This is a genomic window from Streptomyces sp. NPDC016851 (assembly GCF_055562795.1).
Genome location: NZ_JBVHEP010000010.1, coordinates 57282 through 170243 on the forward strand (window position 1 = coordinate 57282; position 112962 = coordinate 170243).

Annotated in this window: 99 protein-coding genes and 6 pseudogenes (2 of these 105 running past the window's edge); 47 read left to right on the plus strand and 58 right to left on the minus strand. The window is 71.7% G+C overall.

What is annotated here, in order from left to right:
* On the minus strand, window positions 1-310 hold the 5' end (the start) of the coding sequence (gene tkt, locus ACZ3I3_RS17720; protein WP_467366041.1) for a transketolase. The gene continues 1766 nt to the left of window position 1, outside the view; only the first 310 of its 2076 coding nucleotides appear in the window; the start codon lies at window positions 308-310; the stop codon falls past the left edge of the window.
* Window positions 311-476: 166 nt separating this feature from the next.
* On the opposite strand from tkt, the gene ACZ3I3_RS17725 reads away from it, so the two are divergent.
* On the plus strand, window positions 477-1364 hold the full coding sequence (locus tag ACZ3I3_RS17725) for a helix-turn-helix domain-containing protein (protein ID WP_467366043.1): 888 nt from the start codon (window positions 477-479) through the stop codon (window positions 1362-1364).
* A gap of 80 nt (window positions 1365-1444) precedes the next feature.
* On the opposite strand, the gene ACZ3I3_RS17730 is transcribed toward ACZ3I3_RS17725, so the two are convergent.
* A complete protein-coding gene (locus ACZ3I3_RS17730; protein ID WP_467366045.1) occupies window positions 1445-2839 on the minus strand; it encodes a glycoside hydrolase family 16 protein in 1395 nt (464 codons plus the stop codon).
* A gap of 191 nt (window positions 2840-3030) precedes the next feature.
* Window positions 3031-3309 (minus strand): hypothetical protein, encoded by a 279-nt coding sequence (locus ACZ3I3_RS17735; RefSeq protein ID WP_467366047.1) that lies wholly within the window; start codon window positions 3307-3309, stop codon window positions 3031-3033.
* Between the two features lie 110 nt (window positions 3310-3419).
* On the opposite strand from ACZ3I3_RS17735, the gene ACZ3I3_RS17740 reads away from it, so the two are divergent.
* Window positions 3420-3875, plus strand: coding sequence for a VOC family protein (locus tag ACZ3I3_RS17740; RefSeq protein WP_467366048.1), 456 nt, complete (start codon window positions 3420-3422; stop codon window positions 3873-3875).
* A 250-nt stretch (window positions 3876-4125) separates the two neighbouring features.
* Here the strand turns inward: ACZ3I3_RS17740 and ACZ3I3_RS17745 are convergent, their stop codons facing one another.
* From ACZ3I3_RS17745 to ACZ3I3_RS17760, 4 genes are all read right to left on the minus strand, one after another.
* On the minus strand, window positions 4126-4917 hold the full coding sequence (locus ACZ3I3_RS17745) for an IclR family transcriptional regulator (RefSeq protein WP_467366050.1): 792 nt from the start codon (window positions 4915-4917) through the stop codon (window positions 4126-4128).
* Window positions 4914-6284 carry an alpha/beta hydrolase family protein gene (locus ACZ3I3_RS17750; RefSeq protein WP_467366052.1) on the minus strand — a complete coding sequence of 457 codons (1371 nt, stop codon included), beginning with the start codon at window positions 6282-6284 and terminating at the stop codon, window positions 4914-4916. Before ACZ3I3_RS17750 ends, ACZ3I3_RS17745 begins: the two co-directional genes overlap by 4 nt.
* Complete coding sequence (locus ACZ3I3_RS17755) at window positions 6281-7630, minus strand: MFS transporter (protein WP_467366053.1); 1350 nt, start codon at window positions 7628-7630, stop codon at window positions 6281-6283. Before ACZ3I3_RS17755 ends, ACZ3I3_RS17750 begins: the two co-directional genes overlap by 4 nt.
* A 79-nt stretch (window positions 7631-7709) precedes the next feature.
* On the minus strand, window positions 7710-8135 hold the full coding sequence (locus tag ACZ3I3_RS17760) for a MarR family winged helix-turn-helix transcriptional regulator (RefSeq protein WP_467366430.1): 426 nt from the start codon (window positions 8133-8135) through the stop codon (window positions 7710-7712).
* A gap of 228 nt (window positions 8136-8363) precedes the next feature.
* Between ACZ3I3_RS17760 and ACZ3I3_RS17765 the strand changes: the two genes are divergently transcribed.
* From ACZ3I3_RS17765 to ACZ3I3_RS17780, 4 genes are read left to right on the plus strand one after another with little or no spacing between them, the layout of a single operon-like run.
* Window positions 8364-9281 carry an SDR family NAD(P)-dependent oxidoreductase gene (locus ACZ3I3_RS17765; protein ID WP_467366055.1) on the plus strand — a complete coding sequence of 306 codons (918 nt, stop codon included), beginning with the start codon at window positions 8364-8366 and terminating at the stop codon, window positions 9279-9281.
* Window positions 9281-10156 carry an amidohydrolase family protein gene (locus tag ACZ3I3_RS17770; RefSeq protein WP_279541120.1) on the plus strand — a complete coding sequence of 292 codons (876 nt, stop codon included), beginning with the start codon at window positions 9281-9283 and terminating at the stop codon, window positions 10154-10156. The genes ACZ3I3_RS17765 and ACZ3I3_RS17770 overlap by 1 nt, the downstream gene beginning before the upstream one ends.
* 10 nt (window positions 10157-10166) lie before the next feature.
* A complete protein-coding gene (locus ACZ3I3_RS17775; protein WP_467366057.1) occupies window positions 10167-11675 on the plus strand; it encodes an acyl-CoA synthetase in 1509 nt (502 codons plus the stop codon).
* An 11-nt stretch (window positions 11676-11686) separates the two neighbouring features.
* Window positions 11687-12142 carry a MaoC family dehydratase gene (locus tag ACZ3I3_RS17780; protein WP_086854653.1) on the plus strand — a complete coding sequence of 152 codons (456 nt, stop codon included), beginning with the start codon at window positions 11687-11689 and terminating at the stop codon, window positions 12140-12142.
* 18 nt (window positions 12143-12160) lie between these two features.
* Here the strand turns inward: ACZ3I3_RS17780 and ACZ3I3_RS17785 are convergent, their stop codons facing one another.
* The 10 genes from ACZ3I3_RS17785 to ACZ3I3_RS17830 all read right to left on the minus strand — a co-directional run bounded on the left by ACZ3I3_RS17785 (window position 12161) and on the right by ACZ3I3_RS17830 (window position 25616).
* Window positions 12161-12988, minus strand: coding sequence for a PaaX family transcriptional regulator (locus ACZ3I3_RS17785; protein ID WP_467366059.1), 828 nt, complete (start codon window positions 12986-12988; stop codon window positions 12161-12163).
* A 24-nt stretch (window positions 12989-13012) separates the two neighbouring features.
* Window positions 13013-13861 (minus strand): hypothetical protein, encoded by an 849-nt coding sequence (locus ACZ3I3_RS17790; RefSeq protein ID WP_467366061.1) that lies wholly within the window; start codon window positions 13859-13861, stop codon window positions 13013-13015.
* Window positions 13862-13865: 4 nt separating this feature from the next.
* A complete protein-coding gene (locus tag ACZ3I3_RS17795) occupies window positions 13866-15539 on the minus strand; it encodes a PHP domain-containing protein (protein WP_467366063.1) in 1674 nt (557 codons plus the stop codon).
* Between the two features lie 17 nt (window positions 15540-15556).
* Window positions 15557-17392, minus strand: coding sequence for a LamG-like jellyroll fold domain-containing protein (locus ACZ3I3_RS17800; protein WP_467366065.1), 1836 nt, complete (start codon window positions 17390-17392; stop codon window positions 15557-15559).
* A gap of 34 nt (window positions 17393-17426) precedes the next feature.
* Entirely contained in the window at window positions 17427-20360 is a 2934-nt protein-coding gene (locus ACZ3I3_RS17805; protein WP_467366067.1) for a glycoside hydrolase family 2 TIM barrel-domain containing protein, read from the minus strand.
* Window positions 20357-21253 (minus strand): alkaline phosphatase family protein, encoded by an 897-nt coding sequence (locus ACZ3I3_RS17810; RefSeq protein WP_467366069.1) that lies wholly within the window; start codon window positions 21251-21253, stop codon window positions 20357-20359. The genes ACZ3I3_RS17805 and ACZ3I3_RS17810 overlap by 4 nt, the downstream gene beginning before the upstream one ends.
* Before the next feature lie 142 nt (window positions 21254-21395).
* A complete protein-coding gene (locus tag ACZ3I3_RS17815; RefSeq protein WP_467366071.1) occupies window positions 21396-22265 on the minus strand; it encodes a carbohydrate ABC transporter permease in 870 nt (289 codons plus the stop codon).
* Window positions 22262-23146: a carbohydrate ABC transporter permease gene (locus ACZ3I3_RS17820; RefSeq protein ID WP_467366432.1), complete on the minus strand. Its 885-nt coding sequence runs from the start codon at window positions 23144-23146 to the stop codon at window positions 22262-22264. The genes ACZ3I3_RS17815 and ACZ3I3_RS17820 overlap by 4 nt, the downstream gene beginning before the upstream one ends.
* Before the next feature lie 124 nt (window positions 23147-23270).
* Window positions 23271-24548, minus strand: coding sequence for an ABC transporter substrate-binding protein (locus ACZ3I3_RS17825; RefSeq protein ID WP_467366073.1), 1278 nt, complete (start codon window positions 24546-24548; stop codon window positions 23271-23273).
* A 48-nt stretch (window positions 24549-24596) separates the two neighbouring features.
* A complete protein-coding gene (locus ACZ3I3_RS17830) occupies window positions 24597-25616 on the minus strand; it encodes a carbohydrate kinase family protein (RefSeq protein ID WP_467366075.1) in 1020 nt (339 codons plus the stop codon).
* 163 nt (window positions 25617-25779) lie between these two features.
* Between ACZ3I3_RS17830 and ACZ3I3_RS17835 the strand changes: the two genes are divergently transcribed.
* From ACZ3I3_RS17835 to ACZ3I3_RS17855, 5 genes are all read left to right on the plus strand, one after another.
* Window positions 25780-26544: a DeoR/GlpR family DNA-binding transcription regulator gene (locus ACZ3I3_RS17835; RefSeq protein WP_467366434.1), complete on the plus strand. Its 765-nt coding sequence runs from the start codon at window positions 25780-25782 to the stop codon at window positions 26542-26544.
* A complete protein-coding gene (locus ACZ3I3_RS17840) occupies window positions 26541-27881 on the plus strand; it encodes a 6-phospho-beta-glucosidase (RefSeq protein ID WP_467366077.1) in 1341 nt (446 codons plus the stop codon). The genes ACZ3I3_RS17835 and ACZ3I3_RS17840 overlap by 4 nt, the downstream gene beginning before the upstream one ends.
* Window positions 27882-27952: 71 nt before the next feature.
* On the plus strand, window positions 27953-30997 hold the full coding sequence (locus ACZ3I3_RS17845; protein WP_467366078.1) for an alpha-mannosidase: 3045 nt from the start codon (window positions 27953-27955) through the stop codon (window positions 30995-30997).
* Between the two features lie 3 nt (window positions 30998-31000).
* Entirely contained in the window at window positions 31001-32251 is a 1251-nt protein-coding gene (locus ACZ3I3_RS17850; RefSeq protein WP_467366080.1) for an alpha-L-fucosidase, read from the plus strand.
* 143 nt (window positions 32252-32394) lie between these two features.
* Window positions 32395-33288 (plus strand): sulfotransferase family protein, encoded by an 894-nt coding sequence (locus ACZ3I3_RS17855; protein ID WP_467366082.1) that lies wholly within the window; start codon window positions 32395-32397, stop codon window positions 33286-33288.
* Window positions 33289-33307: 19 nt separating this feature from the next.
* Here the strand turns inward: ACZ3I3_RS17855 and ACZ3I3_RS17860 are convergent, their stop codons facing one another.
* A complete protein-coding gene (locus ACZ3I3_RS17860; RefSeq protein WP_467366084.1) occupies window positions 33308-34450 on the minus strand; it encodes an ATP-grasp domain-containing protein in 1143 nt (380 codons plus the stop codon).
* 262 nt (window positions 34451-34712) lie between these two features.
* On the opposite strand from ACZ3I3_RS17860, the gene ACZ3I3_RS17865 reads away from it, so the two are divergent.
* Together ACZ3I3_RS17865 and ACZ3I3_RS17870 are read left to right on the plus strand one after the other, a co-directional pair.
* Complete coding sequence (locus ACZ3I3_RS17865) at window positions 34713-35573, plus strand: metallophosphoesterase family protein (protein ID WP_467366086.1); 861 nt, start codon at window positions 34713-34715, stop codon at window positions 35571-35573.
* A complete protein-coding gene (locus tag ACZ3I3_RS17870) occupies window positions 35570-36247 on the plus strand; it encodes a 4'-phosphopantetheinyl transferase family protein (protein ID WP_467366087.1) in 678 nt (225 codons plus the stop codon). Before ACZ3I3_RS17865 ends, ACZ3I3_RS17870 begins: the two co-directional genes overlap by 4 nt.
* Before the next feature lie 62 nt (window positions 36248-36309).
* Here the strand turns inward: ACZ3I3_RS17870 and ACZ3I3_RS17875 are convergent, their stop codons facing one another.
* The 3 genes from ACZ3I3_RS17875 to ACZ3I3_RS17885 all read right to left on the minus strand — a co-directional run bounded on the left by ACZ3I3_RS17875 (window position 36310) and on the right by ACZ3I3_RS17885 (window position 37911).
* A complete protein-coding gene (locus tag ACZ3I3_RS17875; RefSeq protein ID WP_467366089.1) occupies window positions 36310-36552 on the minus strand; it encodes a hypothetical protein in 243 nt (80 codons plus the stop codon).
* A gap of 136 nt (window positions 36553-36688) precedes the next feature.
* The gene (locus tag ACZ3I3_RS17880) at window positions 36689-37219 is read right to left on the minus strand and encodes a toxin-antitoxin system, toxin component (RefSeq protein WP_306970486.1); all 531 of its coding nucleotides are present in this window, start codon (window positions 37217-37219) and stop codon (window positions 36689-36691) included.
* A gap of 32 nt (window positions 37220-37251) precedes the next feature.
* Window positions 37252-37911, minus strand: a complete 660-nt coding sequence (locus ACZ3I3_RS17885; RefSeq protein ID WP_467366091.1) for a helix-turn-helix domain-containing protein — start codon at window positions 37909-37911, stop codon at window positions 37252-37254.
* Window positions 37912-38149: 238 nt separating this feature from the next.
* Here ACZ3I3_RS17885 and ACZ3I3_RS17890 point away from each other — a divergent pair, with 238 nt between their 5' ends.
* The 7 genes and pseudogenes from ACZ3I3_RS17890 to ACZ3I3_RS17920 all read left to right on the plus strand — a co-directional run bounded on the left by ACZ3I3_RS17890 (window position 38150) and on the right by ACZ3I3_RS17920 (window position 44513).
* Window positions 38150-38812: an MmyB family transcriptional regulator gene (locus tag ACZ3I3_RS17890; RefSeq protein WP_467366093.1), complete on the plus strand. Its 663-nt coding sequence runs from the start codon at window positions 38150-38152 to the stop codon at window positions 38810-38812.
* Between the two features lie 123 nt (window positions 38813-38935).
* Window positions 38936-40090 carry an NAD(P)/FAD-dependent oxidoreductase gene (locus ACZ3I3_RS17895; RefSeq protein ID WP_467366095.1) on the plus strand — a complete coding sequence of 385 codons (1155 nt, stop codon included), beginning with the start codon at window positions 38936-38938 and terminating at the stop codon, window positions 40088-40090.
* Window positions 40087-40377: pseudogene (locus tag ACZ3I3_RS17900) on the plus strand ((2Fe-2S)-binding protein); the annotation flags it as partial. The gene ACZ3I3_RS17895 and the pseudogene ACZ3I3_RS17900, both read left to right, overlap by 4 nt.
* Window positions 40378-40540: 163 nt before the next feature.
* The gene (locus ACZ3I3_RS17905) at window positions 40541-41905 is read left to right on the plus strand and encodes an FAD-dependent oxidoreductase (RefSeq protein WP_467366097.1); all 1365 of its coding nucleotides are present in this window, start codon (window positions 40541-40543) and stop codon (window positions 41903-41905) included.
* Window positions 41902-42792, plus strand: coding sequence for a dihydrodipicolinate synthase family protein (locus ACZ3I3_RS17910; RefSeq protein WP_467366099.1), 891 nt, complete (start codon window positions 41902-41904; stop codon window positions 42790-42792). Before ACZ3I3_RS17905 ends, ACZ3I3_RS17910 begins: the two co-directional genes overlap by 4 nt.
* Before the next feature lie 14 nt (window positions 42793-42806).
* Window positions 42807-43808, plus strand: a complete 1002-nt coding sequence (locus ACZ3I3_RS17915) for a proline racemase family protein (RefSeq protein WP_467366101.1) — start codon at window positions 42807-42809, stop codon at window positions 43806-43808.
* 30 nt (window positions 43809-43838) lie between these two features.
* The gene (locus tag ACZ3I3_RS17920) at window positions 43839-44513 is read left to right on the plus strand and encodes a GntR family transcriptional regulator (RefSeq protein WP_467366103.1); all 675 of its coding nucleotides are present in this window, start codon (window positions 43839-43841) and stop codon (window positions 44511-44513) included.
* A 69-nt stretch (window positions 44514-44582) separates the two neighbouring features.
* Here ACZ3I3_RS17920 and ACZ3I3_RS17925 read toward each other — a convergent pair whose 3' ends face one another.
* Genes ACZ3I3_RS17925 through ACZ3I3_RS17940 form a run of 4 tightly spaced genes read right to left on the minus strand, consistent with a single transcriptional unit; the run spans window position 44583 to window position 47937 of the window.
* Window positions 44583-45362, minus strand: a complete 780-nt coding sequence (locus ACZ3I3_RS17925) for an ABC transporter ATP-binding protein (protein ID WP_467366105.1) — start codon at window positions 45360-45362, stop codon at window positions 44583-44585.
* Between the two features lie 20 nt (window positions 45363-45382).
* Entirely contained in the window at window positions 45383-46162 is a 780-nt protein-coding gene (locus ACZ3I3_RS17930) for an ABC transporter permease (protein ID WP_467366107.1), read from the minus strand.
* Window positions 46159-46932: an ABC transporter permease gene (locus tag ACZ3I3_RS17935; RefSeq protein ID WP_467366109.1), complete on the minus strand. Its 774-nt coding sequence runs from the start codon at window positions 46930-46932 to the stop codon at window positions 46159-46161. Before ACZ3I3_RS17935 ends, ACZ3I3_RS17930 begins: the two co-directional genes overlap by 4 nt.
* Before the next feature lie 30 nt (window positions 46933-46962).
* Window positions 46963-47937, minus strand: coding sequence for an ABC transporter substrate-binding protein (locus ACZ3I3_RS17940; RefSeq protein WP_467366111.1), 975 nt, complete (start codon window positions 47935-47937; stop codon window positions 46963-46965).
* Window positions 47938-48129: 192 nt separating this feature from the next.
* Between ACZ3I3_RS17940 and ACZ3I3_RS17945 the strand changes: the two genes are divergently transcribed.
* Window positions 48130-48981, plus strand: a complete 852-nt coding sequence (locus ACZ3I3_RS17945) for an IclR family transcriptional regulator domain-containing protein (RefSeq protein ID WP_467366113.1) — start codon at window positions 48130-48132, stop codon at window positions 48979-48981.
* Here ACZ3I3_RS17945 and ACZ3I3_RS17950 read toward each other — a convergent pair.
* Genes ACZ3I3_RS17950 through ACZ3I3_RS17960 form a run of 3 tightly spaced genes read right to left on the minus strand, consistent with a single transcriptional unit; the run spans window position 48896 to window position 51074 of the window.
* Window positions 48896-49831 carry a PDR/VanB family oxidoreductase gene (locus ACZ3I3_RS17950; RefSeq protein WP_467366115.1) on the minus strand — a complete coding sequence of 312 codons (936 nt, stop codon included), beginning with the start codon at window positions 49829-49831 and terminating at the stop codon, window positions 48896-48898. The two genes, ACZ3I3_RS17945 and ACZ3I3_RS17950, sit on opposite strands and share 86 nt — an antisense overlap.
* The gene (locus ACZ3I3_RS17955) at window positions 49828-50007 is read right to left on the minus strand and encodes a hypothetical protein (protein ID WP_467366117.1); all 180 of its coding nucleotides are present in this window, start codon (window positions 50005-50007) and stop codon (window positions 49828-49830) included. The genes ACZ3I3_RS17950 and ACZ3I3_RS17955 overlap by 4 nt, the downstream gene beginning before the upstream one ends.
* Window positions 50004-51074, minus strand: coding sequence for a Rieske 2Fe-2S domain-containing protein (locus ACZ3I3_RS17960; protein ID WP_467366119.1), 1071 nt, complete (start codon window positions 51072-51074; stop codon window positions 50004-50006). Before ACZ3I3_RS17960 ends, ACZ3I3_RS17955 begins: the two co-directional genes overlap by 4 nt.
* 178 nt (window positions 51075-51252) lie before the next feature.
* Between ACZ3I3_RS17960 and ACZ3I3_RS17965 the strand changes: the two genes are divergently transcribed.
* The 4 genes from ACZ3I3_RS17965 to ACZ3I3_RS17980 all read left to right on the plus strand — a co-directional run bounded on the left by ACZ3I3_RS17965 (window position 51253) and on the right by ACZ3I3_RS17980 (window position 55106).
* Window positions 51253-51459: a LysM peptidoglycan-binding domain-containing protein gene (locus ACZ3I3_RS17965; protein ID WP_467366121.1), complete on the plus strand. Its 207-nt coding sequence runs from the start codon at window positions 51253-51255 to the stop codon at window positions 51457-51459.
* A 670-nt stretch (window positions 51460-52129) separates the two neighbouring features.
* A complete protein-coding gene (locus ACZ3I3_RS17970; protein ID WP_467366123.1) occupies window positions 52130-53368 on the plus strand; it encodes a PP2C family protein-serine/threonine phosphatase in 1239 nt (412 codons plus the stop codon).
* Between the two features lie 107 nt (window positions 53369-53475).
* Complete coding sequence (locus tag ACZ3I3_RS17975; RefSeq protein ID WP_467366124.1) at window positions 53476-53892, plus strand: peptidoglycan-binding protein; 417 nt, start codon at window positions 53476-53478, stop codon at window positions 53890-53892.
* A gap of 119 nt (window positions 53893-54011) precedes the next feature.
* Window positions 54012-55106, plus strand: a complete 1095-nt coding sequence (locus ACZ3I3_RS17980) for a hypothetical protein (RefSeq protein ID WP_467366126.1) — start codon at window positions 54012-54014, stop codon at window positions 55104-55106.
* A gap of 25 nt (window positions 55107-55131) precedes the next feature.
* On the opposite strand, the gene ACZ3I3_RS17985 is transcribed toward ACZ3I3_RS17980, so the two are convergent.
* Entirely contained in the window at window positions 55132-56421 is a 1290-nt protein-coding gene (locus tag ACZ3I3_RS17985) for an MFS transporter (protein WP_467366128.1), read from the minus strand.
* 163 nt (window positions 56422-56584) lie between these two features.
* Between ACZ3I3_RS17985 and ACZ3I3_RS17990 the strand changes: the two genes are divergently transcribed.
* Window positions 56585-58636, plus strand: coding sequence for a phosphocholine-specific phospholipase C (locus ACZ3I3_RS17990; RefSeq protein WP_467366130.1), 2052 nt, complete (start codon window positions 56585-56587; stop codon window positions 58634-58636).
* Here ACZ3I3_RS17990 and ACZ3I3_RS17995 read toward each other — a convergent pair.
* Together ACZ3I3_RS17995 and ACZ3I3_RS18000 are read right to left on the minus strand one after the other, a co-directional pair.
* Entirely contained in the window at window positions 58626-59573 is a 948-nt protein-coding gene (locus tag ACZ3I3_RS17995; protein WP_467366132.1) for a hypothetical protein, read from the minus strand. The genes ACZ3I3_RS17990 and ACZ3I3_RS17995 overlap by 11 nt on opposite strands.
* On the minus strand, window positions 59570-60379 hold the full coding sequence (locus ACZ3I3_RS18000) for a phosphatase PAP2 family protein (protein ID WP_467366134.1): 810 nt from the start codon (window positions 60377-60379) through the stop codon (window positions 59570-59572). The genes ACZ3I3_RS17995 and ACZ3I3_RS18000 overlap by 4 nt, the downstream gene beginning before the upstream one ends.
* Before the next feature lie 167 nt (window positions 60380-60546).
* On the opposite strand from ACZ3I3_RS18000, the gene ACZ3I3_RS18005 reads away from it, so the two are divergent.
* Complete coding sequence (locus tag ACZ3I3_RS18005; protein ID WP_467366136.1) at window positions 60547-61155, plus strand: TetR/AcrR family transcriptional regulator; 609 nt, start codon at window positions 60547-60549, stop codon at window positions 61153-61155.
* Between the two features lie 162 nt (window positions 61156-61317).
* Here the strand turns inward: ACZ3I3_RS18005 and ACZ3I3_RS18010 are convergent.
* The 4 genes and pseudogenes from ACZ3I3_RS18010 to ACZ3I3_RS18025 form a co-directional block, all read right to left on the minus strand.
* A pseudogene (locus ACZ3I3_RS18010) lies at window positions 61318-62271 on the minus strand (hypothetical protein); the annotation flags it as partial.
* Window positions 62272-62877: 606 nt separating this feature from the next.
* Window positions 62878-62958: pseudogene (locus ACZ3I3_RS18015) on the minus strand (DUF2510 domain-containing protein); the annotation flags it as partial.
* Window positions 62959-63015: 57 nt separating this feature from the next.
* Window positions 63016-64170: an anhydro-N-acetylmuramic acid kinase gene (locus ACZ3I3_RS18020; RefSeq protein WP_467366138.1), complete on the minus strand. Its 1155-nt coding sequence runs from the start codon at window positions 64168-64170 to the stop codon at window positions 63016-63018.
* A 4-nt stretch (window positions 64171-64174) separates the two neighbouring features.
* Complete coding sequence (locus ACZ3I3_RS18025; RefSeq protein ID WP_467366140.1) at window positions 64175-65491, minus strand: MFS transporter; 1317 nt, start codon at window positions 65489-65491, stop codon at window positions 64175-64177.
* 180 nt (window positions 65492-65671) lie between these two features.
* Between ACZ3I3_RS18025 and ACZ3I3_RS18030 the strand changes: the two genes are divergently transcribed.
* Window positions 65672-68356, plus strand: coding sequence for an ATP-binding protein (locus ACZ3I3_RS18030; RefSeq protein WP_467366142.1), 2685 nt, complete (start codon window positions 65672-65674; stop codon window positions 68354-68356).
* Window position 68357: 1 nt separating this feature from the next.
* On the opposite strand, the gene ACZ3I3_RS18035 is transcribed toward ACZ3I3_RS18030, so the two are convergent.
* From ACZ3I3_RS18035 to ACZ3I3_RS18070, 8 genes are all read right to left on the minus strand, one after another.
* Window positions 68358-69149, minus strand: coding sequence for an SDR family NAD(P)-dependent oxidoreductase (locus ACZ3I3_RS18035; protein ID WP_467366144.1), 792 nt, complete (start codon window positions 69147-69149; stop codon window positions 68358-68360).
* 64 nt (window positions 69150-69213) lie between these two features.
* Window positions 69214-70335 carry a bifunctional 3-oxoadipate enol-lactonase/4-carboxymuconolactone decarboxylase PcaDC gene (pcaDC, locus tag ACZ3I3_RS18040; RefSeq protein ID WP_467366146.1) on the minus strand — a complete coding sequence of 374 codons (1122 nt, stop codon included), beginning with the start codon at window positions 70333-70335 and terminating at the stop codon, window positions 69214-69216.
* On the minus strand, window positions 70332-71627 hold the full coding sequence (pcaB, locus tag ACZ3I3_RS18045; RefSeq protein WP_467366147.1) for a 3-carboxy-cis,cis-muconate cycloisomerase: 1296 nt from the start codon (window positions 71625-71627) through the stop codon (window positions 70332-70334). Before pcaB ends, pcaDC begins: the two co-directional genes overlap by 4 nt.
* Window positions 71624-72229, minus strand: coding sequence for a protocatechuate 3,4-dioxygenase subunit alpha (gene pcaG / locus ACZ3I3_RS18050; RefSeq protein WP_467366149.1), 606 nt, complete (start codon window positions 72227-72229; stop codon window positions 71624-71626). Before pcaG ends, pcaB begins: the two co-directional genes overlap by 4 nt.
* A 6-nt stretch (window positions 72230-72235) precedes the next feature.
* Window positions 72236-73009, minus strand: a complete 774-nt coding sequence (gene pcaH, locus ACZ3I3_RS18055) for a protocatechuate 3,4-dioxygenase subunit beta (protein ID WP_467366151.1) — start codon at window positions 73007-73009, stop codon at window positions 72236-72238.
* A gap of 87 nt (window positions 73010-73096) precedes the next feature.
* On the minus strand, window positions 73097-74299 hold the full coding sequence (locus ACZ3I3_RS18060) for a thiolase family protein (RefSeq protein ID WP_467366153.1): 1203 nt from the start codon (window positions 74297-74299) through the stop codon (window positions 73097-73099).
* Entirely contained in the window at window positions 74296-74940 is a 645-nt protein-coding gene (locus ACZ3I3_RS18065) for a CoA transferase subunit B (RefSeq protein WP_467366155.1), read from the minus strand. Before ACZ3I3_RS18065 ends, ACZ3I3_RS18060 begins: the two co-directional genes overlap by 4 nt.
* Window positions 74940-75695 carry a CoA transferase subunit A gene (locus tag ACZ3I3_RS18070; protein ID WP_467366157.1) on the minus strand — a complete coding sequence of 252 codons (756 nt, stop codon included), beginning with the start codon at window positions 75693-75695 and terminating at the stop codon, window positions 74940-74942. The genes ACZ3I3_RS18065 and ACZ3I3_RS18070 overlap by 1 nt, the downstream gene beginning before the upstream one ends.
* Before the next feature lie 224 nt (window positions 75696-75919).
* On the opposite strand from ACZ3I3_RS18070, the gene ACZ3I3_RS18075 reads away from it, so the two are divergent.
* Window positions 75920-76384, plus strand: coding sequence for a MarR family winged helix-turn-helix transcriptional regulator (locus tag ACZ3I3_RS18075; RefSeq protein ID WP_467366159.1), 465 nt, complete (start codon window positions 75920-75922; stop codon window positions 76382-76384).
* A gap of 47 nt (window positions 76385-76431) precedes the next feature.
* Here the strand turns inward: ACZ3I3_RS18075 and ACZ3I3_RS18080 are convergent, their stop codons facing one another.
* Complete coding sequence (locus ACZ3I3_RS18080) at window positions 76432-77439, minus strand: DUF3048 domain-containing protein (protein ID WP_467366161.1); 1008 nt, start codon at window positions 77437-77439, stop codon at window positions 76432-76434.
* A gap of 201 nt (window positions 77440-77640) precedes the next feature.
* Between ACZ3I3_RS18080 and ACZ3I3_RS18085 the strand changes: the two genes are divergently transcribed.
* Window positions 77641-78831: a zinc-dependent alcohol dehydrogenase gene (locus ACZ3I3_RS18085; RefSeq protein ID WP_467366163.1), complete on the plus strand. Its 1191-nt coding sequence runs from the start codon at window positions 77641-77643 to the stop codon at window positions 78829-78831.
* Window positions 78832-78868: 37 nt separating this feature from the next.
* On the opposite strand, the gene ACZ3I3_RS18090 is transcribed toward ACZ3I3_RS18085, so the two are convergent.
* On the minus strand, window positions 78869-79933 hold the full coding sequence (locus ACZ3I3_RS18090) for an ATP-dependent DNA ligase (RefSeq protein ID WP_467366165.1): 1065 nt from the start codon (window positions 79931-79933) through the stop codon (window positions 78869-78871).
* Between the two features lie 74 nt (window positions 79934-80007).
* Here ACZ3I3_RS18090 and ligD point away from each other — a divergent pair, with 74 nt between their 5' ends.
* The gene (gene ligD / locus ACZ3I3_RS18095) at window positions 80008-81039 is read left to right on the plus strand and encodes a non-homologous end-joining DNA ligase (protein WP_467366167.1); all 1032 of its coding nucleotides are present in this window, start codon (window positions 80008-80010) and stop codon (window positions 81037-81039) included.
* On the opposite strand, the gene ACZ3I3_RS18100 is transcribed toward ligD, so the two are convergent.
* Window positions 81026-83167 carry an OmpL47-type beta-barrel domain-containing protein gene (locus ACZ3I3_RS18100; RefSeq protein ID WP_467366436.1) on the minus strand — a complete coding sequence of 714 codons (2142 nt, stop codon included), beginning with the start codon at window positions 83165-83167 and terminating at the stop codon, window positions 81026-81028. The genes ligD and ACZ3I3_RS18100 overlap by 14 nt on opposite strands.
* A 47-nt stretch (window positions 83168-83214) precedes the next feature.
* Complete coding sequence (locus ACZ3I3_RS18105) at window positions 83215-85692, minus strand: ThuA domain-containing protein (RefSeq protein WP_467366169.1); 2478 nt, start codon at window positions 85690-85692, stop codon at window positions 83215-83217.
* A gap of 189 nt (window positions 85693-85881) precedes the next feature.
* Between ACZ3I3_RS18105 and ACZ3I3_RS18110 the strand changes: the two genes are divergently transcribed.
* Window positions 85882-86871: a multicopper oxidase domain-containing protein gene (locus tag ACZ3I3_RS18110; RefSeq protein WP_467366171.1), complete on the plus strand. Its 990-nt coding sequence runs from the start codon at window positions 85882-85884 to the stop codon at window positions 86869-86871.
* Window positions 86872-86954: 83 nt separating this feature from the next.
* Window positions 86955-87989 carry a LacI family DNA-binding transcriptional regulator gene (locus ACZ3I3_RS18115; protein WP_467366173.1) on the plus strand — a complete coding sequence of 345 codons (1035 nt, stop codon included), beginning with the start codon at window positions 86955-86957 and terminating at the stop codon, window positions 87987-87989.
* 15 nt (window positions 87990-88004) lie between these two features.
* On the opposite strand, the gene ACZ3I3_RS18120 is transcribed toward ACZ3I3_RS18115, so the two are convergent.
* Window positions 88005-88787 carry a VOC family protein gene (locus tag ACZ3I3_RS18120; RefSeq protein ID WP_467366175.1) on the minus strand — a complete coding sequence of 261 codons (783 nt, stop codon included), beginning with the start codon at window positions 88785-88787 and terminating at the stop codon, window positions 88005-88007.
* 210 nt (window positions 88788-88997) lie between these two features.
* Between ACZ3I3_RS18120 and ACZ3I3_RS18125 the strand changes: the two genes are divergently transcribed.
* Entirely contained in the window at window positions 88998-89243 is a 246-nt protein-coding gene (locus ACZ3I3_RS18125; RefSeq protein ID WP_010042893.1) for a WhiB family transcriptional regulator, read from the plus strand.
* Between the two features lie 114 nt (window positions 89244-89357).
* Here ACZ3I3_RS18125 and ACZ3I3_RS18130 read toward each other — a convergent pair whose 3' ends face one another.
* From ACZ3I3_RS18130 to ACZ3I3_RS18140, 3 genes are all read right to left on the minus strand, one after another.
* Window positions 89358-90344 carry an acyl-ACP desaturase gene (locus ACZ3I3_RS18130; RefSeq protein WP_467366177.1) on the minus strand — a complete coding sequence of 329 codons (987 nt, stop codon included), beginning with the start codon at window positions 90342-90344 and terminating at the stop codon, window positions 89358-89360.
* A 190-nt stretch (window positions 90345-90534) separates the two neighbouring features.
* Window positions 90535-91311, minus strand: coding sequence for a dimethylargininase (ddaH, locus tag ACZ3I3_RS18135; RefSeq protein WP_467366179.1), 777 nt, complete (start codon window positions 91309-91311; stop codon window positions 90535-90537).
* Between the two features lie 190 nt (window positions 91312-91501).
* Complete coding sequence (locus ACZ3I3_RS18140) at window positions 91502-93886, minus strand: Orn/Lys/Arg family decarboxylase (RefSeq protein WP_467366181.1); 2385 nt, start codon at window positions 93884-93886, stop codon at window positions 91502-91504.
* Window positions 93887-94171: 285 nt separating this feature from the next.
* Between ACZ3I3_RS18140 and ACZ3I3_RS18145 the strand changes: the two genes are divergently transcribed.
* Both ACZ3I3_RS18145 and ACZ3I3_RS18150 read left to right on the plus strand, forming a co-directional pair.
* On the plus strand, window positions 94172-94549 hold the full coding sequence (locus ACZ3I3_RS18145; protein ID WP_467366183.1) for a hypothetical protein: 378 nt from the start codon (window positions 94172-94174) through the stop codon (window positions 94547-94549).
* A 54-nt stretch (window positions 94550-94603) separates the two neighbouring features.
* Entirely contained in the window at window positions 94604-95800 is a 1197-nt protein-coding gene (locus ACZ3I3_RS18150; RefSeq protein WP_467366185.1) for an ABC transporter substrate-binding protein, read from the plus strand.
* Here ACZ3I3_RS18150 and ACZ3I3_RS18155 read toward each other — a convergent pair.
* From ACZ3I3_RS18155 to ACZ3I3_RS18165, 3 genes and pseudogenes are all read right to left on the minus strand, one after another.
* Window positions 95784-98105 (minus strand): ATP-binding cassette domain-containing protein, encoded by a 2322-nt coding sequence (locus ACZ3I3_RS18155; protein WP_467366187.1) that lies wholly within the window; start codon window positions 98103-98105, stop codon window positions 95784-95786. The two genes, ACZ3I3_RS18150 and ACZ3I3_RS18155, sit on opposite strands and share 17 nt — an antisense overlap.
* Before the next feature lie 10 nt (window positions 98106-98115).
* A pseudogene (locus tag ACZ3I3_RS18160) lies at window positions 98116-98655 on the minus strand (ATP-binding cassette domain-containing protein); the annotation flags it as partial.
* A 498-nt stretch (window positions 98656-99153) separates the two neighbouring features.
* Window positions 99154-99741 (minus strand): annotated as a pseudogene (locus tag ACZ3I3_RS18165) (ATP-binding cassette domain-containing protein); the annotation flags it as partial.
* Between the two features lie 295 nt (window positions 99742-100036).
* Between ACZ3I3_RS18165 and ACZ3I3_RS18170 the strand changes: the two are divergent.
* Both ACZ3I3_RS18170 and ACZ3I3_RS18175 read left to right on the plus strand, forming a co-directional pair.
* Entirely contained in the window at window positions 100037-100705 is a 669-nt protein-coding gene (locus ACZ3I3_RS18170) for a GOLPH3/VPS74 family protein (RefSeq protein WP_467366189.1), read from the plus strand.
* A 61-nt stretch (window positions 100706-100766) separates the two neighbouring features.
* Window positions 100767-101593 (plus strand): annotated as a pseudogene (locus ACZ3I3_RS18175) (isocitrate lyase/PEP mutase family protein); the annotation flags it as partial.
* Between the two features lie 19 nt (window positions 101594-101612).
* On the opposite strand, the gene ssgD reads toward ACZ3I3_RS18175, so the two are convergent.
* The gene (gene ssgD, locus ACZ3I3_RS18180) at window positions 101613-102029 is read right to left on the minus strand and encodes a spore wall synthesis regulator SsgD (RefSeq protein WP_467366191.1); all 417 of its coding nucleotides are present in this window, start codon (window positions 102027-102029) and stop codon (window positions 101613-101615) included.
* 250 nt (window positions 102030-102279) lie between these two features.
* Here ssgD and ACZ3I3_RS18185 point away from each other — a divergent pair, with 250 nt between their 5' ends.
* The 3 genes from ACZ3I3_RS18185 (at window position 102280) to ACZ3I3_RS18195 (ending at window position 104582) form a co-directional block, all read left to right on the plus strand.
* Window positions 102280-103392 carry a WD40/YVTN/BNR-like repeat-containing protein gene (locus tag ACZ3I3_RS18185; protein WP_467366193.1) on the plus strand — a complete coding sequence of 371 codons (1113 nt, stop codon included), beginning with the start codon at window positions 102280-102282 and terminating at the stop codon, window positions 103390-103392.
* A gap of 70 nt (window positions 103393-103462) precedes the next feature.
* Entirely contained in the window at window positions 103463-103786 is a 324-nt protein-coding gene (locus tag ACZ3I3_RS18190) for a hypothetical protein (protein ID WP_010042867.1), read from the plus strand.
* A gap of 103 nt (window positions 103787-103889) precedes the next feature.
* Window positions 103890-104582, plus strand: coding sequence for an endonuclease V (locus tag ACZ3I3_RS18195; RefSeq protein WP_467366195.1), 693 nt, complete (start codon window positions 103890-103892; stop codon window positions 104580-104582).
* On the opposite strand, the gene ACZ3I3_RS18200 is transcribed toward ACZ3I3_RS18195, so the two are convergent.
* Window positions 104570-104764: a hypothetical protein gene (locus ACZ3I3_RS18200; RefSeq protein WP_020271765.1), complete on the minus strand. Its 195-nt coding sequence runs from the start codon at window positions 104762-104764 to the stop codon at window positions 104570-104572. The two genes, ACZ3I3_RS18195 and ACZ3I3_RS18200, sit on opposite strands and share 13 nt — an antisense overlap.
* Window positions 104765-104944: 180 nt before the next feature.
* On the opposite strand from ACZ3I3_RS18200, the gene mmpA reads away from it, so the two are divergent.
* Window positions 104945-105091 (plus strand): morphogenic membrane protein MmpA, encoded by a 147-nt coding sequence (mmpA, locus tag ACZ3I3_RS18205; protein WP_356922707.1) that lies wholly within the window; start codon window positions 104945-104947, stop codon window positions 105089-105091.
* Window positions 105092-105097: 6 nt separating this feature from the next.
* Here mmpA and ACZ3I3_RS18210 read toward each other — a convergent pair whose 3' ends face one another.
* A complete protein-coding gene (locus tag ACZ3I3_RS18210) occupies window positions 105098-106276 on the minus strand; it encodes a saccharopine dehydrogenase family protein (protein WP_467366199.1) in 1179 nt (392 codons plus the stop codon).
* Between the two features lie 91 nt (window positions 106277-106367).
* Between ACZ3I3_RS18210 and ACZ3I3_RS18215 the strand changes: the two genes are divergently transcribed.
* The 4 genes from ACZ3I3_RS18215 to ACZ3I3_RS18230 all read left to right on the plus strand — a co-directional run bounded on the left by ACZ3I3_RS18215 (window position 106368) and on the right by ACZ3I3_RS18230 (window position 111444).
* Window positions 106368-106748, plus strand: coding sequence for an MmcQ/YjbR family DNA-binding protein (locus ACZ3I3_RS18215; RefSeq protein WP_467366201.1), 381 nt, complete (start codon window positions 106368-106370; stop codon window positions 106746-106748).
* Window positions 106749-106857: 109 nt separating this feature from the next.
* Window positions 106858-108003, plus strand: a complete 1146-nt coding sequence (locus ACZ3I3_RS18220; protein WP_467366203.1) for a CaiB/BaiF CoA transferase family protein — start codon at window positions 106858-106860, stop codon at window positions 108001-108003.
* A gap of 11 nt (window positions 108004-108014) precedes the next feature.
* Window positions 108015-109229, plus strand: coding sequence for an acetyl-CoA C-acetyltransferase (locus ACZ3I3_RS18225; RefSeq protein ID WP_467366205.1), 1215 nt, complete (start codon window positions 108015-108017; stop codon window positions 109227-109229).
* A 34-nt stretch (window positions 109230-109263) separates the two neighbouring features.
* On the plus strand, window positions 109264-111444 hold the full coding sequence (locus ACZ3I3_RS18230) for a 3-hydroxyacyl-CoA dehydrogenase NAD-binding domain-containing protein (protein ID WP_467366207.1): 2181 nt from the start codon (window positions 109264-109266) through the stop codon (window positions 111442-111444).
* On the opposite strand, the gene ACZ3I3_RS18235 is transcribed toward ACZ3I3_RS18230, so the two are convergent.
* Window positions 111436-112146, minus strand: coding sequence for a MerR family transcriptional regulator (locus ACZ3I3_RS18235; protein ID WP_467366209.1), 711 nt, complete (start codon window positions 112144-112146; stop codon window positions 111436-111438). The two genes, ACZ3I3_RS18230 and ACZ3I3_RS18235, sit on opposite strands and share 9 nt — an antisense overlap.
* Before the next feature lie 227 nt (window positions 112147-112373).
* Between ACZ3I3_RS18235 and ACZ3I3_RS18240 the strand changes: the two genes are divergently transcribed.
* Window positions 112374-112962, plus strand: partial view of an amino acid permease gene (locus ACZ3I3_RS18240; RefSeq protein WP_467366211.1) — the beginning only. It continues 878 nt past the right edge of the window; only the first 589 of its 1467 coding nucleotides appear in the window; the start codon lies at window positions 112374-112376; its stop codon lies beyond the right edge, outside the window.

The window sequence follows — 112962 nt, forward strand, 5'->3', positions numbered from 1 at the left end:
GCGTGCGGAACGCCTTCAGGTCGTCCAGCTCCAGCTCGTAACCCGCGAGGTACAGCTGCGTGTAGAGGGTCAGCGAGGTGTGGCCGGGGGAGAGGACGAAGCGGTCACGGCCGGTCCACTCCGGATCGGCCGGGTCGTGCCGCATCACCTTCTGAAAGATCGTGTAGGCGGCCGGCGCCAGGCTCATCGCGGTGCCGGGATGGCCGTTTCCGACCCGCTGGACGGCGTCGGCCGCCAGCAGACGGGCGGTGTCGACGGCACGCCGGTCGAGTTCGGTCCATTCGAAGCGGTCCGCTGTCTGCGTGCTCATCTTCAAGAAGTCCTCGATAGGAACGAAGTGGCTGGTCTGACGTGTTCAAAACTAAAAGTCTGACTTTTTCGAGGGAAGGTCGCCGTGTGCCAGCCTGTGGTGAAAGTGGGACACCCGCGGGCAGCGCGGCGCGCGAACGGGGCGGTACGAGGCGGACATGGCGGATATGGCAGACAGAAGCATCCAAGGCGGCGACGGGATCAGAACGTTCCCCTTCCCGGTCGAGCTGAGTGTCGGCGGCGTCGGCATGCAGGTCGGCCCGATGGGCACCGGCCGCACCTGGCACGCCGACGCGCCCCTGGAGCGCGTGCACCGCATCGACTTCCACGTCGTGCTGCTGTTCGGCGAGGGCCCGGTCCGGCACATGGTCGACTTCACCGAGTACGAGGCCACGGCCGGGGACCTGCTGTGGATCCGCCCGGGGCAGGTCCACCGCTTCTCCCGCACGAGCGAGTACCGCGGAACGGTGCTGACCATGCAGCCCGGCTTCCTGCCCCGCGCGACCGTCGAGGCCACCGGCCTGTACCGCTACGACCTGCCGCCGCTGCTGCGCCCCGACGCGGCCCAACTCGCCGGTCTGCGCGATGCGCTCGGCCAGCTCCGCCGCGAGTACGAGGACACGGACACGCTGCCGCTGAGCCTGCACACCGCCGTCCTGCGCCACTCGCTGACGGCCTTCCTGCTGCGGCTCGCCCATCTCGCCGCCAGTACGGCGGAGTCGGTACGGCAGACGTCCGACTCCACCTTCACCCTCTTCCGGGACGCCGTGGAGAAGGACTTCGCCACCAACCACAGCGTCAGCGCCTACGCCGACGCGCTCGGCTACTCCCGCCGCACCCTGGTCCGCGCGGTCCGCGCCGCGACCGGCGACACACCGAAGGCCTTCATCGACAAGCGCGTGGTCTTGGAGGCCAAACGGCTCCTGGCCCACACCGACCTGCCGATCGGCCGGGTCGGCGCGGCCGTCGGATTCCCGGACGCCGCGAACTTCTCCAAGTTCTTCCACCAGCACACGGACCAGACGCCGGCGGCGTTCCGGGCGGAACTGCGCTGAGGCGGCGGAGGCTGAGGCGACCGAGGCCGGGGCAGCGAAAAGGGGCCCCACGCGCGCGTGGAGCCCCTTGCCGGGGACCGTCAGTGCCCGAAGGCGAACCAGTTGACGTTCACGAAGTCCGCCGGCTGTCCACTGGTGAAGGTCAGATACACGTCGTGCGTGCCCGTCACGGAGGCGATGTTCGCCGGAACGGTCCGCCACGCCTGCCAGCCGCCGGTGCCACCCACCGCGAAACTCCCGATGGGCGCGTTGCTCCGGCTGTCCAGCCGCACCTCGACCAGTCCGCTGACGCCGCCCGCCGCGCCGCTCGCGACCCGGGCGCTGAACTGCCGGGCCGCGGTGGAGCCGAAGTTGACGCCCTTGAAGTGCAGCCAGTCCCCGTTGGCCAGCGAGCCGACGTTCTGGCCGCCGCCGGAGTCCGACGTCGTCTCCGTCACCACGCCGGACTGGCCGTCGTAGGACTCGGCCTGGATGGTGGAGTAGGCATCCCGGTTGCCGGTCGGCGGAGGCGTGGTGCCGCCCCCGGACGACAGCACCTGGACGTAGTCGACGACCATCGGGTGGCCGGGCTGCGTCCCCGCGTCCGGGCCGCCGCCGAACGCGTCCGGGAAGCCGCCGCCCATCGCGACGTTCAGGATGATGAAGAAGCCGTGGTCCGTGGCGTTGCGCCAGGTCGTCGCGTCGACCTGGTTGGCGCGCACCGTGTGGAAGTTGACGCCGTCGAGGTAGAAGCGGATCTCCTCGACGCTCGTCGAGCGGTCCCACTCCATCCGGTAGGTGTGGAAGCCGGCCTGGCAGGTCGTGCCCTGGCAGGTCGTCGAACTGCCGATGCCGCTCGTCTCGTTGCAGGGGCCGCCCGGCGAGGTGCCGCAGTGCATCGTCGCGAACACCGTGTTCTGGCCCTGGGTGTTCTCCATGATGTCCAGCTCGCCGACAGCCGGCCAGTTCCAGTAGTTGCCGCGGTAGGGGGCGCCGAGCATCCAGAACGCGGGCCAGTACCCCTTGGCCGCGGCCCCGGTGACGTTCGGCACCTGGATGCGCGACTCCACGCGGAGCTTGCCGCCGGCCGGGGGCTGGAAGTCGGCGCGGTTGGTCTCGATGCGGCCGGAGGTCCAGTTGCCGGCGCCGTCACGGCGGGGGGTGATGCGGAGGTTGCCGTTGCCGTCGAGCGAGACGTTGTCGGGGCTGCTCGTCATCGTCTCGATCTCGCCGGTGCCCCAGTTGGCGGGGCCGCCCGGGTAGCCCTTGCCGGTCGCGTACTGCCAGTGGGCCGTGTTGACGCCGCTGCCGGCCGGGCCGTTGAAGTCGTCGAGGAAGACCTGGTTCCAGCCCGACGGGGGCGGCGGCGCGGAGGCGCTCGCGGAGCCGGTCGCGGCGGTGGCGGCGACCGCGGCGAGGCCGAGTGCGCTGATGACGGCGACGAGCGCCCGCCGCAAGGGGCGCAGTGTGCGGGGTCTGCCGGAGGTGTCACTCATGTGGGGATGCCTCTCGGGTACGGGTAAGGGTGCGGGGAGGTTGAGAGCGCTCTCAAAGTGTCGTCAATGTGCTCCACGCCACCCGGGTCGTCAAGAGGTGAAACCGAGAAAAGTACGGGGCGGTTGATGAGTGCAGGTCCTGAACGGGCGTTGTCAGCCGCGATGTTGGGGCCTCGCGGAGACACCGGTCGTCAAGGGCTGTCGTCGTCCCCGGCCGGCCGCGCCTTCGGGTCGGTGCCCCACTTCTTGACGTACCAGTGCAGTACGTCGTCGACGATCAGAAGCAGGACGATGCCCACCGCCAAGGTCCACTCGGGAAGCCCGGCCCAGGCGAGGACGAGGCCCGTCAGTCCTGCGAGGACGAGCAGGAGAAGCAGCCGCAGTGCGTGCTGCCACCCGGTGTGGCGGGCCAGCCACCTTGCCCACCGCTGGGGCCTTCCCGACCGCTGAGGCTTTCCCGACCGCACCATCGCCGATTCCCCCGTCTCAGGCGTTGCGGAGCTCTGCCGGGTTCGACTTCCGGCGGGGCGCGACGGTTGTCCCAGGGCCCGTTGTCAGACCCTCCTGCGATGCTCACGGCATGGACGTCACCTTGCAGCTGACCATCGACTGCGCCGACCCGGCGAAACTCGTGACCTTCTGGACCGAGGCCCTCGGATACGTGCCCGAACCGGCCCCGGGCGGGCACCCCACCTGGCGGGCCTACTGGGCGGACCTGGGGGTGCCCGAGGAGGAACTGACCGAGGGAGTGGGGGAGACCCCCGAGTCGATCGTCGACCCCGACGGGCAGGGGCCCCGCATCTGGTTCCAGCGGGTGCCTGAGGGCAAGACCGTCAAGAACCGGGTGCATCTGGACCTGAAGGTCGGCGGCGGCAGAGGCGTTCCCCTGCCGGAGCGCACCCGGAGAGTCAGGGCGAAGGTGGACCGGCTGACCGCGGGCGGTGCGACGGTGCTGCGCGTCATGGACGAGCCGGAGATGGACTACTACGGCGTCGTGCTGCGGGACCCGGAGGGCAACGAGTTCTGCGTGGCCTAGGCGGACGCCTCCTGGGGTCGGTGCGAGAGCCGCTGTCCTGGGCCCTCTCGCGATCTCGGCAGTCATGTTCGGTAACGGTGCGGTATCCAAGGAATGGTCGGCCGGCAGGTCCTGTTGGTGTCCGGCCGCGACGCGGCGCTGCTCGTGCGTGCCGCCGCCCGTCTGGGTGCCGGTGTCGCTCGGACCTGAAGGCTGACCCGGCCCGGGCCTCCGGGCGCGGGCCGACCGGGCTGCTGAACCCGCCGGTAGCTCAGACCCGCTCCGGCCGCCACCCCAGCGCCCGGGAGATCCCGCGCGCCGCCACGCGTACCGCCGGGACCAGCACCGGCACCTGGGCGTCGGCCTGCGGCACCACGACGGACACGGCGGCGGTCACCGAGCCGTCCGCCGTGCGTACCGGCGCGGCCACCGACAGGGCGTCCTCCGTGACCTGGCGGTCGCTCACCGCCACGCCGGTCCGGCGCACTCCGGCGAGCTCCCGCCGCAGCCGCGCCGGATCCGTGATCGTGTACGGCGTGAAGGACGCGAGTGTGCCCGTGCAGTACTCCTCCTGGAACTCCGGATCGCCGTGGGCCAGCAGGGCGAGCCCGACCCCGGTGGCGTGCAGCGGCCAGCGTGCGCCGACGCGGATGTGCACGCCGACCGCCGAACGCCCGGACAGCCACTCGATGTAGACGACGTCCGAGCCGTCCCGCACCGCCAGCTGCACGTTCTCGTGCGTCGCCTCGTACAGGTCCTCCAGGTACGGCAGCGCGATCTGCCGCAGGGCGAGGCCGCGCGGCGCCAGTGCGGCGATCTCCCACAGCCGGAGACCGACGTGGTAGACGCCGGACTCGTCCCGTTCCAGGGCGCCCCACTCGGTGAGCGCGCCCACCAGCCGGTGCGCGGTGGTCAGGCTCAGCCCGGCCCGCCGGCTGATGTCCGTCAGGCACAGCGCCGGGTGCTCGTGGTCGAAGGCCGCGAGGACGGACAGCAGCCGGTCGGTCGCGGTGGGGGCGCCCCCGGTGCGAGCGGAGTCGAGGACTCGGGGCAGAGCGGTCATGGCCGGGTGTCTCCCGGGTGGGCGAGGTCGTAGGGGCGGGGGTAGGCGGCCGGGCGGTACGGGACGTAGCGGGGTTCCGCCGTCGGATCCGCCGCTGTCGCCCGGGAGTTGAGGGCGGCGGGCGAGGTGTCCCAGCGGCCCGTGTCCAGGCGGTGTTCCAGGGTGTGCAGGGCGGCCAGGGTCTCGCCGGGGGTGAACGTGCAGTGGCCGGGGGCGTCGACGTAGGCCTGGCGGAACAGCGGACCGGAGCCGGCCGCGCCGGCCGCCCTGCGGTGGGCGCTCTCCGCCTGCACGGGTATCAGCGCGTCACCGGTCGTGTGGATGTTCAGCTGCGGGTCGGCCAGCCGGCCGGAGAGCACGCTGGTGTTCCGCATCCACCGCACGGCCGGCGGATCGGCGGAGATCCGGGGTGCCCGGCCCAGGGCCGAGAGGTCGGTACGCAAGGACAGTCCCGCCTCCTTGTAGAGCTCCTTCACTTCTTTGTACAGCGGGGAGCGGCCGAGCATGGCCGTGTAGTCGACTCCGGTGTTCCACGAAGGGTTGCCGCCCGCCCGGCTCTCGGCCTCCTGCCGCCAGCTGAACGCGGGCATCTGGAGCAGGCCCCGGACGGCGGTGTACTGGTTGGCCTGCTGGGTTTCCCAGTCCGTGGGGCCCGGCTCGGGCTGCGAGGCGTCGTTGTAGCCGGGGATGTCGTGCAGGGCGGCGGCGAGGGCGATCCGGGCCCGGCTCTCGGGGGTCCGCTGGGCGGCGTCGACCTTCGAGGTGAGCGCCTTCCCCGCGGCGACCGCCTCCGTCTGGCCGGCGAAGCCCGTGAGCCGGATCCCGGAGTCCGGCGCGAGGAGCGTGCGCAGTGCGAACACCGGGTCCAAGGTGCTGTTCCAGTTGGCGACGCCGCCCTGCACCAGCCCGCACATCGAGAGCGAACCGTCGAACCGGCCGGCGTGGCGCTCGGCGAGCATCGTGGTGACGAAACCGCCGTACGAGGTGCCCCACGCGAGGGTCCGCCGGGCCGCCCCGAACTTCTCGGTGAACAGGTCCAGCGTGGCGAGCTGGTCGGGCACCGCCTCGGTGACGGCCCAGCCGTTCGTCGCGTACGAGGAGCCGATCAGGGCGTAACCGTCGGCCAGCAGCTTGTCCCGGGCGGCCGCACTCGGCGTGTTCTCGGCCCGCTTGGGGGATCCGGCCGGGGCGTAGCCGTGGCTGTACAGCAGCACCGTCCCGTTCCAGGACGCGGGGACGTCCATCACGTACGCGGCGCCGGAAGAAAGCTCGCCCTCCAGGTGGGTGTCGGTGGCGCCGGCGGCCTGCGCCGGCAGTGCGGTCGCCACGGACAGACAGGCGGTCAGCACAGCGAGGCGGATCCTCAACGCGGGGTCCCTTCCAGGGTGGGGGTGGCGACGGTGGGGGAGTCCAGGGCGTCGGTGTGCGTCTCGCGCAGTCGCCACACGGTGACGGCGGTGATCGCCGCGCCCACGCACAGCAGCAGAGAGACGGGCGTGCTCCCGCCCCCGTACGAGGCGAGGAGGCTGCCGGCGATGAGCGGGGAGAAGCCGGCGCCGATCAGGGTGGCCGCCTGGTAGCCGAGGGAGGCGCCGGTGTAGCGGACGCGGGTGCCGAACATCTCGGTGAGCAGGGCGCCGAGCGGCCCGTACATCGTGGACTGGGCGACACCGTGACCGAGGGCGAGGGCGAGGATCAGCAGCCCGGGCGAGCCGGAGTCGACCAGCGCCAGCACGGGGAAGGCGAGCGCGGCGGAGGCGACCGCCCCGGCGAGCACGACGGGCCGGCGGCCGACCCGGTCCGACAGCGCGGACGCGGCGGGCAGGACGACCAGGGCCACACAGGAGGCGACGGTCACCGCGGTCAGCACCTGCGGGCGGGTGTACCCCTCGTCGACGGCGTAGGAGATCATGAAGCTCGTCAGCAGCGACTGGGCGGTGAACGCGCCGATGCCGACGCACGCGGCCAGCAGCACGGGCTTCGGGCGGCGCAGCACCTCCACGATCGGCGGCTTGTCCACCGGCTCCCGCTTGACCTGGGCGAACAGCGGGCTCTCGGCGACCTTCAGGCGCACGAACAGCCCGACGGCCAGCAGCACGATGCTCAGCAGGAACGGCACCCGCCAGCCCCAGGAGCGGAACTCGTCGTCGGGCAGACCGGCGACGAGCGTGACCACACCGGCCGACAGCACGGAACCGAGCGGGGCGCCGAGCTGCGTGAAGCTGGACCACAGGCCGCGCCGGGAACCCTGCGTCCGCTCGGCGTGCTCGACGACCATGAGCATCGCGCCGCCCCACTCGCCGCCGATCGCGATGCCCTGCACCACGCGCAGGGCGACCAGCAGGATCGGGGCCCAGACGCCGATCGCGTCGTACGTCGGCAGCAGGCCGATGAGGAAGCTGCCCGAGCCCATCAGGACCATGGTCAGCAGCATCATCGACTTGCGGCCGATCCGGTCGCCGAAGTGGCCGAAGACGATGCCGCCGAGCGGGCGGGCGAGATAGCCCGCGGCGAAGGTGCCGAACGCCGCGATGGTGCCGACCGCCGGGTCGGCCCGGGGGAAGAACAGCTCACCGAAGACGAGCGCGGCGACCGTGCCGTAGACGAGGAAGTCGTAGAACTCGACGGCCGTGCCGAGCAGGCCGGAGACGGCCACGCGGCGCAACTGCCGCGAATCGGGGGCGGGTTGAGCGGCAGAAGGGGATGGCTGCACGGGAGCTCCCTGGGGACGGGTCTCGGTTGGCCGATGAAGTTATGCATCTCCCGTGCGGCCGTCAATCATTTGCACAACATCAGTTCAGTCCGTCCCCGGCGATCCGCAGCAGCAGCCCGTGCAGCGCGTCCCGCTCGGCCGGGTCCAGCGGGCCCAGGAGCTCGTTCGTCACCCGCTGGCCGGCCTCGTCGGTGTCGCGCAGGAACGCGCGGCCCTTCTCGGTCAGCGCGACGATCCGGCTGCGGCGGTCGTCGGGGGAGGGGCGGCGCTCGGCGAAGCCCTGCTTCTCCAGGTCGTCGACCAGGCCGACGATCGCGCTCGGGTCGTAGCCGAGCCGGGTGCTCAGCTCGCGCTGGAGGGCGCCCTCGGAGGTGGCGAGGAAGCGCAGCACGGCGTAGTGGCGCAGACGCAGGCCCGACTCCTGGAGGCAGGCGTTGAAGAGCTGCCCCGAGCGCAGGCCCAGGCGGTACAGGAGGTAGCCCGTGTCGGCGTGCAGCCCGCGCATCCACGGCTCGTGCGCGTCGATGGGCTTCGGGGTGACGTTCTGGCGTGCGATGACGGGCTCCCTGTGCTCGGTGGTTCCTGAGGATTCCAGCATCTCGCACCCGTGGGTCATCAACAACTATTGACGTCAACAATTATTGCTCTTAGCTTCGATCTCGTAGCCGCACCCGTGCGACTTGTAGCCCCACCCCATGCGACTCGTAGTGCACCCATGCGAAGGGACTCACCCGTGCCCACCATCGATCTCACCGGCAAGGCCGCCGTCGTCACCGGAAGCGGCCGGGGCCTCGGCCTCGCCTACGCCCACGCCCTGGCCGCCCACGGCGCCTCCGTGGTCGTCAACGACGTCGACGAGGCGGTGGCCGAGGCGGCCGTGAAGTCCATCACCGAGGCGGGCGGCAAGGCCGTGGCGGAGGTGGTCCCGGTCGGTACGGCCGAGGCGGCGGACCGGCTGGTCGCCCGCGCGGTCGAGGAGTTCGGCCGGCTGGACGTCCTCGTCACCAACGCCGGCATCCTCCGCGACAAGGTGCTGTGGAAGATGACCGACGAGGACTTCGACGCGGTGATCACCACCCATCTCAAGGGCACCTTCACCTGCGCCCGCGCCGCCGCCGTCCGGATGCGCGAGCAGGGCGAGGGCGGCTCGCTGATCCTGGTCGGCTCCCCGGCCGGGCAGCGCGGCAACTTCGGCCAGACGAACTACGCCGCCGCCAAGGCCGGCATCGCGGCGATGGCCCGCACCTGGTCCATGGAGCTGGGCCGCGCGAACATCACCGTCAACGCGATCGTGCCGGTCGCCGCGACCGCGATGACCGAGACGATCCCGGCGTTCGCCCCGTACATCGACGCCATGAGGAACGGCGAGCCGCTGCCGGACTTCCTGCGCAAGGGCGAGGGCTTCGGCACCCCCGAGGACTGCGCCGCCCTGGTGCCGTTCCTGGCCTCCGAGGCCGCCCGCGGCGTGACCGGCCAGTGCATCGGCATCGGCGGCGACAAGGTGGCACTCTGGTCGCATCCGCAGGAGATCAGGGCGGCCTACGCCGACGGCGGGTGGACCCCCGGCACCCTCGCGGACGCCTGGCCCACCTCGGTCGGTGCCGAACCCCAGTCGGTCGGCATCCCGGCGCCGAAGTTCCCGGAGGCGTGATGGACCTGAACGACCTCGTCGCCATCGACGTCCACACGCACGCGGAGGTGTCCTCCAAGGGCCACTCCTCCCTGGACGACGACCTGCACGACGCCTCCTCCGCCTACTTCAAGGTCGAGGGCAAGCGGAAGCCGACCCTGGAGGAGACCGCCGCCTACTACCGCGAGCGGAAGATGGCCGCCGTGATCTTCACGGTCGACGCCGAGTCCGCCACCGGCACGGCGCCCGTCCCCAACGAGGAGGTCGCCGAGGCCGCCGCCGCCAACGCCGACGTCCTCATCCCCTTCGCCTCCATCGACCCCTTCCGCGGGAAGGCGGGGGTCAAGCAGGCCCGGCGCCTGGTCGAGGAGTACGGGGTGAAGGGCTTCAAGTTCCACCCCAGCATCCAGGGCTTCTTCCCCAACGACCGGTCGGTGGCCTACGACCTGTACGAGGTCATCGAGGAGACCGGCACGATCGCCCTGTTCCACACCGGCCAGACCGGCATCGGAGCCGGCGTGCCCGGCGGGGGCGGGATCAGGCTCAAGTACTCCAACCCGCTGCACGTGGACGACGTCGCCGCCGACTTCCCGCACCTGAAGATCATCCTGGCGCACCCGTCGTTCCCCTGGCAGGACGAGGCCCTGGCCGTCGCCACGCACAAGCCGGGCGTGCACATCGACCTGTCCGGCTGGTCGCCGAAGTACTTCCCGCCGCAGCTCGTGCAGTACGCGAACACGCTGCTGAAGGACAAGGTGCTCTTCGGCTCCGACTTCCCCGTCCTCACCCCCGACCGCTGGCTCGCCGACTTCGACAAGCTGACGATCAAGGAAGAGGTCAAGCCGAAGATCCTCAAGGAGAACGCCGCCCGTCTGCTCGGGCTGACGAAACCGTAAGGGGCGTGACATGCGCAACGAGGGACTGGGGTCGTGGCCCGCACGCCGGGCCCGCAAGACCCCGCACCGCACCGCCCTGATCCACGGCGACACCACCCGCACCTACGCCGGCCTGTACGACCGCACCACCCGCCTCGCCCACGCCCTGCGCGACAGGGGCGTGCGCCGCGGCGACCGCATCGCCTACCTCGGCCCGAACCACCCCTCCTACCTGGAGACCCTGTTCGCGGCCGGCACGCTCGGCGCGGTCTTCGTCCCCCTCAACACCCGCCTGGCCGGCCCCGAGATCGCCTACCAGCTCGCCGACTCCGGCGCCAAGGCCCTCGTCTACGGCCCGTCGCACGCCGGTCTCGTCGCGGGTCTCCCCGGCAGCACGGACGTCCGTACGTATGTCGAAGTGGGCGCCGAGTACGAGGAGGCGCTGGCCACCGTCTCCCGGGAGCCCATCGACACGCCGGTCGCCCCGGACGACACCTGCATCATCATGTACACCTCGGGCACGACCGGCCGTCCCAAGGGCGCGATGCTCACCCACGGCAACCTCACCTGGAACGCGATCAACGTCCTCATCGACCACGACCTGGTCGCCGACGAACGCGCCCTGGTCTCCGCCCCGCTGTTCCACACCGCGGGCCTGAACATGCTGACCCTCCCGGTCCTGCTGAAGGGCGGCACCTGCGTCCTGGTCGAGGCCTTCGACCCGGACGCCACCTTCGACCTGATCGAACGGCACCGGATCACCTTCATGTTCGGCGTGCCCACCATGTTCGACCAGGTGGCCCGGCATCCGCGCTGGCCGGACGCCGACCTGTCGTCGCTGCGCATCCTGACCTGCGGCGGCTCCCCGGTGCCGACCCCGCTGATCGCGGCCTACCAGCGGCGCGGCCTGACCTTCCTCCAGGGCTACGGCATGACCGAGGCCGCCCCCGGCACGCTGTTCCTGGACGCCGAGCACGCCGTCGCCAAGGCGGGATCGGCGGGCGTGCCGCACTTCTTCAGCGACGTACGCGTCGTACGGCCCGACCTCGCCCCGGTCGACGTCGGCGAGGTCGGCGAGGTCGTGGTGCGCGGGCCGCACGTCATGCCCGGCTACTGGGGGCTGCCCGAGGAGACGGCCGCGTCCTTCGCGGACGGCTGGTTCCGCAGCGGCGACGCCGCCCAGGTCGACGAGGACGGCTACGTCTACATCGTCGACCGCATCAAGGACATGATCATCTCCGGTGGCGAGAACATCTACCCCGCCGAGATCGAGGACCAGCTCCTCGCCCACCCGGACATCGTCGAATGCGCGGTGATCGGCGTGCCGGACGACAAGTGGGGCGAGGTGCCCCGCGCGGTCGTCGTACCCCGCGAGGGCGCCGCACTCGACCCCGACGAGGTGCTCGCCTCGCTCGCCGGCCGCCTCGCCAAGTACAAGATCCCGAAGTCGGTGGTGGTGGCGGACGAACTGCCCCGCACCGCCTCCGGGAAGCTCCTCAAATCCCGTGTGCGCAAGCGCTACGGCACCGACTCCCAGTGAAGGACGGCTCCATGAGCATCACCGTCAACGGCCTCGACGAACTCAAGAAGCTCGCGGGCAGCGACCTCGGCACCAGCGAGTGGATCGAGGTCACCCAGGAGCGCATCGACACCTTCGCCGACGCGACCGGGGACCACCAGTGGATCCACGTCGACCCGGAGAAGGCCAAGGAGGGTCCCTTCGGTGCCCCCATCGCGCACGGCTACCTCACGCTCTCCCTCTTCATCCCGCTGTTCACCGAGCTGCTGGACGTCCAGGGCGTGACGACGAAGGTCAACTACGGCCTCAACAAGGTGCGTTTCCCCTCCCCGGTGAAGGTCGGCTCCCGCATCCGGCTGACGGCGAAGCTCGCCGAGGTCGAGGAGGTGCCGGGCGGCGTGCAGATCACGGTCGACGGCGCCATCGAGATCGAGGGCGGTGCCAAGCCGGCCGCGGTGCTCCAGAGCCTGTCGCGGTTCTACGCCTGAACACACTGAGATGGCGTGCTACGCCTGAGGCCGCGCGGGCACCAGGTCGAGCAGGCGTTCCGAGGCGTCGCGCGCGAGCGGTGAGAGCCGGTCGTGCACGGCCCGGAACGTCTTCTCGGCCTGTTCCGCCGGCCAGTCGTCCGGCAGGTGCTTGACGGGCAGGCGCGGATCACGCCGGACGATCCGCAGCCACTCGGTCTGGAGCCGCAGCCGCAGCACGAGCGCCTCGTCGGCCTCGGGCAGCCGGTCCTCCCAGGACTGCCAGCGCCGTACGAACGCCTCGTACCGCCCGGCCAGGTCGGACAGCTCCCACGTCTCCTCGATCATCTGGCCGATGTCGGTCCCGGTGTCGGCGTGCGCCCGGAAGACCTTCACATGGGCGGACAGGCCGAGCTCGGCGACCAGAGCCGACACATCGACCTCGCCCGGCGCGATCCACAGGCCGTTGAACAGCGGGCCGAAGCCGCTCCAGGTCAGCTGGGAGCGCAGGTCGTGGCGCTGGCGCTGCCAGGACTCGGGCAGGGAGAAGCCGAGCAGGGTCCAGGTGCCGTCCCAGTTCCGGTTGACGGCACCGCTCTGCCAGATGCGCCGCTCGCCGTCGCGCAGCACGGCCTCCGAACGCCCGGTCAGCCCGAAGTACATCCGGCGGCCCTCGCGCTGGCGGCGCAGCAGGTCACGGTTGACCATGCGGGTCAGCGTCGAGCGGGTCGCCTGCTCGCCGATCCCGGCGCGGGCGAACAGGTCGATGACGCTGCCCGAGTACACGCACACGTCGCGCCCGAGCACCTGGTCGCCCAGGAACGTCAGCATGAGGGACTGGGGCCGCAGCGACTCTTCACCGGTCACGCGGCCCACCGTACCTCCGCCCGATCAGTCCGTGACCTGCCGGTACGCGTGCACGGCCGTCGTCACCGCGCACACGCCCGGCGGGATCATCTGCGTCCTCAGGGTGCCGCTGTTCGTGTCGTAGTCGACGCCCTCCGTCTCGAAGGCGCCCGTGCACACGCTGCGCTGCGGCAGCGCGAACAGGCTCGTCACCGTGCCGGTGACCGGCTGCCCGTCCGGCTCACGGGGCAGGTCGACCTGGAGCAGCGGCCGGATCTGAGGGAAGAGGGTGCCCGAGGCGTCGTTCGAAACGCACAGCAGGCGGGTGCCGGTGACGAAGTCGCAGCCCTGGATGTCGCGCACGGGCTTGTCCAGGGTGATCTGCCCGGCCTCCTTCAGCTCACCGCCGGTGGGCGGCGTGGAGGGGTTCAGCAGGGGCGCCGGGAAGACCTGGAGCCGGTTCTGCGTGCCCCACTCGCCCGAGACCAGCCACTGACCGTCGGGCGAGACGGTGGCGAAGGAGTTGTTCAGCTTCTCGCCCGGGTTCAGCGGGTGGACGTACTGGTAGCGCTTCCCGGCCGGGGTGGTGACCGCGAACATCTTGGACGTGGCCGTGTCCGGGCCCTGGTAGGCGTCGAAGACATGGCCGCGCGCGATGTCCGGGTCGCCTATGTGGTTCCAGCCCTTGGCCCGCAGGTCCAGCGGGATGGAGGCCAGCCCGCGGTAGAGCAGGGAGCCGTCGGCGCGGCTGGCCAGGCCCTGCCCGCCGCCGAGGGTGTCGGTGTACGCCGTGCCGGTCTCGGCCCACTGCGGGGCACCGGCGGCCGAGGCCGTGCCGGCACCCAGCGTGAAGGCACCTAACAACGCGGTGGCGGCGAACAGTTGACGTCTCATCAGGTCAGGCACCTTCCACGTCGACGAATACCGGGTTCGCATAGAACCACGTATCCGCCCACGGGTCACCGTCCCCGGGAGCGTGCGGAACCGGCCCGCGCGGATCGACCGAGGCGCCGAGGTAGCCGGTGCCGTTGCGGTTGCCGTCGCTGCCGCGCAGCCGGACGTAGAAGGACTCCTCGCCCGCGGTCAGCGGGATGCGGAGCGTGTAGGTGCCCGTGCGGCCGGAGACGTCCTGCGAGCGGACGACGCGGGTGTCGGGGGCCTTCCAGGTGTCGCGGTCGGCGACCGGGCCGCGCACCGCGCCGCGGATGACGTCCACGTGCGCCAACTCGGGCAGGATGCCCTGGGGGTTGGGCCGGGAGGCGGTCGTCACGGTGACGTCCAGGGTGAGCCTCTCGCCCTTGCGGACCCGCAGCCGGCCACCCAGCGTCACGCCCCGGCCCCGGTCGCCGTCCCGCTTCAGCCGGACGTCGAGCCCGTCGAGCAGATGCCCGTGGTCGAGCCAGACCCGGCCCGCCCGCATACCCGCCATGACCGCGCGGTAGCCGTACCGGGTCACGCCCACGTGCGTACGGCTGAACTGCCCGGGCCAGAAGTCGCTGCCCGGCTGCGGGGTGTCCGTGTTCACCGGGTCGGGCAGCTTCCCGGTGCTGTCGAAGGTCTGGCCGGGCTGCCAGTCGCCGTTCTTCCAGGTGTCGAAGACGATCCGGTGGGCGTCGGAGTTGGTGGTGACCGAGAACAGCCGCCCCTCGGCGAGCATCGAGTCCCACAGGCCGCCGACGGTGGCAGTCGCCCAGTCGAACCCGCCGTACGTCACATAGGCGTCCGCCGGGTAGCCCGGCCAGGACTGCGCGGACGGCTTGTTCTCGTACTCGCCGCGCATCGAGGTGGCGCCGCGCCAGCCGGGGATGGCTGCGCCCTGGGCGCCCGGCGCGCCCTCCATGCCGATCATGATCCCGGGCGCCGCGTCCCGCCAGTTGCGCATCTCGTGCGGGGAGTCGATACCCAGGCGCAGGGGGTGGTTGGCGAGGACCAGCACGTCGTCGACGTAACCCGAACGGCGCTGCTCCGCCAGCCACTTGAGCGCCTTGACGGCGTGCGCCTCGTTGCGGGCGGTGTCCGCGTCGGCGGGGCCGCCCTTGTCGTAGCCGAGCAGCTTGCCGTCGTAGGCGCGCTCGAACCGGGTCAGCAGGTCGACCTCGTGCGGTCCGGGGGCGGTGAACACCGTGCAGTGCTCGGCCGCCGGGATGTACCACTCCAGGCCCTGGAAGATCAGCTGACGCGGGTTCTCGGCCCGTGCCTCGAGGATCTCCTGGTGCTCCAGCGCCGCCCCGAAGTCGGCGTGACCGAAGTTGGAGTGCTCGGTGAACACCATCCAGTCCAGGCCGTACTTCGCGCCCGCGGCGGCCAGTTGGGAGAACGTGTACTTGGCGTCGTGGCTGTAGACGGAGTGGACGTGGTGGTCGCCGACGAGGTAGGCGAGGCGGGGGTCCTCGCCGCCCGGCCGCTCGCCGTCGCCGTCGGCCCGGGCCGGAGTCGCCGCCGAGCCCAGGGCGAACGCGGCGCCGAACAGGCCCGCGCGGCGCAGGAGCCCGCGGCGGGAGACGCCCTGGGGGTCGAGGACGGCGGGGGAGACGGACGGATCGGCCCAGGCGGGCAGCTGCTGCTCTGTCATGAGAGTTCCCTGGGAGTTCAGTGGTTCATGAAGGAGGTGACGGGCAGCGCCCGCGCGACGATCCGGACGTCGCCGAGCCGGCCGTGGAGGATCTGGTCGATCTTTCCGCCGTACTCGTAGCCGCCGAGCAGCCACGGCAGGCCGACGGAGGTGATGCCGACGGAGGGCGCCTTGGGGTTGCGGAGCACCGGGCAGCCCTCGACGTACAGCGTGGTGTGCCGGCCGTCGTTGACGACCGCGAGGTGCCACCAGGTCTCCAGCGGGGTCTCCTGGCCCCAGTTGGTGGCGATGCCCTGCTGGTTGAGCGGGCGCATCGCCCACTGCGGTTCGCGGTCGTTGGACAGCGACAGCGTGGCCAGCGGCTCGTCCGGGTCGTCGGCGGTCTTGCCGGCGGCGCCGCCCGTGCCCGTGCGGCCGACCAGGCCCGACCAGGCGTGGTGGTCCGGGTCCCAGTCGGCGGGCAGCCGGTAGAACGCCTCGATGGTGTAGCCGTCCTTGAAGGTGGCCGAGTTGAGCGGGGCGCCGTCGACCGTGCGCAGGTAGGCGCCCTTCAGCGGTGACTTGAAGCCCTGGAACTCCAGGCTGCCGTGGCCCGGCTGGTCGGGGTGGTGGTCCGCCGACCAGCCCAGCGTGCCGCCGCCCACCGTGACGAGCGAGAGGTCGTTGCCGCGCCCGGACAGGTCCCGGACCGTGCCGGCCGTGCCGTCGACGGGCTTGTCGAATCGCCAGTACGCCGCGGTGCCCGGGACCAGCATCTTCGAGGCGGGCCGCGCCGGACGGGCGGGCACGGGCGCGAAGCCGGAGAAGCGCTCCTCGAAGTCGATCTCGACGGAGAACCGGTCGGCGTCGCCGCTCAGCTCCATCTCCTGCCGCTCCAGCTCGTTGAGCCCCTTCCCGGCCCGGCCCAGGATCCAGGGGGAGACCGTCTCCACGTCGATGACGTTCCGGTCCAGGTCGAACCGGTAGAGACGGATCATCGCCGCGCCGCCGAAGTAGCGGTTCTGGTAGTTCGTCAGATGCAGATGGACGTCATGCCCGGCCGCGTTCTTGCGCGTCGTACGGGCGGCGGGCCAGTAGTGGCCGTTGAGGGTGAGGAAGATCTGGTCGTGGTCCTCGATCAGCCGGTCCCACAGCTGCTGCCCGTAGGCCGACAACGAGTCGTCCTCGGCGACCAGTTCGTGCGTCGTGAGGATCACCGGCGTCTTCGGATGCCGCGCCATGACGTCCTTCGCCCACGCGTACCCCTGCGGCGACAGCCGCCAGTCCAGCGCGAGCACCATCCACTGCCGGGCGCCCGCGGTGAACAGGTGGAAGGTGTTGTAGCCGTCAGGGGAGGCACCGCCGAACGTCCGCTGCCCCTTGAACCGCTCCGGCCCGAAGGCGTCCAGATACGGCGTCGCACCGCGCTGGTCGGTCGTCGACGACTTCACGTCGTGGTTGCCGGCCAGGACGCTGTAGCCGACGCCCCGCCGGTCCAGCAGCCCGAACGCCTCGCCGATCGCCGCGAACTCCTCCTTCGCGCCGTTCTGCGTGAGGTCCCCGAGGTGGGACAGGAAGACGAGGTTCTCCTCCTTGCCGTGCTCCAGCAGATAGCGCAGCGACGCCTCGACCGGTGCCCTGTCGATGCTCGGCCCGTCGAAGAGGTACTGCGTGTCCGGCATCACGGCGAGCGTGAAGCGACGGCTGCGCGGGTCGGGGCGCGGGCTCGCCGGAGCCGCCCGGGCGGTGACGGCCGGCAGCGCGGCCACCGCCGTCGCGGTCGCGCCGAGCAGGGCGGTGGCGCGCAGGAAACCGCGTCTTCCGGCGCCGGCCTGGGGCGCTTCGCCCAGGTCGTGATCATGCGAAGTGCACACAGGTGCTCCAGAGGTGACTCGAGAGGGGGAGAGCTCAGAGAACGCGCAGTGTCCAGCTCCAGCGGTGGACGCCGGCCGGGACGAGATAGGTGGCGAAGGTGTCGGGTCCGCAGGAGGCCGTGCCGAGACCGCGGTGCGCCGCGTCGATGTGCACCACGCACCCCGCCCGCGGCACCAGTTCGTCGTGGTGCGCGGCCGAGGCGAGGTCGGCCGCGCGATGGCGGGTCACGCAGACCTGGCGGGGCCGGTCCAGCCGCACCGCGAGCCCGGTCGCGTCGGGCGCGGACAGCGTGAACCGCCGCACGCCGTGCCGCCCGCCGCTCTCCTGGGGCCGCAGGTACGGCGTGAACAGCTCGTCCACCGGCAGCGAGTGGTGGCCGACGGGCGCCCCCGCGCCCCGGTCCGGGTACGACTCCCAGGGGCCCTTCCCGAACCACTCCACCAGGTTCAGCCCGGCGGCCGTCTCGAAGACCGACCCGACCCGGGCCACGTCGTCCAACGGCTCGGGCAGCTCGGCGCACTCCTCCACGAGCAGCCCGCCCTCGACCGCCGTGAACACCTGCTCGTGCCGGACGGTGCCGCCCGGGCCGAGGTGGTCGGTGACCACGGACACCCGCCCAGGGTCACGCCGTACGGCGACGACCTTGCGGGTGAGCGCGTCGAGGCCCCAGTCACGCCAGCGGGCCGCCATGCCGCCCAGTTCGTCGTTGTCGGTGGGCGCCCGCCACAGCGACAGAGTGGGCCCGGCCGTGAGCAGCGGATGGACGAGCAGCCCGTCCTCGTCGACCTCGACTCGGCGGTTCCTGACCGGCGTGTGCCGCACCGGCTCCGCCGCCCGCAACCGCACCTGCGGCAGGCACACGACCGTGCCGCGCGGCGCCCACGGCTCGTCCCCGGCCGTCGTGACCCGCAGCGTCAGCCACGCCTCGCCGCCGTCCTCCGGCAGCTCGAACGGCAGCGGTACGGCGGCCGTCTCGCCCGGCCGCAGCTCGGGCAGCTCGGCCGGAGCGGTCCGGGTGCCGCCGTCGGCGAGGGACAGCTCCCACTCGCCGGACAGCCAGTCCAGGCCCCGGAAGTGCTGGTGGTTGCCCAGGACGACGCCCTCGTGCCGGAAGCACTCGATGCGCACCGGCGCGGCGATCTCCCGGTGCTCGGACATCACGGGCTTGGGGGTGCGGTCGGGGAAGACGACCCCGTCGGCGATGAAGGCGCCGTCGTGGTCGGTCTCCCCGAAGTCGCCGCCGTACGCCCAGCGATGGCCGGGCGCGGCGACACCGTTGTCATAGAGCCCGGCGCCCCCACGCCCGGCCGGTCTGCCGTCGTTCACACGCTGGAGGATGCCGTGGTCCCAGAACTCCCAGATGAACCCGCCCTGAAGACCCGGGGTGGCCTCGATGGCCTCCCAATGGTCCGCGAGCGTGCCGTTGCTGTTGCCCATGGCGTGCGAGTACTCGCACTGGATGAGCGGCTTGGTCTGCGTCCCGGACATGGCGTGCGCCAGGCACTCCTGGAGCGGGGCGTACATCGGGCAGGCGATGTCGGAGGCCAGGTCCGGGTCGGCCCAGCCGCGCTTGGCCGCGCCCTCGTACTGCACCGGCCGGGTCGGGTCGTGCCGGCGTACCCAGCCCGCCGCCGCGTCGTGGTTCGCGCCGTAGTCGGACTCGTTGCCCAGCGACCAGATGATCACGGACGGATGGTTCTTGTCCCGCAGCACCATCCGCGCGACCCGGTCCACGAAGGCCCCCAGATAGCGCGGGTCGTCGGCGATCTCGTGCGCGTGGTCGTGGGACTCGATGTCGGCCTCGTCGACGACGTAGAAGCCGAGCTCGTCGGCCAGGTCGTACAGGGCCGGGTCGTTCGGGTAGTGCGCGGTGCGGATCGCGTTGAAGCCGAACCGCTTCAGCAGGACGAGGTCCGCGCGCATGTCGTCGTACGAGACGGTCCGGCCGGTCAGCGGGTGGAAGTCGTGCCGGTTGACGCCCCGGATGAACACGCGCTCGCCGTTGACCAGCAGGTCCCGGCCGGTGATCTCGACGTCACGGAAGCCGATCCGGTGGTGCGAGCTGTCGGCGACCGTGCCGTCGGCGCGGTGCAGCCGGACGGTCAGGCCGTACAGCTCGGGCGTCTCGGCGGTCCAGGCGCGCACGTCCGGCGCGGCGGCCCGCAGCCGGGCCTCGCCGAGGAAGGCCGAGACGCGCTCGTCCTCGGCGTTCGCCCGGTCGAACTCCGCGTCCTGCGTGAGCAGCGACCCGTCCAGCTCCCCGCTGACGTACCAGTCCTCGGGCAGGGCGCCGCCCGCGTCCCGCACCAGGCAGTCCACTCGCAGGTCACCGTCCCGCCGGGCCCGCACGGTCACGTCCGCGAGATGCAGCGGATCGGTGGCGTACAGCAGCACCGAGCGCGTGATGCCGCCGTGCCACCACTGATCCTGATCCTCGATGTGCGAGGCGTCCGACCACTTCACCACGGTCAGCCGCAGGGTGGCCTGCTCGCCGGGGCGTACGGCGCCGGACAGGTCGAACTCGGCGGCCAGGTGGGAGTCCTTGGAGATCCCGACGGCCCGCCCGTCCACGTGCACCAGCAGCACGCTCTCCGCCGCCCCGACCTGGAGCACGATCCGCCGCCCGGCCCACTCGGCCGGCACGTCGACCGCACGCTCGTACACACCCGTCGGGTTGGCGGCGGGCACGGCCGGCGGGAACTCGGCGAACGGCATACGGACGTTGAGGTACCGCGGAAGATCGTCCGTGCCCTGCATGGTCCAGACACCGGGGACGTACGCCGACGACCAGTCCTCGCCCACCGGGGCGTCCGGCGCGGGCAGCAGCTGGAAACGCCAGTCGCCGTCCAGGGAGACGGCCCCGGGCCTCCGGTCCACGGCGTTCATGGGGAGCCGCCGCCAGGAGGTCACCTCGGGTGCTTCCCAGGGGCGCAGGGCGATCAGGGGATCGGGGAGTGCGTCGGTCATGGCCATTCCGAAGTCGGTGGGGTGGGCGGGGCAAGGGCACGGCCCGGCAGGCCCCAGGCGGGGTCGACGGGGATGCCGAGACGGTCCAGGACGGTGGGGGCGATGTCGACGAGGCGGGGCGTGTCGAGCCTGGTGCCTCCGGGCATGCCGGGCTCGGCGAGGATGACGAAGACCTCCCGTTCGGCCTGTGTGTCGCCGCCGTGGCCGCCGGTGTCGAGGTGACCGTGGTCCGTGGTGACCAGCACGGTCCAGTGCTCATGGGCGCGCCGCGCGTCGATCGCCTCCAGGAGCCGCCCGAGGTGGGTGTCCTGGGCGAGGAGCGCCCGGTCGTAGGCGGGGCTGAGCGGGCCCGTGGCGTGACCGGCCTCGTCGGTGGCGCCGAAGTACACGAACACGACGTCCGGGTCGTCCTCGGTGAGCCAGCGCGCGGCGGTGTCGGCGACGAGGTGGTCGGTGGGTTCGTAGCCGTCGGACTCGCCGTCGTAGCGCACCCGCCGACCGATGGCGGGGCCGAGGACGCCGCGGTCGACCAGTTCCGGCCAGGACACCACGGCCGCGGTGCGCAGACCGGGCCGGGCGGTGGCGGCGCGGCTGAGGAAGTCGGGGTAGCGGGTGTAGTCGGCACCGAGGAAGTCGTTGCCGGTCACTCCGTGCCGGTCGGGCCACACCCCGGTCAGCACGCTCGACCAGCCGGGGCCGGAGTCCGTGTAGGCCGTGCCGGCCGACGGCCCGTCCTCGGCCCGGCCGTAGGGCAGCATGCTGGTGCCGTGGGCTCCGCCGGTCATCAGGCCGTGCAGTACGGGTGCGGTGGCGGAGGACCGGATCAGCCGGTCGTGGCGGAGCCCGTCCATGCCGACGACGAGCACCTTGGCGCGTGCGCTGCTGTCCGCCACTGCTTGCCTCCCTCGTCGCTAGGCGCTTGCGACCCGACGACCCCGAGCTCGGGGCCTCCTGCCGGTTGTCGAGCGCGCGTCCGTCGTGGCTGGTCGCGCAGTTCCCCGCGCCCCTTTGGGGGCGCCCCCCTGCGGGGGCGCGTCAGCTGCCCTGCACCGCTCCCTCCGTCGCCCCCGCGATGAAGCCGCGCGCGAAGATCGCGAAGACCACGACCAGCGGCAGGGCCGCCATGAGGACACCCGCCATGACCATGCTGTAGTCGGTGGTGTGGCCGACATGGAGCTGGGCGAGCTCCACCTGGAGCGTGACGTGGCTGGGGTCGGTGAGCACGATGAGCGGCCAGACGTAGTCGTTCCAGGCGTTGACGAAGGCGTAGATGGCGAGGAAGGACAGCGCGGGCTTGATCATCGGCAGCGCGATGTTCCAGTACTGGCGGAAGAACCCGGCCCCGTCGATGCGCGCGGCGTCGAGCAGTTCGTCGGGCACGCCGTTCTGTATGTACTGGTGCAGCCAGAAGATGCCGAAGGCGTTGGCCAGGGCGGGCAGGGCCAGCGCCTTGAGCATGCCGACCCAGCCGATCTCCGACATGAGGATGAACTGCGGCAGGACGGCCAGCTGGAGCGGCAGCATCATGAACACGAGCAGCGTGCCGAAGAGCATCTTGCGCCCGGGGAAGTCGAACTTGGCGAAGGCGAAGGCCGCCAGCGAGTCGATGAACAGCACCAGGACGGTGGTGACGCTCGCTACGAGGATCGTGTTGAGCATCGACCCGAAGAAGTCGATGGTGTTCAGCACATGCCGGATGTTCTCCAGCAGGTGGGAGCCGAAGGTCAGCTTCGGCGGGCTCTTGTAGATGTCCTCGGTGGTGTTGGTCGCCATGACGATCGTCCACACGAACGGGAAGACCGAGATCAGGACGGCCAGGACGAGGAGGATGTGCGCGGTCAGGCCCTTGGGGCGGCGCAGCCGCCGCTTGTCCGTGGCCGGCCGTGTCGTGTCCGCTGTCGTCATGCCTTCCTCCCGCGCTGCACGAGGCGCCAGTTGATGACGACGAGCACCATGATCAGTACGAAGAAGGCCCACACGATGGCCGCGCCGTAGCCGTAGTCGTTGTTGAGGAAGGCCGACTGGTAGAAGTACAGCAGCGTGGTCAGGCCCGCCTGGCCCGGGCCGCCGAGGTTCTGGTTGGCGGCGTTGCTGGCGAAGAGGACCTGGGGTTCGCTGAAGCTCTGCAGGCCGTTGATGGTCGAGATGATGACGGTGAACAGGATGATCGGCCGCATGATCGGAATGGTGATCTGGAAGAACGTGCGGACGGGGCCGGCGCCGTCCATCTTCGCCGCCTCGTAGATCGAGGTCGGGATCGCCTGCAGACCGGCCAGATAGATGATCATGTTGTAGCCGGTCCACATCCAGGTCATCAGCACCGCGATGACCAGCTTGATCAGCCACGGGTTGCTCAGCCACGGGACGGGCGAGATGCCGACCGTGCCCAGGATCGCGTTGACCAGGCCGAAGTTGTTGCTGAACACCGCGCCGAAGAAGATCGCCACGGCGACGATCGAGGTGACGTTCGGCACGTAGAGGGCGATGCGGTAGAAGCCCTTGAAGCGGCGCACGGAATGCAGCAGCGTCGCCAGGACCAGGGCCCCGAAGAGCGTGGGAACGGTGGACAGCACCCAGATCACCAGGGTGTTGCGGATCGACAGCCAGAAGACCGGGTCGTTCCAGAGGAACTCGAACTGCTGGAGGCCCACGAACTGCTTGGTGCCGAGGCCGTCGTAGCGCTGGAAGGCCAGATACAGCGAGTAGAAGACGGGGAAGAAGGAGAAGGCGATGAAGATCAGGTAGAACGGCGAGATCGCCAGGTACTGACGCCAGTGCGACAGCACCCCGCGCCGGCTCGGCCGGACGGCGCCCGCGGGCGGGGTGCGCCGCGGGCGGAACCGGGCCGGGCCCGGCCCGCCACGGTGCTCGGGCACCGTGGCGGGACCGGTGACCGGAGGTGATGACACCTCAGTTCACCCCCTGTCGCCGGGCGATCTGCTTGGCCTGGCTGACGGCGTCCCTCCAGGCGGCGTCGGGCTTCTTGCCCTTGGCCTCGATGCTGGTCAGCTCGGTGAAGTAGGGGGCCATGACCGCGGCGTCGGCGGGTGCCTCGTAGCTGACCGGGATGGCCTTGGCGGCCGGACCGAAGACCTCGATGATCTTCTGCCCGCCGAAGAAGGCGTCGGCGCCCGTCATGTCGGGCATGGCGTACGAGGCCGGGGAGGCGGGGAAGATGGCGGCGTCGGTGAAGCCGCGGGCGTTGTTCGCCGGGCTGAGGATCCAGCTGATGATCTTGAATGCCTCTTCGGGGTTGCGGCACTGCTTGGGCAGCGCCAGGTAGGAGCCGCCCTGGTTGGCCGGCCCGCCGGGCGTGGCACAGACGCGCCACTTGCCCTTGGTGCCCGGGGCGGCCTGCTCGATGTCCAGGGCGTGCCAGGCCGCGCCGAGTTCGGTGCCGAGGTTCTTGCCGATGGCGGCGTTCCAGGTCTGGTCGTTGATCTTGGCGTCGATGCCGAGCGTGTAGGGGCGGATCGCCGTGGTCCACGCGGCGCGGATGTGGTCCTGGTCGCCGATGAAGTGGTTGTTCTCGTCGATGAACCGCTTGGTGCCCTGGCCGACCGCGATGTTGAACACCGAGCCCATGTTGTTGATCAGGTAGGTGCCGGGCACGGCCTTCTTCAGCTCGGAGCCGAGCGCGAAGTAGTCGTCCCAGGTCCCGGCCTCGGCGGCGACCTTGTCGGGGTCGGTGGGCAACCCGGCCTTGTCGAACAGGTCCGCCCGGTAGAAGAGCGCGGTGGGGCCGATGTCGATCGGGAACCCGACCTGCTTGCCGTCCTCGGTCTGGGCGAGCTTGGTCTTCCAGTCGAGGTACTGCGACGAGATCTTCTTGAAGCCCAGCTCGTTCAGGTCGAGGAAGCGGTCGGCGTTGGGCAGGAAGGACGCGATGTCCTCGCCCTTGATGCCGGTGATGTCGGGCACGGAGCTGCCCGCCGCGAGCGTGGTGGTGAGCTTCTGCTTGAAGTCGCCGCCTATGGAGGCGGCGGTCAGCTTGATCTGGCTGCCGAAGTGCGCCTTGGCCTCCGCGACCACCTTGTCGCTCAGTGCGCCACCCCAGTACCACATGGTGAGGCTCTTGCCGTTCTTGGTACCGCCCGATCCCGAGCTGCCGCCGCATGCGACGGTCAGGCCGGAGGCGGCCGCGGTGAGCGCGGCGGCCTGGAGGAAGCCTCTACGAGAAAGGTCCACGGGTCACTCCTGTTTTTCCTGTTCGTGGTGCCGAGGTGTGGGTGAAGGTCAGTGCTGCCGTGCGGGAGGGGTGACGGGGGCGTACGCGACCGGCGGCCCGGGGTTCTCCGGGAGCCGGTCCGCCAGGAAGCCGTAGGTCCGTTTCACTTCGGGGTCGGTCAGGGAGTGCCACCAGCGGTCGACGCCGTACCAGCCGGGGGCGGCCAGCGCCCCGCCGTGGTGCCGGACCGACAGCCCGGCGGCGAGCACCGCGAACCGCAGCCGCTCCGCGAGCGGCCAGCCACCGAGCGAGGCGGTGACGAACGCGGCGCCGAAGACGTCCCCGGCACCCGTCGCGTCCAGCACCTCGACGTCGAGGGCGGGCACGTCGGCGTACTCGCCGGTCGTCTGGTCGACGGCCATCGCGCCGTCCCCGCCCCGGGTGACGACCGCGACCGGCACCAGCTCGGACAGCGTGCCGAGCGCGGCCACCGCGCTGTCCGTGCGGGTGTAGGCCATGGCCTCCGTCTCGTTCGGGAGGAAGGCGTGGCAGAGCGCGAGCTGGTCCAGGAGGGCCGTCGACCACTCCTGGCTGGGGTCCCAGCCGACGTCCGCGTAGATCTGCGTGCCGCCGGCGGCGGCCTTGGCGAGCCAGTCGCGCGGCTGCGCCTCGAGGTGCACCAGGGCGGTACGCGCCGCGGGCGGGTCGCCCACCAGCACGTCCTGCGAGTACGGCGGCTCCTGGCCGTGGGTGACCAGGGCACGGTCCGTGCCGTGGGCGAGGGCGACGGTGACCGGGGTGGGCCAGCCGTCGGCCGTACGGGAGAGGGAGAGGTCGACGTCCTCCTGGTCGCACAGGATGTCCCGGCAGCACTCGCCGTAGAGGTCGTCGCCGAACACGGTGGCCAGCGAGGTGCGCAGGCCGAAGCGGCTGGCCGCCACCGCCAGGTTGGCGATGCCGCCCGGGCCGCAGCCCATGCCCGTCGTCCAGATCTCCTCGCCCGGGGTCGGGGGCTTGCCGAGCCCTGTGAGGACGAGGTCGTAGAAGAGCAGCCCGGTCAGCAGCACATCGGGCCGGTCGTCGTCCACGGAGGGGTCCTCTCGTTCGGAAGCGTTCGAGGAGCCCACCCCGCGAGCTCGTCAAAACTCTTCATTTCGGTGACCGGAATCGTGCGCCGCTCGGAGAGATTGGTCAATACCCGAGCAGAAGTGAGCATGGAAATGATTGGAGATGACGAGTACTGTTCACGCCGTGCTGGCAGAACGACGACACCAACTCATCCTGCGGGCCCTGCGCTCCGGCGGGCCCGCGTCCGTGACCGACCTCTCGGAGCAACTCGGCGTGAGTCCCGCCACAATCAGGCGTGACCTGGTCAAACTGGAAGAAGACGGGCTGCTCACCCGCGTCCACGGCGGCGCCGTGGTCGAGGAGGGCGATCAGCCCTTCGCCGAGGTCGCCGAGGTGCGCGTCGCCGAGAAGGACGCCATAGCCGAGCGCGCGGCGGCCATGGTCAGGGACGGCCAGTCGGTGCTGCTGGACATCGGGACGACGGCCTACCGTCTGGCCCGGCAGCTGCACGGCCGCCGGCTCACCGTGATCACCAGCAACCTGGTGGTCTACGAGGAGCTCGCCGACGACGAGGGCATCGAGCTGGTCCTGCTCGGCGGCATGGTCCGCCGCGAGTACCGCTCCCTGGTCGGCTTCCTCACCGAGGACAACCTGCGCCAGCTGCACGCCGACTGGCTCTTCCTCGGCACCAGCGGCGTGCGGCCCGGCGGGCAGGTCATGGACACGACGGTGGTGGAGGTGCCGGTCAAACGCGCCATGATCAACGCCGGCGAGAAGGTCGTGCTGCTGGCCGACGCGGCGAAGTTCCCCGGGCACGGGATGGCGAAGGTCTGCGGTCCCGAGGAACTGGACGTGGTGGTGACGAACGAGCCGGTCGACACGGCGACGCGGTCCTCCCTTCAGGAGGCAGGAGTCGAGGTCGTCGTGACGGGAAGGGTGCAGTCGTGAAGCTGACGATTCTGGGCGGCGGAGGATTCCGCGTGCCGCTGGTGTACGGGGCGCTCCTCCAGGACCACGCCGAGGGCCGGGTGACGCACGTCGTCCTGCACGATCTGGATCCCGCGAGGCTGTCCGCGGTGACGCGCGTCCTCGCCGAGCAGGCGGCCGGAGTCCCCGACGCGCCCGAGGTGAGTGCCACCACCGATCTGGACGAGGCCCTGCGCGGCGCCGACTTCGTGTTCTCCGCGATCCGCGTCGGCGGTCTGGAGGGCAGGGCGAACGACGAGCGCGTGGCCCTGGACCAGGGCGTCCTCGGCCAGGAGACGGTCGGCGCGGGCGGCATCGCCTACGGCCTGCGCACCGTCCCGGTCGCCGTCGACATCGCCCGGCGGGTCGCCCGCCTGGCGCCGGACGCCTGGGTCATCAACTTCACCAACCCGGCCGGCCTGGTCACCGAGGCCATGTCCCGCCACCTCGGCGACCGCGTCATCGGCATCTGCGACTCCCCGGTGGGCCTGGGCCGCCGCATCGCCCGGGTGCTCGGCGTGAAGAACCCGGGGGAGGCCTGGATCGACTACGTCGGCCTCAACCACCTCGGCTGGGTGCGCGGCCTGCGCGTCGCCGGCCGCGACGAGCTCCCGCGCCTGCTCGCCGACCCGGACCTGCTCGGCTCCTTCGAGGAGGGCAAGCTCTTCGGCGTCGACTGGCTGCGGTCCCTGGGCGCGATCCCCAACGAATACCTGCACTACTACTACTTCAACCGGGAAGCCGTACGCGCCTACCAGCAGGCCGAGAAGACCCGCGGCGCCTTCCTGCACGACCAGCAGGCCCGCTTCTACGCCGAGATGCGCAACCCGGACGCCCCCGCGTGGAAGGTCTGGGACCGCACCCGCGCCGAGCGCGAGGCCACCTACATGGCAGAGAACCGGGAGACCGCCGGCGCCGGCGAACGCGACGAGGACGACCTGTCCGGCGGCTACGAGAAGGTGGCCCTCGCCCTGATGCGGGCGATCGCCCGGGACGAGCGCACGACCCTGATCCTCAACGTCCGCAACCAGCGCACCCTGTCGGTCCTGGACACGGACGCCGTCATCGAGGTCCCCTGCCTCGTCGATGCCAACGGCGCCCACCCCGTCACCGTCGACCCGCTGCCCGATCACGCCACCGGTCTGGTCTGCGCGGTCAAGGCGGTCGAGCGCGAGGTGCTGGCCGCAGCCGACTCCGGCTCCCGCGCGAGTGCCGTGAAGGCCTTCGCGCTGCACCCGCTCGTCGACTCCGTCAACGTGGCCCGCAGGCTGGTCGAGGGCTACGCCGAGGTCCACCCCGGGCTGGCGTACCTTAGGTGAACGCCGCTCGGTAAGCGCTTTCCCCCACCGCTTCCCGCCTGCTCGCTCTTCCCGTTTCCTGGAGACATCTCATGCATGACGAAAGCCGCCGGATCGAGGAGCGCGTGCAGCGCCTTCACGACCAGCGCATCAAGTCCGCGATCTACGCGGCCACCGTCCCCTTCGAGGTAGAGGCCTGGCAGGCTCCCGGGGAGCCGGTCCCGTTCGAGGAGGCCGCCGCCGCCTCGTACGCGCCCTTCGCGATGGGCACCCCCTGGGGCCCGCCCTGGGGCACCACCTGGTTCCGCATGCGCGGACAGGTGCCGGAGGAATGGGCGGGCCGCCGCGTCGAGGCCGTCATCGACCTCGGATTCGTGGGCGACTGGCCCGGCAACCAGGCCGAGGCCCTCGTCCACCTCACGGACGGCACCCCGCTCAAGGCCGTCAACCCGCTCAACCAGTACGTGGCGATCGCCAACCCGGCGACGGGCGGCGAGACGGTCGAATACCTGGTCGAGGCCGCCTCCAACCCGGACATCCTCGCCGACAACTTCTCCAAGACCACTCCGCTCGGCGACATCCTCACCGCCGGCGACAAGCCGCTCTACACCTTCCGCGCCGCCGACATCGCCATCCTCGACGAGGAGGTCTGGCACCTCGACCTCGACGTCCAGGTGCTGCGCGAGCTGATGCTGGAGCTCGGCGAGCACGACCCGCGCCGGCACGAGATCGCGCACGCCCTCGACCGGGCGATGGACCTGCTCGACCTGGACGACGTCTCCGGCTCCGCGCCCGCCGTGCGCGAGGCGCTGAAGCCGGTGCTGTCCAAGCCCGCGCACGCCAGCGCGCACACCGTCTCCGGCGTCGGCCACGCCCACATCGACTCGGCCTGGCTCTGGCCGATCCGCGAGACCAAGCGCAAGACGTCCCGTACGTTCTCCAACGTCACGTCCCTGGCCGACGAGTACGACGACTTCATCTTCGCCTGCTCCCAGGCCCAGCAGTACGAGTGGGTCCGCGACAACTACCCCAAGGTCTGGGCCCGCATCCAGGAGTCGGTCAAGAACGGCCAGTGGGCGCCGGTCGGCGGCATGTGGGTCGAGTCCGACGGCAACCTGCCCGGCGGCGAGGCCGTCGCCCGCCAGTTCATCCACGGCAAGCGGTTCTTCATGGACCACTTCGGCATCGAGACCAAGGGTGTCTGGCTGCCGGACTCCTTCGGCTACAACGCGGCCTACCCGCAGATCGCCAAGCTCGCCGGCAACGACTGGTTCCTCACCCAGAAGATCTCCTGGAACCAGACCAACAAGTTCCCCCACCACACCTTCTGGTGGGAGGGCATCGACGGCACCCGCATCTTCACCCACTTCCCGCCGGTCGACACCTACAACGCCCGCTTCAGCGGCGAGGAGATGTCCCGCGCGGTCCGCAACTACCAGGAGAAGGGCGGCGCCAGCCGCTCCCTGGCCCCCTTCGGCTGGGGCGACGGCGGCGGCGGCCCCACCCGCGAGATCATGGAGCGCGCCCGCCGACTGGCGGACCTGGAGGGCTCCGCGAAGGTCGTCGTCGAACACCCCGACGAGTTCTTCGCCAAGGCCCGCGAGGAGTACCCGGACGCGCCCGTGTGGGTCGGCGAGCTCTACCTGGAGCTGCACCGCGCCACCTACACCTCCCAGGCCCGCACCAAGCAGGGCAACCGCCGCTCCGAGCACCTCCTGCGCGAGGCCGAGCTGTGGGCGACGACGGCGGCGCTGCACGCGCCGGGCTACACGTACCCGCACGAGAAGCTGGACCGGCTCTGGAAGACGGTGCTGCTGCACCAGTTCCACGACATCCTGCCCGGCTCGTCGATCGCCTGGGTGCACCGGGAGGCCGAGGCCGAGTACGCCCGAGTGGCCCGCGAGCTCCGGGCGCTGACGGCCGATGCCCTCACGGCCCTCGGTGCCGGCGGGACCCGCGTCTTCAACACCAGCCCCTACGACCGCTCCGAGGTGGTCCGCACCGCCGACGGCGCACCGGTGTACGTGGAGGTGCCCGCGAGCGGCTCCGCGCCCCTCGCCGAGGCCGAGCCCCCGCAGCCGGTGACGGTGAGCGGCCGGGTGCTCGACAACGGGTTGGTCCGCGTGGAGGTGGCCGAGGACGGCACCCTGTCGTCCGTCCGCGACCTGCGCGCGAACCGGGAGGTCCTGGCCGATCCGGGCAACCTGCTGCGTCTGCACACCGACCTGCCCAACTACTGGGACGCCTGGGACATCGACAAGCACTACAAGAACCGCTACACGGACCTCCTCGACGCCTCGTCCGTCACGGTCGTCGAGCAGGACCCGCTGGTCGGCGCGATCCGCGTCGAGCGGGACTTCGGCAAGGGCTCGAGGATCACCCAGACGATCACGGTCCGCGCCGGCAGCCCCCGGATCGACATCGAGACGGACATCGACTGGCACGAGACCGAGAAGATCCTCAAGGCGGCGTTCCCGGTCGACATCCGCGCCCCGCACTCCTCCGCCGAGATCCAGTTCGGGCACATCCAGCGGCCCACCCACACCAACACCAGTTGGGAGGCGGCCCGCTTCGAGGTCTCCGGCCACCGCTGGGTGCACATCGGCGAACCCGGCTACGGCGTCGCCGTCATCAACGACTCCACGTACGGCCACGACGTCTCCCGCACGGTCCGCGAGGACGGCGGCACCACGACCACCGTCCGCCTCAGCCTCGTCCGCGCCCCGCGCATCCCGGACCCCGAGGCCGACCAGGGCCGCCACCGCTTCACCTACGCGCTGCTGCCCGGCGCGACCATCGAGGACGCCGTCGCCGAGGGCTACGCCCTCAACCTCCCGCTCCGGGTGGCCGACGCGGCGGGCGCCCCCGCACCGGTCGTCTCCACCGAGGGCGAGGGCGTGACCGTGGAGGCGGTCAAGCTCGCCGACGACGCGTCGGGCGACGTCGTCGTACGGCTCTACGAATCCCGCGGCGGCCGGGCCCGGGGCGTCCTGCGCACCGGCTTCCCGCTGGCGGGCGCGCAGATCACCGACCTGCTGGAGCGGCCGCTGGAGGAGGCGCCCGTGGACGGCGACGGCGCCGTCCCCGTGGAACTGCGGCCCTTCCAGATCCTGACGCTGCGTCTGCGCAGGGGCTGACGCATGGCCATGCAACCCTGGTTCACCGACGCCAAGCTCGGGATCTTCATCCACTGGGGCATCTACGCCGTCGACGGCGTCCAGGAGTCCTGGTCGTTCTACGACGACATCGTCCCGTACGACCAGTACATGTCCCAGTTCGACCGCTTCACGGCCGCCCGCTACGACCCGCGCGACTGGGCGAGGCTCTTCGCGCGGGCGGGCGCCAGGTACGCCGTGCTGACCAGCCGCCATCACGACGGCGTCGCCCTGTGGGACACGGCGTACGGCGACCTGAACGTGGGCCGTGACCTGATCGGCGGCTACGCCGACGCTCTGCGCGAGCAGGGCCTCAAGGTCGGGCTGTACTACTCGCACTCGGACTGGAGCCACCCCGACTACGCCTCCACCCGCAAGCCGGGCCGGCCGCCGGAGCTGGAGGACAACCGTTACTCGGAGGTCGCCGCCGAGGACGAGGACCTTCAGGCCTGGGAGAGGTTCCTCGCCTACCGCGACGGCCAGATCAGCGAACTGACCTCCCGCTACAGGCCGGACCTGCTGTGGTTCGACGGCGAGTGGGACCGCAGCGAGGAGCAGTGGCGCATCCCCGAACTCGCCGCCCTCATCCGCTCCGAGGTATCGGACGTCGTGTTCAACGCCCGCATGCTCAGCGAGGGCGACTACGCGACGCCGGAACAGGGGGCCCCGGTCGTCCCGCCCGAGGGCCCCTGGGAGCTGTGCCTGACGATCAACGACTCCTGGGGCCACCAGCACCACGACCACAACCACAAGTCGGTCGACCAGCTCATCCGCTATTTCACCGAGACGATCGGCGGCGGAGGCAACCTGCTGCTCAGCGTCGGCCCGCGCGAGGACGGCACGATCCCGGCCGAACAGGTGCAGCGGCTGGAAGGGCTCGGCGACTGGATCGCCCGGCACGCGGAGGCGGTGTACGGCACCGGACGAGGGCTGCCGCCGGGCCACCACTACGGCCCGAGCACCCTCTCCAAGGACCGCCGCACTCTCTATCTGACCCTCTTCGACGCCCCGCGCGCCGAGATCAACGTGCGCGGCCTGCTCAGCAAGGTCCGCGGGGTCTCGGTGCTCGGCAGCGGCGCGGAACTGGCCCACCGGGTCACCGGCGGCCTCCACGAGACACCCGGCGTCCTGTGGATCGAGCCTCCCGCCGCGTCGGATCTCGACCCGCACGCCACGGTGCTGGCCGTCGAACTGGAAGGGGAACTGGAGTTGTACCGCGGAGCCGGCCGATTCTGACGAAAGTTTAAGAAGCCGGTGAGTGGCCTGCTCACGGGCGGTATGTGGACGCCCGTGAGCACGCCGGTTCGCCTTCGGGACATCTGAAGTTCGCCCGTTTCCCCTGGGATGCGGAACGCACAACGCGAACGAAAGGTGTCACCGTGCGAGACCCGCGTATGGCCGCGATCGGCAAGGGCCTGAAGCGTCGCGGAAGGCTGGTGATGCAGGCGGTCAGTCCACCGCGCCGGAACGCGGTCAGTCCACCGCGCCGGAACCTCGACGCCATCCCCGCCCCCCGCCCGGCGGCCGACACCTACACCGCCCCGCGCGCCCCCCGGCTGGTCGACTCGCCGGTCTTCGTGCTGTCGTCGGTGCGCTCCGGTTCTACGCTGCTGCGCGTCCTGCTCAACAGCCACAGCAGTATCCGCGCCCCGCACGAGATGCACCTGCGCACGGTGCACGTCAACCTGTCCCGCGACTTCACCGCGGACGCCATGCGGGCGCTCCACCTCGACAAGGACGAGCTGGAACACGTGCTGTGGGACCGGGTGCTGCACCTGGAGCTCACCCGCAGCGGCAAGGACGTCATCGTCGACAAGACCCCGCCGAACACCCTCGTCTGGCCCCGCCTGCGCCGATGTTGGCCGAACGCCCGCTACATCCTGCTGCTGCGCCACCCCGGCGCGGTCGTCACGTCCCTCACCGACCGGCGCGCCGACCCCGATCACGAAGCCGTCCGCGCCGAGGTCCTCGACTACAGCGAGAAGCTGGAGGAGGCCCGCCTGAACCTCGACCCCCACGTGATCACCTACGAGGAGCTCACCGCCGAGCCGGAGAAGGTCACCCGGGGCATCTGCGACCACCTCGGCGTCCCGTGGGAGCCCGGCATGCTCGACTACGGCAGCAAGGACCACGGCACCTTCCGCCCCCAGCTCGGCGACTGGTCCAGCACCATCAAGTCCGGCCGCATCCAGTCGGCCCGCTCCGCCGACCCGGACGTCGAACTTCCCCCACGCCTGAGGGAACTGGCCCAGGCGTGGGGGTACAGGGACTGAAGGGGCAGGGGCTGTACGGCTAGAGAGGCAGGGCCCCGACCGTGGCCTGCGGGGCCGCCGCCTCCGCCTCGACGGAGTCGGCCGGCACCGCGGGCAGTGGCTGCTGCTCCGTCGCCTCCGGCCGCTGCTGTGGCAGCTGCACCGGCCGCAGCGGACGCGGCCCCGACACCACCGTGTAGTCCTGGCCCAGGAACGGCGGGACCACCTCGCCCGGGTCCTCGCCGAGCGCCAGCTGGACGGCGGCCCAGGGGGCGTTGACGCCGCACAGGGACAGCTGGTGCAGGCCGCCGGCCGGGCGGGTGTTGACGTCCATCAGGACCGGCCGGTCGCCGAACATCCGGAACTGGATGTTGGACAGGTAGTGCAGCCCGAAGCCCTCCGCGATCCGCCGGGCCGGGTCCAGCCACTGCTCGTGCAGCGTGAAGCCCCGGCGGCGGCCGTTCTTGGTGCGGCCGATGGCCAGCCGGACCCGGTTGTCCGGACCGGTCAGGCAGTCCACCGACACCTCGGGCTGCTCCAGGCGCGGCATCACCAGCCAGTCGACCGGCTCCTCGGCCCGCTCCAGCGCCTCCAGCACCAGGTCGAGCGGCACGTAAGGGCTCGGGAAGCCGTTCAGGTGCATCAGCGAGAAGGGCGTGCGCGTGATCACGCGGAAGCCCACCCCGCCCGCCCCGGACGCCGGCTTGAAGCACGCCTTGTGCCCGGCGGCCTCCAGCTCCTCGACCGCAGCGACGAGTTCACCGGCCGACCGGACCCGCCACCACGGCGGCACCGGCACGCCGATCGCCTGGACCGCCTCGTAGGCGATCACCTTGTCGTGGAAGACGGCCACCGCCTCGGGCGGCGGTGCCAGCACCGCCGTACCGGCCGCCTCGAACTCGGCGCGGTGCGCCACGATCGCCGACTGGTGCAGCCGGGGCACGAACACGTCGATACCGCGCCGCCCGCACTGGTCCAGCGCGTACTCGACGTACCCGGCGGGGGAGAGGTTCTCGGGCTCCAGCTCGGCGGTGTCGGCGGCGGCCAGCACGGGGGAGTCCGGGTCACCGTGCGTGGCATGGATCGCGACGGCCCGGTCGCTGGGATTTCTCCGCAGCTGATCCATGAAGAACACGTTCTCCGCGTACGTGCGGTTGAGCCAGACGCGTACGCGAGAGACCATGCAGGCCGCCTTTCACGGTTCGCGGGCAGGGCTCAGCAGCCCGTGCCCGGGCAGGAGGTATGGAGGAACACCAAACCGCCCCTGCGAGAGGGAAGTTTTCAGCGGTGGTGTTGGGCCAGATCATACGGCCTCGGCGGACCGTGTCGTGCAACGCGCGTGTTACGGATCGCGATTCCCGTCCGCCCGGTCCGCCCTTGTCCCCGGGCGCGGTGATGTGATCTCGTGGTGGCGTTCGCGTCGGGTGCGCGGAGGGGGACGAGGGGTGACGTCGATGGCCGGTGGCGCCGGACAACTGCTGGCCATCAGCGACCTGCACATCGGCTATCCGGAGAACCGCGCCCTGGTCGAACGGATGCGGCCCGGGTCGGACGACGACTGGCTGCTCGTGGCCGGGGACGTCGCCGAGACCGTGGCCGACGTGCGCTGGACTCTCGAGACGCTCGCCGGTCGCTTTAGCAAGGTCGTCTGGGTGCCCGGGAACCACGAGTTGTGGACCCATCCGAGCGACCCCGTCACCCTGCGTGGTGTCGCCCGGTACGACCATCTGGTCGAGCTGTGCCGGGATCTCGGCGTGACGACACCGGAGGACCCCTATCCCGTCTGGGACGGCCCCGGCGGCCCTGTCGCCGTCGCGCCGCTTTTCCTCCTGTACGACTACTCGTTCCTGCCGGCCGGCTGCGCGACCAAGGAACAGGGCCTGGAGTACGCCCGGGGCACGGGCATCGTGTGCACCGACGAGTACCTGCTGCACCCCGACCCGTACCCGAGCCGGGAGGCCTGGTGCCGGGCCCGGGTCGCCGAGACCGAACGCAGACTCGCGGACCTGCCCGAAGACCTGCCCGTGATCCCGGTCAACCACTACCCCCTGCACCGCCACCCGATGGACGTGCTGTGGCACCCCGAGTTCGCCATGTGGTGCGGTACCGGTCTGACCGCCGACTGGCACCGCAGGTTCCGCGTCCACACGATGGTCTACGGCCATCTCCACATCCCCCGCACCACCTGGCACGAGGGCGTGCGCTTCGAGGAGGTGTCGGTGGGCTACCCCCGGGAGTGGCGCAAGCGGGCCGGGGAGCCGGGACGGCTGCGGCGCATCCTGCCGGCGGAGGGCGAGGAGCGGTGATCGGGGAACTGCTGCCACAGACCGTCGTCACCGTGGAGGCGTACGGCGACGAGGGCGCGGACGCCCCGCTGTACCCCGAGGAGGCGGCGCTCGTGGCCCGGGCGGTCGCCAAGCGGCGCCGGGAGTTCGCCGCCGTCCGCTCCTGTGCCCGCCGGGCCATGGAGAAGCTCGGTGTGCCGCCGCAGCCGGTCCTGCCCGGGGAACGCGGCGCCCCGCGCTGGCCCGCCGGCCTGACCGGCAGCATGACCCATTGCGACGGCTACTGCGCCGCCGCCCTGGTCCGTGCGGCCGATCTCGCCTCCCTCGGTGTCGACGCCGAGACCCACGGGCCGCTGCCCGAGGGCGTCCTGACCGCCGTGGCCCTGCCGTCCGAGGCCGAGCGCCTGCGGCACCTGGCCGCACAGCGCCCCGACGTCCACTGGGACCGGCTGCTGTTCAGCGCGAAGGAGGCCGTCTACAAGGCGTGGTTCCCCCTCACCGGCAAGTGGCTGGACTTCACGGAGGCCGACATCGAGCTCTCCGCCGCCCCCGGCGACCGGCCACGCGGCACCTTCCGCGCCACGCTCCTCGTCCCCGGCCCACTGGTCGGCGACCGCCGCCTCGGCCATTTCGACGGCCAGTGGATCACCGACCGGGGCCTGGTCGCGACGGCGGTAGCGGTACCGCACGACTGAGACAGCCGTGCGGGTGCGGGCCTGATCGGACGTCGACTCAAGGCGCCGCCACCCCCGTCGGCTCAGGGACCCGGCTCCGGGCACCAGTTCTGGAGCAGTCGGAAGAACGCCTCCTCGTTGCCCGTGAGGCCCGCTCGGTCGAGGGCTTCTTCCGCCTCCGCCAGGACGGCGGGCGGAACGACCGGGGGCCGGGGGGCGCCGGGCGGGCCCGGCTCCAGGTCGAAGGCGGCCCGGACGGTGTGCAGCAGGCGCAGATAGGCCTGGACGGCGGTGCGTTCGCGGTCGGTCAGTACGGCGGTGGGCATCGGTCGGCTCTCCCCGTGTCGGAGTCATCGGTCACGCCCCGCACACAAGGGGCGCACCTCCAGCTTGCCGCCCACCACTGACAATCCGGCCCCGCAGCCCGATGGTTCGCCCGCTCGGCGGAGGCGGAACCCCAGCTCAGCCCTGCGACCCCGGATACCCCAGCGACGCCTCGATCCGCCCCGCCAGATGATCCCGCTGCACCGGCCCGCGCGACGACGAACCCGCCAGCCACGCCCTGCACTTGCTGGCCAGCAGCAGTCCGAAGCTCTCGGCCTCCTTCTCGTCGTCGAGGTCGAAGCGGGTGCGCGCGGCGACCTTCAGCACCGTCTCCTGGAGGTCCGCGCCGTCGTGGAGCAGCCGGGCCGCGACGGCGGCGCCCTCGACGTGGTGGGAGCAGTGCCCCGCCTTCATGTGCCACAGCTCGTGCCCCAGGATCACCAACTGGTGGTCGGGAGCCGTGCGTTCCTCGATCACGACGAGGTCCTGCTCGGCCATGTCGAGCCACAGCCCGCTCGCGGTCCCGGGCGGGAAGGCGGCCGTACGGAAGTGGACGGGGCGGCCCCGGCGTCTGCTCATGGCGTCGCACAGCGCGGCGTACAGCTCCTCGGGCCGCGCCGGCGCGGGGAGGGTCAGCTCCGCGACCAGTTCGCCGCACAGGCGGCGCATTTCCTTACCGATGCCCACAGTTCTCCCCACGGTCACGACTCGGGCCGCTTGACGCTCTCCAGGAGCATGTCCAGCCATTCCGCCACCTTGTCGCGGTGCTGGTCGGTGGGCAGCTGCGCGGCCCGCCAGGCGATGCCGCGCACGCCGTGGTCCTGCAGCAGCCGCTCCAGCGGGTCGTCGGCCGCCGCGGCCGCCTGCCGCTCCCGGTCGGCGAGCTTCTGGAGCAGGTCCTGCTCGGTGTGCTGGAGGGCGCTCACCAACGCCTCGGGGTCCTCGGCCGTGAGGAACCCGGCATGCACCCGGAAGAACCGCTGGAGCGCGTCGCAGTGCTCCATGGTCGGCCGCCGGTCGCCGTTGATCAGGGCACCGGCCTGCTGCCGGGACATGCCCGCGCCGTCGGCGATCTCCTGCTGGGTGTACTTGCGGCCGTTGGGCTTGAGCCGGGTCCGGCGCAGCAGGTCCAGGCGCTGGAGGAACCGGGCCTGCACATCGGGCTCACCCGCCGGCCGGCCGCCGAGCAGGGCCTTGACCACGGGCTCCGGGACGCCGGAGGCGACGGACAGCCGGCCGATGTCGAAGACCTCGGCGTGCGGCACGCCGAGCCGGTCGGCGAGCGCGGTGACACGGGAGACGACGGCCGCCAGCACGGCCGTCGGCGTGGCGCCCGGACCTTCGACGAAGCCACCCGTCACCGACAGATCTCCTACGTCTCTCACAGGCTTCTCACAAGTGGATGCCGTGACCTACCCCGGCGTGAACTTCCCGGAGCGTAGCCGGTGGTTCGAACTCACATCCAGGTCTCGCCACAACTGTGGCCAATTTCAGCCGTCAACCAGCATGAAATGCCACGATAGTTGACACGCCTCAGCTTCGGGCACCAGGATCGGGGCGCCGCGTCAGGGCCGCACAGGCAAGAGGGGTGACCTCCCGATGGCATATCAGGCAGGAGGGCAGCGGCCGGCACCGCGGCCCGTCCCCGAGACTTCCGACGTCCAGGCCTACCTGGAGGACTACGCCGGGCTTCTGGAGGCCGTCTCGTTCCCCTCGCTCGTCGTCGACCACTGCTGGGACGTGGTGCTGGCCAACAGTGCCTTCCGGTCACTTTTCGGCGGCGTCGGCCCGCACCCGACGGCCATGCCGGGCGACAACTTCCTCAGGTTCGTGCTGTTCCACCCCGACGCTCCCACCGTGCTCGGCGACCACGAGGCGAGCTGGTGCCTGCCGATGCTCGCGCACTTCGCACGGACCGTGGAGAGCCACGGCCCCGACCACGGCCTGCAGGCCATCCGCCGCGACATCGCCCAGGACCCGATCATGGATGCCGCCTACCGGCACGGCCTGCCGCACTGGATCCGCTCGGTCGGCGAGAGCGCCGTCGAGCAGGACGGTGCCGTACGGCCAGTGCTGCACCCGGATCCCCGCTGGGGCGCCACCGACTGCCGCATCGTCGTCGAGACGTCCAGGGCGCTCGAGGAACTGGGCTGCACCCGGCTCACGTTCGTGCTGCGCGAGGCCCGCCGCACGCCGTCCCGGGACCGCCGCACGCGCCGTACCGCCTCCTCCCATCTGAGGGTCGTCCCGGCGGCCGACTGAGCCCCGCCGGCCCCGTCACCACAGAACCCCGTCGCCACAGAACCCGTCACCTCGGCACCGCATCGCCGCGTCGTCGGCGTCCGCCCCATTCCCAGGCAGTGTGGTGTGTGACATAGTACTGGCGTGAGCGAGCCGCTGACCTGCGATGTCGTGGTGGTCGGAGCCGGAGTGGTGGGCGCCGCCTGTGCCCTGTACGCGGCCCGCGCGGGCCTGGACACCGTCGTGCTGGACCGCGGCCCGGTGGCCGGCGGCACGACCGGCGCGGGTGAAGGCAACCTCCTCGTCTCCGACAAGGAACCCGGACCCGAGCTCGACCTGGCCCTGCTGTCCGCCCGGCTGTGGGCCGAACTGGCCGAGGAGGGGCTGGGAAAGGCGATCGAGTACGAGGCCAAGGGCGGGGTCGTCGTCGCCGGCACCGGCGAGGCCCTCGCCGGGCTGGAGAGACTCGCCGCCGGGCAGCGCGCGGCCGGTGTCGAGGCGGTCCCGGTGCCGCCCGACCGGCTCGCCGACCTGGAGCCGTACTTGACCCCCGGCCTCGCGGGCGGCGTGTACTACCCGCAGGACGCCCAGGTGATGCCCGCCCTGGCGGCGGCGCACCTGCTGCGCGCCTCGAACGCCCGGCTGCTCACCGGCCGGGAGATGACCGGGGTGCTGCGCGGCCCCGACGGTGCGGTGCGCGGCGTGCGGACCGACCGGGGCGATGTCCACGCCCCGGCGGTCGTCAACGCGGCCGGCACCTGGGGCGGCGAAGTGGCGGCCCGCGCCGGGGTGTCGCTGCCGGTGCTGCCCCGGCGAGGATTCGTCCTGGTCACCGAGCCACTGCCGCCCCGCGTCCGGCACAAGGTCTACGCCGCCGACTACGTGGCCGACGTCGCCAGCGACTCGGCGGCCCTCCAGACCTCCCCGGTGGTCGAGGGCACGCCCGCCGGGCCGGTCCTCATCGGCGCCAGCCGCGAACGGGTCGGCTTCGACCGGTCGTTGTCGCTCCCGGCACTGCGGGCGCTCGCCGCGGGTGCGACGCGGCTCTTCCCGTTCCTCGCCGGAGTCCGGGCCATGCGGACGTACGCGGGCTTCCGGCCGTATCTGCCGGACCACCTGCCCGCGATCGGCCCCGACCCCCGGGCGCCCGGACTGCTGCACGCCTGCGGGCACGAGGGCGCGGGCATCGGTCTGGCCACCGGCACCGGGCAGCTGATCGCCCAGGCCCTGACGGGGCGGACGCCCGACCTGGATCCCGGCCCGTTCCGGCCCGACCGCTTTCCCGAGGAGGCCGAGTGAATCCACTGGAGCTGGCGGGGGCCCGGCCCGGCCCCGCCTTCACGGTCACCTTCGACGGGCGTCCGGTCGAGGCGCTGCCCGGCCAGACGGTCGCCGCCGTGCTGTGGGCGGCGGGCATCACCTCCTGGCGCAGCACCCGGGGCGAGGGCCGTCCGCGCGGGGTGTTCTGCGGGATCGGCGTCTGCTTCGACTGCCTGGTGACCGTCAACGGCCGCCCCAACCAACGCGCTTGCCTGCTCCCGGTGCGACCGGGTGACGTGATCGGCACGCAGGAGGGGACGGGCCATGCGGAGGCGGGCCACGCGGGGGCGGTCCATGAGGGGCCGGTCTGCGGCGGAGCGGGCGGCGCGGGCGCCCACCCTGGCCGGCCGGGCGATGACCGGGGCGACCCCGGCGGGTCGGGTGGCCTCCGGCCCGGCCGTGCGGGCGCGGGCGAGGAGGGAGCCGGCCATGCACACTGACCTCGCCGTGATCGGCGCCGGACCGGCCGGGCTGGCCGCGTCCCTCGCGGCGGCCGCGCGCGGCATCCGGGTCGCCCTCGTCGACGCGGCGACGGAGACCGGCGGGCAGTTCTACCGGCAGCCCGCCGCCGGGCTCGCCGCCGGGCGGCCCGAGGCGCTGCACCACCGGTGGCGCACCTGGGAGCGGCTGCGGGACGGCCTCGCCGCCAGCTCCGTAAGCGTACTGACGGACCATCATGTGTGGTGTGTGGAACGGACGTGCGACGGCTTCACGGTGCATGCGCTGCTCGGCCCGGAGCAGGAGGAGCCGGCCGAGGTGCACGCCCGGGCCGTGCTCCTGGCCACCGGCGGATACGAGCACGTGCTGCCCTTCCCCGGCTGGACCCTCCCGGGCGTCGTCACCGCCGGGGGTGCCCAGGCCATGCTCAAGGGCGGCCTCGTGGTGCCGGGACGGCGGGCCGTCGTGGCCGGGACCGGGCCGCTGCTGCTGCCCGTGGCGACCGGGCTCGCGGCGGCGGGCGTCGAGGTCGCCGCGCTCGTCGAGTCCACCGGCCCCGGGCGCCTGGCCCGTCACGGCCGGGCCCTGGCCGGCAAGCTCCCCGAGGGAGCCGGATACGCCGCCCGGCTGCTGCGCCATCGCGTGCCGGTCCTGGCCCGCCACACCGTCGTCCGCGCCCACGGCGACGACCGGCTGACCGGCGTCACGGTCGCCGCCCTCGACACCGACGGACGCGTCCGGCCCGGCACGGAGCGGCGGTTGCCCTGCGACACCCTGGCCGTCGGCCACGGCATGCTTGCGCACACCGATCTGGCGGAGGGCCTCGGCTGCGGCCTGGAGGGGCCCGCCGTGGCCGTCGACGCCGAGCAGCGCACGGACGTACCCGGCGTGTGGGCGGCCGGGGAGTCCACCGGTATCGGCGGCGCGGCCCTCGCCCTCGCCGAAGGGCACATCGCCGGGTCCTCCGCCGCCGCCCGCCTGCGCGGCACCACCCCCGACCCGGCCCCCGCCGCCCTCAAGGCCCGTACGACACTCAGGAGTTCCGCGGCCGCCCTCGACGCCGCGTACACGCCGCCCGCGCACTGGCCCGAGCAGGTCACCGACGACACCGTGATCTGCCGCTGCGAGGAGGTCACCGCCGGTGCCGTGCGCGAGGCCCTGGACCTCGGCGCGGGTGACGAGCGCACCGTGAAGCTGCTGACCCGGGCCGGAATGGGCTGGTGCCAGGGCCGGATGTGCGCCGTCGCCGTCGCGGGTCTCGCCGGCTGCCCGCCCTCCCCGTCCAGAAGGCCGTTCGCCCGTCCCGTACCGCTCGGCGTCCTCGCACGGCAACACACCCAGGAGGAACTGTCATGACCGACCACCGCCCCTGGCGCGGCGTCCTCGTCGCCACCGCGCTCCCGCTGGACGACGACCTCTCCGTGAACTACGACAAGTACGCCGAGCACTGCTCCTGGCTGATCGAGAACGGCTGCGACGGCGTCGTGCCGAACGGCTCCCTCGGCGAGTACCAGGTGCTCACCCCCGAGGAGCGCGCCCGGGTCGTCGAGACGGCCGTCGCCGCGATCGGCGGGCAGCGCGTCATGCCCGGCGTCGCCGCCTACGGGTCCGCCGAGTCCCGACGCTGGGCCGAGCAGGCGGGTGAGGCGGGCTGCCGGGCGGTGATGCTGCTGCCGCCGAACGCCTACCGCGCCGACGAGCGTTCCGTCCTCGCCCACTACGCCGAGGTCGCGAAGACGGGCCTGCCGGTCGTCGCGTACAACAACCCGATCGACACCAAGGTCGACCTCGTGCCGGAGCTGCTCGCCCGGCTGCACGGCGAGGGACACATCCGGGCGGTGAAGGAGTTCTCCGGAGACGTCCGCCGGGCCTACCGCATCGCCGAACTCGCCCCCGAACTCGACCTGCTGATCGGCGCGGACGACGTCCTGCTGGAGCTGGCCGTCGCGGGCGCGAAGGGCTGGGTGGCGGGCTACCCGAACGCGCTGCCGCAGGCCTCGGTCGAGCTGTACCACGCCGCCGTCGACGGCGACCTCGACACCGCGCGGTCCCTGTACCGGCAGCTGCATCCGCTGCTGCGGTGGGACTCGCGGGTGGAGTTCGTCCAGGCCATCAAACGGTCCATGGACCTCGTCGGCCGCCACGGCGGACCCTGCCGGCCGCCGCGCATGCCGCTGCTGCCCGAGCAGGAGGCCGCCGTCCGGGCCGCCACCGAGAAGGCCGTCGCGGCCGGACTGGCGTGAGGGAAGGCGGGATCATGCGCAGCAGACTCGTCCTGCACGCCGTCGACTCGCACACCGAAGGCATGCCGACCCGCGTGATCACCGGTGGCATCGGCACCGTCCCCGGCGCCACCATGAACGAACGGCGGCTGTACTTCCGCGAACACCGCGACGACATCAAGCAGTTGCTGATGAACGAGCCGCGCGGCCACTCCGCCATGAGCGGCGCGATCCTCCAGCCGCCGACCCGGCCCGACTGCGACTGGGGCGTCGTCTACATCGAGGTCTCCGGCTATCTGCCGATGTGCGGGCACGGCACGATCGGCGTGGCGACCGTGCTCGTCGAGACCGGCATGGTCGAGGTCACCGAGCCGGTCACCACCATCCGGCTCGACACCCCGGCCGGCCCGGTCGTCGCCGAGGTGGCCGTGGCGGACGGGGCCGCCACGTCGGTCACCCTCCGGAACGTGCCCTCCTTCGCCGTCGGCCTCGACCGCAAGGCCACGCTCGCCGACGGCCGGACGGTGACGTACGACCTCGCCTTCGGCGGCAACTTCTACGCCATCCTGCCGCTGGAGCAGTTCGGCCTGCCCTTCGACCGGTCCCGCAAGGACGACATCCTCCGGGCCGGCCTGTCCCTCATGGCCGCCGTCAACGCCGAGGACCCGCCCGTCCACCCGGAGGACCCGTCCATCCACGGCCTCCACCACGTCTACCTGGCCGCCCCCGGCTCGACCGCCCGCCACTCCCGGCACGCCATGGCCATCCACCCCGGCTGGTTCGACCGCTCGCCCTGCGGCACGGGCACCAGCGCCCGCATGGCACAGCTGCACGCGCGCGGCGAACTCCCGCTGCACACCGAGTTCGTGAACGAGTCCTTCATCGGCACCCGGTTCACCGGCAGACTGCTCGGCACCACCGAGGTCGCCGGCCACCCGGCCGTGCTGCCCAGCTTCACCGGACGCGCCTGGATCACCGGCACCGCCCAGTACCTGCTGGACCCCGAGGACCCGTTCCCGGCGGGGTTCGTCCTGTAAGACCGTCACGACCCGAGGAGAAACACCCTCATGCCCCCGCCGCACACCCCCGCCCTGCCTCTGCTGGGCAGCAGGAAACCCAGCCACCGCGAGCGGGTCGCGGACGCGCTGCGGGCCGCCCTGATCGCCGGCGAACTGCTCCCCGGCGAGGTCTACTCGGCCCCCGGCCTGGCCGCCCGCTTCGGCGTCTCCGCCACTCCCGTGCGCGAGGCCATGCTCGACCTCGCCAAGGAAGGCCTCGTCGACACCGTGCCCAACAAGGGCTTCCGGGTCACCGCCGTCTCCGAGAAGCAGCTCGACGAGTACACCCACATCCGCGCGCTGATCGAGATCCCCACCACGGCGGGCCTCGCCGCCTCGGCCGACCCGGTGGCGCTGGAGGCGCTCCGGCCGGTCGCCCAGGAGATCGTCACCTCCGCCGCGGCCGGCGACCTCATCGCCTACGTCGAGGCCGACCTGCGCTTCCACCTCGGCCTGCTGGCCCTCGCCGGAAACGACCACCTCGTCGACGTCGTACGGGACCTCAGACGCCGCTCCCGCCTGTACGGCCTGACCGCGCTCGCCGAGCAGGGCCGGCTGGAGGCATCGGCCGAGGAACACCTGGAAATCCTCGACGCGCTGCTCACCCAGGACGAGGAGGCCGTCCGTGCGGTGATGACCCGTCACCTGAGCCACGTCAGGGGCCTGTGGGCAAGCGCCCCCTAGGGGCGCGGGGAACTGCGCGACCAGCCCCACACGGCCCGCAGCCTCCAGCCGGCAGACCGGACCGAGCTCTCAGGACCCTACGGCCCCCTTCTTCGCAGCCTGAATCTGCTCGTACACATGCGTACGAAGCTCGGCGAAACGCGGATCCACCCTCGTATGCAACTGATCCCGCTCGACCGGCAGACCGACCTTCAGCTGCTCCCTGACAACCGTGGGGGAGGCGGACAGCACGATCACCCGCTCCCCGAGGTAGACCGCCTCGTCGATGTCGTGGGTCACGAACAGGATCGTGATGCCGCGCTCCCGCCACAGCCCCCGGACCAGGTCCTCCAGATCGGCCCGGGTCTGCGCGTCCACCGCCGCGAACGGCTCGTCCATCAGCAGCACGCGGGGCTCGTACGCCAGCGCCCGGGCGATGGCGACCCGCTGCTGCATACCGCCGGACAGCTGCCAGGGATACGCCCCCACGGCATCCCCCAGCCCCACCGACTCCAGCGCGTCGCGGACCAGTTCCCGGCGCCGGGCCTTGCTCAAGTCCTTCTGCTTCAGCGGGAGTTCGACGTTCTCGGCGACCCGCATCCAGGGGAAGAGGCTGCGCCCGTACTCCTGGAAGACGAACGCCATCCCGGGCGGCGGACCGCTCACCTCGCGCCCTTCCAGGAGCACTTCACCGCCGGTCGGCGCGAGCAGCCCTCCCACGCACTTCAGCAGGGTCGTCTTGCCGCAGCCCGACGGCCCGACGAGACAGACGAGTTCCCCGGCACCGACGGTGAAGGTGAGGTCGCGGACCGCCTCCACACGCCGCCCCGACCCCTCGTAGACCTTCTTCAGACCCCGTACGTCGAGCATGGACCGCCCTTTCAAGAGGTTCACGGCGACCGCCGGGCCGAGGCGCGCAGACCGTGGTACCAGCCGAGCGCCCGCCGCTCGACCCACTGGAAGACGACCGACAGCAGGAAGCCGAGCAGACCGAGCACGAGGATGCCGGTCCACATGTCCGGGATCGCGAAGCCGCGCTGGAACTGGACGATGGTGAAGCCGAGCCCGTTGCTCGCGGCGAACATCTCGCTGATCACCATGAGGATGATGCCGATGGACAGGGCCTGGCGCAGCCCCGCGAAGATCTGCGGGCTCGCCGACCGCAGCACCAGCTTCCTGAGCCGCGCCACACCCGTGATGCCGTACGAGCGCGCCGTCTCGGCCATCACCGGGTCCACCGCCCGCACGCCCTCGACCGTGTTGAGCAGGACGGGCCACACGCAGCCGGCCGCGATCACCGTGACCTTCATCGTGTCGCCGATCCCCGCGAACAGCATGATGACCGGCACCAGCACCGGCGGCGGCACCGCCCGCAGGAACTCCAGGACCGGCTCGCACACCGCCCGCACCCGCCGGTACGACCCGATGACCGTGCCGAGCGCCACGCCCACGACCGCCGCCAGCGCGTAACCGCCCGCCAGCCGCAGCACGCTGGGCAGTACGTCGCCCCGCAGGCGCTCCGCCGTCCATACGTCCGGGAAGGCCTCCAGGATCGTCCGCAGCGGCGGCCAGTACACGTCCGTACTGCCGGCGGACGCCACCCACCACACCGTCACCAGCAGGGCCGGCAGGGCGGCGGCGAACACCAGCCGCAGCAGCGCGCGCCTCACACCGCCACCTCCCCGCGCACCGACTGGTGCCAGGCCAGCGCCCGTCGCTCCACCGTGCGCGCGCCCACGTTGATCAGCAGGCCCAGCAACCCGGTCACCACGATCAGCGCGTACATCTCGGGCACGGCCTGCGAGGCCTGTGCCACCCCGATGCGCTTGCCCAGCCCCGGCGCCCCGATGACGAGTTCGGACGTGATGGCCAGGATCAGCGCGACCGCCGCCGCGAGCCGGACACCGGTCATGACGTACGGCAGCGCGGTCGGCCACAGCACGTGCCGGATCCGCGCCCAGGTACCGAGCCCGTACGACCGCGCCGTCTCGTCGGCGACGGGGTCGACGTCCTGGACGCCGTACAGAACCTGGATCAGGACCTGCCAGAAGGACGCGTAGACGACGAGGAGGAGCACCGAGCGCAGTTCGGTGCCATACAGCAGCACCGCCAGCGGGATCAGCGCGACCGACGGGATCGGGCGCAGGAACTCGATCGTCGAGGCCGTCGCCGCACGCAGATACGGCACGACGGAGATCAGCACGCCCACCACGATCCCCGCGCAGGACGCGATCGCCAGGCCCAGCGCCCAGCCGGTGAGCGTGTCGCCGAGCGCCGTCCAGAAGGCCGCGTCGGACATCTCGTCCGCGAGTGCTTCGGCGATACGGCTGGTGGGCGGGAAGTACGTCTCCTCGACCAGGCCGAGCCGCGGCACCGCCTCACCCAGGGCGAGAAAGGCGGCGAGTCCGGCCGCACCGAGTGCGGCGTTCACGCCCCTCATGAGTCCGCGCCCCTCATGTGTCTGTGCCCCTCACGGCAGCAGCTTGTCCAGATCCGGCGCCGACTTGAACAGGCCGTCGTCCTCGCCGAGTTTCATCAGCGCCTCGATGGAGGCGCGGTTCGGCTCGGCCGGCCACTTCGGCAGGGTCACCTTCGCCAGCACCGCCTCCGGGATCTTCGTGTACGTGGTGACGATCCGGCGGGCCTCGTCCGGGTGGGCGTCGGCGTAGGCGAGGGACTCGGCGACGGCCTTCCGGAACTTCTCGACCACCTCCGGGTTCTGCTGGGCGTACCGGGTCGAGGTGAAGTACAGCGCGACCGTGAGGTCGGGTGCCACGTCCACCAGGTTCGAGGCGATCTCGCGGCCGCCCTGGTTCTTGACGGTGGCGAGGGCGGGCTCGACGACCTGGGCGGCGTCGATCTGCCCGCTGTCGAGGGCGGCCGGCATCTGGTCGAAGGCGAGCTCGACGAACTTGACCTTGTCGGGGTCGCCGCCCGCCTTGCGCACCGACGCGCGCACGGACGTCTCGTTGATGTTCTTCAGGGTGTTGATGGCGACCCGCTTGCCCTCCAGATCCTTCGGCGACCTGATCGGACTGTCCTCGCCCACGGTGATGGCGCTGAAGTCCTTGCCCTGGACACCGGTCGAGGCGATCGCGTTCGCGACGGCCTTGACCGGCACGTTGTTGGACTGGGCGATCATCAGCGACGTCACGTTGGAGAACCCGAACTGGAACTGACCGCTGGCCACACCGGGCACGATCGCCGCACCGCCCTGCGCGGTGGTGAACCGCAGCTTCAGGCCCTGCTTCTCGAAGAAGCCCTTCTCCTGGCCCAGATAGAGCGGTGCCACATCGACGATGGGAATGAGCCCGACCTCGACGGTGGTCACCCCGCCGGACGAGGCGCCCGCGTCCGAGGCGCCACCGCCGTCGGACGAGCCACAGGCCGCCGCGGTGAGCAGGACGGACACGGCCGCGAGACGGGTGAAGAGACGACGACGCAAGACTCCTCCTGTGGGACCGGCTGTGGTTCTCCGACAGGTTGTGCGCAGACAGCACGCTTGTGCTCAGCGAGAACGTATGGCCGTGTCCTCACCATGGTCAATGCCCTTGCCGACGCAGCTCGTTGACATCACCAGATCCCCACTCCTAGCGTGCGCCCAGCGCACGGTCGTACGTCACGCCGGAGGCCCAGGATGTCCGCTGAAGCCCGCGCACCGCACTTCGTCCGGTCCTTCGAGCGCGGCCTCGCCGTGATCCGCGCCTTCGACGCCGAGCATCCGGCGCTGACCCTGAGCGAGGTCGCGCGGGCCTGCGAACTGACGCGTGCGGCGGCGCGCCGCTTCCTGCTCACCCTCGCCGACCTCGGCTACGTGCACACCGACGGCCGCCGCTTCCGCCTCACCCCGCGGGTGCTGGAACTCGGCTACTCCTACCTCGCCGGCTACACGCTGCCCCAGATCGCCGAGCCCCATCTGGAGCAACTCGTCGCGCGGGTGAGGGAATCGTCCTCGCTCTGTGTCCTCGACGGTGACGACATCGTGTACGTCGCCCGGGTCCCGACCCGCCGCATCATGACCGCGTCCATCACGGTCGGCACCCGGTTCCCGGCGTACGTGACGTCGGTGGGCCGGGTGATCCTCGCCCATCTGCCCGACGAGGACGCCGAAGCCAGGCTCGCCCGGGTGGAGTTGAAGCCCCTCACCCCGCGCACGATCGGCACGCCGGATGCCCTGCGGGCGGAGCTGCGCCGCGTCCGCCGGCAGGGTTACGCCGTCGTCGACCAGGAGTTGGAGGAGGGGCTGAGGTCGGTCGCCGCCCCGGTGCGGGACCGGGACGGCGAGGTGGTCGCGGCCGTCAACATCGCCGTGCACGCCGGGCGCAACACCGTTGACTCCGTACGCCGCGACCTGTTGCCGCACCTGCTGGCGACCGTCGCCGGGATCGAGGCCGACCTGCGGATCACAAGTCCAGCACCAGGCGCCGCCCCCGGCACCGGGACACGCAGATCATCATCGTCTCCCCGCTCTCCCGCTCCTGAGGGGTGAGCACGGAGTCCCGGTGTTCCGGGGTGCCGTCGAGGACGTCGGTCTCGCACGTGCCGCAGGTGCCCTCGGTACAGGAGAAGAGCACCTCCACCCCGGCGTCCCGCACGACGTCCAGCACGGACACGTCCGGCGCCACGGTGAGTGTCCTGCCGCTCCGCGCCAGCTCCACCTCGAACCCGGTGTCGCCGTCCGTCTGCTGCTCCTTGGGCTGGAACCGCTCGACGCGCAGCACCGCGGACGGGCAGCGCGCCTCGACCGCGTCCAGCAGCGGGCCGGGGCCGCAGCAGTAGACGAGCGTGCCCTCGGGCATCTCGTCGAGCACCGAGGGCAGGTCCAGCAGCCCCGTCTCGTCCTCGGGGGCGATCGTCACCCGGTCACCGTACCGGGCGAGTTCCTCGCCGAACGCCATCGACCGGCGGGTGCGCCCGCCGTACAGCAGCGTCCACTCGGCGCCCGCCGCCTCGGCCGCCGCCAGCATCGGCAGGATCGGGGTGATGCCGATGCCGCCCGCGACGAAGCGGTAGCGCGGGGCGGGCTCCAGACGGAAGTTGTTCCGGGGGCCGCGCACCCGGACCTTGTCGCCCTGCCCCACCTGCTCGTGCACATGGGCCGAGCCGCCCCGGCCGTCCGGCTCGCGCAGCACCGCGATCCGCCAAGCGGACCGGTCGGCCGGATCGCCGCACAGCGAGTACTGCCGCTCCAGCCCGGGGCCGAGCACGACGTCGATATGGGCGCCCGGCTCCCACACCGGGAGCGGCTCGCCGTGCGGGTGGCGCAGGGTGAGGGCGAGCACGCCGTCGGCGGCCGACTCACGCCGCGCGACGACGAGTTCGTCTTCGTACACGCTCATGAACTGTTCCCTCGCGGCTCGTCGATGTCATGCCCCTGGGGGTGGGCGAGCATCCACTCCCACATCTCCACCGGGTCCTGCGCGGTGTGCTCCCGGCCGCAGTGACAGGTGCCGTGCAGGACATCGGTGCCGGGCAGCCAGTCGATACGGTAGATCTCGCCGGTCGGGCTCGTCACTGGACCTTCTCCACGGGCTTCTCGCCTTCCTCGACCAGCCGGGCGAGGATACGGCGGGCGGCCAGACCACCGGTGTCGATGTTGATGCTCAGTTCCTGGTAGCCGGTGCGCTCGGTGCCGAGGGTCTTCTGCAGCAGGTTGAGGGCGGTGACGTCCTGCATCACGACCGTGTGGTTGTTGCCGCGCAGGAACTCGGTGACCTCGGCGTCGTCGGTCGCCCAGTCACGGGAGACGGCCCAGAAGTCGTACACCTTGCCGTCGCCGGACGGGGTGATCGCGTACGTGATCTCGGTGTGGAAGCCGTTCGGGTCGCTGCCGTCCGCCTCGGGCACCACACCGACCGGGGCGATGCGGCTGTGCAGCAGGTACAGGCAGGGCGCGTGGTACTCGATGTCCTGCCAGCGGGTGATCCGGCCTTCTATACCGGTGGACTTGGCGTAGAAGGGCGGGCACGCGGCGTCGTCCATGTGCCGGCTGACCCGGACGATCCCGGCGCCCTCGTCGACCTCCGTCGTGATCGGCGTCTCGGCGACCTCGGGGGTGCCGATGTACCCGCCGTGCAGATACGTCTCGTGGGACAGGTCCAGGAGGTTGTCGACGAGGAGTCCGTAGTCGCAGTCGATGGGCTCCATGCCGCGCACGGTGACCCAGCCGGGGGAGTCGAGGTGCCTGGCCCGGGGGATGTTCTGCGGATCGGCGAGCGCGGGGTCACCGATCCACACCCAGATCAGCGAGTCCTGCTCGACGACCGGGTAGGAGGCGACCCGGGCCGTGCGCGGCACCCGTTTCTGCCCCGGCACGTACACGCACGTACCGGTCGTGTCGTACGTGAACCCGTGGTACCCGCACACGATCCGGTCGCCGTCGAGCCGCGTCGGGGCCTCGGACAGCGGGTACCGGCGGTGCACACACCGGTCGTGCAGCACGACCGGAGTGCCCTCCTCCTCGGTCCGGTAGAGCACGAGCGTCTCACCGAGGATCGTCCGTCCGAGCAACTCCCGCCCGACCTCGTGACTGTAGGCGGCGACGTACCACTGGTTCCTGGCGAAGGCGGTCATGTGAGGCATGGGCACTGGCTCCCGTCTCTGGTCGTGCCCCTCATGGTCGGGGCGGCCCTCCGGGCACCGCAACGGCCCTTCCGCCAGGCGGAAGCCGCCTTCGGCAGAAGCGGTTTCCGAATCAAAAAGTGAAATCGAAACAGAATTCTGCAGTTGTTCTCGCGCGGAATTGCCTTAGGCTGGATGCATGGAAAAGACAAGAACGCAGTTCTACGTAGTGAAGCGCGGTGACAATCTCACCAAGATCGCGCGGATGCACCACGTGAGCCTGGATGAGATTCTGGAGTGGAACCCGCAGATCGAGGATCCGGACGTCATCCACCCCGGCGATCGGGTTCGCGTGGCCCCGCCCCGGGGAGCGGCCGGAGAGGGCGGTGAGTTCCAGAGCGAATGACCATAACCGAAAGCCGGACGGCCCGTACGCAGCCGAATGACAGGCCTGCGTAACGGGCCGCCGTGGTCGGTATTGCACCCGCGTGCGAAAACGCGGGTTTCCTATCTCGAAGCGCAACTCGAGCACGAAAGCGTCAGTCCCCGCCTGGAAGAGAGCACGACGCTCATCGAAGGAAGCCGGGGGCATCTCGAAAAGGCCCGCACCGCCGCCGACGAGAAATTCGGCTGGCGCAGTTCGCTGCCATGGTCTTCGGCCTCCCGGGTGACCATGCCGGCTGACAGGTCGTGCGCGCGGCGCACATTTCGATCGCTTCCGTCGTGCGGGCTGCGCGTGGATCAGCCCTGTCGTGTTGAGTGCCCGGGCAAAGCAGTACCGGCCGGTGGTGGATTCCCACAGGACACCGGCCAGCGCCGATGAGGAAGAAGTCTCCGTGACTCGGGGTGAGCCGTCCCGTCGGCTCACCCCGGCCTCGGCGGCGGGGGAGTGATCGGCCGGGGGCACTCGGGCACGTGGCGCGTATCCTCCTGTCCTGACAGCGAGTGCGAGGAGTCGAGCGGCACGACGGAGGTCGGACTGCAGTGCGCGACGCGTCGTCCGGCGGGCGTGCCCGGCGGGCTGCTCGTAGCTTGGAGTTGCAGCGGTCGCGCCTGTAGAGATCGGCAGGTCACGCGTGACGTCAGCGGAGATGGATTTCGAGGAGCTGTTCGACGCCGCACCGAATCCGTACCTGGTGCTGGACGCCGATCTGGTGGTCTGCCATGCCAACCGGGCCTACCTCCGGGTCACCGGCAGGAAACGCGCAGAACTGATCGGGCGGTACATCCTGGAGGCGTTTCCGGACACCCCCGGCGCGCCGGAGGCGGCGCGTGACTTCGGCGCCTCGCTCCAGCGCGTCCTGGACTCCCACGCGCCCGACATGGTAGCGCCGCGGCGGTTCGACATTCCCGTCGACGGCAAGCCGGGCGAGGTGGAGGAGCGATGGTGGTGCGGGATGTCCAGCCCCGTCCTGGGGACGGACGGCGACGTGAAATGGATCATCGCCCGGGCCGACGACGTCACGGAGCTGATGCATTCCCCCTTCATCCGGGAGCTCACCCCGCCGCTGAGCAACCAGGTGACGGGGATCGCGGCCCAGGTGTACGCCCGTTCCCATGATCTGGAGCAGCTGAACGAGCGGCTGCGCCAGGCACACGCCCGCGAACGTGAGATCGCCGTCACCCTCCAAGAGGTCATGCTCCGCTCGCCCGACCTGGACAGGCACCGGGACATCGCGGTGCGCTACCTGCCGGCCAGCGGATCACTCAATGTGTGCGGTGACTGGTACGACGTGGTCGATCTGCCGCCCGACCGGTACTCCGTCGCCATCGGGGACGTCGTCGGCCACGGCCTGGAGGCCGCCGCGATCATGGGCATGCTGCGCAGCGCCCTGAGCGCCGCCATCCGGGCCGTGCCCAGCCCCGCACAGGCCCTGGAGGTGCTGGGCCTGTACGCCAGGGCGGTCGACGGCGCGCTGGCCACCACCGTGGCCAAGGTGCTCATCGACCCGCGCAGTCGGCTGATCATCTACAGCAACGCCGGCCACCCACCGCCGATCCTGCTCAGCCCGGACGGCGGCTGCCGACTGCTGGACCAGGCCACCGACCCGCCGCTGGGCGCCCGGCCGGAGCACGTCCCCCGCCCCCAGGCCGGTATGCCCTACCTCCGCGGTGACACCCTCGTGCTCTACACCGACGGCCTCATCGAACGCCGCGACGAGGACATCGACATCGGCCTGGCCCGGCTGATCGACGCCCTGGCCCGGTCCGGCACGCTCCCGGTGGAGGAACTCGCCGACGGACTGCTGGCCGAGATGGGCGTCCCCGGCGGTGGTCAGGACGACGACATCGCCCTGGTCGTCGTCCGCCTGTGAGCAGATTTCCACGGAAGCCGTTTCCGTATCAAAAAGTGAAATCGAAACGGAATTCTCGACTTTCCGGTGGTGGGGGATTCATTTACTGTGGGCGTATGGAAAGAACAGTGGAGTTCTACACAGTGAAACGTGGCGACACGCTCGGTAAGATCGCGGTTATGCACCGCGTGACGCTGGAGCAGATTCTGGAGTGGAACCCCCAGATCACGAATCCGGATCTCATTCACCCCGGACAGCGGATCCGCGTGGCTCCCCCGGAAATGGAGGGTGAGTTCGAACGCTTTCCGGGGGCCGACTTCTTCCAGCCCTCCGTGAGCAGCCCGATCATCGAGGCCATGGGCTACCGCCTCATCGACGAGGGCTGCGGGGTGTACGCCGACGGGCCCGACTCGCAGTGGAGCGAAGCGGACCGGAAGTCGTACTCGAAGTGGCAGCGCAAATGCGGATTCAGTGGCTGGGACGCTGACGGCATACCAGGTCCGAAGTCGTGGACGAGGCTGCGCGTGCCCGCCGTCTTCGAGTGACCGGCACTGTTCCGGGCCGGTCGCCGCGAACCGCATGGCGCGCCCGGGCGAAAACCCGGATCGCCTATCTCGAAGCACAGCTGGAACGCGAGAGTGTCCGACCCTGCCCCGAAGACAGTATGACGCTCGTCGACGGAATGCGGAGCCATCTGGAAAAGGCCGGATCGGCTGCCGACGAGGATTTCGGATGGCGGCGCATGTGGTCGGGGTCGACCGCGCGTGAGGGCGTCTGGTCGAACATACGCAGCGCGGAGGTGACGCTCCTGCAACTGGTCTCCGACGAGGAAGCCGCCGGCCGTGCCAGCGAGGTCATGGCGCTGGTCAAGGATCACCTCGACAAGGACGACCCACGACGGGTCCGCCTCGCCCGGCGGCTCCGCTCCATCATCTCCGGCGAGATGTCACCGAGCGACCGGGACCTCATGGTCCGGGCGCTCGACGCCGCCTACAACGCGCTGGACGACGAGCTGGCCCGGGTGCGCAGCCTGCGCAACATCCTGTGGACCGCGACGTTCCTCGTCCTGCTCGGTGTGGCAGGTCTCGCCATCTACGGCTGGTTCTATCCCCAGTCGCTGAGCATGTGCTTCGCGCCCAAGGTCAGCCCCGGGGACACGAGCGGGATCGATGTCGTGTGCCCCACCATGGAGCGTCACGACGTCAAGGAGGACCGCCCCGCCAGCAGCCTGGCCCGGCCAAGGGACATCCTCACCGTCGAGATCGCCGGACTCGCCGGCGCGGCACTCACCGTCATCGCCTCACTGCGCCATATCCGGGGCACCGACGCCCCCTACATGCTGCCCCTGGCATCGGCGGTGCTGAAGTTCCCCACCGGGGCCCTGTCCGCCTTCCTCGGACTGCTGCTGATCCGGGGCGCCTTCGTCCCCGGGCTCAGCGACCTCGACAGCAGGGCGCAGGTCCTCGGCTGGGCCGCGGCCTTTGGTGCCGCCCAGCACCTCGTGACCCGACTGGTCGACGACCGCGCCCAGATGACGCTGTCGGAGGTGGGCAGGACGACCGACGCCGTGGTCGACCCCGAGAGAGCCGCCGTCCGGGAGCACGGCGTGCTGGGAGAGGCCGGCGCGCCCGGACCGCCGACCGCCTTCCAGGACGGCGCGGGACCGCACGAACCGCACGAAGGGCCACAGGAGGGAACCCGCGACGGAGAGCGCGCGGACGAAGGAGCGGACGGGTCTCGCCCGCGAGCCGGGCCCTGACCGTCCGCCGCCCGGGCGCGCCCCCTCACCGCCGGAGAGGTGTGTGCGCCGTCTCGGGCAGCCGCAGGTACACCAACGACGACAGCAGGCAGAGCACCGCGACGTACCAGGGGAACAGCCCGGCGTGGCCCATCTCCTTGAACAGCGTGCCCACGTACGGAGCCGTGCCGCCGAAGAGGGCGACCGTCAGCGAGTAGGGGAAGCCGATTCCGGCCGCGCGGACCCGGGGCGGGAAGATCTCCGCGTTCACGGCGGCGCTGATCGAGGTGAACCCCGTCAGCAGCACCATTCCGGCGCACTGCACGAGCAGCAGTACCGCGAACGAGTCGCGCAGGGCGTGCAGCAGGGGCACCGTGAGCAGGGCGAAGCCCAGGCCGAAGAAGAGGAGCAGGGGGCGGCGGCCGAAGCGGTCCGACAGGAGGCCGCCGAGCGGTTGCAGCAGGGCGAAGAAGGCCAGTGAGATCGTGCCCGCGAGTAGCGCGTCCGACTTCTCAAGACCCGCGTTGAGCTCGGCGTACGTCGGCAGGTACGACGTCCACGTGTAGTAGGCGATGGTGCCGCCGGCCGTGATGCCGCCGATGAGGAGGGACTCGCGCGGGTGCCGGCGCAGCGCCTCGAACAGGCCGGGGCGCGGCGCCTGCTGCTGCTCGGCGCTGCGGGTCTCCTGCGCGCCCTGCCGGATCCAGAAACCGACCAGGCTCAGCACGGCCCCGAGCACGAACGGCACGCGCCAGCCCCAGCCGTTCATCTGCCCGTCGCTCAGCGTGTCCACGAGCAGCGTGGCGATGCCGGAGGCGACCAGCTGTCCCACGGTCGTCGACACGTACTGGAAGCTGGAGAACAGCCCGCGCCTGCCGGGGCCCGCCGACTCCACCAGGAAGGTCGTCGAGGCCGCGAACTCGCCGCCCACGGACAGGCCTTGCAGCAGCCGCGCGAGGACGAGGATCACCGGCGCCAGCACGCCCACCGCCGCGTATGTCGGGGTGAGCCCGACCAGCAGGCTGCTGCCGCCCATCAGCAGGATCGTGACCGTCAGCGCGGCCCGCCGCCCGTGCCGGTCCGCGACCGCCCCCATGAGTAGCCCGCCGACCGGCCGCATGAAGAAGCCCACCGCGAACACCGCGAACGTGGACAGCAGCGGCACCAGCGAGTTGTCCGCGCTCTTGGGGAAGACCTGGGCGGCGATGTACGTGGCCAGAAACGTGTAGGCGTACCAGTCGTACCACTCCACGGCGTTGCCCACGGAGGCGGCGAGGAGCTGGCGAACGGGCCGTTTCGTCGGCGGGGAGGCCGTCTGCGTCTCTGTCACGTCCATGACCCTCCCCTGACAACCTCCCGGCACACCTCACGTACCGGCGACTTTCACACCACTGTCACCGGCCCCTTCCTTGACGTTTGGTGTCCCTGAAACACTCCTTCCGCGCAGATTCCGTCACGTTCCGGCCATCCCGTACCTCTGGATGAGAGGTCTGTCCTTCATGTCCGAAGTCAACCGGCGCCGCTTTCTTCAACTCGCGGGTGCCACCACGGCCTTCAGCGCGCTGTCCGCCAGCATCCAGCGCGCCGCCGCGCTCCCGGCCAACCACCGCACCGGGTCGATCGAGGACGTCGAGCACATCGTCGTCCTGATGCAGGAGAACCGTTCCTTCGACCACTACTTCGGCACCCTGAGAGGCGTCCGCGGCTTCGGCGACCCGCGCCCGGTCACCCTCGACAACGGCAAACCGGTCTGGCACCAGGAGAAGGACGGCAAGGAGATCCTGCCGTTCCACCCGGACGCCGACGACCTCGGCATGCAGTTCCTGGAAGGCCTGCCGCACTCCTGGCCCGACGGCCATCAGGCCTACAACGGCGGCAAGTACGACCGGTGGGTGCCCGCCAAGGGCACCACGACCATGGCGTACCTGACCCGCGAGGACATCCCCTTCCACTACGCCCTCGCCGACGCCTTCACCGTCTGCGACGCCTACCACTGCTCGTTCATCGGCTCCACCGACCCGAACCGCTACTACATGTGGTCCGGGTACACGGGCAACGACGGCACCGGCGGCGGCCCGGTGCTCGGCAACGACGAACTCGGCTACGGCTGGACGACCTACCCCGAGCGCCTGGAGCAGGCCGGCATCTCCTGGAAGATCTACCAGGACATCGGCGACGGCCTCGACGCGAAGGGCTCCTGGGGCTGGATCGAGGACGCCTACCGAGGCAACTACGGCGACAACTCGCTGCTGTACTTCAACAAGTACCGCGACGCGAAGCCCGGCGACCCCTGGTACGACAAGGCCCGCACCGGCACGAACGCCAAGGCCGGAGAAGGGTACTTCGATCAGCTGAAGGCCGACGTCAAGGCCGGCAAGCTGCCGCAGATCTCCTGGATCGCCGCCCCGGAGGCCTTCTCCGAGCACTCCAACTGGCCGTCGAACTACGGCGCCTGGTACATCGCCCAGGTCCTGGACGCCCTGACCGCCAACCCGGAGGTCTGGTCGAAGACGGCCCTGTTCATCACCTACGACGAGAACGACGGCTTCTTCGACCACGTCGTGCCGCCCCTGCCGCCGAAGGACGCCTCCCGCGGCAAGTCCACCGTCGACGTCTCCCTCGATCTCTTCCCGGGCGACGGCAAGAACACGGCCGGCCCCTACGGTCTCGGCCCCCGGGTGCCGATGCTCGTCGTCTCGCCGTGGAGCAAGGGCGGATACGTCTGCTCCGAGACCCTCGACCACACCTCCATCCTGCGGTTCATGGAGCGGCGCTTCGGGGTGCGTGAGAGCAACATCTCGCCATGGCGCCGGGCGATCTGCGGTGACCTGACCTCCGCGTTCGACTTCTCCCGCAAGGACACACGGCCCGCCCCGCTGCCCGGCACGGACGCGTACGAGCCGCAGGACCGCGAACGCCATCCCGACTACAAGCCCACTCCGCCCGCCGACCCGCGCATGCCCCGGCAGGAACGCGGGCTGCGCCGCGCCCGGCCGCTGAAGTACGCCCCGCACGTGGACGCCTCGGTCGACGCGGCGGCCGGGAAGCTCACCCTCGCCTTCGCCTCCGGGCCGAAGGCCGGCGCCGCCTTCCACGTCACCTCCGGCAACCGCGCCGACGGCCCCTGGATGTACACGACCGAGGCGGGTAAGACGCTCTCCGACACCTGGAACTCGGCCTGGTCGGCGGGCGCGTACGACCTCACCGTGCACGGCCCGAACGGCTTCGTGCGGGTCTTCAAGGGGTCGAACAGGACGGTGGGCTGCGAGGTCACCGCACGCCACACCGGGGACGACATCGAGTTGACCTTCACCAACAAGGGCTCCGGCACGGCACGACTGAAGCTCTCCGACGCGTACGGCGGCCGGCCCTCGACGGTCACCGTCCGCCCGGGCGCGAGGGTGCGGCGGACCGTGGACCTCGCCGCCGGCCGCCACTGGTACGACCTGACCGTCACCGCCGAGGGCGACAAGGCCTTCCTGCGGCGGTTCGCGGGACACGTCGAGAACGGACAGCCGGGCGTGAGCGACCCGGCGACCATCACCGCGTAGCCGCGGTGAGGTGCCCCGGGTCGTGCGGCCGGGGCACCAACGCCGGTTCGGCCGTGGCAGAACCGGGTTCCAGGGCCAGGACGGCGGCCACCGGATGGTCGTCGTCCGCCGGGACGGCCGCGGGGGTCGTCCGGCTGAGCAGCACCACGCCCCAGGACGCCAGGCCGGCCCCGGCGAGCGCGAGCAGCATGCCCGCCGGGCCGCCTTGGAGGCGTTCGCCCAGCAGCGCCAGGCCGATCGCCGCGGCGGCCAGCGGGTTGGCCAGGGTCACCATCGCGAGCGGACCGCCGAGACCGCCCCGGTAGGCCGTCTGCGACAGCAGCAGCCCGCCGGCCGCGAACGCCGCCACGAGCAGCGCCACCCCGACCACCTGGACACTCAGCAACGGACCGGACCGGTCCGTCGCGGCCACCGTCACGGTCTGCGTGAGGGCCGAGGCGACCCCGGAGGCCACGCCGGACGCACTCGCGTGCCGCAGTCCGGGGCGGGCGCCCGGCCGGGACAGCACTCCGATGAGGGCCGCGGTCGCGCCCGCGACCGTCAGCGCCTCGGGCACGCTCAGCACGTCGTCGGGCGCCGGCCCGGACGCCGTGACCAGGATCGCGGCCAGGCCGAGCAGCGTCAGCGCGGTGCCCCGCCACTCGACGGCGCTCACCCGCCGCCCCGCGAGCCGCGCCCCCATCGGCACCGCCGCGACCAAGGTGAGGGCGCCGAGCGGCTGGACCACGGTCAGCGGACCGTACTTCAGCGCCACGACGTGCAGCAGCGCTGCAGCCGCGTTCAGACCGACCGACCACCACCAGGCGCCACTGGCGAGCATCCGCAGCGTGCCCGAGCCGGGCGAGCGGGAGGCGAGCCGCTCCTGGGCGACCGCCGCGGTCGCGTAGGCGACGGCGGAGACGAGGGACAGGACCACGGCGACGAGGACGGCGCTCATCGGCCCGCCCCCGCCAGCACGTGCTCCTCGGTCCGGGCCTGAGCCGGTACGAGCCTTTCCTGCGCGCGGCCCGCCGTCGTCGCCGTGCGGTGCGGCAGGTGAATTGCTGCGAGGGCGAGACCCAGCAGCGCCGTAGCCACGATCGCGTCGAGCCAGTAGTGGTTCGCCGTGCCGACGATCACCAGCAGCGTCAGCAAGGGATGCAGCAGCCACAGCCAGCGCAGGCGCGAGCGGGTCGCCACGATCAGGCCGACCGCCACCATCAGCGCCCAGCCGAAGTGCAGCGACGGCATCGCCGCGAACTGGTTCGACAGGGAGTCCGTCGCCGGAGCGCCGTACACCGACGGGCCGTACACCCGCGCCGTGTCCACCAGGCCGGTCGTGGCCAGCATGCGCGGCGGGGCGAGCGGGAGCAGTAGGTGCAGCACCAGGGCGGCGGCGGTGACGGCGGCCAGCACCCGGCGGGCCCACACGTAGTGGGCCGGGCGGCGCAGGTACAGCCAGATCAGGAAGGCGGCGGTGACCGGGAAGTGGACGGCCGCGTAGTAGGTGTTCGCGAGGTGCACCAGGCCGTCGCCGTGCAGCAGCAGGGACTGCACCGCCCCCTCGCCGGGCAGGTGGGCCGCTCGTTCGAGGTCCCACACGCGGTGCGCGTTGTGGAAGGCCTCGCCGGTGTGGCCCGTGGCCAGCTGCCGGCCGAGCTTGTAGACGAGGAAGAGCCCTGCGACGAGCAGGAGCTCCCGGACGAGCGGCGGTCGCGCTATCGCGTCGGACCCCGCCGGCGCAGGCTCGGTGCGGGCATTCATTCCCCCGGCCCCTTCGGTGACGGTGGTGCTGTTATCGGTACGAGTGCGTACCGATACGCCAGTGTACCGATACGGCCGCGTACCGGTACACTGGCGTATCGATAGACGAACGACACACCGCCGGCCGGGAATTTTCCGGCCGCCCGAGGACGCCGGGAGCACAGGCCATGACGTCGCAGGCTGCGGACCGACCCGAGCCGGTCGGTTCCTCGCGCCGCTCCAAGATCACGCCGGAGCGTGAGCAGGAGTTCTACGACGCCGTACTGGAGCAGCTCCGCGAGTGCGGCTACGACTCCGTCACCATGGAGGGCATCGCGGCCAGCACCCGGTGCAGCAAGTCCACGCTGTACCGGCAGTGGAAGACCAAGCCCCAGTTCGTGGCGGCGGCGCTGCGCTCCCACCGGCGGACGCGCTGCATCGACACCGGCTCGCTCGCGGACGACCTGCGCGAGGCCGCCCGGGCGGCGGGCGAACTGTCGGGCCGGGACACCAAGCTCCTGCAAGCGCTCGCTCATGCCGCGCCCCAGGACCCCGAGTTGCAGCGCGCGCTGCGCGAGGCGCTGGTCGAACCGGAGATCGCCGCGCTCAAGGAGATCATCCGCCGTGGGGTCGAACGGGGCGAGGTGCCCGCCGACCTCCCGGCGCTGGAGTACATCCCGGCGCAGATGTTCGGCGTCCTGCGCATCCGGCCCGTGCTGGAGGGCGAGGACGCGGACCCGGACTATCTGGTTCGGTTCGTGGAGGCGGCCGTGCTGCCGGCCCTCGGCCTCACATGAGACCCGGGCCGCCGTCCACGGGATGACCGGACGGTGACCCGACCGCGCCGACCCGTGGGGACGGGGGCGGCGCGCACCCCCCGGCCGGGCGGGGTGCCCCTGTGAGCGGCGGGGGTGCCCCACCCGGCCGACGGTCTCCCGGCCCGGCTGGGCCGGTGCCGGTCAGACGGTCTGTCCGTTGCCGCCGCCCGTCGACACCTCGATGCCCTTGGTGATCTCGTCCAGGACGGCCTCCTTCTGGTCGGAGTCGACGCCGAAGCGCACGACGACCATCTGCTTGGCGTTCGCGGGGGAGGGGAACGCGAGCGACTCCACGATGCCGTCGGCGCCCTTGCTCGTGACGGCCTTCCAGCGGACCAGATAGCCCTTCTGCCCGGCCACGGTCACGGCCTTGGAGGCCAGCACGTCGTGGGAGGTGATCCCGCCGTAGGACTTGCCGCCGTAGGACTCCTCGGCGTTCGCCGCGATGTCCGCCTTGGCGATCTCCTCGGCGGTGCTGCCCTTGGTGCCGAGGGCCAGGGCCGGCGCCGAGTAGGCTCCGCCCTTCGTGCAGGTCGAGGACGTGTCGCCGGGGCACTTGTAGGAGTCGTCGGACGTCACCTGCGCGCCGACCGTGACCTCTTGGCCGTACCAGCCCTTGGGGATGGGCAGGCTGATCCCGCTGACCGCGTCGGTCACCGACCCGCTCCTGATCTTCGGCGGCTCGGACTGCTCGGGCGAGGGACTCTGCCCACCGGAGCCGCCGGAGCCGCCGGAGCCGCCGGAGCCGCCGGAACCTCCGGATCCACCGTCCCCGCCGGAACCCCCCGATCCGCCCGGTCCGCCGAACGGCCCGCCCTGGCCCCCGGGCCCGCCCGGGCCGCCCGGTCCCTGCGAGCTGGCGGAACCGCCGCCCGAGCCGCCGTTGTCGGTTAGCGCGTACACGCCGACACCGATACTGGCGAGCACGACGACGGCTGCCGCCACGGCTATCCCGATCCGCAGCCCTCGCCCTCGGCCGGCGGCCGGAGGCGCGGCGGGGTAGATGGGATACCCGGGGGCTGCCGGATACCCGGCGCCGGGCGGATACCCAGGGCCGCCCGGGTACACGGGGGTTCCCGGTTGTCCGAGGGGCCCCGGTTGTCCGGTGCCACCCGGATACGCCGAGGCGCCTGGGGCCCCGGCGCCGACCGGAGTCCCGGCGGCTCCCGATTGTCCGGCACTTCCTGGATGGGCCGAGGCGCCTGGGGCCCCGGCGTCGGCCGGATTCCCGGGCGTTCCGGGCTGTCCGGCACTCGCCGGATGCGCCGAGGCTCCCGGGGCTCCGGCATCGGCCGGACTCCCGGCGGCTCCCGGTTGCCCGGCACTTCCCGGATGCGCCGAGGCGCCCAGGGCCTCGGCGCCGGTCGGATTCCCGGGTGTTCCGGGTGTTCCGGGTGTTCCGGGCTCTCCGGCACTCGCCGGATACGCGGAGGCTCCCGGGGTTCCCGTGCCGGTCGGCTCTCCGGCACCGGCCGGACTCCCGGGGGCTCCTGGCCCCCCGGCATCGGCGGGCTGCCCCGCTTCCGGCTGTCCGGTGCCAGTCTGCTGCCCGGCGGCACCACCCTGTTGCCCCGCGGGCGACATATCACCTGAAGGCGCCGGATCTCCCGACGGAGCCTCTCCAGGGGCCGGATCCCGCGTAGGGGGACCCCAGGTCGCGGTCGGCTGTGCCGGGCGGATGCGGTCCGTCCAGGCCCTGCCGTCCCACCAGCGCTCGGTGGCGGGCCCGTCACTTTTCTGTCCGGGGTCGGGGTACCACCCGGGAGGAGTCTCCTGCGTCATGCCCCCACCGTATGAGGCGTCGGTGAAAGTGGGATGAGAGGAGCCGAAGGGATCGCGTCAGTCCAGCAGCAGGCGCGTCGGTCTCCGGCCGGCCGGCGGGGGCAGCCGCAGCCCGTCCCGGCCCGGCGTCAGCGAGCCGAGCACGCTCGGATGCCGCGCCCCCGTGCTCGCGGGCTCGGTGCCGGGCAGGCCGTGGAGGGTCAGGAACCCCAGGACCGCGAAGGCGTAGGCCTCCTTCGCGCCGGACGGCAGCCCCAGTTCGTCCGAGGTGCGCACCACCACCCCCGGCAGCAGTTCCCCGAGCATCCCCATCAACACCGGATTGCGAGTGCCACCGCCCGAGGCGACGACCTCCGTCGCGCCCAGCGACCGCACGGCGTCCGCCACCGTCCGGGCCGTGAGCATCGTCAAGGTGGCGACGACGTCCTCGGCGGGCAGCGTCCCGAACCCGGCCAGCGCGTCCCGCAGATGACCGAGGTGGAACAGCTCCTTGCCCGTCGTCTTGGGCGCGGGCAGCGCGTAGTACGGCTCCTCCAGCAGCCGGTCCAGCAGCGGCCCGTGCACCCGCCCGCGGCCGGCCAGGGCCCCGTCCGTGTCGTAGGCCAGGGCGCCGCCGCTGAACCCCCGGGCCGCCGCGTCGATCAGCGCGCAGCCCGGACCGGTGTCGAAGGCGGTCCCGTCGGGCGCGGTGAGGTTGGCGATACCGCCGATGTTGAGTGCGACGGGCCTGCCCGGCCGGCCCCGCAGCCACAGCAGGTCGACCAGGCTGACCAGCGGGGCGCCCTGCCCGCCTGCGGCGATGTCCCGCGGCCGGAAGTCGGCGACCACGGGCAGCCCGGTCGCCTCGGCGATCCACGCCGGCTGCCCGAGCTGGAGTGTGCCGTGCACCTCCTGTTCGGCGGCCCAGTGGTAGACGGTCTGTCCGTGCGAGGCGACCAACTCGGCCCCTCCTTCGCACAGTTCCCGGTCGGCCCGGACCGCGGCGGCCGCGAAGGCATGCCCGATGAGGGTGTCCAGCCGGCACACCTCGCCCAGGGTCGTGGTGCCCGGCGGCAGGGCGGCGGCCAGGGCCTCGCGCAGCGCGCCGTCGTACGGCTCGCTCACCATGCCGAGCGGCTTCAGCACCAGGCTGTCGCCGACGAGGTCCAGGTCGGCCGCAGCCGCGTCGATGGCGTCGTACGACGTCCCGGACATGAGACCGATCACCCGCATCCGTTCACCCGCATTCCCTTGAACCGGCCTTCTCTTCCGCCGCCCTCGCCACCCCCACCCGCCGCCCCGACAGCGTGACCAGCGCCGGCACGCTCACCGCGCACGCCGCCGCGGCGTAGTAGGCCGGGATGTCCACGCTCCCCGTCCGTTCGATCGTCTCCGTGATGATGAGCCCGGCGCACCCGGAGAACACCGCATTGGACAGCGCGTAGGCGAGTCCCAGGCCCGTGCAGCGCACCCGGGTCGGGAACATCTCCGACAGCATGGCCGGACCCGGCCCCGCCATCAGCCCCACCACTGCGCCCGCGCCGAACACCACCGCACCCTTCATGGTGTTCGAAACGCCGGGCTCCTGAAGAAGGTTGAGCAGTGGCACCGCGAGGACCACCACCAGCACGGCCCCCGTCAGCATCACCGCCCGTCGCCCGAGCAGGTCGCTGAGCAGCCCCGCCGGCACGATCGTCACCGCGAATCCCAGGTTGGCCAGCACGGTGGCGATCAGCGCCTGCTGGAAGGTCGCGCCCAGCGAACTCTGCAGATACGACGGCAGGACGACGAGGAACGTGTAACCGGCCGCGGCCCAGCCCATGATCCGTCCCGCGCCCAGCACGACGGCCCTGACGACCTCGCGCGCGGGAGGTGTCTCCCGTGCCGCCTCCGCCACGAACGCGGGCGTCTCGTCCAGCCGCAGCCTCAGCCACAGCGCCCCCAGCCCCAACGGCAGCGTCAGCAGGAACGGCAGCCGCCAGCCCCACGATCCCAACTGCTCCTCCGTCAGTACCGTGGCGAGCACCGCCGCCGCTCCCGCACCGGCCAGCAGCCCCAGCGCCACCGTGAACGACTGCCACGACCCGTACAGCCCCCGCCGGCCGGGCGGCGCGAACTCCGTCATCACCGACACGGCACCGCCGAACTCCCCGCCGGCCGACAGCCCTTGGAGCACCCGAAGGAACGTCAGCAGCCAGGGCGCCAGAGCACCGGCCTGCGCGTACGTCGGCAGCGCGCCGATCAGTGTCGTCGCGACCGTCATCAGCGTGATCACCAGGACCAGCACCGGACGACGGCCGATCCGGTCGCCCAGGTGGCCGAAAAGTGCCGCGCCGACGGGGCGGAAGAAGAACGCCAGCGCGAACGAGGCGTACGTCTTCACCAGCCCTTCGATCTCGCTGCCGCCCTCCGGCGTGAAGAACCGCGCCGCGATGATCGTCGCGAAGTAGCCGTAGACGCCGAACTCGTACCACTCGATGAGATTGCCCACCGACCCGGCGACCAGCGCCCGCCGGCCCCGCCGTGTCTCCCCGGTGCCGTGAATGAACGTCACCTCCCTTGCAATTGCACGCCGTTGACGCGAAGACGGCTGGTGACGGCCCGGGTGCGTCGTCCGGCCGCCCCCGGTGTCACCCGTCACGGCAACAGGTGCCCCGAGCATCCTCCACTCAGGCAATCGGACGGCTACGCTCGACGTCTGTACGTCGTTCGGGCGACTTCGGGAGGTAGCGGGATGACGGAGGTACGGCCCACGGCCGCCGCCTCGGCTTCCCTGTGGGAGCGCGACGGGGAAGTCGCCGCCGTCGCGCGGGCGGTCGACCGCCTGTGCGCGGACCGCTCCTCGTCCGGCGGACTGCTGGTCTTCCGCGGCGAGGCCGGACTCGGCAAGACCGCGCTGCTGGCCGAAACCCGCCGCATCGCCGAGGCACGCGGCTGTCAGGTCTGGTCGGCCCGCGGTGGCGAGACCCTCAGGTCGGTTCCCTTCAACGTCGTACGGCAGTTACTGCAACCCGCGCTGATGTCGATGCTGCCGGAGGAAGCCCGCGAGTATCTCGGCGACTGGTACGACATCGCCGGACCCGCCCTCGGCATAGCGGACCCCGGCGACCGGCAGGCAGACCCGCAGGGCGTGTACGACGGCCTGGTCGCCGCCGTGCGCCGGCTCTCCCGCCGGGACTGGCCGCTGGTGCTGCTCATCGACGACGCCCACTGGGCCGACCAGGAGACCCTGCAGTGGCTCGCCGCGCTGGCCGAACGCCGCGACGAGATGTCCGTCCTGGTCGTGGTCACCCGCCGCCCGGGTGAGGTGTCCGGCACGAGCGCCCGGCTCCTCGACACCGTCGCCGCCGCCGCGGACGGCCCCGTCACCACTCTGAGCGCCCTCACCCCGGACGCCACGGCCGGACTCACCCGCGCCACCCTGGGCGAGCACGCCGACGCCGCGTTCTGCCGCGAGGTCTGGGCCGTCACCGACGGCAACCCCTACGAGACCGTCGAACTCCTCGCCAAGGTGCGGGACAGCGAACTCGAACCGGTCGAGGCCCGGGCCGGGGAGCTGCGCGAGCTGAACCGCTCGGCCCGCGGCGGCGGCCTCGTCGCCCGCCTGGAGGAACTCGGCATCGACGCCACCAGGTTCGCCTGGGCCGCCGCCATCCTCGGCACCGGCATCTCCGTCGGCCTGGTCGCCAAGCTCGCCACCCTCAAGCCCGAGGAAGCCCGCCGCTGCGCCGAACTGCTGCGCACCGCCCGCATCCTCACCGCGCCCGACCCCGCGAGCGGCCGGACCGCCGAAGGCGACCTGGAGTTCGTCCACCCGCTGATCGCCACCGCCGTCTACAACTCGATCCCCGACGCCCTGCGCACCGCCATGCACGGCATCGCCGCCCGCATCGTCACCGACGAGGGACACGGCGCCGCGGCCGCGGGACGCCACCTCCTCGAAGTGCACCCGGATGACGACGAGGAACTCGTCGGGCAACTGCGCGAGGCCGCCCGCGAGCACCTCGCCGTCGGCGCGCCCGACGCGGCCCGCCGCTGCCTGGAGCGCGCCCTGAAGGAGCCGCCCCGGCCCGAGACGCACCCGCACGTGCTGTACGAACTGGCCGAGGCCACCTTCCTGACCGCGCCCGCCCGCACCATCAGCCAACTGCGGGCCGCGCTCGCCATGCCCGGCCTCGACGGCGACAAGCGGGTGGACGCCGTCTTCCGGCTCTCCCAGGCGCTGCTCCACAACGACCAGCTGGAGGAGGCGGTCCGCACGGTCGAGGCGGAGGCCGCCCGGCTCCAGCCCGGCCCCGCCCGGATGCGGCTCCAGGCCGTGCACTTCATGTGGGAGGGCATCCACGCCGGCGAGGCCACCTCACCCGACCGCTCCCGGCGGCTCGCCGACCTCGCCCGCACCTGCACCGGCCGGGACAACTCCGAACGCGCCCTGCTCATCCTGCGCGGCTTCGACGCCCTGATGCACGGCGAGAACGCCGAGGAGGTCGTCGAACTGTGCGACCGCGCCCTCGTCAACGGCCGCTTGGCCCCCGGGCTCGGCTGGACCGACACCGAGTGGGGCATCGAACTGCTGCTGATGCTGGCCAACGCGTACGCCTTCACGGACCGTCTCGACCGCGCGGAGACCCTCTACAACGAGGCCCTGCGCGCCTACGAGACCGCGGGCTGGAGCGGCGGCCACCTCGCCCTGGCCCACGCCTACGTCGGGCTCGGCCACCGCAGACGGGGCCGGCTGAAGGACGCGGAGACGTCCCTGCGCGAGTCGCTGCGCCTCGCCGAGCGCGTCGGCCGCCGCCTGCCCCTGTACTGGTCCGCGACCTGCAACCTCGTCGACACGCTGCTCGCCCGCGGCCACGTCGAGGAGGCCTGGGAGGTCGCCGAACGGTACGGCTTCGCCCCGCCCTACCCGTCCACCATCGTGCTGCCCGACCCGCGCTCGGTGCGCGGCCGGCTGCTGCTGGCCGTCGGCCGCACCAAGGACGGCGTCAACGAACTGGAGGCCGCCGAGAAGGCGGCGGCGGCGCGCGGGCACCACAACCCCGTGCTCGTCCCCTGGGCGGCCGACCTCGCCCGGGCCCTGGCCACCGAGGACCCGGCCCGTGCCGCCCGGCTCGCGGTGGACGTCCGCCGCCAGGCCGAGCGCTTCGGCACGGACACCGCCATAGGGGAGGCCCTGCGCTGCGCCGCCGCCCTGGAGACCGGCCAGCGCGCGGTCCGCCTCGCCGCGCAGGCCGTCGCCTACCTGGAGTCCTCACCCTGCCAGTACGAGCACGCGGCGGCCCGCATCGAGTACGGCATCGCCGCCCGCTCGGCGACCGAGCTCGAACGCGGCCTCGGCCTGGCGGTCTCCTGTGGGGCGGACGGACTGGCGGCACGGGCGCGGGCGGCGCTGAAGTCCGGCGCCGGAGCCGGGTAGCTCAGGCGCCGAGCAGCTGGTCGGTCACCGCGGCGAGCCGCCTGCGCACCCCGGGGTCGTACGCCGCCTCATGGGCGCGCGCCGGGCTCGTCCCGTCGTAGTAGCGGCCGCTGCCCAGGTCGCGCGTGGCCAGGGCCAGCACAGCGGCCGCCCCGTCGGCGACCGTGTTCCACGGCGTGATAGCCGCCTGGCGGACCATCGCCGTGTCCATGTAGGTCGCCGGGTGCAGCACGTTCACCGAGACGCCGGTGCCGTCCAGTTCCCCGGCGAGCGCGAAGGTGTGCGCGGCGAGCGCGAACTTGCTGCGGCAGTACGCCGACACGCCGTCGTAGCCGCGGGTGAACTCGGGGTCCTCGAAGATGAGGGGTTCCTGACCGGCCGAACCGACGTTGACGATCCGCGCCGGCGCGTTCGCCCGCAGCACCGGCAGCAGGGCCCGGGTGAGTACGACCGGCGCCAGGTAGTTCACCGCCAGGCGCAGCTCGTGCCCGTCGGCGCTCAGCTCACGGCCCGCACCGGGCGTCCCGAACCCCACGCCCGCGTTGTTGACCAGCACGTCGAGCTCGGGATGCGCGTCGGCGACGTGCCCGGCCAGCTCGCGCACCTGCGCCAGCGAGGCCAGGTCGGCGACGAACGCCTCGGCGTCCCCCTCGGCGCGCAGTTCCCCGGCCAGCCGCTCGGTGCGGTCCGCGTCCCGGCCGTGGACGAGGACGACGTGCCCGGAGCGGACGAGTTCGGAGGCGACGTACCGGCCGAGCCCCGAGGTGGCGCCGGTGATCAGGATGGTGGACATGCCCCCACCGTAGGCACGCCGGGCGGGCCGGAGCGAGTTGTCGTCGAGCCTACGACCAGCGGGATCACCCTGGCGTGCCGTCCTCCTCCGCCAGCACCCGCTGGGCCGTCGCGAACGCCGAGTTCGCCGCCGGCACCCCGCAGTAGACCGCGCACTGGAGCAGCACCGCACCGATCTCCTCCGGCGTGAGCCCGTTGCGTCGCGCCGCCCGGACATGCATGGCCAGTTCGTCGTAGTGGCCGTGCGCGACCAGCGCGGTGAGCGTGATCATGCTGCGCTCGCGGCGCGACAGGGTCGGGTCGGTCCAGATCTCGCCCCAGGCGTAGCGCGAGATGAAGTCCTGGAAGCGCGCCGTGAACGGGGTCTGCCGGGACTGCGCCCGGTCGACGTGCGCGTCGCCGAGCACCTCGCGCCGCACCTCCATACCGCGTCCGGCGGTCCCGCCGAAGTGTGCCCGCAGCGCGGTCAGCACCGCCTCCGGGCACTGCGCGGGCGCCAGGTGCGAGGCGCCCGGGAGCTCCACGAGAGCGGCGCCCGGCACCGCGTCCGCGATCTCCCGCAGATGCGCCGGCGGCGTGGCCGGATCGTCCCGTCCGGCGATGAGCAGCGTCGGCACGGCGATCTCGGGCAGCCGGTCCCGCAGGTCGAACGCGGCGAGCGCGTCACAGCAGGCGGCGTACGCCTCCGGGTCGGCGCGACGGTGGTCCTCCACCAGCTCCGGCACGGTGAAACCGGAGGTGAACCAGCGCGCGTCCGCATTCTCCGCCAGCCCGGCCAGCCCCTCCCGCCGCACCAGCGCGGCCCGCTCCTCCCAGGGCTTCGCTCCGTTGAAGTGCGCGGAGGAACAGATCACCGCCAGGGACGACAGCCGCTGCGGATGGTGTACGGCCAGGTGCAGCCCCACGGCCCCGCCCAGCGACACGCCCGCGTACGCGAACCGTTCGATGCCGAGCGAGTCTGCGAGCGCCAGTACCAGGTCGGCGAGGTCACCGACCGTCGCGCCCGCCTCGATGAGACCGGCCGCCGAGCCGCCGTGTCCCGGCAGGTCCCAGCGGACGACCCGGTGGGTGATCGACAGCTCGGGCGCCACCTTGTCCCACAGGGCGTTCGACGTGCCGAGGGAGGGTCCGAGCAGCAGCGGGGGTGCGGAAGGGGGCCCTTCGGCACGGTGGGCGAGGAGTGTCAACGTCGCTCCAGAGCACGGTCGGTGAGGGCTCCGGCGGAGCCGGTGTAGTGGGTGGGATCGAGGTCGACGTCCGCCAGCTCCGGCGCCTGAGCCGGCGGGCGTCCCTCGGCGGCGAGACGGGTGAGGAGTTCCTTGGCACGGGCGCGGCCCAGCACGGGGGCCAGCTCGGCGGACAGCCGCTCGGAGACGATCAACCCGCCGGTGAGATCCAGGTGTTCGCGCATGACGTCGGGCCTGACCCGCAGCCCCTCCGCCAGCTCGACGGCGTCCCGGGCGGCCCCGCCGACCAGCCGCAGCAGGTCGCGCAGGGGCTCCCACTCCGCGTGCCAGGCCCCGGCCGGCCGCTCGTCCTCCGCCGCCAGCGACCCGTACAGCGTGGCCGCGAGCTGCGGCGCCCGCCGCGCGGCGGAGGCGATGAGGGTGGACCGTACGGGATTGGACTTGTGCGGCATGGCGGACGAGCCGCCGCCGCTGCCCTCCGCGACCTCGGCGATCTCGGTGCGGGAGAGGGTCAGCACGTCCACGGCGAGCTTGCCGAGCGCTCCCGCCGTGAAGGCGAGGCAGCCGGCCAGATCGGCGACGGGCGTCCGCAGGGTGTGCCAGGGCAGATCCGGTGCGCACAGGCCGAGTTCACGGGCGTAGGCCACCGGCAGCGCGGCCGGATCGTCCGCGCCGTATGCTCCGAAAGCCGCCAACGTGCCCGCAGCGCCGCCGAGCTGGGCGGGCAGCGAGTCCCTCACGGCCTGCACCCGGTCCCGCGCGTCGAGGACGAGCGCCCGCCATCCGGCCGCCTTCAGTCCGAACGTCGTCGGTACGGCGTGCTGGGTGAGCGTCCGCCCCGGCATCGCCGTGTCACGGTGCCCGGCGGCCAAGCGCGCCAGCGCCTGTTCGGTGCGGCCGAGATCGGCGAGGACCGGGTCCAGGGTGCGCACGGCGACCAGCATCGTCGCGGTGTCCATGATGTCCTGGCTGGTCGCGCCCCGGTGGACGTAGGGGCCGTACTCCTCACCGACGGCCTTCGTCAGCTCCGCGACCAGGGGAATGACGGGGTTGCCGCCCGCGCGGGCCCGCTCGGCGAGGGACCGTACGTCGAAGGCACCGGCACCGGCCGCCTCGGTCACCGCCGTCGCCGCCTCGGCGGGGGCCAGCCCGAGCGCCGCCTGGGCCCGGGTCAGCGCGGCCTCCGCGTCGAGCAGCGCCCGCAGATAGGCGTGGTCGCTCGTGGCGGACGCCGCCGCCGAGTCGGCCCACCCGGGGGCGAGCAGGCCGGTGTCACCTTGGGCAGCTGTCACTGGAACTCCAGGAAGACCGTCTCGCCTTCGCCCTGAAGGCGGATGTCGAAACGGTACGTGCCGGCCGCCTCCGCCACGGCGATCAGCGTGTCGCGTTGCCCGTCCTCCAGCCCGGACAGCAGCGGGTCGGCGGCGAGCACCGCCTCGTCGCCCGGCAAGTAGATGCGGGTGTACAAGTGCACGAGCAGCCCGCGCGCGAAGACGCAGACACTGATGTACGGGGCGCTCCGCCCGCGCGCACCGGGCCGCAGCGTACGCGCGTACCAGTGGCCGTTCGCGTCGGTCTGGATACGCCCCCAGCCCGTGAACTCCACTCCGTTGCGCCCCAGGAAGCCGCCCGACGCCGGGTCGCGCCGCATCGACCCGTCCGCCGTCGGCACGTTGCCGTCCGGGTCCGCGCCCCACAGCTCGATCAGGGCGTCCGGCAGCGGATCGCCCGCGCCGTCGGTGACGTACCCGTGCAGGGTGACCGTGTCCGGATGCCCGAGGGGCGCGATGTCCTCGCCGCCGCGGAAGGGCAGGGCGTGGCCGTAGAACGGGCCGACGGTGTGCGACGGGGTGGGCAGCACGCTCTCCGGCCTGCTGGTGTCGATCTTCGTCATGGCAGGTCAGCGCCCTTCTTCGATCCAGGTGGCGTTCGGGCCGTCCAGCACGATGTCCCAGTGGTAGCCCATCGAGAACTCCGGCACCGACAGGCCGTGGTCGTACGTCGCGACCAGCCGCTGCCGGGCCGCGTCGTCGGTCACGGACTGGATGATCGGGTCGTAGGGGAACAGCGGGTCGCTCGGGAAGTACATCTGCGTCACGAGCCGCTGGGTGAACGCCGTGCCGAAGAGCGAGAAGTGGATGTGCGCCGGCCGCCAGGCGTTGAGGTGCTGGCGCCACGGGTACGGGCCCGGCTGGATGGTGGTGAAGTGGTAGCGGCCCTCGTCGTCGGTGAGGGTGCGGCCCACGCCGGTGAAGTTCGGGTCCAGCGGGGCGTCGTGCTGCTCGCGCTGATGGGCGTAGCGGCCCGCCGAGTTGGCCTGCCAGATCTCCACGAGCTGGCCGCGCACCGGGCGGCCGTCACGGTCCAGCAGCCGACCCGAGACGGTGATGCGCTCACCGATCGGCTCGCTCTCGTGCTGCCGGGTGAGGTCGTTGTCGATCTCGGTGACGTCCCGCTCCCCGAAGGCCGGGGAGGCCAGCTCCACCAGCTCCGGGTCCTTACTGACGTCGATCGTGACCGGCGGCTGCTTGGGATGCCGGAGCACCGAGGACCGGTACGGCGCGTAGTCGCGCCGCGGCTGGTGCTCGACGGGCCCACCGTCGGCGAGCCGCTTCTCGTACGCGGCACGCTCGGCCGCGATCTCCTGGTCGATGTCGTGTTGGGTGAGAGTCATGGGGTCCCCTGAAAGGTTCTTGTGAATCGCGCCCAAAGGGGCGCGGGGAACTGCGCGACCAGCCACATCCGGCCCGCAGCCGAACGTCTACCGTTCCAGAACGAGCGCAAGCCCCTGTCCCACCCCGATGCAAAGCGTGGCGACACCAACACCCCCGCCAAGCCGGGCCAGCTGATGAGCAACGGTCCCGGCAAGCCGAGCCCCCGACGCACCCAGCGGATGCCCGATAGCGATCGCACCACCCCGCGGATTGAGAATGGCCGGATCGAACTCGGGCCACTCGGCCACACACCCCAGCACCTGCGCGGCGAACGCCTCGTTCAGCTCCAGCACGGACAGATCGCCAAACCCCCTGCCCGCCTTGGCCAAAGCCCGGTTCACCGCCTCGACCGGGGCAAGCCCGAAGTAGTGCGGGTCGATCGCGGACACGCCGGTCGCGGATACCCGGGCCAGCGGCTCACGCCCCGTCGCCCTCAACCCCTCCTCGTCCACCAGCAACAGCGCCGCCGCACCGTCGTTGAGCGGCGACGCGTTGCCCGCCGTCACCGTCCCGCCCTCCGTACGGAACGACGGCTTCAGCCTGGCCATCGCCGCCAGGGACGCATCCGGCCGGACACACTCGTCGGTGGCGAAGACCACCGGGTCACCCTTGCGCTGCGGAATCTCCACCGGCGCCAACTCGGCGTCGAGGAACCCGGCCCGCTGAGCCTCCGCGGCCTTCTCGTGACTGAGCAGCGCGAACTCGTCCTGCTGCTCCCGCCCGATCTTGTGCTTGTCGGCGATGAGTTCGGCAGACTCACCCAGCGGAATCGTCCACTGCGGCTCCATCCGCGGATTGACCATGCGCCAGCCGAGGGTCGTGGAGTACAGCTCGGTGTGCCCGGCCGGGAAGGGCCTGTCGCTCTTCGGCAGGACGTACGGCGCCCGGGTCATCGACTCGACCCCGCCGGCCAGCGCGATCGAGGCGTCGCCGACGGCGATCGCACGGGCCGCCTGGATCACGGCCTCCAGGCCGGACGCGCACAGCCGGTTGACGGTCACGCCCGGCACGGAGGTGGGCAGGCCCGCGAGCAGGGCGGCCATCCGGCCGACGTTGCGGTTCTCCTCACCGGCGCCGTTGGCGTTTCCGAAGTACACGTCCTCGATCCGCGCCGGATCCAACTCCGGTGAACGGGCGAGGAGTTCGCGAATGGCGTGCGCGGCCAGGTCGTCGGGACGCACGCCCGCCAGTGCGCCGTTGTAGCGGCCGATCGGCGTGCGGACCGCGTCGACGATGTAGACGTCCTTCACTTCACGCCCTCCGGCACGGTCAGTTCGGCGTCGGTCTTGGCGGCGATCTCGGCGGCGGTCGCGCCGGGCGCGGTCTCGACGAGGACGAGTCCGTCGTCGGTGACGTCCAGGACGCCGAGGTCGGTGATGATCCGGTTCACGCACCCCTTGCCGGTCAGCGGCAGGGCGCACTCGGTGAGGATCTTCGGGGAGCCGTCCTTGGCGGTGTGCGTCATCACGACGACGACCGTACGGGCGCCGTGCACGAGGTCCATCGCCCCGCCGATCCCGGTGATCAGCTTGCCGGGGATCGCCCAGTTGGCCAGGTCGCCCCGCTCGGACACCTGCATGGCGCCGAGCACCGCCACGTCGATGTGCCCGCCCCGGATCATCGAGAACGACAGCGCCGAGTCGAAGAACGACGCACCCGGCAGGACTGTCACCGTCTCCTTCCCCGCATTGATCAGGTCCGGGTCGACGGCGTCCTCGGTGGGGTATGGACCCGTGCCCAGGATGCCGTTCTCGGATTCGAGGACGACCTCGACGCCCTCGGGCAGGTAGTTGGGGATGAGGGTGGGCAGGCCGATGCCGAGATTGACGTACTGCCCGTCCCTCAGCTCCCGTGCCGCCCGCGCGGCCATCTCCTCGCGACTCCAGGCCATCAGGACCTCACCGTCCGCTGCTCGATCTTCTTGTCCGCCGCCTGCTCGGGGGTGAGGGCGAGCACCCGCTGCACGAAGATCCCCGGCAGATGCACCGCGTCCGGGTCGATCTCGCCGGGCTCCACCAGCTCCTCCACCTCGGCGATCGTGACCCGCCCGGCCATCGCGGCCAGCGGGTTGAAGTTCCGGGCGGACTTGCCGAAGACCAGATTGCCGTGCCGGTCGCCCTTCGCGGCCCGGACCAGGGCGAAGTCCGTGCGGATGCCCCGCTCCAGCACGTACTCCGTGCCGTCGAACTCCCGGACCTCCTTCGCCGGGGAGGCGATCGCGACCCCGCCCTGCCCGTCGTAGCGCCATGGCAGCCCGCCCTCGGCGACCTGTGTGCCCACCCCGGCCGGGGTGTAGAAGGCGGGGATCCCGGCGCCGCCGGCCCGCAGCCGCTCGGCCAGCGTGCCCTGCGGGATCAGCTCGACCTCCAGCTCACCGGCCAGGTACTGCCGGGCGAACTCCTTGTTGGCGCCGATGTAGGAGCCCGTCACCCGGCCGATCCGGCCGGCCGCCAGCAGGACCGCCAGGCCCGACTCCATCGCCCCGCAGTTGTTGGAGACCACCGACAGCCCGGTCACCCCGCGCTCGTACAGCGCCCCGATCAGCACGTTCGGCACACCGCTCAGCCCGAAACCGCCCACCGCGAGCGACGCGCCGTCCGGGACGTCGGCCACCGCCTCCAGGGCTGTGGCGACCACCTTGTCCATCCGAGAAGCCCCATCTCTTCCGAGCGACCCGACCGCTATTTAGTCAGGGCACTGAGTATTTCCGTGAAGCTGCTCTCACGCTGCCATCGGGACGGAAGGGCGTCAAGACCTCGGTTAATCCGCCCGTGATCCCTTGTGCGGGCGGCAGACAGGCCGGGAGTCGCCGGGTATTGTTCAGTGCACCGACGAATACTCGGCAGGACGAACGCGAGCGAGGGGTGCACATGGCGGCGGCGGACCTCACCACCCACCCGGGGCACCTGGCCCGGAGGCTCCAGCAGGCGCACTACCTGCTGTGGAACACGATGGTCTCCGAGGAGATCACCTCGCCCCAGTACGCGGTCCTCAACACGCTCGTCGACGAGCCCGGTCTTGACCAGCGCACGGTGGGGGAGCGGGTGGGCCTGGACCGGTCGACCGTCGCCGAGGTGATCAGCAGGCTCAGCCGGCGCGGCCTCCTCGACAAGGTCCGCGACCCGGAGGACGGCCGCCGTTCCCTGCTGCGTCTCACGGCCGAGGGCGAGCGCACCCACCGCAAGCTGACCGTGCGCACGGCTCGGATGAACCAGGTGTTCCTCGCCCCGCTGTCCGCCGAGGAGCGGACGGTGTTCTTCGACCTCATCCGGCGTGTCGCGGACGCGGCCGAGGGGCTGCGCAACCCGGGGGAGCCCCTGGTGGCACCCGGCTGACGGGCTTGACCGGCCGGCGCGTCGCGGACGCCGGCGCGGCCCGCGGGTCAGGACGCCTTGGCGTACACCACCCACACCTGGCCCTTCGCGAAGTTCACCGGTGTGCCGTCGCCGGTGGTGAACGCCGTGCCGTCCGAGGCGTCCTCGCGCTTCCAGTTCACGTCGTAGGCCCGCCCGTCGCGCAGCACCCTGGCCTTCCCGGAGCCCACCGTCTCGGTGTACGGCGTGTTGTTGCCGAGGAAGTCACGGAAGGCGGACTCGCGGACCTTCACGTACTGCACGACGACCGTCGCGGCCGCCAGCCTCTTCCCGTCGGCCGTCGTGGCGGGCGCGCCGTCCATGCCGACCAGCCAGCGGCCCTGGGAGTCCGACCAGGTGAAGGTGAAGCGGGCCGCCGGGTAGCGCACCGTCTGCGAGGTCGCCGCCGTGCCGCCGGCCGGGGCGGAGCCGTAGCGGAAACCGGTGGTCAGGGCGGCCGGTCCCGGGACCTCGGGCACGATCCGCTCGGGCCGCAGAAAGAGGTTGTGCGGGGCGGGCTTGCCCGAGCCGCGGAAGTAGGCACCGGGGGCGCTGCCCGGCGTCTCGGCCCGCAGCGGTGCCTCGTCGATCAGCGGCAGGAGCTTCTTCTGCGCGCCCGAGAAGGCGAGCGTGGGCCGGTCGAACTGGCGCAGCAGTTCCAGATCCGACTCGCGCGCGCTGCGCACCGGGCCCACCGTCTCCGGCAGCCGCGTCGCGTACACCGCCATCAGCCGGCTCAGTCCGCCCTCGACCTGTTCCGCGTACACCACGTCCGCCGCGTCGACGCCGGTGTGCGGGCGGGCCGCGGCGGCGTTGTCGAGCTTGACGGCGAGCACGGAGGAGCCGGTCGCCGACGGGGAGGTGCCCTGCTCCGACTGTCTGGAGGTGCCCCGTCCGTCGTCGCCGGGGCCGCTCCCGCCGGTGGTGCAGCCCGCCGCCAGGGCGGCCGTCACCGCGGCGGCCAGCAGCGCCGCCGTCGCCGTGGCGCGCCGTCCGCGCGCTCCTCGTTCCCTGCCCACCGTCGCCACCGGCCCCATGTCATCGATTTGTCTTGATTGTGCTCTTATATGTCCACCGATGGCCATACCCGATCAATTCTGACGGAGGGTCTTCGCTTCGTCCGCCGTTCGGCTCAAGGTTCGGCTCAAGGTTCAGCGCGGATGCGCCCGGGTACCCGGGCCTCGCCGACTGACCGACCGGCCGACCGACGCGCACGCTGACGGAGGGAGCGCGAGGCGATGAGGGCTGTGACCTGGCAGGGCAAGCGGGACGTCCGGGTGGAGAACGTGCCCGATCCGGAGATCCGGGAACCGACGGACGCGGTCATCCGCGTGACGTCCACCGGGCTGTGCGGTTCTGACCTGCACCTGTACGAAGTGCTCACGCCGTTCATGACACCCGGGGACATCCTCGGTCACGAACCCATCGGCATCGTCGAGGAGGTCGGCGCCGGCGTCCCGGACCTCCAGGCCGGGGACCGGGTCGTGGTGCCCTTCCAGATCGCCTGCGGCAACTGCTGGATGTGCCTGACCGGCCTGCCCACCCAGTGCGAGACCACCCAGGTCCACGGCGAGGGCATGGGCGCCGCCCTGTTCGGCTACACCCGCCTGTACGGCTCCGTGCCGGGCGCCCAGGCCGAGTACCTGCGCGTCCCGCAGGCGCAGTACGGCCCGATCAAGGTGCCTGAAGGTCCGCCCGACGACCGTTTCGTCTACCTCTCCGACGTCCTGCCCACCGCCTGGCAGGCCGTCGCCTACGCCGAGGTGCCGCAGGGCGGCAGCATCGCCGTGCTCGGCCTCGGCCCCATCGGCGACATGGCCTGCCGCGTCGCCCAGGTCAAGGGCGCGGGGCGGGTGTTCGGCGTGGACCTGGTCCCGGAGCGGCTGCGCCGGGCGCGCTCGCGCGGTGTGGAGACGTACGACCTCAGGTCCTTCGACGACGAGAAGGAACTCGTCGAGGCGATCCGCGACGAGACCGACGGCCGCGGCCCCGACGCCGTGATCGACGCGGTCGGCACCGAGGCCCACGGCAGCGCGGCCGCCAAGCTCGCCCAGCAGGCCACGGCGATCATGCCCCGCAAGCTGAGCGGCCCGCTCGCCGAACGCTTCAGCATCGACCGCCTCGCCGCCCTCTACACCGCCATCGACCTGGTCCGCCGCGGCGGCACCATCTCGCTGTCCGGCGTGTACGGCGGCATGGCCGACCCGATGCCGATGCTCACCCTGTTCGACAAGCAGATCCAGATGCGGATGGGCCAGGCCAACGTCCGCCGCTGGAGCGACGACATCATCCCGTACCTGACCGACGAGGACCCGCTCGGCGTCGAGGACTTCGCCACCCACCGGGTGCCGCTGTCGGAGGCCCCGCACGCGTACGAGATGTTCCAGCGCAAGCAGGACGGCGCGGTCAAGGTGCTGATGCAGCCCTGACGGGCCCTGATGCAGCCCTGACGGATCCCCGTGCGTCCTACGCGCCGAGGATCTCCGCCAGGTCGTAGCGGACCGGCTCCTGAAGCTGCGCGTAGGTGCAGCTCTCCGGGGTCCGGTCCGGGCGCCAGCGGCGGAACCGGGCGGTGTGCCGGAAACGCTGCCCGTTCTCCATGTGGTCGTACGCCACCTCCGCCACCCGCTCGGGCCGCAGCGGCACCCACGACAGGTCCTTGCGGCCCGACCAACGGCTCGGCGCCCCGGGCAGCCGGGCCTTCTCGTGCGCCGCCTCCTCGGACCAGGCCGCCCACGGATGCCCCTGGACATCGTCCATGCGCAGCGGCTCCAGCTCCTCCACCAACTCGGCGCGCCGCTTCATCGGGAACGCGGCGGACACGCCCACGTGCTGGAGGGTGCCCCGGTCGTCGTACAGGCCGAGCAGCAGCGAGCCCACCACGGGGCCGCTCTTGTGCAGGCGGTACCCGGCGACGACCACGTCCGCCGTCCGCTCGTGCTTGATCTTGAACATGGCGCGCTCGTCCGGCCGGTAGCGCACGGTCAGCGGCTTGGCGATGACCCCGTCCAGACCCGCCCCCTCGTACTGCTCGAACCAGCCGCGCGCCACCTCGATGTCGGTGGTCGCCGGAGCCAGATGCACCGGCGCGGTCACCCCGGACAGCTCCCGGCCCAGCAGCTCCCGCCGCTCGGTCAGCGGGGCGTCCATCAGCGACTCGTCCCCCAGCGCCAGCAGATCGAAGGCGACGAACGACGCCGGTGTCCGCTCGGCCAGCATCCGCACGCGCGAGTCCGCGGGGTGGATCCGCTCCGTCAGGGCGTCGAAGTCCAGATGCCCCTCCCGCGCGATCACGATCTCCCCGTCCACCACCGAGCGCTTGGGCAACCGCTCCCGCACGGCCGTCACCAGCTCGGGGAAATACCTGGTCAAGGTCTTGCCCGTACGGCTGCCGAGCTCGACCTCGTCCCCGTCGCGGAAGACGATCGCCCGGAACCCGTCCCACTTCGCCTCGTACTGCATGCCCGACGGGATCGTCGCCACCGACTTGGCGAGCATCGGCAGAACAGGGGGCATCACCGGCAGATCCATGGTCCGATTCTGCGCCCATATGACAGGGAACGCCCGATGTGCGAGGTGTGCGGGGTGCGCCTAGCGTGGCTCGCATGGGTGACGCGGTGGAGCTGGAGGCGGGCGGCCGGACCGTACGGCTGTCCAGCCCGGACAAGGTGTTCTTTCCGGAGCGGGGCTTCACCAAGCTGGACCTCGCCCGCTACTACCTGGCCGTCGGCCCCGGCATCCTGCGCGCCCTGCGCGACCGCCCCACCACCCTGGAGCGCTACCCCGAGGGCGTGACCGGCGAGAACTTCTTCCAGAAGCGGGCGCCGAAGAACATGCCCGACTGGATCCCGACCGCGCACATCACCTTCCCCAGCGGCCGCAGCGCCGACGAGATGTGCCCCACCGAGGTCGGTGCCGTGGTGTGGGCGGCCCAGTTCGGCACCCTCACCTTCCACCCCTGGCCGGTCCGCCGCGACGACGTCGACCGCCCGGACGAACTCCGCATCGACCTCGACCCGCAGCCCGGCACCGACTACGAGGACGCCGTACGCGCCGCCCACGAACTGCGGGCCGTCCTCGACGAGTTCGGCGGACTGCGCGGCTTCCCCAAGACCTCCGGCGGCCGGGGCCTGCACGTCTTCGTGCCCATCGAACCCCGCTGGACCTTCACCCAGGTCCGGCGCGCCGCCATCGCCGTCGGCCGGGAGATGGAGCGGCGGATGCCGGAGCAGGTCACCATCAAGTGGTGGAAGGAGGAGCGGGGCAAGCGCATCTTCATCGACTACAACCAGACGGCACGCGACCGCACGATCGCCTCCGCCTACTCCGTACGCCCCCGCCCGCACGCCCCCGTCTCGGCGCCCCTGCGCTGGGACGAGGTGGGGGTCGCGCACCCCCAGGACTTCGACCTCGCGACGATGCCCGCGCGCTTCGCCGAACTCGGCGACGTGCACGCGGACATGGACGACCACCGCTACTCCCTGGAGGCCCTGCTCGACCTCGCCCGCCGCGACGAACACGACCACGGCCTGGGAGACCTGCCGTACCCGCCCGAGTATCCGAAGATGCCGGGGGAACCCAGACGGGTACAGCCGAGCAGGGCCCGCAAGGAGAAGCAGCCCCCTACAACTCCTTGATCCGGATGTCCCGGTACGACACCACGTCCGTCGTGCCGTGCACCTGGAGCCCGATGTAGCCGGAGGCGAACCGCCGCCCGTCCGTGCCCGGGTCGTCCGAGCGGGGCGGGGTGAACTCCTGGCCGCCGGTGTTGTCGAACTCGTTGATCAGCACGCCGTTGCGGAACACCGAGTAGTGCTGGCCCTCCACACGGACCTCGTAGTCGTTCCAGGTGCCCTTCTGCGTCACACCCGCGCCGGCCAGGCCCACGCGGTCGAAGCCGTAGACCGACCCCGTCTTGTACATGTCGCCGTCGGGCCGGTCGAGCACCTGCACCTCGTGCCCGTACTTGATGGCGACCCACTCCGGCCGGGACTCCTCCGGGTGGTCGTGGACCCACGGGAAGCGCACGAAGACACCCGAGTTGGCGTTGCCCGTGCCGGGAGCGTCGTCACGCCACTGGAGCTTCAGCGAGAAGTCGCCGTACTTGCGCTGCGGGAACCACAGCATGCCCATGCCGGGCGTCGTGGTGCTGGAGGTGATCGTCTTGTCCGGGTTCAGCCCGAACGAACCGCCCCCCACCTGCTGCCACTTGGCCAGGGACTCCGCGCTGCCGTCGAAGAGCGCCCGGTAGCCCTCGGTCTGCCCCGGCTTGCCGATGCCGGACTGGCGGGCGGCCTTGCGGACGGCGTTGTACTCGCGCTGGTCGATCACGCCCTCCTTCAGCAGTGCGTCGAGCACCGACGTCACGTGCTTGAGGAACAGCGCGTGGGACGTCCACTCCTTCTCGTCCTCGATCAGCTCGCCGATCCGGCAGCGGTTGTCGGTGACCCGGTTGCGCACCCCGGAGTCGACCTCGCCGACGATGACCGTCAGCCGCTCGTCGTACTCCGGGCAGTCCGGCGCCGGGACCTGGCCGGAGACGACGGTGAAGGTCACCGTCAGGGCCGCCGAGGTGTTGCCCGCCTTGTCGGTCGCGCGGTACGCCACGGTGTGCGCGCCCGCCCGGTCGACCACCACCGGGGCCGTGTAGGCCAGGTACGGCCCGCCGTCCAGCGAGTACTCGATCCTCTCGACGCCCGAGCCGTGCGCGTCGGTCGCCGTGACGGTCACCCGGGCGCTGTTGACGTACGCCCCGTCGGAGTTCTTCGTGCCCTCCACGGTCACGCCCGTCACCGGCGGCGTCGTGTCCTGCGGCGGCGCCGCGACGACCGTGAACTGCACGCTCTTCTCGGCCGCCACGTTGCCCGCCTTGTCCGTGGCGCGGTAGCGGACGGTGTGAGCGCCCACCTGGTGCACCATCACCGGCGCGGTGTACGGCTGCCAGGCACCGGAGCCGACCGCGTACTCGATCGTGTTCACCCCGGAACCCGTGTCGGACGCGGAGACGGTGACCGTCGCCATGTCGACGTACGCCCCGTCCGGGTTGCGCTCACCGCTCACCGTCGCCGAGGTCTCCGGCGCGGTCGTGTCGTCCGACTGCGGCGCCACCACCGTGAAGGCGGTGCTCTTCTCGGCGGACACGTTCCCCGCCTTGTCGAACGCGCGGTAGCGGACCTTGTGGGCGCCGACCTGGTCGACGACGACCGGCGCGGTGTAGGGCTGCCAGGCGCCCGCGTCGCCGATCGCGTACTCGATCCTCTCGACGCCGGAGCCGCCCTCGTCGGTGGCGTGGATCGCCACGCTCGCCGAACCGACGTACTCGCCCTGCGTGTTCTGCGTCCCGCTCACGTGCGCCGACGCCTCGGGCGCGGTCGTGTCCTCGCCGGTGTCCTCGGTCACCACCAGGATGCCCTGCATCTGGCCGTGGCCGGGGATGGTGCAGTGGTAGAAGTACCGGCCGGGCGTGAGTGTGACCTGGGCGGTGTGCTTGCCGCCCTGGGCGTCGTTCGGATTGGCCAGGATGTTGAGCTGCACGTCGTTGTTGAACTCGGGATCGCTGGTCACGAACGTCAGCGTGTGCGGCATGCCCGTGGTGTTGCCGGTGGCCACGCTGTTCTCGAACACGATCGTCGCGCTGCCTGCGACCGCCGTCTTCGGCGCCGAGAGGTACTTGTCGATGTCGTTGCCGGCCGTCCAGGTGAGGACCTGTTCGGCGGCCGGCGCCCGCGTCTGCCCGGCGGCGGGCAGCGCCTGCACGCCGAGCATCACGAGCAGGGCGGCCAGCAGGGCGGCCCAGATTCTTCGTTGCCGGATCACTCGGTCCCCCTCGCCAGCAGACCGGCGGCCGGGGTCGGCCCGCCGCCCTTGTAGGTGACCCGCCACAGGGCCGACTTGGAGTCCGAGGTGAAGAAGCCGCGTCCGTAGTCGAGGACGTACAGCGCACCGTCCGGACCGAACTTCCAGTCCATGAGGTTCTTGATGCCGTCGTTGCCGATCGGCACGATCTTCTTCAGCGACTCCGAGTGCACCGGCAGACCGCCGTCGCCTTGCGTCTTCGGGTCCATGAGCACCGCGTTGCGCGGCTGGTCGGCGTCGTAGAAGTCACCGACGAACCACTTGCCGTCCCAGTACGCAGGCCACTTGACCGCACTGTCCGCCGCGACCGTGTCGTACCGGTAGACCGGCCCGTTCATCGCGGCCTGCCCGCCGCCCTTCAGCCAGGGCAGCCGGTACGTCGCGTCCTCCGGCTTGTACGACGGGACGCCGTTCGCGTCCCGCGGGTAGTCCGGCGCGCCGCCCTGCGGCGAGTACCAGATGTTGTTGCCGGTGACCGGCGGCAGATTGACCAGGCCGTCGTTGTTCGGCGACTCGTTCTTCGGGCGGTCGCAGTCGTACCAGCCGAGCGGCTGGGACGGATCGGGCAGATTGCGGTCCCGGTAGGGCTGCTTGTTGCCCATGCAGTACGGCCAGCCCCGGTTGCTCGCCTCGGTGATGGCGGCGAACGTGTCGTACTTGGCCGGACCCCAGGTCGTCGAGGGCGCGCTCGCGTCCGGGCCGACCCAGCCCGCGTAGAGCACGTCAGTCGACTTGTCGACGAAGATACGGGCGGGGTTCCTGACCCCCATCACATAGATCTCGCCGCGCGTCTTGCCGCCGCCCTCGTCGGTCTCCTTCCCGGTGAAGAGGTTGCCCTCGGGGAGCGTGTACGTCCCGTCCGGCTCCGGGTGGATGCGCAGGATCTTGCCGTTGAGGTTGTTGGTGTTGCCGGCCGTGCGGCGCGCGTCCGCGAAGGAGACGCCCTTGTAGTTCGGCTGCGGGTTGTTGCCCGAGTAACCGCCGCTGAACCCGCTGGAGTTGTTGTCCCCGGTGGCGATGTACAGGTTGCCCTTGGAGTCCCAGGCCATCCCACCGCCCGAGTGGCAGCAACTGTGGATCTGCACCGGCCACTTCAGCAGCACCTTCTCGCTGCCCAGGTCCAGCTTGTTCGTCGCCTGGTCGAGGGTGAAGCGGGAGACCCGCCGCTCGGCCATCCGCGTGTCGCGGTTGATCTGGGAGTGCGGCGTGTAGTGCAGGTACACCCAGCCGTTCTGCTCGAACCTCGGGTCCAGCTCGATCCCGAGCAGCCCCTCCTCGACCTTGACCAGTTCGTCGCCGCCGCCCTTGTTACCGAAGACGGTCAGCGCGCCGGCCAGGGTGACCTGCTTGGTCTTCGGGTCGTAGACGTGGATCTCGCCCTTGCCCTTGCCGATGTCGGGGTTGTTCCAGTCGGTGACCACGGGCTGCGAGGAGTCGGCGCCGCCCCGGCCGATGTAGAACACCCGGCCGTCGGGCGCGGTCACCAGCCCGTGCGGCTCACCGATCTGGTCGTTCCGCCCCGGCTGGTTGGGCTTGGTCAGCCGCTCCGCCGCGTAGTTGGCGTTGATGGTCGCCTTGCAGTCGGCCTGCTCCAGCCGGGTCGTCCACATCAGCGCGCCGCGCAGATGGGCACGGAAGTCGGCCTCGTCGTACGACGACACCGTGCCGCCCATGCCGGTGTAGAAGGAGCGTCCGCCGTCATAGTCACGGCACCAACTCACCGGATGGTCCCAGCCGTTGGCACCCGCCCCGGGCTGATAGGTCGACTCCCGGACCCGGGCCACCGTATGGACGTCGCCCGACGGGTTCTTCACCCAGTTGAGCCACTTGTCGGGGCGCTTCCACTGCACCGGCAGGTCCTTGGTGGCCGGATGCCTGCGGTCGCCGACCTCCACCGTCGCCCGCTGGGCGGACGCCGGGTTCGACGCGGCCGGTCGGGCACCCACCAGTCCGGTGAACCAGTCCGAGTACGGCTCAGCGCGCGCCGCGTCATGGATGCCGACGAACCCGCCGCCGGCCTCCATGTAGGCCTCCAGGCCCGCCTCCTGCTCCGCGTCGAGGACATCGCCCCCGCCGGTCAGGAACACGATCGCGTTGAAGCGGCCGAGCTTCTTGTCGTTGGTGAACACCGAGGCGTCGTCGGTGGCCTGCACGGTGAAGCGGCGGTTCGCCGGTCCCGACACCCCGATGTCCTCGATGGCCTCGATCCCGGCGTTCACGACCGGCGACTCCTCCCCGGCCGCCGCGGAACCGTGGAAGATCAGCACCCGTACATTCGCGCCGCCCGGCGGCGACTTGATCGACATCGTTGTCAGCGGGGGTTCTGGGTACGGGCCCGCGTGGGCGGGCCCGGCCAGCAGTCCGGCGGTCACGGTCCCGGCGGCCGCGGAGGCCGCCCAGACACGTCTTCCCTTGCTCAACCCTCGTAAGTGCATGGGCACCTCCACGGTCACAGCAACACCGCCAAGGAAGCTAAACCCCTTTGCACGGCTCGCCAATACCTATGACCGTGATGGCCCCAACTTTGTCTTGAGTGTGGATAAACGGGAGCGCGACCGGTACCGTCTCACAGGTTCATCACAGGTACGTCTCCGTAAAAGCCTTACCAGGGTGGGGAGTTCCGCATGGACAGACGCAGCTTCAACCGGCGGGTCCTGCTGGGGAGCGCGGCCGTCGCGACATCGTTGTCCGTGGCGCCGGAGGCCGTCAGCGCGGCCGGACCGGTCAAGACGGCACCGGCCGGGGGCGAGGTGAGACGCATCAAGCTCTACGCCGAGAGGCTCGCCGACGGACAGATGGGCTACGGCCTGGAGAAGGGCAAGGCGACCGTCCCCGGCCCGCTCATCGAGCTGAACGAGGGCGACACGCTGCACATCGAGTTCGAGAACACCATGGACGTGGCGGTGAGCCTGCACGTCCACGGCCTGGACTACGAGATCACCAGCGACGGCACGAAACTGAACCGCAGTCATGTCGAGCCGGGCGGCACCCGCACCTACACCTGGCGCACCCACGCCCCCGGCCGCCGCAAGGACGGCACCTGGCGGGCGGGCAGCGCGGGTTACTGGCACTACCACGACCACGTCGTCGGCACGGACCACGGCACGCAGGGGCTCCAGAAGGGCCTGTTCGGCCCGGTCATCGTCCGCCGCAAGGGCGACGTCCTGCCGGACCGCACGCACACGGTCGTCTTCAACGACATGCTCATCAACAACAGGCCGCCGCACTCCGGGCCCGACTTCGAGGCCACGGTGGGTGATCGCGTCGAGTTCGTCGTGATCACGCACGGCGAGTTCTACCACACGTTCCACATGCACGGTCACCGCTGGGCGGACAACCGCACCGGCATGCTGACCGGCCCCGACGACCCCAGCCCGGTCATCGACAACAAGATCACGGGCCCGGCCGACTCGTTCGGCTTCCAGGTCATCGCGGGGGAGGGGGTCGGCGCAGGCGCCTGGATGTACCACTGCCATGTGCAGAGCCACTCCGACATGGGGATGGTGGGCCTGTTCCTGGTGAAGAAGCCGGACGGCACGATCCCCGGCTACGACCCGCACGACCACGGGGGTGATCACTCCGGGCACAACAAGCGGGAGGAGCACGCGCACTGACGGTCGCGCGGGCGCGAGAGCGCTCTCACCATCTGCGCGTCCGGGGCTATCCTGATCCGCATCCGCAGGTGAGGAGCCCCGAAGTGACCGACACAGCGCCGCGTCCCACCCTGGAGGCCGTGGCAGCCCGGGCCGGGGTCTCGCGGGCCACCGTCTCGCGCGTGGTCAACGGCGGGGACGGGGTCCGGGACATCCTCGTCGAGCGGGTCCGCAAGGCGGTGGAGGAGCTCGGGTACGTGCCCAACCAGGCGGCCCGCAGCCTGGTGACCCGGCGGCACGACGCGATCGCGGTCGTCGTCGCCGAACCGGAGACCCGCGTCTTCGCCGACCCCTTCTTCGCGCTCCAGCTGCGCGGCATCAGCAAGGAACTCACCGCCCACGACAACCAGCTCGTCCTGCTGCTCACGGAGGGCCGGGACGACCACGCCCGGGTCGGCCGGTACCTCGCCGGCGGGCATGTCGACGGGGCGCTCGTCTTCTCCCTGCACCTCGACGACCCGCTGCCGGAACTGATCCAGCGGGCCGGTGTCCCCACCGTCTTCGGCGGGAGGCCGGGCTGGAGCGGAGACCGGCGCGGCGTGGTGTACGTCGACAGCGACAACCGCGGCGGCGCCCGCGACGCCGTCCGCCACCTGGCCGGCCTCGGCCGCACCCGGATCGCGCACATCACCGGCGCCCTCGACCAGACGTCCGCCGTGGACCGGCTCGACGGCTACCGGGACGTCATGGTGGACGCCGATCCGAGGCTGATCGCCGAGGGCGACTTCACTCCGGCCGGCGGCGAGCGGGCGATGCGCGAACTCCTCGGCCGCTGCCCGGACCTGGACGCGGTGTTCGCCGCCAACGACCTCACCGCCTCGGGGGCGCTGCGCGTCCTGCGCGAGGCGGGTCGCCGCGTCCCGGACGACGTGGCCGTGATCGGCTTCGACGACATGCTGCCCCTCGCGGAACAGACCGATCCGCCCCTGACGACGGTCCGTCAGGACATCGAGGAGATGGGCCGCCTGATGACCCGCCTGCTACTGCGGGGGCTCGACCGCGGCACTCCACAGGAGGGCGTCGGCACACCCTCCAGCGTCGTCCTGCCGACGACGCTGGTTCGGCGGGCGTCCGCGTAGCCCCGCGCCGGTGCCTCAGGCCGGCTGCGGCTCGCTGCGGATCACCGCGAAACGCGCCCCGTACGGGTCCGTGAGCTTGGCGAGGCGCCCGACGCCCGGCAGGTCCGTGGCGGGCATGCGGACCGTGCCGCCCAGTTCCCGGGCCCGGGCGACGGTGGTGTCCGGGTCGGTGACCTCGAAGTACGGCAGCCAGTGGGCCTCCTCCTCGGCCGCGTCGGCCAGGGGGACGAGGCCGCCGAACATGGCGTCCTCGCTCTCCCCGGCCGGGGTGAGGGTGGTGTAGGTGCCGCCGGGGAAGTCGACGCCGACCGTCTCCAGGCCCAGCACGGAGTGGTAGAAGGCGGCAGCGGCCGGGACGTCCGCGGTGTACAGCTCCAGCCAGCACAGCGAGCCGGGCTCCCGGACGACGTCCAGGCCCTTGTTGCGGCCCGGCTGCCACAGGCCGAAGGGCACCCCCGCCTGGTCGGCGAGGATCGCCATGCGGCCCAGGTCCTGCACGTCCATGGGCTGCATCCGCACCGAGCCGTGCGCCTGCCCGGCCGCCCGCGCCGTGGCGTCCGCGTTCGGGGCCTGGAAGTACACCGTCCAGGAGGGCGGGCCCTGTTCCGGGGTGGTCTGCATGCCACCGGCCGTGGTCCTGCCGTCGAGCTGGAAGAGGCCGTACCCGCCGACCTCGGGCCCACCCGGCTGGAACCGCCAGCCGAACAGGCCGCCGTAGAAGGCGGCGGCGCCGTCGATGTCGGGGGTGCCGAGATCGATCCAGTTCGGAGCGCCGGTCACATAACGGGTGGTGAGCATCGCCGTCTCCTCGCACAGGTTCCGTCGTCCGCTCTGCCGAGTCTCGCACCGGCCACTGACAAGCGCCGCCGGGGCGTGATGGCGGGTTTCCGCGCGCCGCCGTGCGTCGGCGGGTCCGGAGGGAGACCATCAAGGTGGCCGGAGGCCCGTCCACGCGGTGTTGATCGCGCGTTGATCGAACGTTTTTCGCCCTCCGGAACGCTTCTGGGCATGCACATCGACACCATGATCTCGCCCGAACTCGCCTGGCAGCAGGAGGCGTTGTGCGCACAGACCGGGGCGGACTTCTTCTTCCCCGAGCCCGGCAGTTCGGTACGGGAGGCCAAGCGGATCTGCGGCCTGTGCCCGATCCGTGACGCCTGCCTCGAATACGCGATGGACAACGACGAACGGTTCGGTGTCTGGGGCGGTCTGTCGGAGAAGGAGCGGCTGGAGCTGCGGCGTACGTCGCGGTAGCCGCGTGTGCGTGCCTGCCGGGAAGACGGGGCCGGCGGGCACAACACCGAGGCCCCGGCCGCTCGTGGCGGCCGGGGCCTCGCAGTCGTGGAGCCGGACGGGCCGGGCCGGCCGTCAGGCGCCGGCGGCGCCCGCCCGGGCCGCCATGCGGGCCTTGCGCGCGGCCAGCTTCTCGTCGAACTTCGTCGCCTCGCTGTCCAGGCCGCCCATGTACAGGCCCAGTTCCTCCTGCGCCTTGCGGCCCTCGGCGCCCAGGCCGTCGATCTCCATGATCTTCAGGAAGCGCAGCACGGGCTGGAGCACGTCGTCGTGGTGGATGCGCAGGTTGTAGACCTCGCCGATCGCCATCTGCGCGGCGGCGCGCTCGAAGCCGGGGATGCCGTGGCCGGGCATCCGGAAGTTCACGACCACGTCCCGCACGGCCTGCATGGTCAGGTCGGGGGCGAGCTCGAAGGCCGCCTTGAGGAGGTTGCGGTAGAAGACCATGTGCAGGTTCTCGTCGGTCGCGATGCGGGACAGCATGCGGTCGCAGATCGGGTCGCCGGACTGGTGGCCGGTGTTGCGGTGCGAGATGCGTGTGGCCAGCTCCTGGAAGGCGACGTAGGCGATCGAGTGCAGCATCGAGTGCCGGTTGTCCGACTCGAAGCCCTCGCTCATGTGCGACATGCGGAACTGTTCCAGCTTGTCCGGGTCCACCGCGCGCGAGGCGAGCAGGTAGTCCCGCATCACGATGCCGTGCCGGCCTTCCTCGGCCGTCCAGCGGTGCACCCAGGTGCCCCAGGCGCCGTCACGGCCGAAGAGCGAGGCGATCTCGTGGTGGTAGCTGGGGAGGTTGTCCTCGGTCAGCAGGTTCACGACGAGCGCGATGCGGCCGATCTCGGTGACCTTCGACTGCTCCTTGTCCCAGGCCTCGCCGTCCTCGAAGAGGCCGGGGAAGTTGCGCGCGTCGCTCCAGGGAACGTACTCGTGCGGCATCCAGTCCTTGGCGACCTGCAGATGCCGGTTGAGTTCCTTCTCGACCACTTCCTCCAGGGCGTACAGCAGCTGAGCGTCGGTCCAGGCGCCGGCGGGGCTGCCGAGGTGGGGAGTGGTGATCGTCATGGACTCTCCAGGGGGACATGCGTACGAGCGGTGAGCGGTAACCTACGGCATCGTAGGCTACGTTTCCGTAGGTTACGTTGCCGTAGGTTAAGAGCGCTGTAAAGGCCGCTGATCAGCGGTGTCGCTCGTCCGCGCGTCCACCGCCCCTGGAGCCGCAGGTCGAGGGGCTGGACCGGGGCGTGCCGCCTCCTCAGGCGTACAGCTCCCGCAGCCGCACCGAGAGGCACGTCACACATCCCTCGAGCTTCTCGAACTCGCTGATGTCCACGACGACCGGTTCGTACCCCAGGTCCGCGAACAGCTCCGCGGTCTTCGGCGCGCTGGCCGCCATCAGCAGTTTCGCACCGCCGAGCAGCACGACGTGCGCACCGGCCTCCTCGGGCACCGGCAGGAAGCGCCCGAACAGCGACGGCGTGTCCATCTTGGGGATGTGCCCGATGACCGTCCCGTCCGGCAGCGCGGTGACGGCCGACTTCAGATGCAGCACCTTGGTCACCGGTACGGCGACGACCCGCGCGCCCAGCGGTTCGAACGCGGCCCGCAGCTGCTGGACGCCGGCGGCGTTGGTGCGCCCGCCCCGGCCCACGTACACGGTGTCGCCGATCTTCAGTACGTCGCCGCCCTCCAGCGTGCCCGGCTCCCAGATCCAGTTCACCGAGCAGCCCAGACCGGCCACGGCCTCCTCGACCCCGGCGGTCTCGTCACGCCGGGACTCGGCGCCCGGGCGGGCGATCAGCGCCACGTTCTTGTACATCACGACCGTGTCCTCGACGAACACCGAGTCCGGGCAGTCGTCGGCCGGCTCCACCTCGATGGTCTCCCAGCCGTGCGTGCGCAGGGCCGCCACGTACGCCTCCCACTGCTCGACCGCGAGGTCGGCGTCGACCCTCTCCCGCTCGATGTGCGTCACCAGCCCTTCGGCAAGACGCGGGCTGGGGCGGCGGACGAGGGCCTTCTTGCTGGGCACGAGCGTGACTCCGTATGGGGTGGGACATGTCTGGACGGCACCGACGGAACCCATCGGGCGTCGGCCGACCATCATGCAGGGCGATCCCGGAAGACGACACCCCCGGGGGAGGACCGGCCCCGGACCTCGGTACCCGCCGCTCCCGGGACCGGCCGGGCATGAAGGCGTCAGCTCACCCCTGCCCCCGAACTCACACCACCGGCTCGGCCCCCTCCGGGGCGCTTCGCTGGGCTGGTGTCGTCGTGGTGTCGGTGCGCTCGGACGTGTCCGGGCGGAGGCATTCGATCTGGTAGTCGCCGGTGTCGGGGTCGCGGACCACTCCGTGGGTCTCGCTGGCGAAGCCGGGGAAGCGGCGGTCGAAGGACTCCAGGGCGGTCAGGTACCGCAGCAGAGGGCCGTCCGCCGTGCCGGCGCTTTCGCCCGGCATGAGGACGGGGATGCCCGGCGGTGTGACCGTGACCATGGCCGCGGCGACCCGGCCGGGCGCGTCGGCCAGGCGGATCCGCTCCGTGCCGCCGCGGATCAGGCGCTGGTAGCACAGCTGGGGCGGGACGACCGGCTCCGGCAGGTCGCGGAAGGCGGTGTCGAGGAGTTCGACCAGGCGGAGCTCGCGCAGCTGGTTGTGCATCTCCTGGCACAGTCCGCGCAGAGTCAGCCCGGAGTAGCGCCGCGGGTGCTCGGCGACCAGCGCCGGCAGGACGCGGTCGAGCGGCGCGTCGCCGTCGTAGAGGTCCTTGAAGTCCATCAGGGCGTCCAGCAGCGTGCCCCACTTGCCCTTGGTGATGCCCATGGAGAACAGCACGAGCGTGGTGTAGCTGTCGGTCTTCTCGACGACGATGCCCCGCGTCCCCAGATACGCGGTGAGCACCCGCGCGGGAATGCCCCAGTCGGACACCTCACCCGTGGCGCTGATCCCCGGGCAGGTCAGGGTGACCTTGATCGGGTCGAGCATGCAGTAGCCGTCGGCCAGCCCCGGGAAGCCGTGCCAGTCCGCTCCGGGTTCGAGATGCCAGCAGGACGGTTCCGTGCGCAGCAGATCCGCCGGTGCCTCGCCGAAGGGCAGACGCGCCCCGCTCTCCGGGTCGGTCACCTCGGTCGGCTGCCACACGCCGAAGAACCAGGGCGGCCGGTCCCCGGCGGCCTCGATCCGCCGCCCGATGCGCACCATCTCCTGGCGGAACCGCACCGCCTCGGTCACCGCCTCGTCGAGCAGCCACTGCCCCTGCGGGCCGTCCATCATCGCCGTGGCCACGTCCAGCGAGGCGATCATCGGGTACAGCGGCGACGTGGTGCCGTGCATCATCAGCGCCTCGTTGAACCGCTCGTGCTCCACCGGCGCCCGGGGCGCGGGCCGGACATGCACCATGGCGCTCTGCGACAGCGCCGCCAGCAGCTTGTGCGTGGACTGGGTCGAGAAGACCGTCGGCCGGTCGGGCCCGGGGAAGCCCGCCTCGTCCACCGACATGCCGTAGCGCCCGGCGTACAGCGGGTGGAAGCGGGCGTAGGCGAACCACGCCTCGTCGAAGTGCACCCGGGGCGAGCCGGCGGCCAGGGCCCGGGCCGCCGCCAGCGCGTCGTAACACAGCCCGTCGTACGTGGAGTTGGTGAACACGGCGTACTGCGCGCGCGACGACACCGCGTCCCGCGTCAGCGGACTCGCGGCGATCCGCGCCGCCACCGAGTCCGCCGCGATCTCGCCCGGCGGCAGCGGCCCCGCGAGGCCGTAGCCGTTGCGGGTGGGGACCAGGTACACCGGCCGCGCGCCGGAGACGACCAGGCCGTGCAGGACCGACTTGTGGCAGTTGCGGTCCACCAGGGCGATCTCGTCGCGGGTCACGCTGAAGTGGCCGACCAGCCGGTTGCAGGTGGAGTCGCCGTGCAGCACGAAGTACGTGTGGTCGGAGCCGAAGACCCGCGCGGCGTTGCGCTCGGACTCCCCGATGGGCCCGGTGTGCTCGAACAGCGAGCCGAGCTCCTCCACCGAGATCGACAGGTCGCTGCGCAGCAACCGCTCCCCGAAGTAGTCGTGGAACGCCCGGCCCACGGGTGACTTCAGGAAGGCGACACCGCCCGAGTGCGCGGGGGTGTGCCACGAGTACTCGTGCGCGTCGTCGAAGCGGCGCAGCGCCTTGAAGAACGGCGGCAGCAGGGCGTCCTGGTAACCGCGCGCGGCGGTGGTGATCCGCCCCGCGATGAACGCCGGTGTGTCCTCCAGCGGCCACACGTAGCCCACGACCGCCTGCGACACCCACAACGGCAGGTCTCGCAGCCCCTCGTCCGCCATGACCAGGAACACCGGCAGGTTCTGGAAGCGGCACCCGATCCGGCGCAGCACCGCCGCCCCGCCCGGTTCGCCGTCGGCCCCAGGCCCGGGCGGAAGATCCCAGGCGACCACCGCGGCGGCGAGGCCGGCCTCGGTCCTGAGCGCCGCCTCGGCGTCGGCGACGCTCACCACCCACCGGACCTGTAAGCCGCGCCCCCGGATCGCCTCGGCGATCCTCGCCAGCTGCCCCGCGGCCGCGCCCCCGTCCTCCGGACGCTCCGCCACCGCCACCAGAACCGTGCTCTCGGTCATGTCGCCCCCTCCGGGCAGCCCCGCGCCACCCCCGCATCCCAGTCTTGGCGGGCCCGCACGCGTGATCGGCCGGCGGAGTGCCAAACCACCCCATCGGTCACGGCCAAGGGCCGCACCTTGACGTGTCAACGCCCGCGCGCCCGGCATCCCGTCGGAGTACCTGATCAACCGTCTTGCAGATGATTCACCTGGTCGCGGCCCATGCCGATCTTCCGAGGCGTCGTTAGGCGCAGTGATCCCGGCCGAACCGGCCGGGACCGATCCAGCGGAAGGAAACCGACAGAGATGTACGGCACACGACGTATCGCGGTGGTGGCCTCGATCGTGGGGATGCTGATGGCCGTTCCCGCCGGCATGGCCACGGCCCATGCCGGGGACGGCGACGCGGGGGCGGGCGGTGTGCTGTCCAACCTCTCCGGCAGGAACTCCTCCGGCCACGCCAACCTCTGCGGCACGGGCAAGGTGGCGCTGTTCAAGGAGCGCACCTGTGTCACCGAGGACGACGGCAAGGGCGGCGGTGACCAGGCGGGCCCGAGCGGCGGTGTCCTGTCCAACCTGCTCTTCGCCCGGAACGCCTCGGGCCACAGCAACAACTGCGGCAACGAGACGGTGGCGGTGTTCAGCAAGACCACCTGCGTGACCGAGGACCGCTCCGGTCACTGACCGGCCGCACCGATCCAGTCCGGCCGCACCGATGCAGTGAGGAGAGGGGCCTCGATGTCGTCACCTTCTTTGTGTGTGGGCGTGGTAGCGCCCCTGACGGGTCGACTGGCCCCTCTCGGGTCACCGTTGTCGTACGTGCTGCGCAGGCTCGCGCCCCGGCTCGCGCACCTCCGCAGCGGCGGCCGCCGCTACGCCGTGACCGTCGCCGTGCGCGACAGCCGCTCGGATCCCGACGCGGCTCGGCAGGCCGTACGGGAGCTGGCCGGTGCCGACGGGGCGAACCTCGTGCTCACCATGGCCGGGACCCGGGTGCTGCCCGCCGTCACCGACGCCTGTGAAGAGGCCGGGGTCCCCTGTGTATCGACCACGTTCCCCTGGCAGGCGTACGTCGACGCGCGCGGTGCCGAGCCGGGGCAGCGCTTCCGGTGGACGTACCACTTCGCGTGGGGACTGGACGACATCGCCGCCGTCTTCGCCGACCTGTGGGAACGCGTCGACGGCCAGGGCGCCGTCGGCTGCCTGTGGAACGACGACGTGCAAGGACGGCTGCTGCGCCACGACCGGTACGGCTTCGCCCCGGTGACGTCCCCGCGCGGACACACCCTGGTCGACCTCGGTGCCTACCGGGAACCGGCCGACGCCTTCCACGCCCAGGTCGAGCGGTTGCGCGAGCACGGTGCCGGCCTCGTCACCAGCGCCGCCACCGCCACCGACCTCGCCCTCTTCCACCGCCAGGCCCGGGAGGCAGGGGTGCGTCCGCGGCTGATCACCTGCTCGCGCTGGCTGACCTACCCGCACACCCACACCACCCCCGCCCCCGGCGTCCACGGGGAGCTCGCCGACGCGCGCGTGGCCACCCTCGTCTACTGGAGCCCCGGCCACCCCTACCGCTCCGGTCTGGACGGCACCACCTGCGCCGAACTCGCCCACGCCTACCGGCAGGACACCGGCGCCGGCTGGCTCCAGCCCCTCGGCCTCGCCCACGCCCTGGTGGAGACCGCCCACCACGCCCTCACCGTCGCGGCCGACCCCACCGACCGGGCGTCCGTCGCGCAGGCCCTCGCCGGCACGACCCTCGACACCATCGCCGGCACCCTCGACTGGACCCGCGGACCGACTCCCAACATCGCCCTGCTGCCGCTGGCCGGCGGGCAGTGGCAGCACGGCCGAGGCGGCCCGCGCCTCGCCGTCGTCAGCAACACGGCGCTCCCGGAGGTCCCGCTCACCGGGGAGCTCACACCGGCACACTGACGGCCGATGCCGCCACGGCCCGCCGCAGGTGCTCTCCGGTGTACGAACCCGGCGCGTCCAGGAGCCGGCGCGGCGTCCCCTCGAAGATGATCTCGCCGCCGTCCCGGCCGCCGTCCGGGCCGAGGTCGATCACCCAGTCGGCCCGGGCGACCACGTCCAGGTTGTGCTCCACGACGACGATCGTGTTGCCCGTGTCGACCAGCCGGTCCAGCAGGGCGACGAGTCCCTCCACGTCCGCCATGTGCAGCCCGGTCGTCGGTTCGTCGAGGACGTAGACCGCGCCCGTCCGGTGCAGCCGCGTGGCCAGCTTGATGCGCTGCCGCTCGCCGCCGGAGAGCGTGGACAGGGGCTGGCCGAGTGTCAGATACGTCAGTCCGACGTCCCGCAGGGCGCGCAGCCGGCGCCGTACGCCCGTGTCGTCGAAGAAGGCGAGCGCCTGCTCGGCCGTCATCTGCAGGACGTCGGCGATGGAGCTGCCCTTCACCGTCAGCCGCAGCACCTCGTCCTTGAAGCGCCGCCCCTCGCAGTCGTGGCAGGTCGACGTCACCGGGTCCATGAAGGCGAGGTCGGTGTAGATGATGCCCCGGCCCTCGCAGGTGCCGCAGGCGCCGCCGGAGTTGAAGCTGAAGAGGCCCGCCTCGGCCCCGGTCTCGCGGGCGAAGATCTTCCGTACCGTGTCCATGATCCCGAGGTAGGTCGCCGGAGTGGAGCGGCCCGAGATCCCGATCGACGACTGGTCGACGACCACGGCGTCGGGGTGCGCGGCGGTGAACTCCCCGACCAGGGTGCTCTTCCCGGACCCGGCCACCCCGGTCACGGCCGTGAGCACACCGGCCGGGAACCGCACGGTCACGTCGCGCAGGTTGTGCCGGTCGGCGCCCTTGACCCACAGCTCGCCGTCGGCCTGCCGCACCTGTTCCTTGACCGCCGTACGGCGGCGCAGACAGCCCCCGGTGAGCGTGTCGGAGGCGGCCAGTGAGGCCGGTGTGCCCTCGAAGACCACGCGGCCGCCCTCGGCGCCGGCGCCCGGCCCCATGTCGACGACGTGGTCGGCCAGCGCGATGACGTCCGGGTCGTGCTCGACGACCAGCACGGTGTTGCCCTTGTCGCGCAGCCGCAGCAGCAGATCGCCGAGACGGCCCACGTCGCGCGGGTGCAGGCCGACGCTCGGCTCGTCGAAGATGTACGTCATCCCGGTCAGGCTGGATCCGAGGTGCCGCACCGTCTTCAGCCGCTGCCCCTCGCCGCCGCTGAGCGTCGATGTCTCCCGGTCGAGGCTGAGGTAGCCGAGGCCGATCGCCTCGACGCGCTCCAGCGCGGCCACGGCCGCCCCCGCGACCGGCCCGGCCACCGGGTCGTCGATCTCCTTCAGTACGGCGATCAGGTCCGTGATCTGCATCCGTGCGCAGTCGGCGATGTTCCGGCCGCCGATCCGGGTGGCGAGCGCCGCCGCGTTGAGCCGGGCCCCCTGACAGACCGGACAGGTGCCCTCCACCAGGAACTCCCGGACCAGGTCCCGGGTCTTCTGGCTCATGGCCGACAGGTCCCGCTTCAGGTACAGCCGCTCGAATCGGTCGGCCAGCCCTTCGTAGTCGGTGGTCCAGGTGCCGCCGCTGCCGTTGACGGTGACCTTGCTGCCGGGCCGTCCGCGCATCAGGAACGCGCGCTCGGCGGCGGTGAACCGCCCCACCGGCTTGTCCGGGTCCAGGTCGGGGCTGTTCGTGTAGGTCCGGCCCTGCCAGGTGCCCGCGGCGAACGGCGGGAAGCGGACCGCCCCGTCCGCCAGGGAGCGCTCGGGATCCAGGAAGCGGTCCCAGTCGGGCCGCACCGTGCGGCCGAGGCCGTCGCACTCGGGGCACATGCCCGACGGGTCGTTGAACGAGTACGCGGTCGCCGGCCCGGCGCTCGGGGTGCCGTGCCGGGAGAACAGCACCCGGATCACCGAGTAGATGTCCGTCATGGTGCCGACGGTCGACCGGGAGTGGCCGCCGACCGGCCGCTGGTCGACGACGATCGCGGGGGCAAGGTCCTCCAGTCCGTCCGCGCGCGGCCGCTCGAACTTGGGCAGCCGGTTGCGGACGAACCACGGGTACGTCTCGTTCAGCTGGCGCTGCGACTCCACCGCGATCGTGTCGAAGACGACGGACGACTTCCCCGACCCCGAAACGCCGGTGAACACGGTCAGCCGGCCTTTCGGGATGCGGAGGGTGACGTCCTTGAGGTTGTTCTCGCGGGCTCCGGTCAGGGTGATGACGTCGTGCGTGGTGACATCGCGGGTCGTCACCTCGTGAGTGAAGTCGGTCATGCCATCGACGCTAGGCGGGAAACCCGACAGCCTCTGGCGTGATTTCCTTCAGTTCTCCGTCCTCCATCAGCAGCCAGCGCGTGATGCCGATCGACTCCAGGAACGGCAGGTCGTGACTGGCCACGATCAGCGCCCCCTCGTAGGACTCCAGGGCCGTGGTCAGCTGCCGCACGCTCGCCATGTCGAGGTTGTTGGTCGGCTCGTCCAGCATGAGCAGCTGCGGCGCGGGCTCGGCCAGCATCAGCGCGGCCAGCGCCGCCCGGAAGCGTTCGCCGCCGGAGAGCGTCGCCGCCTTCTGGTCGGCCCGGGCACCCCGGAACAGGAAGCGGGCCAGCCGCGCCCGGACCCGGTTGTTGGTGGCGCCCGGCGCGAACCGGGCCACGTTCTCGGCGACGGTCAGCTCCCCGTCGAGGACGTCGAGCCGCTGCGGCAGGAACCGCAGCGGGACATGTGCCGTCACCTCGCCCGACTCCGGAGCCAGCTCCCCGCTGATCGTGCGCAGCAGCGTCGTCTTGCCCGAGCCGTTGCGCCCGATCAACGCGACCCGCTCGGGGCCGCGCAGGTCGAAACCGCCGTCCACACGGGCGCCGTACCGGAGCCGGAGATCCATGAGGGTCAGGACGTTACGGCCCGGCGGCACGGCCGTGTACGGCAGGTCGACACGGATCTCGTCGTCGTCCCGGACGGCGTCCACCGCCTCGTCCAGCCGCTCCCTGGCCTCGGCGAGCTTCTCCTCGTGCATGATCCGGTGCTTGCCCGCGGACTCCTGCGCCGCGCGCTTGCGCGCCCCCATGACGATCTTCGGCTCGCGCTTCTGGTCCCACATCTTCTGCCCGTACCGCTTGCGGCGGGCCAGCTTCATCTGGGCGTCGGCCAGTTCGCGCTTCTGCTTGCGGAAGTCGGACTCGGCGACGCGCACCATGCGCTCCGCCGCCTCCTGTTCGATGGCCAGGGCCTCCTCGTAGTCGGAGTAGTTGCCGCCGTACCAGGTGATATCCCCGGAGCGCAGGTCGGCGATCTGGTCGACGAGGTCCAGCAGTTCCCGGTCGTGGCTGACGACGACCATCACGCCCGGCCAGGACTCGACGGCCGCGTACAGCCGCCTGCGGGCGTACAGGTCGAGGTTGTTGGTCGGCTCGTCCAGCAGCAGGACGTCGGGCCGGCGCAGCAGCAGCGCGGCCAGCCGCAGCAGCACCGACTCGCCGCCCGACACCTCGCCGACGGTGCGGTCCAGCTCGACGTGTCCGAGGCCGAGTTCGCCGAGGGTGGCCAGGGCGCGCTCCTCCACGTCCCAGTCGTCGCCGACCGTCTCGAAGTGCGCCTCGGACACATCGCCCGCCTCGATGGCGTGCAGGGCTGCCCGCTTGCCGGCGATGCCGAGCGCCTCGTCGACGCGCAGGGTGGTGTCGAGCGTGACGTTCTGCGGGAGGTACCCGACCTCGCCGGCCACCCGGACGGCGCCGTCGGCCGGGGCGAGTTCACCGGCGATCAGCTTCAACAGGGTGGACTTTCCCGACCCGTTGACGCCGACCAGGCCGGTCCGGCCCGGGCCGAAGGCCACGTCGAGGCCTTCGAACACGGGGGTGCCGTCGGGCCAGGTGAAGGCGAGGGAGGTGACGGTGATGGAAGTAGGCATGCGGGCCTCTTTCGCGGTTGCTTGATGCGGTCAGGGGCAAACGCGTATCGAGACACCTGCGACCAGGGAGGAGGCTCCAAGGGCATGAGAAAAGCCCTGCACCGGAGGACGGCTCGAACGCCGAGGTCGCACGCAGCGCACACACCAGAGGCGGGTGACGCGGTGTCTCAGGACCTCAGACGAGCAACGTCCTTCTCCAATCGGCGGCAACAGGACGCTGAACAACGTACGAGGGGGCGCCGGACCTGTCAACGAATTAACGTGAGACCCGATCTTCCCTCCCCGAGGAGGCCCCGTGCCCGACGGCCCGCTCTCGCTGCCGGCCCGGCTCTGCCTGCTGGCCTGGGACCCCGCCCCGCCGGCGGGCACCGGCACCGCCCACCTGTCGGGCCCCGTGCGTGCCGGTGCCCTCGTCGAGCTGGCTCGGCACGGCCTGCTCGTCGACGAGGACGGCATCGCCACGCCGGCCGACCTGGACTCGGAAACGGGTGACGCGGTCCTCGACGGGCTGCTGGAACTCGTCCGCGAGTCGTGCCCGCACCCCTGGCGGACCTGGGTGACGCTGCACTCGCGGGTGACCTCCGACGCGGTGCGGGAGCAGCTGGCGGCCGAGGGGTTCCTGCGTGCGGAGAAGAAGCGGGTCCTCGGGGTGTTCCCGTCCGTGGAGTACGCGCTGGACCGCGTCGCCGCCGTGGAGGCCCTGCGGGAGGAGACGCGTCAGGTCCTCCGGGGGCCGCGGCCGGTCGCCCAGGTCTCCGAGCGGGACGCGGCGCTCGTGACGCTGGCCGCCTCGGCGGAGCTGCTCCCCGGCGAGGCCGGCGAGAACGTCGGCGCCCATGAGCCGCGCGTGCGGGAGCTGACGGAGCGTGCCGTGGCGTCGGTGCCCGGGCTCGGGGAGATCGTCCGCGAGATCCGTACGGCGCTCGCCGCGACGGCCCGGGCGACGACGACCGCTCCGCCCTGACCCACGTCCACGTCGGATTCCTGCCAGCCAAGGCCCAGCCGCCGCTGGTCGGGTGGCCCGCATGGCGAACCGGACCGACCGAGCCCCGGCCTTCCGCGCCCTGCACCTCCCCGGAACGCTGCTGGTCCTGCCCAACGCCTGGGACGCGGTGAGCGCCCTCCTCGTCGAGGACGCGGGCGCCGCCGCGGTGGCGACGACGAGCGCCGGGCTCGTCCGGGCGCTCGGCGCGCCGGACGGCGAGCGGGTGGACCGTGCCACGGCCCTCGCCGCCGTCGCCCGGATCGCCGAGACCGTGACCGTCCCGGTGACGGCGGACATCGAGAGCGGCTACGCCGAGGACACCGAGGGCCTCGCCGGCACCGTCCGCGCGGTCCTCGCCGCGGGAGCGGTGGGGGTGAACATCGAGGACGCGCTGCACGGCGCCGGAGCGGGCGGACCACTGCGGAGCGTGGGGGAGCAGGCCGAGCGGATCGCCGCGGTCCGTGAGGCGACTGACGCGGCGGGCGTGCCGCTGTTCGTCAACGCCCGGACCGACACCTTCCTCAGCGGAGCCGGGGGAGTGGACCTCACCCTGGAGCGGGCCGCCGCCTTCCGCGCCGCCGGCGCCGACGGGATCTTCGTCCCCGGGGCCGTCGACCCGGGGATCGTGAAGGAGCTGGTGAACGGCGTCGACGGGCCGCTGAACGTCATGGCCGACCCGGCGCACCGGCGGTCGCCGAACTGGCCGCCCTGGGCGTCGCCCGGGTCAGCGTGGGCCCGGGCATCGCCCAGGCCGCCCACGCCCTGGTCCGCCGGGCCGCGCGGGAGCTGCTGGACACCGGGACGTACCGGTCACTGGCCGCCGGTCTCGACTACGGCGAGGTCAACGCCCTGCTGGAGCGGGCACGTCAGCCCGGCACGCCTCGGCTCAGCACGCGTCCCGCATCAGCTCCGCCAGGTCGTGGTCCAGATCCAGCTGGAGGTGCTCCAGACCGACCGGCACCAGCTCGCTCGTGGCCTGGAGGAACCGGCGCACCTCGCCGGAACGGACGTGCACGACGGCCGTGCCCTCGGGGGCGTGGAACTCCAGCACCGTGCGGTCGTACCCGTACGGCCGCACCCGCACGTCGCCGTGGCCCTCGGCGTTCTTCAGGCCCGCGGCGAGCAGCTCGCGGGAGAAGGTCCAGCAGACCTCGACGCCCTCCAGCGTGGCCGGGGCGGGGAAGGTCATGCGGACGGCGAACGGATCGCGTCGGTCGTAGTGGAGCGTCGCGGGAATGCTCGGCATACGCGGCGCGGCGGCGACGAGGCGGGCCTCCACGGGCTGCTCGATGACGATGGACAACGCCTTGCTCCCTTGTGACGGCTGGACGGGACACTTCCGGGCGGATGAGGCCGGGCACTGGAAGAGACGACGGAATCAGCCAATCCGTGCACACGAAGTGCGAGTGACCTCTGTCACCGCGTTCATGCACCGGAGTGACGTGGCTCTCCTCCTGTTCCCCGCAGGGCACTTGTGGCGCCCACCGGAACGCCCCGGGATCCGGGCGAGGCCATCTGGACGGGGCCCGGGGGGTGGGCTAGCTTCGCCGGCCATGAGGCGCTTGGGGAGCACGCGACGGACGGGACGGACACGGAGCAGGGCGACCGGAGTGGCGGCGGGGGTGGCGGCACTGGTCGCGCTCGCCGCCCTGACGGCCGTACCGGCGCAGGCGCACGAGCCCCAGCGCCGGATGCCGCACTGGGAACTCAAGGACACCGGCGCCCCGGACGTACGGTTCCGTGGTCTGGCCGCCGTCAGCCGGAACACGGCCTGGCTCGCCGGGACCGGCGGCACCGTCCTGCGCACCAGCGACGGCGGCACCACCTGGCGGAACGTCTCGCCCTCGGGCGCGGCGGAGTTGCAGTTCCGGGACGTCGAGGCGTTCGACGCGCGCCGGGCCGTGGTCCTGGCCATCGGCGAAGGCGAGGCGTCCCGCGTGTACCGCACCGACGACGGCGGGGCGACCTGGACGGAGTCCTTCCGCAACACCGACCCGAAGGCCTTCTACGACTGCCTCACCTTCTTCGACCACCGCCACGGCCTCGCGATGAGCGACCCGGTGGACGGGAAGTTCCGCATCCTGTCGACCCGCGACGGCGGCCGCACCTGGACGGTGCTGCCGGACGAGGGCATGCCGCCCGCCCAGGAGGGCGAGGCCGGGTTCGCCGCGAGCGGCCAGTGCCTGGTCAGCTCCGGGCCGAAGGACGTCTGGCTCGCCACCGGCGGAGCCGCGCACGCGCGCGTGCTGCACTCCGCCGACCGGGGGCGGACCTGGACGGCCACCGACACACCCCTCCCGGCGGGCGACCCGGCCCGGGGCGTCTTCGCGCTGGCCTTCCGGGACCGCACCCACGGTCTCGCCGTCGGCGGCGACTTCACCCCCGGCCGGCCCTCACCGGACGCCGCCGCGCGCACCGGCGACGGCGGCCGCACCTGGCGCCCCGCCGCCGCGCCCCCGCCCGCCTATCGCTCCGGTGTCGCCTGGCTCCCGCACAGCCGCACCGCCGCCCTCGCCGTCGGCCCCACCGGCACCGACCTCACCAGGGACGGCGGCCGCACCTGGCGCACGGTCGACACCGGCTCCTACGACACCGTCGACTGCACGCCGGACCAAGGGTGCTGGGCGGCCGGCGAAAAGGGGCGGGTTGCCCGCCTGGAGCATTGAGCGCGCGGTATGCCCTGATTGTTGGCAGTGTGGGTACTCGTTCACTGAAGGTGAAAGGAAGTGAGCGGTCATGCCACGCGGTTCGAGCTCCAAGCGGGAGCGCCAGTACGAGCACATCAAGAAGAGCGCGCAGGACCGGGGCGAGAGCACCGGCCGCGCCAAGGAGATCGCCTCGCGGACGGTCAACAAGGAACGCGCCCGCTCCGGCGAGTCGAAGACGGCCAGCCGCACCTCGACGAAGGACATGTCGTCCGGCAAGCGCGGCGGTCAGCGGTCGGGCCAGGGCTCGCAGGGCCCCACCTACGACCAGCTGTACCAGGAGGCCAAGCGCCGCGGAGTCGAGGGCCGTTCCAACATGAACAAGAGCCAGCTCCAGCGCGCGCTGGGCAAGTAAGCGGGACGCCCCCGAGGCCGGCGGAACCGCGGAGTCCCGCCGGCCTCGTGCTGCCCACGGGCCCGGCAGCCGAAAGGATCAGCCCATTAGGCTCGGGGGCATCATGACGACCGTACGCATCCCAGAGGACTGGCCCGCCACCGAGGAACAGGCCCGCGCCGTCCAGGACGAACTGCGCGAGCGCGTGATCCTCGACGAACCGGGACCGCCGCCCGGGACGGGCCATGTGACGGGGGTCGACGTCGCCTACGACGACGAGCGTGATGTCGTCGCGGCGGCCGCGGTCGTCCTGGACGCGTCGAGCCTCGACGTCGTCGCCGAGGCCACGACGGTGGGCCGGGTCTCCTTCCCCTACGTGCCCGGACTGCTCGCCTTCCGCGAGATCCCCACGGTCCTCGCCGCCCTCGACGCCCTGCCGTGCCCGCCCGGCCTCGTCGTCTGCGACGGCTACGGCCTCGCCCACCCCCGCCGCTTCGGCCTCGCCAGCCACCTCGGCGTCCTGACCGGACTGCCCACGATCGGCGTCGCCAAGAACCCGTTCACCTTCGCCCACGACGACCCGGACACCCCGCGCGGCAGTACGTCCGCGCTGCTCGCCGGCTCCGAGGAGGTCGGCCGCGCCCTGCGCACGCGCGACGGCGTGAAGCCGGTCTTCGTCTCCGTCGGCCACCGCGTGACCCTGGCGAACGCCTGCGCCCACACCCTCGCGCTGACCCCCGAGTACCGCCTTCCGGAGACCACGCGCAGGGCGGACGCGCTCTGCCGGACGGCGCTGCGGGAGACCTATTCCGCCTGACCGGCCACGCTCCAGTGGCCCACCTCGCGGTACTCCGAGTCGTAGATGACCGACCCGTCCCCGGGCCGGAGCGCGTAGTGGCGCAGGTTGCCGCCCCAGTACCTGAGGATCCGGCCCAGCTCGCCCGCCGGGTCCTCGGCCAACGCCGCGTCGTCCATGCTGACTTCGAGAAGGAACTTCATGCCTTCAATGGTTTCATTGAACTCCTTGTTGGCACTTTTCGAGCTGTCGCCAGGAGCGGAAGGCGGAAAAGCCTCAAACCAGGGGGACGGGCCTGCCCGAGGCGGGGGCGGCGGATCTGAGTACCGGCTCTGAGTACGTGTACGGATGCCCGGCCCCGGTCCCGTCGGCAGGCTGGGGGCATGACAACGCACCGCGCCCCCAAGCCTGTTGCCGGCCCGACCCAGACCGTCGAGCGGGCCGTCACCATAGGGCTGATCCTCGCCGTGCTGGCGGGGCTCGCCTGGATCGCCGGGATGATCTACACCATCGCCGAGTGGCCGCTGTAAGGACCCTCAGCGGGTCGACGCGACGCGGAAGCGGATGCCGGCCGCGCGCAGCCGGCCGATCAGCGCGTCGCCCATCGCCACCGCCGTAGTGACCTGCCCGGCGGTCTGCGGAAGGTCGTCGAAGGCCATGCAGAGCGCCGACTCGGCCAGCATCTTCGCCGTCTCGTCGTAGCCGGGATCGCCGCCCGAGACCTCCGTGTACACCCGCCGGCCGCCGCCCTCGCCCACGAAGCGCAGGGAGAACCAGCTCTTCGCCCGCTTCTCGGGGCTCGGTCCGTCCCCGGGCCTGAGCCGGCCCGACAACCAGCGCCGCGCCGGCGCCACCTGGGCCGCCGCCACCAGCGCACCGACGGCCGCGACACCGCCCACCGCGACGGGCAGGTGCCGGACGGCCGCGTACTGCCGATAGCGGAAGTCGGGGCCGTACCGGTCGAGGGCCGAGGCCGACCGCCGCACGATCTGCGGGTCGATCGTCGGCATCGGCAGCGCCCACGCGCCGACCTCCTTGGCGAACCGGGGAGCACCCGCGGGCGCCGACGCCCGCCGGCCCACCAGCCGCGGCTCGTGCCGCCGCCGGTCCCGCGCGGCCGCGGCCATCTCCCGCTGCCGCGCGAACTGGTTGAGTGCGGAGGCGAAGGTCCCGCCCGAGAACGCCGCGTCGGCGGTCACGAAGCCCTCCACGGTCAGCGGCACGTCCTCCGGGAGCTGCTGCACGGTGAAGTACACGCCCAGGTCGTGCGGGATCGAGTCAAAACCGGCGGCGTGCACCAGCCGCGCCCCGGTCTCCCGCGCGCGGGCGTCGTGCTCGACGTACATCAGGTCCACGAACTCCGGCTCGCCGCAGAGGTCGAGGTAGTCGGTCCCGGTGTCCGCGCAGGCGGCGACGAGCTCCTCGCCGTACGTCACGTACGGGCCGACCGTCGTGGCCACCACGCGCGCCTGCTCCGCGAGGGCGCGCACCGAGGCCGGATCGGAGACGTCCGCCCGCAGCACTCCGACCTCCGCGCCGCCGGGCAGCCGCTCCCGCAGCCGCTCCAGCTTCTGAGCGCTGCGTCCCGCGATCGCCCACCGCAGCCCCTCGGGCGCGTGAGCCGCGAGGTACTCCGCGGTGAGCGCTCCGGCGAAACTCGTGGCTCCGAAGAGCACGATGTCGTACGGACGGTCCGTCCTGTTCAGCCTGCTCATGACACCCCTCGGTCGTGCAGCCCGTGCCGCTGTCGGTGGCCGAGGCTAGCGTGAGGAGAGCTGAGCGCGACGACGAGCCCGGAGGACGACGATGGCCGTGCCCAGGAATGCCCTGAAGAAGTGGGAGAAAGTGCGCGCGTTCGCGCTGGGGCTGCCGGGCGCCGCCGAGGAGTTCCCCTGGGGCGAGTCCGTCGCGAAGGTCAACAAGAAGGTGTTCGTCTTCCTCGGCGTCCAGGACGGCAGCTACCCCCTGGGTGTGACGGTGAAGCTCAAGGACGAGACGGCCCACGCGCACGCGCTGGCGTGCCCCGGAGCCGAGCCCGCCGGATACGGCCTGGGCAAGGCGGGCTGGGTGAGCATCCCCCTGGAGCGGCAGGGCGCCCCGGCAGCGGAGGTGCTCTGCGACTGGGTCGAGGAGAGCTACCGGGTGATCGCGCCCAAGCGGCTGATAGCGGAGCTGGACGGGAGCTGACGCGTCGGGCAGATTGCTAAGCGCTTGCTCGTTCGGCTCTTGTGCCGAGTGGAACGTGTTCTTAGCATCACTGGTGTTACATCACTTGTGTCACAGCACTGGGGGCTGGATGGCCACGGCAAGGACGCCAGAACAGGGCCCGCTCACCGGCGTGCGCGTCGTCGAGCTGGCCGGCATCGGGCCCGGCCCGTTCGCCGCCATGCTCCTGGCCGACCTCGGCGCCGACGTCGTGCGCGTGGACCGCCCCGGCGGCCCCGGCCTCGCGATCGACCCGGCGTACGACGTCACCAACCGCAACAAGCGCTCGGTGGTCGTGGACCTGAAGGCGCCGGACGGTCCGGACCAGGTGCTCGACCTCGCCGCCCGCGCCGACATCCTGGTCGAGGGCTACCGGCCCGGTGTCGCCGAGCGCCTCGGCGTCGGCCCCGAGGCCTGCCACGCCCGCAACCCGGCCCTCGTCTACGGGCGGATGACCGGCTGGGGCCAGGACGGCCCGCTCGCCGACCGCGCCGGGCACGACATCGCGTACATCGCCCCCACCGGCACGCTCGGCATGATCGGCCGCCCTGACGAGCCGCCGGCGGTCCCGGCCAACCTGCTCGGCGACTACGCGGGCGGCTCCCTCTACCTCGTCGTCGGCGTCCTCGCCGCCCTGCACCACGCGCGCGCGACCGGCACCGGCCAGGTCGTCGACGCCGCCATCGTCGACGGCGTCTCCCACCTCGGCACGATGATCCACGGCATGCTCGCCGCCGGCGGCTGGCAGGACCGCCGCGGCGCCAACCTCCTGGACGGCGGCTGCCCGTACTACGGGACGTACGAGACGGCCGACGGCCGGTACATGGCCGTCGGCGCCCTGGAGCCGCAGTTCTACGAGGAGTTCCTCGCCCGGCTCGGCGTCGAGGACCAGGCCGCCGCCCGCAAGGACGTCACCCGGTGGGGCGAACTGCGCGAACAGGTCACCGCCCGCTTCAAGAGCCGCACCCGGGACGAGTGGACGGCCGTCTTCGACGGCACCGACGCGTGCGTGGCGCCCGTGCTGTCGCTGCGCGAGGCCCCGCACCACCCGCACCTGGCCGCCCGCGGCACCTTCACCGACCACGGCGGCATCACCCAACCCGCCCCGGCCCCCCGCTTCTCCGCGACCCCGACCTCCGTCCGCACCGGCCCGGCCCGGCCGGGCGCCGACACGGCCGACGTCGCCCGGGACTGGGACGTCCCCGGGCTCCTACCGTCGTCCCGCAACCCTCAGTGAAAGGCCTCCTCGTGAGCACCGAAGCGTATGTGTACGACGCGATCCGCACCCCGCGCGGGCGCGGCAAGGCAGGCGGCGCCCTGCACGGCACCAAGCCCATCGACCTGGTCGTCGGACTCATCCACGAGATCCGCGCCCGCTTCCCGGACCTGGACCCGGCCGCCGTCGACGACATCGTGCTCGGCGTCGTCGGCCCGGTCGGCGACCAGGGCTCCGACATCGCCCGGATCGCCGCCATCGCCGCGGGGCTGCCCGACACGGTGGCCGGCGTGCAGGAGAACCGCTTCTGCGCCTCGGGTCTGGAGGCCGTCAACCTGGCCGCCGCCAAGGTCCGTTCGGGCTGGGAGGATCTCGTCCTCGCGGGCGGCGTCGAGTCGATGTCCCGGGTGCCGATGGCCTCCGACGGCGGCGCCTGGTTCAACGACCCGATGACCAACCTCCAGGTCAACTTCGTGCCGCAGGGCATCGGCGCCGACCTGATCGCCACCATCGAGGGCTTCTCCCGGCGCGACGTCGACGAGTACGCGGCCCTCTCGCAGGAGCGGGCGGCCACCGCCTGGAAGGAGGGGCGCTTCGACAAGTCCGTCGTCCCGGTGATGGACCGCAGCGGCCTCGTCGTCCTCGACCACGACGAGCACATGCGCCCCGGCACCACCGCCGACTCCCTCGCCAAGCTGAAGCCGTCCTTCGCGGACATCGGCGACCTCGGCGGCTTCGACGCGGTCGCGCTCCAGCAGTACCACTGGGTGGAGAAGATCGACCACGTCCACCACGCGGGCAACTCCTCCGGCATCGTCGACGGCGCCTCGCTCGTCGCGATCGGCTCCAGGGAGGTCGGCGAGCGCTACGGCCTCACGCCCCGCGCCCGGATCGTCTCCGCCGCCGTCTCCGGCTCCGAGCCCACCATCATGCTCACCGGCCCCGCCCCCGCCACCCGCAAGGCCCTGGCCAAGGCCGGACTCACCATCGACGACATCGACCTCGTCGAGATCAACGAGGCGTTCGCGGCGGTCGTGCTGCGCTACGCGCGGGACATGGGCCTGTCCCTGGACAAGGTCAACGTCAACGGCGGCGCCATCGCGCTCGGCCACCCCCTCGGCGCGACCGGCGCGATGATCCTCGGCACGCTCGTCGACGAACTCGAGCGCCAGGACAAGCGCTACGGCCTCGCCACGCTGTGCGTCGGCGGCGGCATGGGCGTCGCGACCATCGTCGAGCGCATCTGACCCCCTCCCGACGGATCACACGGAGCACCTCCACATGAGCACTGAATCCACCACCATCCGCTGGGAACAGGACCGCACCGGCCTCGTCACCCTGGTGATCGACGACCCGGACCAGTCCGCGAACACCATGAACCAGGCGTTCCGCGACTCGCTCGCCGTCGTCACCGACCGCCTGGAGGCCGAGAAGGACTCCATCCGGGGCGTCATCATCACCTCCGCGAAGAAGACCTTCTTCGCCGGCGGCGACCTGCGCGACCTGATCCGGGTCACACCGGAGACGGCCCAGGAGCTGTTCGACGGCGGCATGGCGATCAAGCGGAACCTGCGCCGCATCGAGACCCTCGGCAAGCCCGTCGTCGCCGCCCTCAACGGCGCTGCCCTCGGCGGCGGTTACGAGATCGCCCTGGCCTGCCACCACCGCATCGCCCTCGACGCGCCGGGCTCCAAGATCGGCTGCCCCGAGGTCACCCTCGGCCTGCTGCCCGGAGGCGGCGGCGTCGTCCGCACGGTCCGCCTCCTCGGCATCGCCGACGCGCTGCTGAAGGTCCTCCTCCAGGGCACGCAGTACAGCCCGCGCCGCGCCCTGGAGAACGGCCTCGTCGACGACGTGGCCGCCACCCAGGAGGAACTCCTCGAGAAGGCCCGCGCCTTCATCGACGCCCACCCCGAGTCGCAGCAGCCCTGGGACAAGCCGGGGTACAGGATCCCGGGCGGCACCCCGGCCAACCCCAAGTTCGCGGCGAACCTGCCCGCCTTCCCGGCCACCCTGCGCAAGCAGACGAACGGCGCCCCCTACCCGGCCCCGCGGGGCATCCTCGCCGCGGCCGTCGAGGGCTCCCAGGTCGACTTCGAGACCGCCCAGGTCATCGAGGCCCGCTACTTCGTGGAACTCGCGGCCGGGCAGACGTCGAAGAACATGATCCAGGCCTTCTTCTTCGACCTCCAGGCCGTCAACTCCGGTGCCAACCGCCCCAAGGGCGTCGAGCCCCGCCAGGTCCGCAAGGTCGCCGTCCTCGGCGCCGGGATGATGGGCGCCGGCATCGCCTACTCCTGCGCCCGCGCCGGTATCGACGTCGTCCTGAAGGACGTCTCCCTCGAGGCGGCCCTCAAGGGCAAGGGCTACTCCGAGAAGCTGTGCGCCAAGGCCGTCGCCAAGGGCCGTACGACCCAGGAGAAGGCCGACGCGCTGCTCGCCCGCATCACCCCCACCGCAGAGGTGCGGGACCTGGCCGGCTGCGACGCCGTCATCGAGGCCGTCTTCGAGGACACCTCCCTCAAGCACAAGGTGTTCCAGGAGATCCAGCACGTGGTCGCCCCGGACGCGCTGCTGTGCTCCAACACCTCCACGCTGCCCATCACCGCGCTCGCCGAGGGCGTGGAGCGCCAGGCCGACTTCATCGGACTGCACTTCTTCTCGCCGGTCGACAAGATGCCGCTCGTCGAGATCATCAAGGGCGAGCGCACGGGGCAGGAGGCCCTGGCGCGCGCCTTCGACCTGGTGCGGCAGATCAACAAGACGCCGATCGTCGTCAACGACTCGCGCGGCTTCTTCACCTCCCGCGTCATCGGGCACTTCATCAACGAGGGCGTCGCCATGGTCGGCGAGGGCATCGAACCCGCGTCGGTGGAGCAGGCGGCGGCCCAGGCGGGCTACCCGGCCAAGGTGCTGTCCCTGATGGACGAGCTGACGCTGACACTGCCCCGCAAGATCCGGGCCGAGACCAAGCGGGCCGTGGAGGAGGCGGGCGGCACCTGGACGGCCCACCCGGCCGAGGCCGTCATCGACCGCATGGTCGACGAGTTCGGCCGCACGGGCCGCAGCGGTGGCGCCGGCTTCTACGACTACGGGGACGACGGCAAGCGCACCGCACTCTGGCCGGGACTGCGCGAGCACTTCACCGAGCCCGGGTACCGGATCCCGTTCGAGGACATGCAGGAGCGCATGCTGTTCTCCGAGGCGCTGGACACCGTCCGGCTGCTGGAGGAGGGCGTGCTGACCTCCGTCGCCGACGCCAACATCGGCTCCATCTTCGGCATCGGCTTCCCGGGCTGGACCGGCGGCGTGCTCCAGTACATCAACGGCTACGAGGGCGGCCTGCCCGGATTCGTGGCACGCGCGCGTGAACTCGCCGAGCGTTACGGCGACCGGTTCACGCCGCCCGCGCTGCTGGTGGAGAAGGCGGAGAAGGGGGAGCGGTTCAGCGACTCAGCGTGACTCTTCCGAGGGCTCGGTGAGCCACTCGCCCAGCTCTTCCTTCAGCGACCGCTGAAAGGCGGTGAGGAGCGCCTGCACCACCAAGGGGTGCATATGCGCCGACAGGGACCGCACGTCCCGCGCGTCACGCTCGGCCACCTCACCGCGGAAGAGCCGGGAGAGTTCACGGGCCGCGGCGCGCGCGTGCTCGACGAGCACCGTGCGCGCCGCGAAGATCCCCTCCGGGGAGAGCGGCACGTCCAGCAGCCCGACGCCCAGCCGGAGCAGACCCAGATCGGCCTCGTACCCGCCGTCCGCGGGCCGGAGCACGCCCATCGCGACCAGCCGCTCGACGTCCTCGTCGCCGAGTGGCCGCCCGGCCCGCCGCTGAAGCTCCTCCCGCGTGACCGTCTCCACCGTGTCCGGCGCCCAGGAGGCCACCACCGCCCGGTGCACGGCGAGGTCGCGCGCGCTCAGGTCCGGCGGCAACCGGTGCAGATACCGCTCGATGCCCGCCAGCGTCATGCCCTGGTGCTGCAACTCCTCGATCAGCGCCAGCCGGGCCAGGTGCTCCCGCCCGTAGTGCCCCACGCGCCGGGGACCGAGCACCGGCGGCGGCAGCAGCCCCTTCGTGCCGTAGAAACGGACCGTGCGCACCGTGACACCGGCCCGGGCCGCCAGTTCGTCGATCGTGAGGGTCGGTTCCTCGGTGTCGGTCGTCATGTGCAGCAGTATCGCTGTCTCACCAGTGCTGTGAAACCTCCGGTGGTCGGCGGGACGGTGCCGGAGTGACCTGTGAGAAGTAACGCTCTGTGACGCAGGCCACCGCGTGAGCCGCGATCCCCGGGGGAAGGTGCCCTTGGTCTGCGTCTTGATCGAGGGCGCGGACCATACGTACGTACGGACACCTGAGCGAGACCCGCTCGGGCGCACCAGAGAGTGGTACCCCCGTGAGCAAGGACGCCGTGAACACGGCAGCGGCCACGCCGCGTACCGATGCGGCCCAGGTGCCCGCGGACGCGGGCGACGCCGGCTACAGCAAGGACCTCAAGGCCCGCCACGTCAACATGATCGCCATCGGCGGCGCCATCGGCACCGGCCTCTTCCTCGGCGCCGGCGGCCGCCTCCACGACGCGGGCCCGGCGCTGGCGATCGCCTACCTGGTCTGCGGCATCTTCGCCTTCTTCGTGGTCAGGGCCCTCGGCGAGCTCGTCCTCTACCGCCCCTCCTCGGGCTCCTTCGTGTCGTACGCGCGCGAGTTCCTCGGCGAGAAGGGCGCCTACGTCGCCGGCTGGATGTACTTCCTGAACTGGTCGACCACGGGCATCGCCGACATCACCGCGATCGCCCTCTACACGCACTACTGGAGCCTGTTCACCGACATCCCGCAGTGGGTGCTCGCACTGATCGCCCTCGCGGTGGTGCTGGCGGTGAACCTGATCTCGGTGAAGATCTTCGGCGAGATGGAGTTCTGGTTCGCGATCATCAAGGTCGCGACGCTCGTCGGCTTCATGCTCATCGGCATCTTCCTGCTCGCCA

Bases quoted from the DNA above. Each gene is read 5' to 3' on its own strand.
- ACZ3I3_RS18080 (WP_467366161.1), bottom strand. From the start codon at position 77,439: ATGGGGCCGGTGGCGACGGTGGGCAGGGAACGAGGAGCGCGCGGACGG.
- ACZ3I3_RS18030 (WP_467366142.1), top strand. From the start codon at position 65,672: ATGACGGAGGTACGGCCCACGGCCGCCGCCTCGGCTTCCCTGTGGGAG.
- ACZ3I3_RS18005 (WP_467366136.1), top strand. From the start codon at position 60,547: ATGACGTCGCAGGCTGCGGACCGACCCGAGCCGGTCGGTTCCTCGCGC.
- ACZ3I3_RS17965 (WP_467366121.1), top strand. From the start codon at position 51,253: ATGGAAAAGACAAGAACGCAGTTCTACGTAGTGAAGCGCGGTGACAAT.
- ACZ3I3_RS18070 (WP_467366157.1), bottom strand. From the start codon at position 75,695: ATGGACAAGGTGGTCGCCACAGCCCTGGAGGCGGTGGCCGACGTCCCG.
- ACZ3I3_RS18200 (WP_020271765.1), bottom strand. From the start codon at position 104,764: ATGAAGTTCCTTCTCGAAGTCAGCATGGACGACGCGGCGTTGGCCGAG.
- ACZ3I3_RS17770 (WP_279541120.1), top strand. From the start codon at position 9,281: ATGGACCTGAACGACCTCGTCGCCATCGACGTCCACACGCACGCGGAG.
- ACZ3I3_RS17920 (WP_467366103.1), top strand. From the start codon at position 43,839: ATGCCCCCGCCGCACACCCCCGCCCTGCCTCTGCTGGGCAGCAGGAAA.
- ACZ3I3_RS17890 (WP_467366093.1), top strand. From the start codon at position 38,150: ATGGCATATCAGGCAGGAGGGCAGCGGCCGGCACCGCGGCCCGTCCCC.
- ACZ3I3_RS18125 (WP_010042893.1), top strand. From the start codon at position 88,998: ATGCACATCGACACCATGATCTCGCCCGAACTCGCCTGGCAGCAGGAG.
- ACZ3I3_RS18110 (WP_467366171.1), top strand. From the start codon at position 85,882: ATGGACAGACGCAGCTTCAACCGGCGGGTCCTGCTGGGGAGCGCGGCC.
- ACZ3I3_RS17980 (WP_467366126.1), top strand. From the start codon at position 54,012: ATGACGCTCGTCGACGGAATGCGGAGCCATCTGGAAAAGGCCGGATCG.
- ACZ3I3_RS17795 (WP_467366063.1), bottom strand. From the start codon at position 15,539: ATGACAGAGCAGCAGCTGCCCGCCTGGGCCGATCCGTCCGTCTCCCCC.
- ACZ3I3_RS17760 (WP_467366430.1), bottom strand. From the start codon at position 8,135: ATGCGCGGGCTGCACGCCGACACGGGCTACCTCCTGTACCGCCTGGGC.
- ACZ3I3_RS18120 (WP_467366175.1), bottom strand. From the start codon at position 88,787: ATGCTCACCACCCGTTATGTGACCGGCGCTCCGAACTGGATCGATCTC.
- ACZ3I3_RS18235 (WP_467366209.1), bottom strand. From the start codon at position 112,146: ATGACGACCGACACCGAGGAACCGACCCTCACGATCGACGAACTGGCG.
- ACZ3I3_RS17845 (WP_467366078.1), top strand. From the start codon at position 27,953: ATGCATGACGAAAGCCGCCGGATCGAGGAGCGCGTGCAGCGCCTTCAC.
- ACZ3I3_RS17805 (WP_467366067.1), bottom strand. From the start codon at position 20,360: ATGACCGACGCACTCCCCGATCCCCTGATCGCCCTGCGCCCCTGGGAA.
- ACZ3I3_RS18215 (WP_467366201.1), top strand. From the start codon at position 106,368: ATGGCCGTGCCCAGGAATGCCCTGAAGAAGTGGGAGAAAGTGCGCGCG.
- ACZ3I3_RS17915 (WP_467366101.1), top strand. From the start codon at position 42,807: ATGCGCAGCAGACTCGTCCTGCACGCCGTCGACTCGCACACCGAAGGC.
- ACZ3I3_RS18140 (WP_467366181.1), bottom strand. From the start codon at position 93,886: ATGACCGAGAGCACGGTTCTGGTGGCGGTGGCGGAGCGTCCGGAGGAC.
- ACZ3I3_RS17880 (WP_306970486.1), bottom strand. From the start codon at position 37,219: ATGCGCCGCCTGTGCGGCGAACTGGTCGCGGAGCTGACCCTCCCCGCG.
- ACZ3I3_RS17925 (WP_467366105.1), bottom strand. From the start codon at position 45,362: ATGCTCGACGTACGGGGTCTGAAGAAGGTCTACGAGGGGTCGGGGCGG.
- ACZ3I3_RS18230 (WP_467366207.1), top strand. From the start codon at position 109,264: ATGAGCACTGAATCCACCACCATCCGCTGGGAACAGGACCGCACCGGC.
- ACZ3I3_RS17875 (WP_467366089.1), bottom strand. From the start codon at position 36,552: ATGCCCACCGCCGTACTGACCGACCGCGAACGCACCGCCGTCCAGGCC.
- ACZ3I3_RS18145 (WP_467366183.1), top strand. From the start codon at position 94,172: ATGTACGGCACACGACGTATCGCGGTGGTGGCCTCGATCGTGGGGATG.
- ACZ3I3_RS17790 (WP_467366061.1), bottom strand. From the start codon at position 13,861: ATGAGACGTCAACTGTTCGCCGCCACCGCGTTGTTAGGTGCCTTCACG.
- ACZ3I3_RS17745 (WP_467366050.1), bottom strand. From the start codon at position 4,917: ATGACCGCTCTGCCCCGAGTCCTCGACTCCGCTCGCACCGGGGGCGCC.
- ACZ3I3_RS17740 (WP_467366048.1), top strand. From the start codon at position 3,420: ATGGACGTCACCTTGCAGCTGACCATCGACTGCGCCGACCCGGCGAAA.
- ACZ3I3_RS17850 (WP_467366080.1), top strand. From the start codon at position 31,001: ATGGCCATGCAACCCTGGTTCACCGACGCCAAGCTCGGGATCTTCATC.
- ACZ3I3_RS18130 (WP_467366177.1), bottom strand. From the start codon at position 90,344: ATGACGATCACCACTCCCCACCTCGGCAGCCCCGCCGGCGCCTGGACC.
- ACZ3I3_RS18150 (WP_467366185.1), top strand. From the start codon at position 94,604: ATGTCGTCACCTTCTTTGTGTGTGGGCGTGGTAGCGCCCCTGACGGGT.
- ACZ3I3_RS18100 (WP_467366436.1), bottom strand. From the start codon at position 83,167: ATGCTCGGCGTGCAGGCGCTGCCCGCCGCCGGGCAGACGCGGGCGCCG.
- pcaG (WP_467366149.1), bottom strand. From the start codon at position 72,229: ATGACGAAGATCGACACCAGCAGGCCGGAGAGCGTGCTGCCCACCCCG.
- ACZ3I3_RS18000 (WP_467366134.1), bottom strand. From the start codon at position 60,379: ATGAATGCCCGCACCGAGCCTGCGCCGGCGGGGTCCGACGCGATAGCG.
- ACZ3I3_RS18105 (WP_467366169.1), bottom strand. From the start codon at position 85,692: ATGCACTTACGAGGGTTGAGCAAGGGAAGACGTGTCTGGGCGGCCTCC.
- ACZ3I3_RS17995 (WP_467366132.1), bottom strand. From the start codon at position 59,573: ATGAGCGCCGTCCTCGTCGCCGTGGTCCTGTCCCTCGTCTCCGCCGTC.
- ACZ3I3_RS17910 (WP_467366099.1), top strand. From the start codon at position 41,902: ATGACCGACCACCGCCCCTGGCGCGGCGTCCTCGTCGCCACCGCGCTC.
- pcaH (WP_467366151.1), bottom strand. From the start codon at position 73,009: ATGACTCTCACCCAACACGACATCGACCAGGAGATCGCGGCCGAGCGT.
- ACZ3I3_RS17935 (WP_467366109.1), bottom strand. From the start codon at position 46,932: ATGAGGGGCGTGAACGCCGCACTCGGTGCGGCCGGACTCGCCGCCTTT.
- ACZ3I3_RS18210 (WP_467366199.1), bottom strand. From the start codon at position 106,276: ATGAGCAGGCTGAACAGGACGGACCGTCCGTACGACATCGTGCTCTTC.
- ACZ3I3_RS18220 (WP_467366203.1), top strand. From the start codon at position 106,858: ATGGCCACGGCAAGGACGCCAGAACAGGGCCCGCTCACCGGCGTGCGC.
- ACZ3I3_RS18075 (WP_467366159.1), top strand. From the start codon at position 75,920: ATGGCGGCGGCGGACCTCACCACCCACCCGGGGCACCTGGCCCGGAGG.
- ACZ3I3_RS18190 (WP_010042867.1), top strand. From the start codon at position 103,463: ATGCCACGCGGTTCGAGCTCCAAGCGGGAGCGCCAGTACGAGCACATC.
- ACZ3I3_RS18020 (WP_467366138.1), bottom strand. From the start codon at position 64,170: ATGCGGGTGATCGGTCTCATGTCCGGGACGTCGTACGACGCCATCGAC.
- ACZ3I3_RS17985 (WP_467366128.1), bottom strand. From the start codon at position 56,421: ATGGACGTGACAGAGACGCAGACGGCCTCCCCGCCGACGAAACGGCCC.
- ACZ3I3_RS17735 (WP_467366047.1), bottom strand. From the start codon at position 3,309: ATGGTGCGGTCGGGAAAGCCTCAGCGGTCGGGAAGGCCCCAGCGGTGG.
- ACZ3I3_RS18085 (WP_467366163.1), top strand. From the start codon at position 77,641: ATGAGGGCTGTGACCTGGCAGGGCAAGCGGGACGTCCGGGTGGAGAAC.
- ACZ3I3_RS17960 (WP_467366119.1), bottom strand. From the start codon at position 51,074: ATGCCTCACATGACCGCCTTCGCCAGGAACCAGTGGTACGTCGCCGCC.
- ligD (WP_467366167.1), top strand. From the start codon at position 80,008: ATGGGTGACGCGGTGGAGCTGGAGGCGGGCGGCCGGACCGTACGGCTG.
- ACZ3I3_RS17950 (WP_467366115.1), bottom strand. From the start codon at position 49,831: ATGAGCGTGTACGAAGACGAACTCGTCGTCGCGCGGCGTGAGTCGGCC.
- ACZ3I3_RS18195 (WP_467366195.1), top strand. From the start codon at position 103,890: ATGACGACCGTACGCATCCCAGAGGACTGGCCCGCCACCGAGGAACAG.
- ACZ3I3_RS18065 (WP_467366155.1), bottom strand. From the start codon at position 74,940: ATGGCCTGGAGTCGCGAGGAGATGGCCGCGCGGGCGGCACGGGAGCTG.
- mmpA (WP_356922707.1), top strand. From the start codon at position 104,945: ATGACAACGCACCGCGCCCCCAAGCCTGTTGCCGGCCCGACCCAGACC.
- ACZ3I3_RS17945 (WP_467366113.1), top strand. From the start codon at position 48,130: ATGTCCGCTGAAGCCCGCGCACCGCACTTCGTCCGGTCCTTCGAGCGC.
- ACZ3I3_RS17725 (WP_467366043.1), top strand. From the start codon at position 477: ATGGCAGACAGAAGCATCCAAGGCGGCGACGGGATCAGAACGTTCCCC.
- ACZ3I3_RS18155 (WP_467366187.1), bottom strand. From the start codon at position 98,105: ATGACCGACTTCACTCACGAGGTGACGACCCGCGATGTCACCACGCAC.
- ACZ3I3_RS18090 (WP_467366165.1), bottom strand. From the start codon at position 79,933: ATGGATCTGCCGGTGATGCCCCCTGTTCTGCCGATGCTCGCCAAGTCG.
- ACZ3I3_RS17775 (WP_467366057.1), top strand. From the start codon at position 10,167: ATGCGCAACGAGGGACTGGGGTCGTGGCCCGCACGCCGGGCCCGCAAG.
- ACZ3I3_RS17730 (WP_467366045.1), bottom strand. From the start codon at position 2,839: ATGAGTGACACCTCCGGCAGACCCCGCACACTGCGCCCCTTGCGGCGG.
- ACZ3I3_RS17815 (WP_467366071.1), bottom strand. From the start codon at position 22,265: ATGACGACAGCGGACACGACACGGCCGGCCACGGACAAGCGGCGGCTG.
- ACZ3I3_RS17990 (WP_467366130.1), top strand. From the start codon at position 56,585: ATGTCCGAAGTCAACCGGCGCCGCTTTCTTCAACTCGCGGGTGCCACC.
- ACZ3I3_RS18185 (WP_467366193.1), top strand. From the start codon at position 102,280: ATGAGGCGCTTGGGGAGCACGCGACGGACGGGACGGACACGGAGCAGG.
- ACZ3I3_RS17860 (WP_467366084.1), bottom strand. From the start codon at position 34,450: ATGGTCTCTCGCGTACGCGTCTGGCTCAACCGCACGTACGCGGAGAAC.
- ACZ3I3_RS17780 (WP_086854653.1), top strand. From the start codon at position 11,687: ATGAGCATCACCGTCAACGGCCTCGACGAACTCAAGAAGCTCGCGGGC.
- ACZ3I3_RS17905 (WP_467366097.1), top strand. From the start codon at position 40,541: ATGCACACTGACCTCGCCGTGATCGGCGCCGGACCGGCCGGGCTGGCC.
- ACZ3I3_RS18035 (WP_467366144.1), bottom strand. From the start codon at position 69,149: ATGTCCACCATCCTGATCACCGGCGCCACCTCGGGGCTCGGCCGGTAC.